Genomic DNA, 112585 nt, shown 5'->3' with positions numbered 1-112585 from the left:
GCGAGCGTAAGAAAGCAGTCAAGGAGTTCAAAGAGGCCCTGGACTGGTTGATGGCAGAAAGCACCAAGCGCCACACCATCCAGCGATACAAAGGTTTGGGTGAGATGAACCCTGATCAATTGTGGGAAACCACCATGGACCCTGCTCAGCGTCGCATGCTGCGCGTGACCATCGAAGACGCCATTGGGGCAGACCAGATCTTCAACACCCTGATGGGTGATGCGGTCGAGCCTCGCCGTGACTTCATCGAGAGTAATGCTCTGGCAGTGTCTAACCTGGATTTCTGATCCAGGCGAGACCCACAGAAAAAAGGCCAACGCTATGCGTTGGCCTTTTTTATTACGTGAAAATCAGTTTTTCTAAAATGCTCCACGTGGAACATCACCGTTTTCACCCATGGGAAGCTGTCGCCACACTCTCCAACCGGTACCCATACCCATAGATCGTCAACAGCTGCCAACCCCTGTCAGCAGTTAGCCCCAGCTTGTTACGCAACCGATAGATATGCGTATCCAAGGGTCTCGATGACACCATTTCTTCATGGGTCCAGAACCGCTCATAGAGGTACTCGCGGGACAGTGGCCGGGCCAGGTTGGCGAACAAGCAGCTCGCCAAGCGGTATTCCCGCTCGGTGAGGTTGATCGGTTTTCCCGCACGAGTGACGGTCAATTCGGCATCGTCAAAGGTCAGATCATTGAAGCTCTGTACTTCCTGGGTCGCCGGCTTCTGCAGGCCATGGCGACGTAGAACGGCGGTCACCCGAGCCTTCAGTTCATTGGGGCGAAAGGGTTTGCTCACGTAATCATCGGCGCCACTGTTCAACGCGGTGACGATATCGCTTTCAGCATCGCGGCTAGTGAGCATGATCACGGCGGGTGGGGACTCCATGTGTTCACGGGTCCAGCGCAGCAATGCGATGCCAGTGATATCGGGCAGTTGCCAGTCGAGTATCAGCAGGTCAAAGGTTTCCCGACGCAATTGGCGCAGCAGGTCTTCGCCACGCTCGAAGCAATGAAGGGTCCAGGGCTGTTCGGCGGTGCTGGGGATTTGTCGCAGTGTCTGTTCCACCCGTCTCAATTCAGCGGGTTCGTCATCCAGTATTGCGACACGCATGGGTGGGTCCTTTCTTCTCGAAGAGTACTGCAGCCGTAGTGAAGGCACGTACTGCACAGATGCCGGCCGTCGAATCTGAAGAATTGTGCGCAGATTCGTCGGCCCCTTGGATCTCTCGGTACGCTGGGATCAATAAGTGATTAACCCAGTTAAAGTCCTCGGTACCTACGTGGGAAAGATACCGGCTCCAAGCCTTAAGGAAAAGGATCAGCCGACGCATGCGCTGTCGTAAACTCCTGTGCCCTGATAGTGGATGCCCTTTGGAATTCCCACCTTTACGAGTCGCAAGCAGTAAAACTTTTCCACCGCGTCGAAAATGAGCTTCACTGGGCGCTATGCCACCTTCTACCGCATGCCAACAACAGGGACACGCTGATCAATGATGCTCTGGGGCAAGGCCGAAAAACGTCAACCCACCCATGCCCAACGGCTGTTCCACGGTCTGGTTCGTGAGTGGTTGTGGATCGGTTTGCTGTTGTTGCCGATCACAGCCTACCTCTCAATGAGTACTGGCCTGGCTTTGAACAACCCGCTGTATGACAGCCTTCGCCGTCTAACACCGCTGCCAGTGGATCCTCGTATCCTGCTGGTTACTATCGATGACGCCAGCCTGAAGAAGCTCGGCCAGTGGCCTTGGCCCCCTAGTTTGCACGCCGACCTGATCGATCGTCTGAGCGCTGCACAACCCGCCAGCATTCTGTTGGATGTAATCTTCAGCGATCCCGCCGATCCCCTCCAAGAAAAACGTTTGGCAGATGCGGTGTGCAACGCCGGCAACGTACTGTTGCCCTTGGGGCGTGACGACTCTGCCAGTTATAGCCCACCCAGAGTACAAATGCGGCCGCTGCTCAAATGTGCCAAGGGGGTTGGGCATATCAACGTGGAGGCTGACAGCGATGGCGTGGTGCGCAGCCTTTATTTACGTGAGGGCCCACCCAATGCGACGGCACCTCAGTTGGCGTGGTTGGCGTTCACGATGAGCGGCCAGCCTTCAGAGATGCCAGGTGAGCCTGTGGATTCGAATTCCCAGGATTGGCATCGAGAGTATGCAGTTCGCATCCCGTATATCGCCCCCGACAGCCATTTTCCAAGCGTGTCTTATGTCAGCGTATTACGTGGAGAAGTCTCCCCCGAGCGGCTGCGCAATCGTCTGATTCTGGTAGGAGCGCCAGCATCGGGAATGGGTGATCGCTATGTCACGCCGCTCTCACCCATGGTGGGAACCACGGCGGGCGTGGAGATTCAGGCCAACGTGCTCAATGGATTGCTGCAAGGTCGCAGCATTGTGGACTTGCCCGACTGGGTGGCTGCCCTGATGGCAACATCCCTGGTGGCGGCGCTACTGGGGCTGCTGCTCTACCGCCCACGCTTTGCACTGTGGATGACCCTTGGCTGTATGTTCACGGCTTTGCTCGGCTCATTTGCCCTATTGCGTATCGGCTACTGGTGGTCGCCTGCGGCCTGCCTGATCGGATTGCTGCTCAGCTACCTGATCTGGAACTGGCGACGTCTCAGCGTAATCCTGGCGTACTTTGGCTGGGAGTTGGCCCGATTGGATGACGAACCCAAAGTTCTGCCTGAGCGCCGACGTGCGCCTGCCAGCAAAGGTGATGTGTTGCAGGGGCGCATCTTTGCCCTGGAGCAAGCGGTAAGCCGTACAAGGGACACACGACGCTTTATGGCCGATGGTTTGGAGTGCCTGCCGGTGGCGACGCTGATCACAGACACACAAGGCAATATCCTGCTGGCCAATCGCATTGCCCGCGACGTGTTCGGCAGCGATCTGGTCAACCAAAACCTATTGGACCAATTGGTTGATCTGGGCTATCCACCCCTGCACAACGGCGTGCGCCCTGCCCTTTCTGCGTTGGAGCTTGTTGAGTTCCGTGATATTCACCAACGCAGCCTGCGCATGGAGCTTGCTCCTTTACTACCTGCCGAAGGGGATGTGGCGCTGGGTTGGTTGCTAAGCCTCACAGACCTGAGCAAAGAGCGCGAGGCCCAGCAGCACCGGGAAACTATGCTGCGTTTCCTTTCCCATGATCTGCGTGCACCGCACTCGGCGATCCTCGCGCTGCTCGACGTGCACAACGCCGAGTCGCCAGTATTTTCTCAGATTGAGCAGCAAGTACGCCGAGCCTTGAGCCTGACTGAATCCTTCGTCCAGTTGGCGAAAGCGGAGGCCGATGGTTACCACTTCCAACCGACGCTGTTTGCCATGCTGGTAATGGATGCTTTTGACCAGGTAGCACTGATCGCCCAGCTCAAAGGTATTCACCTGGTCCACGATCTTGAAGAGGCGGATGAAGGGATGGTGTCAGCCGATCAGTCCCTACTCACTCGCGCGTTATTCAATGTGCTGGAGAACGCGATCAAGTACTCGCCATCCGGCACCACCGTCCGTTTGAGACACAGCAGCGAACAAGGTTGGTTGGAATGCCTTATCAGCGACCAGGGCCCCGGGATAGCATCCAAGGATTTACCGGAGCTGTTCAGCCAGTACAAACGCTTTGATTCAGCCCAAGGCAGCGAAGGGTTGGGGCTAGGGCTCACCATGGTCAAGGCAGTCGTGGAGCGCCATGGAGGACGTATCGAATGTGAAAGCACCCTAGGCAAAGGCACCACATTCAGACTGCAATTGCCCTTGCTGGAAGACTGTTAAAACGTCCTTTTCTGCTGTGCATAAAAAACCGGTCACAAGGACCGGTTTTTTTATGCGGAAAAAACTTATGCACGTTTTTCGAGATTTTATCGGCTCTGGAAATATGTAAGTAAATCAGCTTCTTATGACTCAAAAAAGCTGATTCGCCAACAAACCGTACACAGGTTATCCACAGATCCTCATATCACCGGCGTATCCACAACAACTGGCTCCGGCGGTAGAGAACCCATGGCCCGCTGCTGTGCCTCATTCCACGCCTGGGCGCGCTCATTCAGCGCTGCAATAGCGCGTGGGCCTTCGCCTTCTGCGTACATTGGCTCGCCAATCACCACCGTGATGGTGCCCTCGCGTTTTGCCCAACCGGTCTTCGGCCAGAACCTGCCGGCGTTATGTGCAATCGGCAACACTGGCAGGTTGGCGTTGACCGCCAATGCTGTACCTCCACGGGAGAACTTGCCTACGGTCCCAAAGGGGACTCGTGTTCCTTCCGGAAAGATCAGCACCCACACGCCGTCTTTGAGCAGCTCATCGCCCTTCTTGGCGACATGCTTGAGCGCTGCCTTGGGGTTGTCACGGTCGATAGCAATCGGGCGCAACATGGCCATGGCCCAGCCGAAGAACGGCACGTACAGCAGCTCACGCTTGAGCACTTGGCTCAATGGCGAGAAGTAAGCCGAGAGAAAGAAGGTCTCCCAGGTGCTTTGGTGATTCGACAAAATCACGCACGGCTGGTCCGGTACGTTTTCCGCCCCCTTGACCTCGAAACGAATGTTCAGGAACACCTTGGTCAGCCACAACGCGCAGCGGCACCAATAGACGTTGATAAAGCGATAGCGCGCCTTGAACGGGAGGAACGGCGCAATAAAAAAGCTCAGGGTGCACCAGAGAAACGAACTGGTGCCCAGCAGCAGGTAAAAGAAAAAGGTTCTGATGGCCTGCAAAATCGACATGGCGGCATTTACCGTTGCGGGACAGGGCCCGCCTGTTAAAAGCGCACTCCCGAACAGTCCTTGGTCAGGAAGTCGAGGGCGGCTAGTTGTTGATAAGTTCTGCGGCAACCGCCGCCAGATCGTCAAAAATCAAGGTGCCTACCGGCAGGTTTTTCGCCTGGGTCTTTTCGCCTTTCCCGGTCTTTACCAAAACTGGCTGAGAGTCGACGGCTTTGGCCGCCTCCAGGTCACCGAGGCTGTCCCCGACGAACCATATCCCAGCCAAGGGCACCTTGTAATGTTCTGCAATGGTTTTCAACATGCCAGGTTTGGGTTTGCGGCAATCGCAGCCCTCATCCGGCCCGTGAGGGCAGTACACCACCAGCCCCACCTCACCGCCCTGCTCCGCCACCAGCGTGCGCAAGCGCGCGTGCATGGCGTCCAAGGTAGCGATGTCGTAATAGCCACGGGCGATGCCGGACTGGTTGGTGGCGATTGCCACCGTCCAGCCGGCTTTGCTCAACTGCGCGATGGCCTCGATCGAACCGGGCAGTGGAATCCATTCCGCCACCGACTTGATGTAAGCGTCGGAGTCGTAGTTGATCACCCCGTCCCGATCGAGAATCAGCAGTTTCAACATGGTCAGCTCAGTGTCGAAATGTCAGCGATGTTGACGAACAAGCCGCGCAGACGCGCCAGCATGGCGTAACGGTTTTTCCGCACGCCGGCATCTTCGGCATTGATCATCACGGCTTCGAAGAACGCATCCACCGGCTCACGCAGGGTGGCCAGGCGCGCCAGCGCTTCGGCGTAGTTACGCTCGGCGATCAGCGGCTTGACGGCGTTTTCTGCCTTGGCGATGGCCGAATTCAGCGAGAACTCTTTGGCATCGGCAAACAGGCCAGGGTCGACGTCGCCATTGCCCAGGCCTTCGGCCTTGCTCAGCAGGTTCGACACACGCTTGTTCACAGCGGCCAGGGCATCGGCTTCCGGCAACTTACGGAAGGCCTGTACGGCTTGTACGCGCTGATCGAAGTCCAGCGCCGAACCCGGCTGCAGGGCGCGAACCGACAGGTAGACGGAAACGTCCACGCCTTCGTCTTCGTAACGCGCACGCAGGCGGTCGAACACGAACTCCAGCACTTGCTCGGCCAGACCCGCTTGCTTGACCTTGGTACCGAACTGACCCACCGCGAACACGATGGCCTGTGTCAGGTCCAGGTCGAGCTTCTTGTCGATCAGGATACGCAGCACGCCCAATGCCGCACGGCGCAGGGCGTACGGGTCTTTGCTACCGGTAGGCAGCATGCCGATACCGAAGATGCCCACCAGGGTATCCAGCTTGTCGGCGATGGCCACGGCCGCACCGGTCAAGGTAGTTGGCAGTTCTGCACCAGCACCGCGTGGCATGTACTGCTCGTTCAGCGCCAGGGCGACGTCTTCGGCCTCGCCATCGTTGAGGGCGTAGTAGTAGCCGGCAACACCTTGCATCTCTGGGAATTCGCCGACCATCTCGGTCGCCAGGTCGCACTTGGACAGCAAACCAGCGCGGGCGGCCGAGGCCGCATCGCCGCCGATGCGTGGTGCGATGTAGGCAGCGAGTTTGGAAACACGCACAGCCTTGTCGTAGACGCTACCGAGTTTTTCCTGGAACACCACGTTTTGCAGGCGCAGGTTGAAGTCTTCGAGCTTCTGCTTCTTGTCTTGCTTGAAGAAGAACTCAGCGTCAGTCAGTCGCGGGCGAACGACTTTCTCGTTACCGGCGATGATCTGCTGCGGGTCTTTGCTTTCAATGTTGGCTACGGTGATAAAGCGCGGCAGCAACTTACCGTCCACGTCCAGCAGGCAGAAGTACTTCTGGTTGTCCTGCATGGTGGTGATCAGTGCTTCTTGCGGCACATCGAGGAAGCGCTCTTCGAACGAGCACACCAGCGGCACAGGCCATTCAACCAGCGCGGTCACTTCGTCGAGCAGGCTTGGCGGCACGATGGCGGTGCCTTCCTGCAGGCGGGCCAGTTCTTCGGTGCGCTTGCTGATCAGCTCGCGACGCTCGTTGGCGTCGGCCAGCACATAAGCTGCACGCAGATCGGCGGCATAGTTCGCCGGCGAGGTGATGCGTACGGCTTCTGGATGGTGGAAGCGGTGACCGCGGGAATCTCGGCCGGCCTTCTGGGCGAGGATGGTGCAGTCAATGACCTGGTCACCGAGCAGCATCACCAGCCATTGGGTTGGGCGGACGAATTCTTCTTTGCGTGCACCCCAGCGCATGCGCTTGGGGATCGGCAGGTCGTTCAGGGAGTCTTCAACGATGGTCGGCAGCAGGCTGGCAGTCGGCTTACCGGTGATGACCTGGCTGAAACGCAGTTTCGGACCACTCTGGTCGATCTCACTCAGTTCCACGCCACACTTCTTGGCAAAACCAAGGGCAGCCTGGGTCGGATTGCCTTCAGCGTCGAAAGCCGCTTGGCGCGGCGGGCCGTCGAGGTTAATGCTGCGGTCCGGTTGCTGGGTTTCCAGCGCGGTCAGCAACACGGCCAGGCGACGTGGCGCGGCGTAGACTTTCTTGGCTTCAAACTTCAGGCCAGCGCTTTGCAGGCCTTTTTCGATCCCGGCCAGGAACGCATCGGCCAGGGTGTTGAGTGCCTTCGGTGGCAGCTCTTCGGTGCCCAGTTCAACCAGGAAATCTTGAGCACTCATTGTGCAGCCTCCAGCTTAGCCAACACTTCATCACGCAGGTCCGGGGTTGCCATCGGGAAGCCCAGCTTGGCGCGAGCCAGCAGGTAGGCTTGGGCGACGGAACGCGCCAGGGTGCGTACTCGCAGGATGTATTGCTGGCGCGCGGTTACCGAGATGGCACGGCGGGCGTCCAGCAGGTTGAAGGTATGGGACGCCTTCAACACCATTTCATAGCTTGGCAGCGGCAGCGGCTGATCGAGTTCGATCAGACGCTTGGCTTCGCTTTCGTAGAAGTCGAACAGTTCGAACAGCTTCTCGACGTTGGCGTGTTCGAAGTTGTAGGTGGATTGCTCCACTTCGTTCTGGTGGAACACATCGCCGTAGGTCACTTTGCCGAACGGGCCGTCAGCCCACACCAAGTCGTAGACCGAGTCCACGCCTTGCAGGTACATGGCCAAGCGCTCAAGGCCGTAGGTGATTTCGCCGGTCACCGGGTAGCACTCGATGCCACCGGCTTGCTGGAAGTAAGTGAACTGCGTTACTTCCATGCCGTTGAGCCAGACTTCCCAGCCCAAGCCCCAGGCGCCCAGGGTCGGCGACTCCCAGTTGTCTTCGACGAAGCGGATATCGTGGACCAGCGGATCAAGGCCAACATGCTTGAGCGAGCCCAGATACAGTTCCTGGAAATTGTCCGGGTTCGGCTTCAATACCACCTGGAACTGGTAGTAGTGCTGCAGACGGTTCGGGTTTTCGCCGTAGCGGCCGTCAGTCGGGCGACGACTGGGCTGCACATAAGCGGCGTTCCAGGTTTCCGGGCCAATGGCCCGCAGGAAGGTAGCGGTGTGGAAAGTGCCGGCGCCTACTTCCATATCGTAGGGCTGAAGTACCACACAACCTTGCTCGGCCCAGTATTGCTGGAGGGCGAGGATCAAGTCTTGGAAGGTACGCACGGCTGGCGTAGGCTGGCTCACGAAATTCACCTGTTACTTGGGCTGCGATTTAAAGAGCGGGAGTATACCCGATTCGGCCGCGCCACCATCCCCTGGAGCCTTATGCCACGCTGCTTTTGGTGTTCTGAAGATCCGCTGTACATGGCTTATCACGATCAGGAGTGGGGAACGCCGCTACGCGATGCGCAGGGTTTGTTCGAGTTGCTTTTACTCGAAGGGTTCCAGGCGGGCCTTTCCTGGATCACCGTTTTACGCAAACGCGAGCATTATCGAAAGGTCTTGTTCGGTTTTGATCCGCAGCGGTTGGCGCAATTGAGCGATGACGAGATCGAAGCGCTGATGCTCGACCCAGGTATCGTGCGCAACCGCCTCAAGCTCAACGCCACCCGGCGCAACGCTGCGGCTTGGCTGGCGCTGGCGGACCCGGTGGGGTTGCTCTGGTCGTTTGTCGGCGGGGTGCCCAAGGTCAACCATTTCAAGGACCGCAGCGAAGTGCCGGCGATTACGCCGGAGGCTGAAGCCATGAGCAAAGCACTCAAGAAAGCCGGTTTCACCTTTGTTGGCCCGACCATCTGTTACGCGTTCATGCAGGCCTCTGGCATGGTCATGGACCACACTCAGGACTGCGACCGTTACGCGGACTTGGTCAACGCCGGTTAGAATGCGCGCTTTGCGCACCACACACGATCAGGAGTGACCTGTGGAAAAGTTTAAAGGCGCCTTGCTGGTAGGCGCTCTTCGGTTGTTTGCCCTGCTGCCATGGCGCGCAGTGCAAGCCGTGGGTTCGGCCATCGGCTGGATCATGTGGAAAACCCCCAACCGATCCCGCGAAACGGTGCGGATCAACCTCTCAAAATGCTTTCCGGACATGGACCCCGCTGCCCGGGAGCGCCTGGTCGGCCAAAGCCTGATGGACATCGGCAAGTCCCTGACTGAAAGCGCCTGCGCCTGGATCTGGCCGGCCCAGCGTTCCATCGACCTGGTGCGTGAAGTCGAAGGCCTGGAAGTGCTGCACGAAGCTCTGGCCTCGGGCAAAGGCGTAGTCGGCATCACCAGCCACCTGGGCAACTGGGAAGTGTTGAACCACTTTTACTGCAACCAGTGCAAACCGATCATTTTTTACCGCCCGCCCAAGCTCAAGGCAGTGGATGAGTTGCTGCGCAAGCAGCGCGTGCAGTTGGGCAACCGTGTGGCGGCTTCCACTAAGGAAGGCATCCTCAGTGTGATCAAGGAAGTGCGTAAAGGTGGCCAAGTGGGTATTCCCGCTGACCCGGAGCCGGCGGAATCGGCGGGGATCTTCGTGCCATTCTTTGCAACCCAGGCGCTCACCAGCAAGTTCGTGCCGAATATGCTCGCGGGCCATAAGGCGGTCGGTGTATTCCTGCATGCCCTGCGACTGCCGGATGGTTCGGGCTACAAAGTGATCCTGGAAGCTGCGCCGGAAGACATGTACAGCACCGACACTGCCACGTCTTGCGCCGCGATGAGCAAGGTCGTTGAGCGTTATGTCGGCGCCTACCCGAGCCAGTACATGTGGAGCATGAAGCGCTTCAAGAAACGCCCGCCGGGTGAAGAGCGGTGGTATTGACCCAAAGACAATACAAAACCAAATGTGGGAGGGGCGGTGCGACGATTCGACTTGCCCCTCCCACATTTTCGATCTGCTTAGCTTTGGCGGTCGAGTTTCTTCAGGAACACCGTCATCTCTTTCTCGGCCTGCTTGTCGCCATGGGCCTGGGCCGCTTCAACGCCCTTCTCCCACGCCTGTCGCGCTGCGGAGTTATCACCCTGGCCTAACTGTGCCTTGCCCAACAACTTCCACGCCGCCGAATACTTCGGATCGAACTCGACGCATTTCTGCAAATGCTCCGCCGCCTTGGCGTTGTCCTTCAGATCCAAATAACCCTTGCCCAGTCCAAAGCGCAGCAGCGAGTTATCCACACCCTTGGCGAGCATTTTTTCCAGGGATTCGAGCATGTCGGTCACTCCGGTTGATCAGAAAAAGCTCAATCCCACGTGGAACAACTTCTCCACATCGCGGATATGTTTTTTATCCACCAGGAACAGGATCACGTGGTCACCCGTGGCGATCATCGTATCGTCGTGGGCAATGATCACCTCTTCGTCACGAATGATCGCGCCAATGGTTGTGCCCGGCGGCAGGCCGATATCGCGGATGGCTTTGCCGATCACTTTGCTCGACTTCGAATCCCCATGGGCGATCGCCTCAATGGCTTCCGCCGCGCCGCGCCGCAGGGAGTGCACGCTGACGATATCGCCACGGCGTACGTGGGCCAGCAAGGTGCCGATGGTCGCCAGTTGCGGGCTGATGGCGATGTCGATATCGCCGCCCTGGATCAGGTCGACATAGGCCGGGTTGTTGATGATCGTCATCACCTTCTTCGCCCCCAGCCGCTTGGCCAGCAGCGACGACATGATGTTGGCTTCGTCATCGTTGGTCAGGGCCAGGAAGATGTCGGCGTCGGCGATGTTCTCTTCCATCAACAGGTCGCGGTCCGAGGCGCTGCCTTGCAGGACGACGGTGCTGTCGAGGGTGTCGGACAAATGCCGGCAGCGCGCCGGATTCATCTCGATGATCTTCACTTGGTAGCGACTCTCGATGGCCTCGGCCAGCCGTTCGCCGATCTGGCCGCCACCGGCGATAACGATGCGCTTGTAGTTCTCGTCGAGCCGGCGCATTTCGCTCATGACGGCGCGAATATTCGCTTTAGCCGCGATGAAAAACACCTCGTCGTCGGCTTCGATCACTGTATCGCCCTGCGGCAGGATCGGCCGGTCACGCCGAAAAATCGCCGCTACGCGGGTTTCCACATTGGGCATGTGTTCACGCAGTTGGCGCAGTTGTTGGCCGACCAGTGGACCGCCGTAATAGGCCTTCACTGCGACCAATTGGGCTTTGCCACCGGCGAAGTCGATCACCTGCAAGGCGCCCGGGATTTCGATCAGGCGCTTGATGTAGTGGGTCACCACTTGCTCAGGACTGATGAGCACATCTACAGGAATGGCGTCGTTATCGAACAGGCCGGCGCGGGTCAGGTAGGCGGCTTCGCGGACCCGGGCGATCTTGGTCGGGGTGTGGAACAGGGTATGGGCGACTTGGCAGGCGACCATATTGGTCTCGTCGCTGTTGGTCACCGCCACGAGCATGTCGGCATCGTCGGCACCGGCCTGACGCAGCACCGTAGGAAACGACGCACGACCTTGTACGGTGCGGATATCCAGGCGGTCGCCCAAGTCGCGCAGTCGTTCGCTATCGGTGTCGACCACGGTAATGTCGTTGGCTTCACTGGCCAAATGTTCGGCCAGTGTGCCGCCGACCTGCCCTGCCCCAAGGATGATGATTTTCATCCGGTCACTCCCTCAATAACCATTCAGCCACGCGCGGCGGCGATCTTGATCAGTTTGGCGTAGTAGAAGCCATCGTGTCCGCCTTCTTGCGCGAGCAGTTGGCGACCGTGAGGCTGCTTGATACCGGCCGTCGTGGCGAGATCCAGCTCACGGGCGCCGCTTGTGCGAGCGAGGAAGGCTTCGATCACCTCAGTATTTTCGGTGGGCAATGTCGAGCAGGTGGCGTAGAGCAGGATGCCGCCGACTTCGAGGGTCGGCCACATCGCGTCCAACAGTTCACCTTGCAGCGCGGCCAGGGCGGCGATGTCGTCGGGTTGGCGTGTGAGCTTGATGTCCGGGTGGCGGCGGATCACACCGGTCGCGGAGCAAGGCGCGTCCAGCAGAATGCGCTGGAACGGTTTGCCGTCCCACCATGCGGCGGTGTCACGGCCGTCGGCGGCGATCAGTTCGGCGCTCAGGCCCAGGCGTGCGAGGTTTTCCCTTACACGCACGAGGCGCTTGGCTTCCAGGTCAACAGCGACGACACCGGCCAAGCCTTTTTCGACTTCCAGGATGTGACATGTCTTACCGCCTGGTGCACAGCAAGCGTCCAGCACGCGCTGGCCCGGTGCCAGATCGAGCAGGTCGGCGGCCAGTTGCGCGGCTTCGTCCTGCACACTGATCCAACCCTCGGCAAAGCCCGGCAGGCTGCGTACATCGGCGGCGGCCTCCAGCACGATGCCGTCGGTGCTGTACACGCACGGCGTCGCGTTGATGCCTGCGGCCGTCAGCAATTGCAGGTACGCGTCACGGCTGTGATGGCGACGGTTGACCCGCAGGATCATCGGCGGGTGCGCATTGTTCGCCGCGCAAATGGCTTCCCACTGCTCGGGCCAGAACGCCTTGAGGGATTTTTGCAGCCAGCGCGGGTGGGCGGTGCGCACTACCGGGTCATGTTCCAGCTCCGCCAGCAGCGCCTCGCTTTCGCGTTGGGCACGGCGCAGCACAGCGTTGAGCAGGGCCTTGGCCCAAGGTTTTTTCAGCTTGTCGGCGCATCCGACGGTTTCACCGATGGCGGCGTGGGCCGGCACGCGGGTGTAGAGCAACTGATAAAGCCCTACCAGCAGCAGCGCCTCGACGTCAGCATCGGCCGCCTTGAATGGCTTTTGCAGCAGCTTGGCCGCCAGCGCCGACAAACGAGGTTGCCAACGGGCGGTGCCAAAGGCCAGGTCCTGGGTGAAGCCGCGGTCACGGTCTTCGACTTTATCCAACTGCGTGGGCAGTGAACTGTTCAGCGAAGCCTTGCCGTTGAGTACGGCGGCGAGAGCCTTGGCGGCGGCCAGACGTGGGTTCATTGCGCGGCCACCCCAAGTACAGTGCCCAGGGAAAATTTCTCACGACGGCTGTTGAACAAGTCGCTGAAATTCAGTGCCTTGCCGCCGGGTAATTGCAGGCGCGTCAGGCACAGCGCCTGTTCACCGCAGGCGACCAACAGGCCTTCCTTGCTGGCGCCGATTATCTCGCCGGGGGCGCCTTTGCCGTCCGCCAAATGGGCAGCCAACACTTTCAAGGCTTCGCCGTTGAGGGTGCTGTGGCAGACCGGCCACGGGTTGAAGGCACGCACCAGCCGTTCCAACTCCACCGCCGGGCGGCTCCAGTCGATGCGTGCTTCGTCTTTGTTCAATTTATGGGCGTAGGTGGCCAGGCTATCGTCCTGCACTTCGCCTTCCAAGGTGCCTTCGGCGAGGCCGGCGATGGCATGGATGACGGCAGTTGGGCCCATTTCGGCCAGGCGGTCGTGCAGGCTGCCGCCAGTGTCTTCGGCGGTGATCGGCGTAACCACTTTGAGCAGCATCGGGCCGGTGTCCAAACCTGCCTCCATGCGCATCACGGTCACACCGCTTTGCGCATCACCGGCTTCCACCGCGCGCTGGATCGGCGCCGCACCGCGCCAGCGTGGCAGCAGCGACGCATGGCTGTTGATGCAACCCAGGCGCGGGATATCCAGCACCACTTGCGGCAGGATCAAGCCGTAAGCCACCACCACCAGTAGGTCAGGATTGAGCGCAGCCAGCTCGGCCTGGGCCTCGGCGTTGCGCAGGGTAGGCGGCTGCAGTACAGGAATGTTGTGCTCAAGCGCCAACTGCTTGACCGGGCTCGGCATCAGTTTTTGCCCGCGACCGGCCGGGCGATCCGGCTGGGTATACACCGCAATGACATCGTGAGGGCTGGCAAGCAGCGCCTTGAGGTGTTCGGCGGCGAATTCAGGGGTGCCGGCAAAAACAATGCGCAATGGCTCGGTCATGGGAAGTCTCGGTTAAAAACAGTCACAAAAGAAAAAGGCTTGCCGCAGCAAGCCTTTGGAAGGAGGGCATCAAGCTTGCTGGCGATGCTTTTTTTCCAGCTTCTTCTTGATCCTGTCGCGCTTGAGCGTGGACAGGTAATCGACAAATAGTTTGCCGTTGAGGTGGTCGCATTCGTGCTGGATGCACACTGCCAGCAGGCCTTCGGCAATCAGCTCGAACGGCTTACCGTCACGGTCCAAGGCTTTGATCTTCACGCGCAGCGGGCGCTCGACGTTCTCGTAGAACTCCGGCACCGACAGGCAGCCTTCCTGATATTCGCCCATCTCTTCGGTCAGTGGTTCGAACTCAGGGTTGATGTACACCATCGGCTCGCTACGGTCTTCCGACAGGTCCATGACCACGACGCGCTGATGCACGTTGACCTGGGTGGCGGCGAGGCCAATGCCCGGGGCTTCATACATTGTTTCAAACATGTCATCGACCAACTGACGAACCTTGTCGTCCACTACGGCCACCGGTTTGGCGATCGTGCGCAGGCGCGAGTCGGGGAATTCGAGGATGTTCAAAATAGCCATAAGCGTAATTGCTGCACATGTGAGGTAAAGGCAAATCGGCGGTGGGATGGACCCATACGGCCGGTGTGAAAGGTTCGAAAGCCGCGAAGGCTCTGGCATTTCACGCGAACGCACATAATAAAGGAGATTCACCCCATGAGGAAATCGCTACTCGTCTTGCTGCTATGGGCCCCGTTCGCCGCAGCCCTGCTTCCCCAACCTGGCTCGCGTCTGGATCAACCGACGCAACAGGCCATTCAGCGGTTTTTATTGCATAACCGTATTCTTGATACGCCTCAGGATCTGGACAATGCGCCTTACATTGTCGCGACCGACGGCGGGCGCGTGCTGGGGGCCAATGGCGAACGTGTGCACGCCAGAGGCGACCTGGATCCGGCCCAGCCAAGCTATGGGATCTTTCGCCGAGGCAAGGTCTACGCCGACCCTCAAACGCAGGAATTGCTGGGTATCAACGCCGATGACATCGGTACCGCGCGCTTTGTGATGGCGGGCGACCTCACGACCCTCGCTGTGCAACGGGTAACTCAGGAGGTACGCCCTGGCGACCGCCTGCTCCGCGCGCAATTGCCTACGGCGCTGGAGCCCGTAAAGTCAGCGCCTTTCATCGAAGGAAAAATCATCGATATCCCCAGGGGCGTCACCCAGATTGGCGTGCTGGACGCTGTCACCCTGAGCAAAGGCCGGCGCGACGGTCTGGTGGAGGGTCAACTGCTGACCGTCATTAAAACCGGCGCCACCGTCCGCGACCCGCTCACCGGTGTTCCCACGAAGCTACCCGATGAGCGCGCCGGCACTCTGCTGGTGTTCCGCACCTACGAAAAACTCAGTTATGGCCTGGTTCTCAGCGCCTCACGCCCGTTGGCAGTCATGGACCGTTTCGAGACTGCTGCGCAAACGCAATAAATAGCCTGCTAAATAAGTTACCAACAGAGTTATCCACAGCTTGTTCCGGTCAAGGATGATCAGATGTTTCCGATAAACAGCAATGAAATTTCCCCTTCAGAACTGGAGGCCCGACTACGCTTGCACAGGCTGCCAGAAGTAGGCCCGAAGCGTTTTAGGTTGTTGATCGAAGCGTTCGGCAGCGCTTCAAAGGCCATCAGCGCGCCTGCCAGTGCCTGGCGTGCACTGGGCTTGCCAACCATCAGCGCAGACGCTCGCCGCAGTCCCGAAATCCGAGATGGCGCCAGTGAGGCATTGGCGTGGTTGGGCCGCCCAGCCCAGCATTTGCTGATGTGGGACCAGCCTGAGTACCCGGCATTACTAGCCCAGATCGACGATGCGCCACCGCTGTTATTCGTCGCTGGCGACCCTTCAATCCTCGAAAAACCGCAACTGGCGATGGTCGGCAGCCGGCGCGCGTCGCGCCCTGGCATGGACACCGCTGCCGCTTTTTCCCGTAGTTTGGCCAGCGCCGGTTTTGTCATCACCAGTGGCCTCGCACTGGGTATCGACGGCGCGGCGCATCAGGCGGCATTGGATGTGGGTGGACACACCATCGGCGTGCTTGGCACCGGCCTGGAAAATGTTTATCCACAGCGCCACCGAAGGCTCGCAGAGGCGATGATTGCCCAGGGCAGCGCAGTGGTTTCCGAGTTCCCACTGGACGCTGGGCCTCAGGCGAGCAACTTTCCGCGGCGCAATCGAATCATCAGTGGCCTGTCGCTGGGCGTGCTGGTGGTGGAAGCCAGTGTGGCCAGTGGCTCGCTGATCACCGCGAAGCTGGCGGCCGAGCAAGGCCGGGAGGTGTATGCCATCCCGGGTTCCATCCATCACCCTGGGGCCAAAGGCTGTCATCAGTTGATCCGCGATGGTGCAATGCTGGTGGAAACCATTGAGCACATCCTCGAAGGCTTGCGGGGCTGGCAGGCCTTGTCGCGCCCGGCGCCGATGCCGGTGATCCATCCGCTGGTGGCGTTGCTGCACGCGGCGCCCCACACCAGCGAAGCCCTGGCGATTGCCAGCGGTCGGCCTTTGTCCCAAGTGTTGACGACCCTCACGGAGCTGGAGCTTGAAGGCCAGGTGATTTGCGAAAGCGGTCGCTGGCTGGCGCGTGGTCAGCTTTTATAGCTGCCGGTTTTTTGGAACTAGGTTTTGTAAAGAAGATCGGTAAACTGCCCAGAGCTTTAGTCCGGAGAATGAGCAATGGTCAACAGGTGGCGTGTGTTGGAAACCGCACGAGAAATTCGCGCAGGCGCGGTGATTGCCTATCCAACCGAGGCGGTATGGGGCTTGGGCTGCGACCCGTGGAATGAAGAAGCAGTCGACCGTTTGCTCGCCATCAAGAATCGCTCGGTGGACAAGGGCCTGATCCTGGTGGCCGACAACATTCGTCAGTTTGATTTTCTCTTCGAAGATTTCCCCCAAGACTGGATCGACCGTATGGCCAGCACCTGGCCAGGGCCGAACACTTGGCTGGTGCCCCATCAGGACTTGCTGCCGGAATGGGTGACCGGTGTGCACGACACGGTCGCGCTTCGGGTCACTGACCATCCTCTGGTGCGGGATTTGTGTTCGCTGGTCGGGCCGTTGATTTCCACGTCGGCCAACCCTCAAGGCCGCCCGGCTGCGCGCTCGCGGATTCGCGTGGAGCAGTATTTCCGTGGTCAGGTCGACTTGGTACTGGGTGGCGCCCTCGGCGGGCGCAAGAATCCAAGCCTGATTCGCAATCTGGCAACCGGTGAGGTGGTGCGACCGTCGTAATACTGAGGTGTGGCTGATCGCCGGCAAGGCACCTCCTACAGAGGATTGCGTGCTCTTGCCGGCGATAGCGTTCTTAAGCCTTACGGCAACAGGATGGTCGACCCGGTGGTGCGCCGCCCCGACAACTCCGTCTGTGCCTTCGCCGCTTCCGCCAGCGAATACCGCTGGTTGATATCAATGCGCACCTTGCCGCTCTGGATCATCGAAAACAGATCATCCGCCATCGCCTGCAAGTTCGCCGGGTTGTTGGCGTAGGTCGCCAGGGTCGGTCGTGTCACGTACAGCGAGCCCTTGGCCGAGAGTATCCCCAAGTTCACCCCATCCACCGCGCCCGAGGCATTGCCAAAGCTCACCACCAACCCACGGGGCGCCGCGCTGTCCAGGGAAGTCAGCCACGTGTCCTTGCCGACACCGTCGTACACCACTGGGACCTTTTTGCCGTCGGTCAATTCCAGCACGCGCTGTGCGACGTTTTCCTTGCTGTAGTCGATGGTTTCCCAGGCACCGAGGGATTTGGCCAAAGCGGCTTTCTCTGGCGAACTCACGGTACCGATCAACTTCACGCCGAGCGCCTTGGCCCATTGGCAGGCCAGGGAGCCCACGCCACCGGCCGCAGCGTGGAACAGGATGGTCTCGCCGCCCTTCAGTTCATAGGTCTGGCGCAACAGGTACTGCACGGTCAGGCCCTTGAGCATGGCACCGGCGGCTTGTTCGAAGCTGATGTCGTCCGGCAGGTGCACCAGGTTAGCGGCGGGCAGTACGTGCAGTTCGCTGTACGCGCCGAGCGGGCCGCTGCCGTAGGCCACGCGGTCGCCGACCTTGAATTGGGTGACTTCGCTGCCAACCGCGTCAACTACGCCGGCGCCTTCTGCGCCCAGACCGGACGGCAAGGCCGGTGGTGCGTATAGGCCGCTGCGGAAATAGGTGTCGATGAAGTTCAGGCCAATGGCCTCGTTACGCACACGAACCTGCTGCGGGCCCGGCTCCGCCGGCGTGTAGTCCACATATTCAAGTACATCGGGGCCGCCATGGGCGCTGAACTGGATACGTTTGGCCATCTGCACTTCTCCTTGGGTCGAATTCGCGTAGCCCCCTATCGGACTCCTAAGCTTGATCTTCGTCAACTGCGACGGCATAGGGTGCAGTGGTATCCTGTGCGCCCATTTGCCGCCGACGCCCAATGGCCTCGCGTAGCTTTGCCCGATTCAAGGTGATGCCATGACTACCCGCACCGAGGCTGTAAAGGCCTACCTGCTTGACCTGCAAGACCGCATTTGCAGCGCCCTGGAAACCTTTGAGACGGACACTCGCTTTATCGAAGACGCCTGGACCCGGCCTGCCGGCGGTGGCGGTCGCACCCGTGTGATCGAAAACGGTTCGGTGATCGAAAAAGGCGGCGTTAACTTTTCTCACGTATTCGGCAGCGGCCTGCCACCATCCGCCAGCGCACACCGCCCAGAGCTGGCCGGTCGTGGCTTTGAAGCCCTCGGCGTGTCGCTGGTGATCCACCCGCACAACCCTCATGTGCCGACGTCCCACGCCAACGTGCGTTTTTTCATCGCTGAAAAAGAAGGCGAAGAGCCGGTGTGGTGGTTCGGTGGCGGCTTTGACCTCACTCCGTATTACGGCAACGAAGAAGACTGCATCCACTGGCACCGTGTGGCCGAGCAGGCCTGCGCACCTTTTGGCCCGGACGTGTACTCGCGCTACAAGGCCTGGTGTGACACCTACTTCCATATCAAGCATCGCAACGAACCCCGTGGTATCGGCGGCCTGTTTTTCGATGACTTGAACGAGTGGGACTTCGACACCTGCTTCGCCTTCATCCGCGCCATCGGCGATGCCTATATCGATGCTTATCTGCCGATCGTGCAGCGTCGCAAAGCCATGGCCTATACCGAGCAGCAGCGCCAGTTTCAGGAATTCCGTCGCGGCCGCTATGTTGAATTCAACCTGGTCTACGACCGTGGCACCCTGTTTGGTCTGCAATCGGGCGGGCGTACCGAATCGATCCTGATGTCGCTGCCGCCGCAAGTGCGCTGGAGCTATGACTGGAAGGCCGAGGCCGGCAGCGAAGAGGCGCGGCTCACTGATTACTTCCTGCAAGACCGCGACTGGCTTGGCGTTGTCGCGCCTAAGGCGGCGGTCTGATGGATCGTTATGTTGTCTTCGGCAACCCCATCGGTCACAGCAAGTCGCCGCTGATTCACCGCATGTTCGCCGAGCAGACCGGCGAACAATTGGACTACAGCACTTTGCTTGCGCCCTTGGAGGATTTCACCGGTTGTGCCCGTGATTTTTTCCAGCAAGGCCGTGGCGCTAACGTCACCGTACCGTTCAAGGAAGACGCTTACCGTCTGGCCAATAGCCTCACCGAGCGCGCCCAACGCGCCGGTGCGGTGAACACCCTGAGCAAGTTGGCCGATGGCACGCTGCTGGGTGATAACACCGACGGCGCGGGCCTGGTGCGCGACCTGACGGTAAACGCCGGGTTGAGCCTGCAAGGCAAACGCATCCTGTTGCTGGGTGCCGGTGGCGCGGTACGCGGGGCGTTGGAACCGTTGCTGGCTGAGCGTCCTGCTTCATTGATCATCGCCAATCGCACTGTGGAAAAGGCTGAATTGCTCGCCGAGTTGTTCGACGACTTGGGCCCGGTGTCGGCCAGTGGTTTCGACTGGCTGCGTGAGCCGGTGGACGTAATCATCAATGCCACGTCTGCCAGCCTGTCAGGCGATTTACCGCCGATTGCCGGCAGCTTGATAGAACCGGGCAAGACCTTTTGCTACGACATGATGTATGCCAAGGAGCCGACCGCGTTTTGCCGTTGGGCGGCTGAGCAAGGTGCAGCTGTGGCAATGGATGGCCTGGGCATGCTGGTTGAACAGGCCGCTGAAGCGTTCTTTCTATGGCGCGGTGTGCGCCCGGATTCGGCGCCGGTGTTGGCTGAACTGCGCCGTCAGTTGGCGCAGTAATCAATCTTCAAACTGGATGGGGCAGGTATCGGCCCCTTCCAGTTTCTTCAGCTCTTCAACCACCTGCGGCCGTGCCCCGCGCAATGTCAGGCTACGCCCCAACCCCTTCAATCTCCGCGCCTCCTGGTGCAGCATCTCTACCCCGGAATAGTCGATAAAGTTGATCTGCTGCGCCTCGATCACCACCCGCTTGCCCTGCAAACTTTGCAGGCGCACTTGCAGGTAATGGCTGGCGCCAAAAAAGATCGAGCCGCCGACTCGCAATATATCTTCGTCACCGTCTCGCCATTGTTGAACCCGTGGCTGCGACGTGCGTTTGAGATAGAAAAACAGCGACGCCAGCACCCCCGCATAGATCGCCGTTTGCAGCTCCAGTAATAACGTGGCGACACAGGTCAGGCTCATCACCACAAACTCTGCACGGCTGACGCGAAACAGCGCGCGAATAGCACGATGATCCACCAAGCCCCAGCAAATCAGCAGGATGCTCGCCGCCATGCTCGGAATTGGAATATGCGCGATCAATGCCGCACCAAATAACGCAAACAGCGCCACCCATAACGCGGAAAACACCCCGGCCAACGGCGAGCAGGCGCCTGCCTCGTAGCTGAGGCCTGAGCGGGTAAAGGAACCGGCCGACAGATAGCCGGAGAAAAATCCGCCGACGATATTGGATAAACCCTGCGCGCGAACTTCCTGATTCGCGTCGAGCAACTGTTGGGAACGAGCCGACAGCGAGCGGGCAATCGACAGGCTGGTCACCAGTCCCAGCATGCCCACCGCCACGGCACTGGGCAGCAGGCGCAGGATCATGTCCAGGTCCAACGGTAACGGGCTGAACGGCGGCAGTTTGCCGATAAACGAACTGACCAACGCCACATGCCCGAACATCGACGGCCATAGCCACGTTGCCAGGCTACCCAGGGTCAGTGCGATCAGTAGCGTTGGCCAGCGAGGCACGAGGTATTTGAGCAAAGCACCCACCAGCAACGTCCCGATCCCCAGGACAAGGGACGCGTGGTCCCACTCGCCAGCATGGTGGATCAGCGCCAGCAGGCTATTGATTGCGGTGGCCTGGCTCGGCAAATCCAGCCCCAACAGGTTCGGCAACTGCCCCAGGGCAATCACCACGGCGGCGCCCAAGGTGAAACCCAACACCACCGAATGGGAGACAAAGTTCACCAGTGCGCCAAAGCGCAGCATGCCCAGCAGCCACTGGAATACGCCGGCGAGAAAGGTGAGCAACAGGATCAAGGTGATGTAGTCCTGCGACCCCGGCACGGCCAATGGGCTCACGCTGGCATAGAGCACGATGGAAATCGCCGCCGTGGGGCCACAGATCAGGTGCCAGGATGAACCCCACAGGCACGCGATCAGCACCGGGATGATGGCGGCGTACAGACCGTACTCCGGTGGAAGACCGGCGATCAGCGCGTAGGCAATCGATTGGGGCAGTGCGAGCACGGCGCCGCTGAGGCCGACCAGCGCGTCCCGGCCCACAGTGGCTCGGGTTTGACGCGGGAGCCAGCTGAGGAAGGGGAAGAGTGTATGGCGGTTGGGCCGGGGCATTTATAACTCGGCTGAAAAGGTTTGACTCAGGGTATCAGTACACACTGGTCCTTGTGGGAGGGGGCTTGCTCCCGATATAGGTGGACCCGTCTAAATCTCTCTGACTGGCACTCCGCTATCGGGAGCAAGCCCCCTCCCACATTGGAATAGCGCAAGGCCCTAGAGTTTGGCCTTTACTGCCGGCAACGCGTCCTTGCCATCCACGGTTTTCACCCCATCCAGCCACTTATCCAATACTGCCGGATTGGCCTTGATCCATGCCTTCGCCGCATCGGCGTTGCTGACCTTGTTGTTGGCCACTTCGGCCATGATGCTGTTCTCCATCTCCTGGGTGAAACTCAGGTTGGTCAGCAGTTTTCCTACGTTCGGGCAGGCTTGTGCATAACCTTTGCGGGTCAAGGTATAAACGCTGCCGGTGTCACCAAAATACTTTTCCCCACCTTTGAGGTAGTGCATTTTCAACTGCACGTTCATCGGGTGCGGGGTCCAACCGAGGAAGGTGACGAAGCGCTGTTTCTTCACCGCCCGCGACACTTCCGCGAGCATCGCTTGTTCGCTGGACTCGACCAGCTTCCATTGGCCCAGATCAAAGTCATTCTTCTTGATGATCTCCTGCAACGAGATATTCGCCGGCGCGCCGGAGCCGATGCCGTAGATCTTCTTGTCGAACTTGTCGGCAAATTTGTTCAGGTCGGCGAAGTCATGCACACCCGCGTCCCACACGTAGTCCGGCACGGCGAGGGTGAACTCGGTGCCGTCGAGGTTTTTCGCCAGTTGCACCACATCGCCATTGGCCACGAACTTGTCGTAAAAACCCTGCTGCGCGGGCATCCAGTTGCCGAGGAACACATCAACCTGGCCGTCTTTGAGCCCGCCAAAGGTAATCGGCACCGCCAGGGTGTCGACCTTGGGTTTGTAGCCCATGCCCGTCAGCAGAAAACCGGTGATGGCATTGGTGGCCGCGATATCGCTCCAGCCCGGATCGGCCATTTTTACGGTTTCACAGCTGGTGTCTGCATACACATTGGCGCTGCCCAGCACCAGCATGCCCACTATCACAGATAACTTTTGCATGGCCTTCCCTCTGTATTTATTGGTTTTGGCAGGGTTGTGGATAACGTGCCTTGCGCTCCAGGTCATCGAGGTCGATATGGTTGCGCATGTATTGCTGACTGGCGTCGACCAGTGGCTGGTGATCCCAGCTCTTCAGCTTGCCTTGGGTCAGCGCCTCAAACACCAGGCGTCGACGGCGTTGGCTGGCGAGCACCTGCTGGTGGATCGCCGGGATGTCCCATTTGGCCCGCGCTTCATTCAAAAACGCCTCGAACAGTGGCCGGTGTTCCGGTGACTGGCTGAGCTCTTCCCGCTCGTGCGGGTCGTTGTGCACATCGAACAGTAGACAAGGGTCGTCTTCGCTGTAGATGAATTTGTAGGCGCCACGGCGAATCATCATCAGCGGGCTGATGGTGCCTTCGGCCATGTATTCGCCGAACACTTCGTCGTGCCCGCCCTGCCCTTGCAAGTGCGGGATCAGCGAGCGGCCATCGAGTGGCAGGTGTGGGTCGAGTTGACCGCCGGCCAGTTCCACCAGGGTCGGCAGCAGGTCGGCGGTGGACACGGCGTTGGACACGCGGCCCGCCGCAAACTGCCCCGGAGCGCAGATCAGCAGCGGCACGCGGGCTGCCATTTCAAACCAGTGCATTTTGTACCAGAGGCCGCGCTCGCCGAGCATGTCGCCGTGGTCGCCGGAGAACACGATAACCGTGTCGTCGGCCAGGCCGGTGTCTTCCAGGGTTTGCAGCAGCTTGCCGACATTGCTGTCGATGTAACTGCAGGCGCCAAAGTAAGCCCGGCGCGCATCGCGGATCTTATCCACAGGCAGCGGCTTGTCCCACAGATCATAGACCTTGAGCAGGCGCTGGGAATGCGGGTCGAGATCACTTTGCGCGGGCGTTGCAGGCAAAGGAATGTCGTTGTCGTCGTACAGATCCCAGAGCGGCTTGGGAATGGTGTACGGGTCGTGGGGATGGGTCATGGATACGGTCAGGCAGAACGGCTGGTCGCCGTCCTCACGAATATGGTCGAACAGGTACTGCTGGGCCTTGAACACCACCTCTTCGTCAAAATCCAACTGATTGGTGCGCACGCAAGGACCTGCTTGCAGCACCGAGGACATGTTGTGGTACCAGCTGGGGCGCACGTCCGGCTCGTCCCAGTTCACTGCCCAGCCGTAGTCGGCGGGGTAGATGTCGCTGGTCAGGCGTTCCTCGTAGCCGTGCAGTTGGTCGGGGCCGCAGAAATGCATCTTGCCCGACAGCGCAGTGCGGTAACCGAGACGACGCAGGTAGTGAGCGTAGGTCGGTACATCGGCGGGGAAATCAGCCGCGTTGTCGTAGGCGCCAATCTTGCTCGGCAATTGGCCGCTGACCAAGGTAAAGCGCGAGGGTGCGCACAGCGGGCTGTTGCAATAGGCGGCGTCGAACACCACGCCTTGCTCGGCGAGGCGGCTCAGATTCGGCAGCTTGATCGGGGAGGAACCGTAGAACGGCAGCATCGGCGCGGCCATTTGATCGGCCATGATGAAAAGAATGTTCTTGCGCTTCATGGGTTCTCGGCATTCCATAGGCGGTGTTTATGCGATTGAGCATGCGGCCCATGGAAAATGGGGTAAAGCCCATGAAAAGCAATGTCTAGGATAAGCACAGCTTATGTATGAATCCCTTGGTGACCTGTCCCTCGACCTGCTGCGCGCGTTTGAAGCGGCGGCACGTCATCGCAGCTTTACCGCCGCCGCGATGGAGCTGGGCACCACTCAACCAGCGATCAGCCAGCAGATCAAGCGCCTGGAAGAACAGTTGGCGGTCCGCCTGTTTGATCGCATCTACCGCGGCATCGAACTGACGGACGCCGGCGCCTTGCTGTTCGAGCATGTGCAAGGTGGCCTGCAAACCATTAATCAGGGCCTCAGCGCCATCACCCAGCAGGATCAGCACGAAGTCCTGCAAGTGGCCACCGACTTCGCCTTCGCGGCCTACTGGCTGATGCCGCGCCTGCACCGTTTCCATCAGGCCAACCCTCAGGTCGATGTGAGCTTGGTGACCAGCGAGCGTAATCACGCCACCTTGCGCAGCGATATCGACGTGGCGGTGCTGTTTGGCGATGGCCGCTTCAAGCAGGGCGACAGCCTGTGGTTGTTCAACGAGGAGGTATTCCCGGTGTGCAGCCCGCAGTGGCTCAAGGACCAATCCGCGCCGCTGACGTTACAGAATCTGCACGATGTGCCTTTGCTGCACTTGCGCCAGGAAAACAACAGCCAGTGGTTCGACTGGAGTGGCGTATTCCGCGAGCTGGGTATCACCGCCGCGCCCACGCCCGGCCAGCTGCGATTCGACAACTACACCTTATTGATCCAGGCAGCGATTGCCGGCCAAGGGGTGGCGATCGGCTGGCGCCATTTGGTGGATAACCTGCTGGAACAGAACTGGTTGTGCCGACCGATCGGCAACACGGTGATTTCGCGCTTTGGCTATTACGTGGTGCAGCCCCAGCGCAAGCGGCGTGGACAGTTGGTCGAACGTTTCGTCGACTGGTTGCAGGCAGAACAGGCCAGCAGCGCGCAGTCCCTGACCGGACTGGCCCTGCCGTCGATTGCGGTCTAGGATTTGCCGCACATTGGATCCGGAGTCCGTCATGCAACGTATCAAGGGCTATCACGCCCATATCTACTTTGACGCAAGCACCATTGAGCAGGCGCGCACCCTGTGCGAAGACGCCGCCAAACTCTTCCCACTGCGTATGGGACGTGTGCACGAAAAACCCGTAGGCCCACACCCGGACTGGAGCTGCCAGTTGGCGTTCGACCCCGAATACATCGGCGTGGTGCTGCCGTGGCTGGTGATCCATCGCAACGGTTTGGTGGTGTTCCTGCACCCTGATACCGGTGATGACTTGAAGGATCACACCGACTACGCGATCTGGATGGGTGCGATGCGCGAGCTGGACCTGTCGGTTTTTTAACCTCTCTTTATCAGATGAAACCCGTTCCTTCCCGCAGTATAAGGCGAGGAAGTTGTAGGATTTATCTTGTTTCGTCTCACTATATGGGACTGTTATTTATATATTGAGATATATCTGGCCATAGGTTTATATTCGCCCATCTGCTTTTTTCAGCACCCACTCATTTCAGGTGAAGCGATGCAGGCGCAATTGATCGCGCTCGATTGGGGGACCAGCTCCCTTCGTGCTTATAAACTCGGCCCCGCGGGCGTAGTGCTGGAACAGCGCTCGCTGGCGTCGGGCATCATGCATTTGCCCAGCGAGCCCCGGGACATCGCCGGTGTGCGCTGCAGCGATGGCTTCGAGTTGGCGTTCGATACGGCGTGCGGCGATTGGCTCGACGCCCAACCCAATCTTGCGGTGATTGCCTGCGGCATGGTCGGCAGCGCCCAAGGCTGGAGCGAAGCGGCGTATCGCAGTACGCCGGTCGACGTCGCCAGCCTGGGCAAGGCGTTGCACACGGTACGCAGCCTGCGCGGTGTCGATGTGCATATCGTGCCCGGCGTGATCGAGCAGGTCGGCTTGCCCAACGTGATGCGCGGCGAAGAAACCCAGGTGCTGGGTGTGCTGCAAAGCCTGTCGGTTGCTGGTGAATTGCTGATCGGCCTGCCCGGCAGTCATTCCAAATGGGTCGAGGTGGTGGAAGGTTGCATCACCCACTTCGATACCTTCATGACCGGTGAACTGTTCGCGGTGCTGAGCAAGCACAGCCTCTTGGGGCGTACGCAAAAGGTATCCGAGCAGTTCCAGGCCGAGGCTTTCGACCGCGGCGTTCAAGTGGCGCTGTCAAAAGATGGCCAGCGCGGCGTGCTGTCGACCTTGTTCAGTGCGCGCACCCTGGGCCTGACCGCCGAACTCACCCCTGAGCAGCAGCCCGATTACTTATCCGGCCTGCTGATCGGTCATGAACTGGCCGGCTTGCCAGCCAGTGCACGGCACATCCCCATCATCCTGGTAGGCGCCGGCCCGCTGTGCGTGCGCTACCAACGCGCCCTCGCCCTCTGCGGTTTCGCCCACGTCAGCCTGGCGCAGGAAGCGACCGAGCGCGGCCTGTGGCAACTGGCAGTGGCCGCCGGGCTCACTCAACCTGCAACGGAGGCCTGACATGCTCAAGCAAGCACTCGCACAAAACGGTTTGATCGCGATCCTGCGCGGCCTGCGCCCTGACGAGGCCCAGGCGGTCGGCCAGGTGCTGTACGACGCCGGTTTTCGTGTGATCGAAGTCCCGCTGAATTCGCCGGACCCTTACACCAGCATCCGCACCCTGCGCGACAGCCTGCCCGCCGATTGCCTGATCGGTGCCGGGACGGTGTTGACGCCGGAGCAGGTCGAGCAGGTCAAAGCCGCTGGCGGCCAGGTGATCGTTATGCCCCACAGCGATGCCAAGGTCTTGCGCGCCGCGAAAGCCGTAGGCCTGTACCTGTCGCCGGGGGTGGCCACGCCCACCGAAGCGTTCGCCGCACTGGCCGAAGGCGCCGATGTGTTGAAGCTGTTCCCGGCCGAGCAAATGGGCCCGGCGGTGATCAAGGCGTGGCTTGCAGTATTGCCAGCCGGCACGCTGTTGCTGCCGGTGGGCGGCATCACCCCGGACAACATGCAGGTGTTTACCGATGCCGGCGCCAAAGGGTTCGGGCTGGGTTCCGGGTTGTTCAAACCGGGTATGACAGTGGATCAGGTAGCGAGCCGCGCCCAAGCGTATGTCGCCGCATGGAAAGCCCTGAGCTGATATCAAGTTCCGCGCCCCTGGCGCTGCATCTATAAGAGAGATAACAGATGAAAATCACCAAACTGACGACCTTTATCGTCCCGCCGCGCTGGTGCTTCCTCAAGGTTGAAACCGACCAGGGCGTGACCGGTTGGGGTGAGCCCGTAGTCGAAGGCCGCGCGCACACTGTGGCCGCTGCCGTCGAGGAACTGTCCGATTACCTGATCGGCAAAGACCCACGCAATATCGAAGACATCTGGACCGTGCTCTACCGCGGCGGCTTCTACCGTGGCGGCGCCGTGCACATGAGCGCCCTCGCGGGTATCGATCAGGCGTTGTGGGACATCAAGGGCAAGGCCCTCGGTGTGTCCGTCAGCGACTTGTTGGGTGGCCAGGTGCGCGACAAGATTCGCGTGTACTCGTGGATCGGCGGCGACCGCCCGGCCGACACCGCCCGCGCTGCCAAAGAGGCCGTGGCTCGCGGTTTTACCGCCGTGAAAATGAACGGCACCGAAGAATTGCAGTTCGTCGACAGCTTCGAAAAAGTCGACCTGGCCCTGGCCAACGTGGCTGCCGTGCGTGATGCGGTCGGCCCTAACGTGGGCATCGGCGTCGACTTCCATGGCCGGGTGCACAAGCCCATGGCCAAGGTACTGATGAAAGAGCTGGACCCGTACAAACTGATGTTTATCGAAGAGCCGGTGCTCAGCGAAAACTACGAAGCGCTCAAGGAACTGGCACCGCTGACCAGCACGCCGATTGCCCTGGGCGAGCGCCTGTTCTCGCGTTGGGACTTCAAGCGCGTGCTCAGTGAAGGCTACGTCGACATCATCCAGCCGGATGCCTCCCACGCCGGCGGCATCACCGAAACCCGCAAGATCGCTAACATGGCCGAAGCCTACGACGTGGCCCTGGCCCTGCACTGCCCGCTGGGCCCGATTGCGTTGGCGGCGTGCCTGCAACTGGATGCGGTTTGCTACAACGCGTTTATCCAGGAGCAAAGCCTGGGCATTCACTACAACGAGAGCAACGACCTGCTCGACTATGTGCGTGATCCGGGCGTGTTCGACTATGACCAGGGTTTCGTGAAGATCCCTAACGGGCCGGGCCTGGGCATTGAGATCAACGAGGAATACGTGATCGAACGCGCCGCCATTGGCCACCGCTGGCGCAACCCGATCTGGCGTCATGCTGATGGCAGCTTTGCCGAGTGGTAATAGCCTCTGACTGAATCAATGCGGTCAAAAAATGTGGGAGGGGGCTTGCCCCCGATAGTGGTGTGTCAGCTAGCACATCCATAGCAGGCAGACTGCAATCGGGGGCAAGCCCCCTCCCACAGGTTGATCCGATTTCTTCAGCCAGCTCAGTTTCAGTCCTCAACAAACATAAGAAGAGGCAACCCCCATGCACCCTGAATCCTTCACCGGGCAGGCTTCTTTAGTCACGCCTACCAGAAAGCGCTACTTCATCATGGTGCTGTTGTTTATCACCGTGGTGATCAACTACCTCGACCGCAGCAACCTGTCGATTGCCGCCCCGGCGTTGACCAGCGAATTGGGGATCGACCCGGTGCACGTCGGGCTGATCTTCTCCGCCTTCGGCTGGACCTATGCCGCCATGCAGATCCCCGGCGGTTGGCTGGTGGATCGAGTGCCGCCGCGTATCCTCTACACCGTCGCCCTGCTGCTTTGGTCCATCGCCACCGTGATGCTCGGTTTCGCCGCCAGCTTTATTGCGCTGTTCGTGCTGCGCATGGCGGTAGGCGCCCTGGAAGCACCGGCCTACCCCATCAACAGCCGGGTTGTCACCAGCTGGTTTCCCGAGCGTGAGCGCGCCACTGCCATTGGCTTTTACACCTCCGGGCAGTTTGTCGGGCTGGCGTTCCTGACGCCGGTCCTGGCCTGGTTGCAGCATCACTACGGCTGGCACATGGTGTTTATTGTCACTGGCGGAGTGGGCATTCTGTGGGCGGCGATCTGGTATGCCGTGTATCGCGAGCCCCGGGACTTCAAAGGCGTCAACGCAGCCGAAATCGAGTTGATCCGCGAAGGTGGCGGGTTGGTGGACCTCAGCGCACAAGCGGGCAAGACCAAGGCGCCATTCAGCTGGGTCGACCTGGGCATTGTCCTCAGCAAGCGCAAGTTGTGGGGCATCTACCTGGGGCAGTTCTGCCTGAACTCCACGTTGTGGTTCTTCCTGACGTGGTTCCCGACCTACCTGGTGAAATACCGCGGCATGGACTTCATCAAGTCCGGCATGCTCGCATCACTGCCCTTCCTCGCGGCCTTCGTTGGCGTGTTGTGCTCGGGGTTGTTTTCCGACTGGCTGATCCGTCGCGGTGCCTCGGTGGGGTTCGCCCGCAAGCTGCCGATCATCAGCGGCCTGCTGATATCTACGGCGATCATTGGCGCCAACTTTGTCGAATCGACACCGTTGGTCATCGCCTTCCTGGCTTTGGCGTTCTTCGGCAACGGTCTGGCCTCAATCACGTGGTCGCTGGTTTCGACCCTTGCCCCTGCACGTCTGCTGGGACTGACCGGCGGTGTGTTCAACTTCATCGGCAACCTGGCGGCGATTACCACGCCAATCGTCATCGGTTTCCTGGCCAGCGGCGATTCGTTTGCGCCGGCGATCACTTACATCGCCGTGCTGGCGCTGTTGGGCGCACTGTCCTACGTGCTGTTGGTGGGCAAGGTCGAGCGGATCGAGTTGTAAGCAGTGGGCGGCCTGCGGGCCGCCCGTTTGCTGGGCTTAGGGCACCGACATTTCGTTGCGGAACACGTTTAGCGGATCCCAACGTTGCTTGGTTCGGCGCAGACGGTTTTCGATGATTGTGTTGGGGAAGAAAACTCCATACCACAGAGGGTTCCTGGGGTTCGCGGGATTGCCACCGAGGTGGGTCATGTCCAGGTCGGGGTAGTTGATGTAGCAGCCCTCGAACTCCGGGTCATTGGGAACGCCGTTGGTGAATGCAGCGTAATAGAGTCCTCGGATCCAGTCGGCATGGGCGCGGTCGATGGTGTCATCGTCTGCGTGCCAGTAACACTGCGGTTGCCATTTGAGGTACGAGGAGCGTTGCGCGGCTGACGTCTGCGCCAGGATCGGGCCGTCCATCTGGTTGATGCGCCCGCCGAACGACTGGATCTGAATCAGGCTCTGGGTCAGGTATTGCTGATCGTCCGGCAAGGTCAGCGTCGTCCAGATCGCGTCCAGCACGCGCTGCGTAAACCCGCCTTTTTGATACGCCGATTTATAACGCCCGCGCTGATTGTCGCCGGAACCGTTGAGCGATTGGGTCGCGTACAACCAGTCCAAACGCCTGGCGGCCTCATGGGCGGCTTGCAGAGAGTCGATGCGGCGGCCCTTTTGCCGGCTGCGTGGCTGATGCACGACGTAGAACGGTAGGAGTGACTCCGTCGCACTGACGCCCACCGCCTCCTGCATGCTGCAGACAAAGTCATCGAACGGCGCCAGGTCGTCGAGCTGCCCATCCTTGTCAACGTAGTGAATGCCAAGTGTCACATTGCCGGTGTTCAGATGACGCATTTCCAGTTTGGTTGCCAGGCCCCAGGTTGCCGAGTCGGCCTGATGATCCACGAACCATTTTTGATAGGCGTGCAGCAAGCGTTCGAGGGCGGTGCGTCTGAGATCTGACCAATCCCACTCCAAGGACAGCCAGAGCACTTCTTTCGGGGCTTGCGGCAGCGTCTTGAAGTAGTAACCGGTGATGATGCCGAACTGCCCGCCACCGGCACCGCAACAGGCGGCGAACAGATCCAGTTCGTCGGCATCGATGCTGTTACGGGACACGTGAATCGGTTCAAGACCCGAGCCGGAGGCATTGGCGACCAGCAAGTCGACGCCGTCCAGCCAATCGCAGACCAGCCCGTATTTACGCGACAGCAGCCCATAGCCGCCACCGCAGATATGCCCGCCCAGTCCTACTGAATAGCAAGAGCCGCTCGGCAGGGTTTTGCCCGCCAGTTTGTACAACGCGACGCTGGTGTCCCAGTTCTGGCAGCCAGGTTCCAGGCGGAAGGTGTATTGGTGGGGTGCACCCGGTACCAGCACTGAGCCGATCTGCCCGTTGGGGTCGTAGGCCAGTTGGTTCATTTGCCCGATATCCAGAATCGACAAGACCTCGCCTGGTGCATTCGGCATTTTGTTGGAGACAAACCCTTCGTAACAATGCCCGCCACTGCGTACCGTGATACGGCCATTGGGCACAGCCAGGGCCTCGGCGGCGGCGTCGATAATGTCTTGCGGGCTGCGGCAGAGGTAAATCAGGTTGGCGCCATTGGGCGAGGACTGTCCCTGGACGTTACCCAATGGCCAGCGCAGGTTGAAACCCTTTTGCAAGGTTGAGTGACGGTGGTCTGAAGCGGTGATGAGATCAAATGCCATGATGTACTCCTAAGAGCCAAGGATGACTTCTGATGCGGCTAACTTAACGACCGGGAGGGCAAGCACTATGTGGCTTGCGTAGGTGGTTAGACGGCAATAGGCACGAAGTGCGTTGAGGGAGGGGCGGTGTGCCCACCCCCTCAAGCCTAGCGTAAAAAAGAAGGCGTCAGGGTGAGACGGTCAGTTCAGCACGCCGTCCAGAATCTCGTAGACGATACCGGTGCCCACCGCGATCAACACCACATCCGGCCCCGACCGGCGCCATTCATAACCTGGGTACACCGGCAAGCGTGCGAGGGCGCGGTTGTCCAGGCGTTCGCCGTAGTAACCGCGCGGTAGCGGCTGGCCGCGTACCAGGCGCACATTCGGCGGCGGCGGCGCGCCACGGGAGAACTGGCCGTGGTTATCGTGGATGATCTGGCGCACCGGGCCGAAGTCCTGAGGTGGGCCGCCGCGACGGTTGGCCTGCGGACCGCGATGGTCGTCGCCACGTTGCTCGTGCTGACCCTGCGGGCCGCCACGGTCATCACCTCGCTGGTCAGGCGGTGCGGCTTGCACCAGGGCGCTGGCGCCAAGCACCAGTACGCCTAGACCTGCAATCACGGATTTGGGCATTTTCATCGGGTATTCCTCAGGGCACACAAACAAAAAAGGGATTTCGAACGAGGTTCGAAATCCCTTGGTCTTGCTGTTTAGGCCGTGAAGCTGCGAGTTGATTCCTCTGTATCAGGAACTTTACCTCTCGCTACATGGCGCTTACTTACGGGCGTTACGCACACCTTCCGACAGCGCCGCGCAATGGCTCAACACCCCGTCGATGGCTTGTTGGTCGTTGCTGGCATTGGCGATGTGATCGATCAACGCCGACCCCACCACCACACCGTCCGCCAAGCGCGCGATAGCGGCGGCTTGTTCCGGCGTGCGGATACCAAAACCGATGCTGATCGGCAGGTCGGTATGGCGACGCAGGCGGGTCACGGCCTCTTCGACATGCTCCAGAGTGGCGGCACCGGCACCGGTCACGCCGGCTACCGAAACGTAGTACACAAAGCCTGAGCTGCCGTTGAGGACGGTTGGCAGACGAACGTCGTCGGTGGTCGGCGTGGTCAGGCGGATAAAGTCGATACCCGCCGCTTGCGCCGGGTCGCACAGCTCGCCGTTATGCTCAGGTGGCATGTCGACCACGATCAGGCCATCTACACCGGCCTCTTTGGCGTCGGCGATGAACTTAGGCACGCCGTATTTGTGGATCGGGTTGAAGTAACCCATCAACACCAGCGGAGTGTCGTTGTTGTCTTTACGGAACTCGCGAACCATCTGCAGGGTTTTCAGCAGGTTCTGCTTGGCTTCCAGGGCGCGGATGTTTGCCAGTTGGATGGCTGGACCGTCGGCCATCGGATCGGTGAAGGGCATGCCCAGTTCGATCACATCGGCGCCAGCAGCAGGCAAGCCTTTGAGGATCGCCAGCGAGGTGTCATAACCGGGGTCACCGGCAGTGACGAAGGTCACCAAGGCGGCGCGGTTTTGTTCTTTCAGTTGCGCAAAGCGGGTTTGCAGGCGGCTCATCAGTGTTTCTCCTGCTGGGCGGTTTCCATGTGATGCATGACGGTCTGCATGTCTTTGTCGCCACGTCCGGACAAGTTGACCACCATCAGGTGATCCTTTGGCAAGGACGGTGCGCGCTTGAACACTTCGGCCAGCGCGTGGGCGCTTTCCAGGGCAGGAATGATCCCTTCCAAGCGGCAGCATTTGTGGAAGGCCTCGAGGGCTTCGTGGTCAGTCACCGAGGTGTACTGGACGCGGCCGATATCGTGCAACCAGGCGTGTTCCGGGCCGATGCCGGGGTAGTCGAGACCGGCGGAAATCGAGTGGGCGTCGATGATCTGGCCATCGTCGTCCTGCAGCAGGAAGGTACGGTTGCCGTGCAGCACGCCCGGTACGCCGCCGTTGAGGCTGGCGGCGTGCTTGCCGGTTTCGATGCCATGGCCGGCGGCTTCAACGCCGATGATCTCGACGCTGGTGTCGTCCAGGAAGGGGTGGAACAGGCCCATGGCGTTAGACCCGCCGCCGATGCACGCCACCAGGCTGTCCGGCAGGCGGCCTTCCTGGGCTTGCAGCTGAGTGCGGGTTTCCTTGCCGATCACGGCCTGGAAGTCGCGCACCATCGCCGGGTACGGGTGTGGGCCGGCCACGGTGCCGATCAGGTAGAAGGTGTCGTCGACGTTGGTTACCCAGTCACGCAGGGCTTCGTTCATGGCGTCTTTCAGGGTGCCGGTGCCGGCGATCACGGGGATTACTTCAGCGCCCAACAGTTTCATGCGGAATACGTTGGCCTGCTGGCGCTCGATGTCGGTAGTGCCCATGTAGATCACGCACTGCAGGCCGAAACGCGCTGCGACGGTGGCAGTGGCCACACCGTGCATGCCGGCGCCGGTCTCGGCGATGATGCGTTTTTTGCCCATGCGCCGTGCCAGCAGGATCTGGCCGATGCAGTTGTTGATCTTGTGCGCGCCGGTGTGGTTCAGCTCTTCACGCTTGAGGTAGATCTTGGCGCCGCCGCAGAACTCGGTCAGGCGTTCGGCGAAATAGAGTGGGCTTGGGCGGCCGACGTAGTCGCGCTGGAAGTAGGCCAATTCTTCATTGAACGCCGGATCAATCTTCGCCGCTTCGTATTCGCGGGCCAAGTCGAGGATCAACGGCATCAGGGTTTCGGCGACGTAGCGGCCGCCGAACGCGCCAAACAAGCCGCTGGCGTCAGGGCCGTTGCGCAGATCGGTCTGGGACTGAGTCATGGGACGCTCCAGGAAAGAAGATGTGTAAGAAACAATGAGGGCCACTCTACCCCTCACGCCCCAGGCTGAAAACCGATAAGATTGCCGCAACCTGTCAGGAAAACTCACAGATGAGTCGAGACCTTCCGCCCCTCAATGCCCTGCGCGCCTTTGAAGCCACCGCTCGGCTTAATAGCGTCAGCCAAGCTGCTGAGCAATTACACGTGACCCACGGTGCAGTCAGCCGGCAGTTGAAGGTGCTGGAGGAGCACCTGGGGGTGAGCCTTTTCGCCAAAGATGGGCGCGGCCTTAAACTCACAGATTCCGGCGTTCGACTTCGGGATGCCAGTTTCGAGGCGTTCGAACGTTTAAGGGATGTCTGCGCCGAATTGACTCATGCCAGCGCCGATGCGCCCTTCGTGCTCGGCTGCTCGGGGAGTTTGCTGGCGCGTTGGTTGATCCCGCGCTTGGGGCGTCTGAACTCAGACTTGCCGGACTTGCGCCTGCACTTGTCGGCGGGTGACGGCGACCTTGATCCTCGGCGTCCCGGTCTCGATGCCCTGCTGCTATTCGCCGAGCCACCTTGGCCGGCGGACATGCAGGTGTATGAGCTGGCCAGCGAACGCATCGGCCCGGTGATGAGCCCGCGCTTTATCGGTTACGAGCGTCTGCGGCTCGCGCCCGCCTCGGCTTTATGTGGCGAAGCGCTGCTGCACACCACATCGCGTCCGCAAGCCTGGCCCAGTTGGGCGCAGCAATACGGCATCGCGTCTGGCGCGTTGAAACACGGCCAGGGTTTTGAGCATTTGTATTATTTGCTGGAAGCGGCGGTGGCCGGGCTGGGTGTAGCGATCGCTCCGGAGCCGTTGGTGGCGGAGGACTTGCGTGCAGGTCGCCTGGTGGCGCCGTGGGGTTTCAGTGAAACCCCGGCGCACCTGGCATTGTGGCTACCCAAGCGCGCCGCAGACGGGCGCGCCGGGCAACTGGCGCAGTGGCTCAAAGCTGAGCTGATGCGCCAGCCTGTTTAGCCGGTCAATCAGTCACCGCGTTTGCAGAGCAGGTACGCCGCCAGCAGGCCCAATGCGCCTACCGCCACACCGGCTGTAGTCCATGGGTGCTCTTGGGCGTAGTCGCGGGTAGCAACGCTGGTTTCGCGGATTTTGACTTTGCTTTCTTCATAGGCGTCGCTGATCAGGTGGCGGGAGTGCTTGAGAGCATTCTCGGCGTTACTTTTCAGGGCCTTCAACGTTTTGCGCGACTCATCGGACGCATCGTCCTTGAGGCTTTCAAGGGACTTGAGCAGGCTCGAAATCTCGGCTTCCATGCTTTCCAGCGACGCTTTACGTAAAGAAGTGTTGGCCATTTGGACTCTCCTGAAGTGATTGAGTGGCGTGTGTAGATACCGACTCCAGCGGTTTCAGAAAGTGCAGTAAATCTGAACTTTCGAGTGGGAATGACCGCCAGAAGCAGTACGAATATTCACTGCTAGTCTTGATTGACGACCCCTAGGAGAAACGCCATGAGTGATCATCACACCTACAAGAAAGTCGAATTGGTTGGCTCGTCGACCACGAGCATCGAAGACGCCATCAACAACGCCATTGCTGAAGCCAACAAAAGCATCAAGCACTTGGAGTGGTTTGAGGTGACTGAAACTCGTGGGCATATCGAAAATGGCAAGGTCGCCCACTACCAGGTCACCCTCAAGGTGGGGTTCCGAATTGCCAGTAGTTGATAGGGCGAGTTGAACTTTGCTGGCTGGCCGATTGCCATAACCTGCGCTACAAACAATGGGTGCCGACGTGATGAGCGTCGGCACACTCTTTTCGATCAGCGCAAGGAAAGTAACGGATGAAGAAGTTCCTGTTAGCGGTAGGTTTGTTGAGCATTGCGGGCACAGCCCTGGCGGCGGGCAAGCCTTGTGACGAACTGAAAAGCGAAATTGCAGCGAAAATCGACGCCAAGGGCGCTTCGGGTTATTCGCTGGAAGTGGTAGATAAAGGCGCCTCAACCGACGCTAAAGTGGTCGGTAGCTGTGAAGGTGGCACCAAGGAAATCGTCTACAAGCGCGGTTAATCCTGTGTTGCAGACATAAAAAACCGACGCAGGTGCGTCGGTTTTTTTTCGCCTGGATGTTAGCCCTTCATCACTTGCGCCAGCAGCTCGTAGGAATGAATCCGGTCGGCGTGTTCATACAAGTCGCTGGTGAAGATCAACTCATCGGCGCCGGTCTGCTCGACCAACACCTCCAGCTTGGCGCGGATCTTCGCCGGGCTACCCACCATCGCCAGGCCGAGGAAGCTGCCCACAGCGTCTTTTTCATGGGGCAGCCACAGGCCATCCATGGTATCGACCGGCGGTCGCTGCACCAGGCTTTGCCCGCGCATTAGCGCAAGGATGCGTTGGTAAACCGAGGTGGCCAGGTAGTCGGCCTGTTCGTCGGTGTCGGCCGCCACCAGCGGAATGCCGAGCATCACGTAGGGCTTGTCCAGCACAGCAGACGGCTTGAAGTGATTGCGGTAGACGCGAATCGCCTCGTGCATCAGACGCGGTGCGAAATGCGAGGCGAAGGCGTAGGGCAAACCGCGTTCGCCTGCCAGCTGTGCGCTGAACAGGCTGGAACCGAGCAACCAGACCGGCACGTTGGTGCCGGTGCCGGGTACGGCGATCACCCGTTGGTCCGGCGTGCGTGGGCCCAAGTAGGCCATCAGTTCGGCCACGTCTTGCGGGAAGTCATCCGCGCTGCCGGAGCGCTCACGGCGCAGGGCACGGGCGGTCATCTGGTCGGAACCTGGCGCGCGGCCAAGGCCCAGGTCGATACGTCCGGGGTAGAGGCTTTCCAGGGTGCCGAACTGTTCGGCGATCACCAGCGGTGCGTGGTTGGGCAGCATCACGCCGCCGGAGCCGACGCGGATAGTCGACGTGCCGCCGGCCAGGTAACCCAGCAATACCGAGGTGGCCGAGCTGGCGATGCCGTCCATGTTGTGGTGTTCAGCCACCCAAAAACGGTTGTAGCCAAACTTTTCCACGTGCTGGGCCAAATCCAGGGAATTGCGCAACGACTGCGCCACACTGCCGTTGGCCCGTACGGGCACCAGGTCGAGGGTCGAGAACTTCACGTCGGACAGCGATTTCATAAGCCTGCTTCTCCAATTGGGGCGCAGGCTTTTTAGACGATCCAAAACCTGCCGCTTCATGTGCATGTTCTATGCAATGAGGGCATATACCCGAGATTCAATAGCGAGGGTGGAAATTTCCTACTGAATTGCTAGGTTTCTCCGACAAGATGAACTTTGCCATGCTGACTATCCTCAGAACCCTTACTGACGCAAAACCACCGTTCGAGGAGAAAGCTATGAGTATCGTTAAAAAAGCATCCGCGCATTGGGAAGGCGACCTTAAGACTGGCCTGGGTTCCATCTCCACGGAAACCGGCGTGCTGCGCGAAGCGCCTTACGGCTTCAAGGCCCGTTTCGAGGGTGGCAAGGGTACCAACCCAGAAGAACTGATCGGCGCGGCCCATGCCGGCTGCTTCTCCATGGCGTTTTCCATGATTCTGGGCGATGCGGGGCTTAAGGCTGACAGCATCGACACCCAGGCCGAAGTGACGTTGGACCAAGTGGATGGCGGCTTCGCGATCACTGCGGTGCATCTGATCCTCAAGGCCAAAATTCCCGGTGCGAGCCAGGCGCAGTTTGATGAGCTGAGCAAGAAGGCGAAAGAAGGCTGCCCGGTGTCCAAAGTGCTGAATGCGAAAATCAGCCTGGATGCCACGCTGGTTAACTAACACAGCAGGTCCACTGTGGGAGGGGGTTTGCTCCCGATAGCGGTCGGTCAGTTACAGAAATGTTGACTGATGCGCCGCTATCGGGAGCAAGCCCCCTTTCACGTTCAATTCTGAGTTAAATCAGAACTCGGGTTTCCAAACTGTGGTCGAATAGCCATATGCAGCCTAGGCGCACACCCGTGCGCACTGTATTCAGGGAGCTTCACACATGAAACGTTTTGCCTTGGCGATCATCTGCGGTGTGTTGGCCACTTCGGCCGTGGCCGCGCCGAAAGATTGTGAAGAGCTTAGGAAAGAGATCGAGGTCAAGATCCAGGCTAACGCTGTGCCGTCCTACACGCTTGAGATCGTTAGCAAGGAAGAAGCTGAGAAGCACGACGTGGCCATGGTCGTCGGCAGTTGTGAGAACGGCACCAAAGCAATCGTTTACCAAAAAAACAACGACTGATCAGAGGCAGTTCACGCTGCGTTCTTCAGCCAGTAATTGGCGGGCAGCGTTATACAGGCGGATATTCGGCGTGTAGCCCAGTGAGCGCCCTTCCAGGCGATAGCGTTGGCCAGCTTCGAAATGGTCGTACTGCAGGGTTATGAAGCAGGTTCGCTCGGTCGTTTGGCCAAAGCTGCTGAAATTTCCGCCCGTAGGCACTTCAAAATCGAAACGAACCATCAACTCGTGGCTGCCAGGCGGGAATTGGAAGTAACGTCCATCGTTAAGGTTCTTGCCGTCCAGGCGCTGCGCCATCACCAGCTTGGCACCCGGCGTCGGCGTGGCAAAATCAATCCAGGCTTGTTGCGGATCGGCGGCAGGCATCGGGGTCGACGTACAGGCGCTGATGAACACGGCGGCGACACAAAGCAAGAGCTGACGCATGACAGGCACTCGGTGATAGGACGGGTATCGCGGTCAGTATAAACACGAACCTATCACCCAGGAGCAGTGAGGGCATGGTCAGGCGTTTTCTTCCGGGGTTGATGGTTGTGCTGCTCAGCGGTTGTTCCAGCATTAGCTATTACGGCCAACTGGCGGGTGGCCAATGGCAGCTTTTGCAGGCTCGGCAGCCGGTTTCAGCGGTCGTCGCTGACTCGTCCCGCCCGCAGCAGCTACGTGACCATTTGGCGCAGTCCCAGAAAGCGCGAACCTTCGCCAGTGAACACCTGCACCTGCCTGACAACCAGAGTTACCGGCTGTACGCCGATATTGGTCGGCCTTATGTAGTCTGGAATGTGTTCGCCACGCAGGAATTTTCCCTGTCTCCCGAAAACCACTGCTTCCCCATCGCCGGTTGCGTGGCTTATCGCGGCTATTACAGCCAAGGTGCCGCGCGGGGTGAGGCTGCGTTGTTGCGCCAGCGAGGCATGGATGTATCGATTGGCGGTGTTGAGGCCTATTCCACGCTGGGTTGGTTTAATGACCCGATCATCAGTTCAATGATGAACTGGGGCGATGAACGTCTGGCCACGCTGATCTTCCATGAGTTGGCGCATCAGCGTTTTTATGTGAAGGACGACACCGAGTTCAACGAGTCATTTGCCAACTTTGTCGAGCAGGAAGGCACTCGCCAATGGCGCGCCGCCCGTGGCCTGGCGCCGCTGAGCGATGCGACGTTAAAGCAGCGTGACCAATTTATCCAACTGATCCTCGATACTCGAAAGCGCCTGGAAAAGCTCTACGCCCAGCCTTTGGCCGCCGCGCAGATGCGCCAGGCCAAGGCGGCCGAATTCGAGTACTTGTGCCGTGAGTACGGGAAGATGCGCGACAACCATTGGGGAGGGGACAAGCGCTATGACGCTTGGATGAACCAGCCGATGAACAACGCGCGGTTGCTACCGTTTGGGCTGTATGACCAGTGGGTGCCGGCATTTGCGGCGTTGTTCCGGCAGGAAGGTGGGGATTGGCTGAAGTTCTATGCTGCGGTGGAGAAGTTGGGTGGGTTGCCTGTAGTGCAGCGCAAGGCTGCGTTGAGGCAGTTGGAGGGAGGTTGAGCTCTAGGGACTCATCGGGGGCAAGTCCCCCCACAGTTTTTCAACATGCGGAAAGACGCTCGCCCCCAATGGCGGCTTCAAGGGCGCTGCAAAAACGCCTGATGCATCTGCGCCAACGTTTCGAAGTGCCAGGTCGGCGCCTCGGCGTTCAACTCTTCGAAACTACCAAACCCATAACCGACGGCTGCCGAATCCAGCCCGTTGCTACGCGCGCCGATCAGGTCGTGCTTGCGATCACCAATCATCAAGGTGTTCGCCGGTTCTAGGCCTTCCTCGCGCATCAGATGGGCGATCAGCTCGACCTTGTTGGTACGCGTCCCATCAAGTTCGCTGCCGTAGATCACCTTGAAGTGCTTGGCAAAGTCGAAATGCCTGGCGATTTCACGGGCGAATTCCCACGGCTTTGAGGTGGCTACATACAGCTGGCGACCTTGGCTGTTCAAGTCTTCCAGCAGCGGCATCACGCCGTCGAACACGCGGTTTTCATAAAGCCCCGTGACCTTGAAGCGCTCGCGATAGAAATTCACCGCCTCCCACGCCTTGGCTTCATCGAAGTCGTAGAACTGCATGAATGCTTGCAGCAACGGCGGGCCGATGAAGTGTTCGAGTTTGGTCAGGTCCGGTTCATCGATGCCCAGTTTGCCGAGGGCGTATTGGATCGAGCGGGTAATGCCCTCGCGTGGATCGGTGAGGGTGCCGTCCAGGTCGAACAAAACGGTTTGGTAATGCAGGCTCATTGGTCAAATCCTTCAGCCAAGTGCAGGTCTTTGAGCTTCACGTAGTTCGCGGCGCTGTAGGTGAAAAATGCGCGCTCCTTGTCAGTCAGCGCGCGGATTTGTTTAACCGGACTGCCGACATACAAGAAGCCGCTGTCGAGTTTCTTGCCCGGTGGCACCAGGCTGCCGGCGCCGATAATCACGTCGTCCTCCACCACGGCGCCGTCCATCACGATGCTGCCCATGCCGATCAGGATGCGGTTGCCCACGGTGCAGCCGTGCAGCATGACTTTGTGAGCGATGGTCACGTCGTCGCCGATCAGCAGTGGGAAACCGTCCGGGTTGAAGGGGCCCGCGTGGGTGATGTGCAGCACGCAGCCATCCTGCACGCTGGTGCGCGCACCGATGCGGATGCGGTGCATGTCGCCGCGAATCACGGTCAGCGGCCAAACCGAGCTGTCGGTGCCGATTTCGACATCGCCGATCACCACCGCCGAAATATCGACAAAAGCCCCGGCGCCCAGGGTTGGCGTGTGGTTCTGATAGGTGCGAAGGGTCACGATAGCCTCTCTCTCTTCTGCTGATAGCTGCGGTGGGCGTTGATTGTAATTAAGATGGCCCCATCTTTGTTCTTACATGTTTCTTCAGCCAAGGTGCCAACCGTGAGCGCGAACAACCCTCTTCTGCAGTCCTACGACCTGCCGCCGTTCTCGGCGATCCGTGCCGAGCACGTGCAGCCGGCCATCGAACAGATCCTCGCCGATAACCGCGTTGCCATCGAAGGCATCCTGCAAAGCCAGGGTAAAAATCCGACATGGGCCGGGCTGGTGCTGGCCATGGACGAACTGAATGACCGACTGGGCGCCGCCTGGAGCCCCGTTAGCCACCTCAACGCCGTGTGCAACAGCGCCGAATTGCGTGAGGCCTATGAAAGCTGCCTGCCGGCATTGAGTGCCTACTCCACGGAGATGGGCCAGAACCGCGAACTGTTCCAGGCCTTCGAAGCCCTGGCCAACAGCCCTGAAGCCGCCGGCTTCGACGTGGCGCAAAAAACCATCCTTGAGCACTCTCTGCGTGACTTCCGTCTGTCGGGTATCGACCTGCCGCCCGAGCAGCAGAAGCGTTATGCCGAAGTGCAGAGCAAACTCTCTGAGCTGGGCAGCAAGTTCTCCAACCAGCTGTTGGACGCGACCCAGGCCTGGACCAAACACGTCACCGACGAGGCAACCCTCGCTGGCCTGACCGACTCGGCCAAGGCGCAAATGGCAGCGGCTGCCCAAGCCAAAGGCCTCGACGGCTGGCTGATCACCCTGGAATTCCCCAGCTACTACGCGGTGATGACCTACGCCCACGACCGCGCCCTGCGTGAGGAAATTTACGCGGCCTACTGCACCCGCGCGTCGGACCAAGGCCCGAATGCCGGTCAGAACGATAACGGCCCGGTGATGGAACAGATCCTCGACCTGCGTCAGGAATTGGCGCAACTGCTCGGTTTCGCATCGTTCTCCGAACTGAGCCTCGCCACCAAAATGGCTGAATCCAGCGATCAGGTCCTGAGTTTCCTGCGCGACCTGGCCAAACGCAGCAAGCCGTTTGCCGCCCAGGATCTGCAGCAACTCAAGGCCTATGCCGCCGAACAAGGCTGCGCCGACCTGCAAAGCTGGGACAGCGGTTTCTACGGCGAAAAACTGCGCGAGCAGCGCTACAGCGTGTCCCAGGAAGCCCTGCGCGCTTACTTCCCCATCGATAAAGTGTTGGGCGGCCTGTTTGCCATCGTGCAGCGCCTGTATGGCATCGAGATTGCCGAGCAGAAAGGCTTCGACACCTGGCACCCGGATGTTCGCCTGTTTGAGATCAAGGAAAACGGCCAGCACGTCGGCCGCTTCTTCTTCGACCTGTACGCCCGCGCCAACAAGCGTGGCGGTGCCTGGATGGACGGCGCCCGCGACCGTCGCCGCACCGTCGACGGCGTGCTGCAAAGCCCGGTGGCCAACCTGGTGTGCAACTTCACCCCGGCTGACAGTGGCAAGCCTGCCCTGCTGACCCACGATGAAGTCACCACGTTGTTCCACGAATTCGGCCACGGCCTGCATCACCTGTTGACCCGCGTCGAGCACGCTGGCGTGTCCGGCATCAACGGTGTCGCCTGGGATGCGGTGGAGTTACCGAGCCAGTTTATGGAGAACTGGTGCTGGGAGCCCGAAGGTCTGGCGCTGATCTCCGGCCACTATGAAAGCGGTGAGCCGCTGCCTCAGGATTTGCTGCAAAAAATGCTCGCGGCGAAGAATTTCCAATCCGGCTTGATGATGGTCCGCCAGTTGGAATTCTCGCTGTTTGACTTTGAGATGCACGCCACCCACGGTGATGGCCGCAGCGTGGCGCAGGTGTTGGAAGGCGTCCGCGACGAGGTGTCGGTCATGCGTCCGCCAGCCTACAACCGCTTCCCTAACAGTTTTGCGCACATCTTCGCGGGCGGTTATGCGGCGGGTTATTACAGCTATAAGTGGGCTGAAGTGCTGTCGGCGGATGCCTTCTCCAAGTTCGAAGAGGACGGCGTACTTAACGCTGAGACCGGTCGCGCATTCCGCGAGGCGATCCTGGCGCGTGGTGGTTCCCAGGCGCCGATGGTGCTGTTCGTCGACTTCCGCGGACGCGAACCGTCGATTGACGCGCTCTTGCGCCACAGCGGCCTGAGTGAGGACGCGGCAGCATGAATGACGGGCCTGTGATCACCAAAAAACAATTCATCGCCGGGGCTGTCTGCCCGGCGTGCAGCGAGCCGGACAAGCTGAAAATGTGGACCGAGGACAACGTACCGCACCGCGAGTGCGTGGCCTGCGGGTATACCGATACGCTCAATGACCAAGGGCTGTCGGTGCCCAAGGAGTTGGGTACGCGTGTGAATACGTCTGCGCTTAAAGCGCCAGCCGACCCCAAGGTTCAGGCAGTGCAATTCTTCCCGAATCCGAAATTGAAAAAAGACTAACGGCCCTACCCGGGCCAATGTGGGAGGGGGCTTGCCCCCGATAGCGCAAGGTCAGCCAGCCTCTGGATTGGCTGACCCGCCGCTATCGGGAGCAAGTCCCCTCCCACATTTTTTTGCCTGCAATTATTCGACTTAGGTCGCTGAATCCATAATCTACATCCTTAGCCTGCTATCATTTGTAACTATTGATTGCCCAAATACCGACGAGCCGCTCCCCAGAAGTGGCCGAATAAACCCGTGACCACATGATGAGGTGCACCCATGTCTGATCAAGATCAAGACAACCCCCGGCGTGATTTTTTGCGCAAATCCTTGACCTTGATCCCGGTGGTCACGGTTGCGAGTACCGGCCTTGGTGGCTCGATACTGATGGCCACGCCTGAGCCTGCCCACGCCGCGCCGGCCAAACCTGCGAAGAACGACAAGGCCTACGAGCCGAGCTATTTCACCGCTGAGGAATGGGCGTTCATCAACGCCGCCGTCGAGCGTTTGATCCCCGCAGATGCTCAAGGCCCAGGTGCCCTGGAAGCCGGCGTGCCGGAATACATCGACCGTCAGATGAACACGCCGTACGCCAGCGGCGCGCTGTGGTACATGCAAGGTCCGTTCAACGCGGACGCCCCGCCGGAGATGGGCTGGCAGAGCAAGTTGGTCCCCAAAGAAATTTATCGCCTGGGCATTGCTGCGACGGATGCGTGGTCGAAAGCCTTCAACGGTAAAGCTTTTGCTGCGCAAGACAGCGCTACCCGAGACGATATGCTGCGCCGTCTGGAGGCTGGTGGCGGCGAAGTGGCGGCGCATTTCGACGCCGTACCGCCGAAAATCTTCTTCAACCTGTTACTGCAAAACACCAAGGAAGGCTTCTTTTGCGACCCGATTCACGGTGGCAATAAGGGCATGGTCGGCTGGACCATGATCGGCTTCCCCGGCGCGCGCGCCGACTTTATGGATTGGGTGGAACGCAACGAGCAATACCCCTTCCCGGCTGTTTCCATCCGTGGCGAGAGGGCATAAACGTGGCGACCATCATGAAGAAAGTGGATGCAGTGATCGTCGGCTTCGGCTGGACCGGCGCGATCATGGCAAAGGAGCTGACAGAAGCGGGCCTCAACGTGCTGGCGCTGGAGCGCGGCCCGATGCAGGACACGTACCCTGACGGTAACTATCCCCAGGTCATCGACGAATTGACCTACAGCGTGCGTAAGAAACTCTTCCAGGACATTTCCAAAGAGACGGTGACCATTCGCCATAGCGTGAATGATGTCGCCCTGCCTAACCGTCAGCTCGGCGCTTTTTTGCCGGGCAATGGCGTGGGCGGCGCGGGCCTGCACTGGTCCGGTGTGCACTTTCGTGTCGACCCAATCGAGTTGCGCATGCGCAGCCACTACGAAGAACGCTACGGGAAAAACTTCATTCCCAAGGACATGACTATCCAGGACTTCGGCGTCAGCTATGAAGAACTGGAGCCGTTCTTCGACTATGCGGAAAAAGTCTTCGGCACCTCCGGCCAAGCTTGGACCGTTAAAGGTCAGTTGGTGGGTGAAGGCCGTGGCGGCAACCCTTACGCGCCGGATCGTTCCAACCCTTTTCCGTTGGAAGCGCAGAAAAATACGGTCTCCGCACAGCTGTTTCAGAAAGCGGCTGCCGATGTGGGTTACAAACCCTACAACTTGCCATCCGCCAACACCTCGGGGCCTTACACCAACCCCTATGGCGCGCAGATGGGCCCGTGCAACTTCTGCGGTTTTTGCAGTGGCTACGTGTGCTACATGTACTCCAAGGCCTCGCCGAATGTGAACATCCTTCCGGCGCTGCGTCAGGTGCCGAATTTCGAACTGCGGCCCAATTCCCACGTGCTCAAGGTCAACCTCGATAGCACCAAGAAGAAAGCCACGGGCGTGACCTATATCGACGCCCAGGGCCGTGAAATCGAGCAGCCGGCGGACTTGGTAATCCTCGGCGCGTTCCAGTTTCACAACGTGCGCCTGATGCTGCTGTCGGGCATCGGCAAGCCGTACGACCCGATTACCAATGAAGGCGTGGTGGGCCGGAACTTCGCTTACCAGAACATGGCAACCATCAAGGCCTTCTTCGATAAGGACACCCACACCAACAACTTCATCGGCGCGGGCGGGAATGGCGTGGCGATGGACGACTTCAATGCGGACAACTTCGACCACGGCCCACACGGCTTTGTGGGCGGCTCGCCGATGTGGGTCAACCAGGCCGGCAGTCGGCCGATTGCGGGTACGTCCAACCCGCCCGGCACCCCGGCCTGGGGCAGTGCGTGGAAGCGCGCCACCGCCGATTACTACACCCATCAGGTGTCGATGGACGCCCACGGTGCCCATCAATCCTACCGAGGCAACTACCTGGATCTGGACCCGGTGTACCGCGATGCCTACGGCCTGCCGCTGCTGCGTATGACGTTCGATTGGCAGGAGAACGACATCAAGATGAACCGTTTCATGGTCGAGAAAATGGGCAAGGTTGCCGAAGCGATGAACCCCAAGGCCATCGCTGTACTTGGTAAAAAAGTCGGTGAGCATTTCAACACTGCGTCTTACCAGACCACCCACCTCAATGGTGGCGCGATCATGGGCACCGACCCGAAAACCAGTGCGTTGAACCGTTACCTGCAGAGCTGGGACGTACACAACGTGTTTGTCCCTGGCGCGTCCGCTTTCCCACAGGGCCTGGGCTACAACCCTACCGGCCTGGTGGCGGCGCTGACCTACTGGTCGGCCCGGGCGATCCGTGAGCAGTACCTGAAAAACCCCGGCCCACTGGTTCAGGCATAAGGAGCGATGACCATGAAAGCACTTGTTATCGCCACGTTTGCGCTGCTCAGCAGTTGCTCGATAAGCGCCGCCGAAACCGACCTGATCAGACAGGGCGAATACCTGGCCCGCGCCGGTGACTGCGTGGCTTGCCACACCGCCAAGGGCGGCAAACCCTTCGCAGGCGGGCTGCCGATGGAAACCCCGATTGGCGTGATCTATTCCACCAACATCACTCCGGACAAGACCGGCCTTGGCGACTATAGCTTCGAAGACTTCGACAAGGCCGTGCGCCATGGCGTCGCCAAGAGCGGTAGTACGCTTTACCCAGCGATGCCGTACCCGTCTTACGCGCGTGTCAGCGACAGCGATATGCAGGCGTTGTACGCGTACTTCATGAAGGGCGTGGAGCCCGTCGCCCAAGAAAATAAGGACAGCGACATTCCCTGGCCCTTGAGCATGCGTTGGCCGTTGGCGGCGTGGCGTTGGATGTTTGCCCCTGAAGTGGCTGACACACCAGCGGTAGCGGGTGCCGACCCGTTGACAAGTCGTGGCGCTTACCTAGTGGAAGGCCTCGGTCACTGCGGCGCGTGCCACACCCCCCGTGCGTTGACCATGCAGGAAAAAGCCCTGAGTGCCACAGATGGCGATGCCTTCCTGTCCGGCAGCGCGCCGTTGGAAGGTTGGATCGCCAAGAGCCTGCGCGGCGACCACAAGGACGGCCTTGGCAGTTGGAGCGAGGAGCAACTGGTGCAATTCCTCAAGACCGGTCGCAGTGATCGCAGCGCGGTGTTTGGTGGTATGAGCGACGTTGTAGTCCACAGCATGCAGTACATGTCGGAAGACGATTTGACCGCTATCGCCCGTTACCTCAAGAGCCTGCCTGCAGTCGATCCCAAGGACCAGCCGCATGTGTACGACAAGCAGGTAGCACAGGCGCTGTGGAAAGGCGATGACAGCCAGCCGGGTGCGTCGGTGTACATCGACAACTGTGCGGCCTGCCACCGCACCGACGGCCATGGCTATACACGCGTGTTCCCGGCGCTGGCGGGCAACCCGGTATTGCAGACGGCGGATGCCACCTCGCTGATCAACATCGTGTTGAACGGCGGCACCTTGCCGTCCACTCACGCGGCGCCATCGACCTTCACCATGCCGGCATTTGCCTGGCGCCTGTCGGACCAGGAAGTGGCGGACGTAGTCAGTTTCATCCGTGGCAGTTGGGGCAATAAAGGTGCGCCGGTGAAAGCCAGCGACGTGGCTGATATGCGTAAAAACGATATGCGCACCACCTCGGGCGATGACCTGGGGCAGGTCACACAAAAACACTGACCGCCAAACGGCACTGGTCAGAAACGTCGCGCCTCGATACTGTATATAAAAACAGTATCGAGGCGTATTCATGTCTACTCCGTTGCCGCCCCGTGGCCGGGGCACGGCCACTAACCTGCACAACCGCTTTGCGCCCTCGGTCAGCGTGGCCGAGGACGATGGCTGGTATCAGGAAGTACCGCCGACCCAAGGCACCGAGGTGCGTATTGAGACGGCTAAAACCATCATCACCCGCAACAACTCACCGGACCTGCCGTTTGATCGCTCGATCAACCCGTATCGCGGTTGCGAGCATGGCTGCATCTACTGCTATGCGCGGCCCAGCCACGCCTATTGGGACATGTCACCGGGGCTGGATTTCGAGACCAAGCTGATCGCCAAGAGCAATGCGGCCGACGTGCTGGAGCAGCAGCTGTCCAAGCCGGGCTATGTGTGTGCGCCGATCAACCTGGGTTCCAACACCGATCCGTACCAGCCCATCGAGCGTGAATACAAGATCACGCGTCAGACCCTCGAAGTGCTGCTGCGCTACCGACATCCGGTGACCATCATTACCAAAGGTTCGCTGATCCTGCGTGACCTCGACCTGCTCACCGAGTTGGCCCGCCAGCGTCTGGTGGCGGTGATGATCAGCCTCACCAGTCTGGACGACGAGCTCAAGCGCATCCTGGAGCCGCGCACGGCAGCGCCTAAGGCGCGGTTGCGAGCGATCCGTGTGATGCGAGAGGCGGGGATTCCCGTGGGTGTGCTGTGTTCGCCGATGATTCCGATGATCAACGACAGTGAGTTGGAGAGCCTGCTGACCGAGGCGCACGCTGCCGGTGCGCAGAGCGCAGCGTACATGATGCTGCGCCTGCCCCTGGAAGTGGCGCCGTTGTTCGAAGAGTGGCTGACGGCGCATTACCCGCAGCGTGCGGCCCACGTAATGAGTCTGGTGCGGCAGGTGCGAGGTGGCGAGGTGTATGACAGCCGCTTCGGTGTGCGCATGCGGGGCGAAGGACCTTTTGCTGATTTGTTGGCCCAGCGTTTCAGCAAGGCGATCAAACGCCTGGGGCTCAATCGCCGTGAAGGATTCAATCTGGATTGCACGGCGTTCTGTCCGCCGGGCAGACAGATGGCATTGTTGTAGACTTATCAGGAAGAACGCACCTTTCTTGTAGGAATAGTCGCGTTTTGACATCACTGAAACCCGCGATCTAGAGCGGTTCATTCAGTTTGAGTTAAGTTTCGGCGGTTACCTTGCTCAGCGAGTGACTGATGAGTCGACACCCGGGTTATTGGAGTTTTACAACTATTCCACTGGCCGGGCGTCGAACTGTCCTGAACACGCCCCCTGCACTAATCAAGAGGATGAATCATGAGTGATAAGGATAAACAGCCGTTGGCTGCGTCGGCTTCAGCCTCTCAAATGGCGGAGTCCGTCGATGCAGCGCTAAAGCATATCGTTGACGGTTTTTTGCATTTCCATCACGACGTCTTCCCACAGCAGGAAGAACTCTTCAAGAAACTCGCCACGGCCCAGAGCCCGCGAGCGATGTTCATCACCTGCGCCGACTCGCGCATCGTCCCCGAGCTGATCACCCAAAGCTCGCCTGGCGACCTGTTCGTGACCCGTAACGTAGGCAACGTAGTGCCGCCCTACGGCCAAATGAACGGTGGTGTTTCCACGGCCATCGAGTACGCGGTACTTGCCCTCGGTGTGCAGCACATCATCGTGTGCGGACACTCCGATTGCGGCGCCATGCGGGCGGTACTCAACCCCGACAGCCTGGAAAAAATGCCGACGGTAAAAGCCTGGTTGCGGCATGCCGAGGTCGCCAAGACCATGGTCCATGACAACTGCGATTGCGCCAGCGAAGGCGAGAGCATGAAGGTGCTCACCGAAGAAAACGTCATCGCCCAGTTGCAACATTTGCGCACCCACCCTTCCGTGGCTTCGCGCATGGCTAACGGTCAGCTGTTCATCCACGGTTGGATCTACAACATCGAGACCAGCGAAATCCGCGCCTACGATGCCGACCAGTCGGCGTTCAGACCGTTGGGCGGTGACGGGCCGATCCCTTCAGCGACGCCTAAAGCGCGCTTCTAAAACACTTCCCTGCCGGGTAATGCGGTGGCTGCCATGGATGCAGCCAGGCTTTACCGCGCCCGGCGAATGCCTCGGGAGAGTCATCATGCGTGCTGCTCAATTGAAAGCTGTATTGCCACGGGAGCTGCTCGCCTCGGTGGTTGTGTTTCTGGTCGCCCTGCCGCTGTGCATGGGGATCGCGATTGCGTCCGGCATGCCGCCGGCCAAGGGCCTGATCACCGGGATTATCGGTGGCCTGGTGGTGGGGTGGCTGGCGGGGTCGCCGCTGCAGGTCAGCGGTCCGGCGGCGGGTCTGGCTGTGCTGGTGTTTGAATTGGTGCGCCAGCACGGCATGTTGATGCTGGGCCCGATCCTGCTGCTGGCGGGCTTTCTGCAACTGGTGGCCGGACGTTTGCGCCTGGGCTGCTGGTTCCGCGTGACAGCGCCCGCAGTGGTGTACGGCATGCTGGCGGGCATTGGCGTGTTGATTGTGCTGTCGCAGATTCATGTGATGCTCGACGGTGCGCCCAAGCCTTCGGGGCTGGACAACCTGGCGGGTTTCCCGGCTGCACTGGCTGAAGCCATACCGACCCTTGGCGGCGGGCTTGGCTGGCAAGCGGGTTTGCTTGGGCTGTCGACGATGCTGGTGATGTACCTGTGGGATAAATTCCGTCCGCAACCGCTGCGGTTTGTGCCGGGCGCTTTGCTTGGCGTCGGCCTGGCTACGGTCACCAGCCTGGTGCTGGCGTTGCAGGTCAAACGCGTGGAAGTCCCGGAAAACCTGGCTGACGCCATCGACTGGCTGCGCCCCAGCGACCTGCTGAACCTGGCCGATCCTCAACTGCTGATCGCTGCCTTCGCAGTGGCATTTATCGCCAGCGCCGAAACCCTGCTTTCCGCCGCGGCTGTCGACCGCATGCATGATGGCCAGCGTTCCGATTTCGACAAAGAGCTGTCCGCCCAAGGTGTCGGCAACATGCTCTGCGGCCTGGTCGGTGCTTTGCCGATGACCGGCGTGATCGTACGCAGCTCAGCCAACGTCCAGGCGGGTGCAACCACTCGTCTGTCTGCCATGTTCCATGGCGTGTGGTTGCTGGGTTTCGTGTTGCTGTTGTCGAGCGTGCTGCAAAGCATTCCGGTGGCGAGCCTGGCCGGCGTGTTGGTGTACACCGGGATCAAGCTGGTAGACGTCAAGGCGTTCAAGGCCTTGGGGCGCTACGGGCGGATGCCGATGTTTACCTATGCGGCCACGGCCTTGGCGATCATCTTTACTGACCTGCTGACGGGTGTGCTGGTGGGCTTTGGCCTCACGTTGGTCAAACTGGCGCTCAAGGCGTCCCGGCTGAAAGTCAGCCTGATTGACCTGCCTCAGGATGGAGAGATGGAGCTACGGCTGACCGGAGCGGCGACCTTTCTCAAAGTGCCTGCGCTGACCCAAGTGCTGTCGACGGTACCTGCGGGGACCACGGTGCATGTGCCGCTCAACAACCTCACCTATATCGACCATTCCTGCCTGGAGTTACTGGAGGAATGGGGTCGGGCGAATGCGGCGAAGGGCTCGAAGTTGGTCATTGAGGCGCGCGGGTTGAAGCGACGGCTCGAAGGCCGGGTTAGGACGACGACGGGAATCGGCTCGGCGCCATCAATCGGCTGATGAAGCCGGATCAAAATGTGGGAGGGGGCTTGTTCCCGATAGCAGAGTGTCAGTCTAAGCATATGTGACTGAGCCACCGCTATCGGGAGCAAGCCCCCTCCCACATTTTTTCTGCGTCTACCTCAGGATTCAGGCGGGTTGATCCAGCGCCAATTCAACCCCCAGTTGCCGAGACAGGCACGGCCAGCGCTTCCACGCGGCGTCTGTGTCAGGGCTTTTCAACTGCTCGCGGTACGCCTCGACCGACTCCAGCGCAAAGCTGTCTTCGTTGAGCATCTCATCCACCGCCAGGTGGACGGCTTCATCCAGTTGGTTGGCAAACGCTTCGCCGATCAACTGATGGGCAATCAAGTTAGCCACGGTGGTATCCGCCGGAATCAACGGCCGACCGAAGTGCTTGATATACAGATCGTTTACTTCCTCCACCAGACGATGAGCCAGGTAGGCCTCGTCCAGCAGACCGTCCAGGCCTTCGTGGCCTGCCAGAATAGCTGGCGGTTGCAGGAAGAAATGCTCGGCAATCTTCAGCACCGGCTTGATCTGGCTTTCGATACCGGCCTCGCGGGCAACTTCATTGGCCGCGTCGAGCAAATCCGGGACCAAGTCGATGTAGGCGGTGACAAAACGCGCCATGACAACGTTGCGATCACCTTCAGCCAGAGCAATGGCCGAATGCAGGTGCGGCAATTGTTTTTCCAGTTGCTGGGCAAGCTGGCCCGTAGTGGCTTCGTGTTGATGGGCACGGGAAATCTGCTCGCGCAATGCGGCGGTGTTCATGAAGGCTCCAGTGATGCAGGCGTAGGAAAAGGGAGAGGTTAAGTTAGCTCGTTTATACGAGCGCCTAAGACGCATTTGTCATAATTATTTCATGGTTATGCGCAGGCGTTATATTGAATTGCCATCGTTCGTCGGAAAATCGATTCCGCTCCCGGTTTCATTGGCTCCGGCCGTGCCATTTTGCCTCATTTGTCCCTACACATTGCGGGGTTGCATACCCTGTCTATACTCGGATTTGTACGCGATTAGCTGATGACGCCAGACTGCATAAGCAGGCAAGGCTAAGCGGTTGTAAGCAGTATGGAAGCCGCTCCCTTCGACGCAGGTGCAAACCGGCGGGATAACAAGAACGATAAGGGGAACCCGCAATGATGCGACATCCACACGTTTGGATGGGCCTCCTGTTGTGGTCAGTATTCGGCCAGGCGCACGCCGCCTGGACAACGAATATGGCGCCAGGTGCAACAGAAGTCAGTCACGCTGTGTTCGATCTGCACATGACCATTTTCTGGATCTGTGTGGTGATCGGCATCATCGTGTTTGGCGCTATGTTTTGGTCGATGATGGTCCACCGGCGCTCCACCGGCCAGGTCGCGGCCAAGTTCCACGAGAGCACCACCGTGGAAATCCTCTGGACCGTCGTGCCCTTGCTGATCCTGATCGCGATGGCTATTCCCGCAACCAAGACCTTGATCAACATCTACGACAGCAGTGAGTCGGATATCGACATCCAGGTCACTGGCTACCAGTGGAAGTGGCATTACAAATACCTGGGCCAGGATGTGGAGTTCTTCAGCAACCTGGCCACACCCGCCGAGCAGATCCATAACCAGGCCATAAAGGGCGAGCACTATCTGCTGGAAGTCGACCAGCCGTTGGTGCTGCCGGTGGGCGCCAAAGTGCGCTTTCTGGTTACCGCCGCTGACGTGATCCACTCTTGGTGGGTGCCGGCTTTTGCGGTCAAGCGCGACGCTATTCCCGGCTTCGTCAACGAGGCCTGGACTCGGGTCGAGAAGCCCGGCATCTACCGTGGGCAGTGCGCCGAATTGTGCGGTAAAGACCACGGTTTCATGCCCATAGTCGTCGAGGTCAAATCCAAGGCTGACTACGAAACCTGGCTGGGTGAACGCAAGGCCGAGGCCGCCAAGCTCAAGGAACTGACCTCCAAAGAGTGGACCCTTGAAGAGTTGGTGGCCCGTGGTGACAAGGTTTATCACACCACCTGCGTGGCCTGTCACCAGGCCGAGGGCCAGGGCCTGCCGCCGATGTTCCCGGCGCTCAAGGGCTCGAAAATCGCTACCGGACCGGCCGCCGACCACCTGAGCATCGTCTATCACGGCAAGCCGGGCACTGCGATGGCCGCGTTCGGCAAGCAGCTCTCGGAAGTGGATATCGCCGCCGTGGTGACCTACGAGCGCAACGCCTGGGGCAACAACAAAGGCGACATGGTCACGCCAAAAGACGTGCTGGCCATCAAACAGGCGGAAAGCAAATGACAGCCCTCATTACATTTGCGCCGCCCCTCCCCGCCCATTCGTTTGCAGGAGAACGGCCATGAGCGCTGTGATCGATGACCATGGACACACCAGTGACCATGCCCACGGCCCCGCCAAGGGGTTGATGCGTTGGGTGCTGACCACCAACCACAAAGACATCGGCACGATGTACCTGTGGTTCGCCTTCACGATGTTCCTGCTGGGCGGTTCGTTCGCCATGGTGATCCGTGCCGAACTGTTCCAGCCCGGGTTGCAGATCGTCGAACCGGCATTTTTCAACCAGATGACCACCATGCACGGCCTGATCATGGTGTTCGGCGCGGTGATGCCGGCATTTGTCGGCCTGGCCAACTGGATGATCCCGCTGATGATCGGCGCGCCCGACATGGCCTTGCCGCGCATGAACAACTTCAGCTTCTGGCTGTTGCCAGCGGCTTTCCTGTTGCTGGTCTCGACGCTGTTCACCCCTGGCGGCGGCCCGAACTTCGGCTGGACCTTCTACGCCCCGCTCTCCACCACCTACGCGCCGGAAAGCGTGACGTTCTTCATTTTCGCCATCCACCTGATGGGCATCAGTTCGATTATGGGCGCGATCAACGTGGTCGCTACCATCCTCAACCTGCGCGCGCCGGGCATGACGTTGATGAAGATGCCGCTGTTCGTGTGGACCTGGCTGATTACCGCTTTCCTGCTGATTGCGGTGATGCCGGTGCTGGCTGGTTGCGTGACCATGATGCTGATGGACATTCACTTCGGCACGAGCTTCTTTAGTGCGGCTGGCGGTGGTGATCCGGTGCTGTTCCAGCACGTGTTCTGGTTCTTTGGTCATCCGGAGGTGTACATCATGATCCTGCCGGCCTTCGGCGCCGTCAGTTCGATCATTCCGACCTTCTCGCGCAAGCCGCTGTTCGGCTACACCTCAATGGTTTACGCCACGGCAAGCATCGCGTTCCTGTCGTTTATCGTGTGGGCGCACCATATGTTCGTGGTCGGTATCCCGCTGGTGGGCGAATTGTTCTTCATGTACGCCACGTTGCTGATCGCCGTGCCGACCGGGGTAAAGGTGTTCAACTGGGTCAGCACCATGTGGCAAGGCTCGCTCACATTCGAGACGCCTATGTTGTTTGCGGTGGCCTTCGTGATCCTGTTCACCATCGGCGGCTTCTCCGGGTTGATGCTGGCGATTGCCCCGGCTGATTTCCAGTACCACGACACCTACTTTGTGGTGGCGCACTTCCATTACGTACTGGTGCCCGGCGCGATCTTCGGGATCTTCGCGTCGGCCTACTACTGGCTGCCGAAATGGACCGGCCACATGTACGACGAAACCCTGGGCAAGCTGCACTTCTGGCTGTCTTTCGTGGGCATGAACATGGCGTTCTTCCCGATGCACTTTGTGGGGCTGGCCGGTATGCCGCGTCGGGTGCCGGACTACAACCTGCAGTTCGCCGACTTCAACATGGTCTCGTCGATTGGCGCGTTTATGTTTGGCGCCACGCAGATCTTCTTTTTGTTCATCGTGATCAAGTGCATTCGAGGTGGCCCGCCGGCGCCGGCCAAGCCGTGGGATGGCGCTGAAGGCCTGGAGTGGAGCATTCCTTCGCCTGCGCCGTACCACACGTTCACCACGCCGCCGGAGGTCAAATGAACCGGTTGCCACACAGCAACTGTGAGGGCGGCAAGCACCCTCACGCATTGATCGCATTCGCTTCAGGGGTGTGTCATGGCTGAATCCCTGCCCCTCAAGCGTTTGGTCACTCGCCTGCTGATCATGGTCGTGGCGATGTTCGCCTTTGGTTTCGCCCTGGTGCCGATCTACGACGTGATGTGCAAGGCGTTTGGCATCAACGGCAAGACTGCCGGGCAGTATGAAGGCGAGCAGATCGTCGACCCGACGCGCCAGGTGCGGGTGCAGTTCCTGTCTACAAACGCCATCGACATGGTCTGGGACTTCTACGCCAAGGCGGACGAGGTGGTGGTCAACCCAGGCGCTGTGACCGAGATGCTGTTCGTGGCCCACAACCCCACTGACAAGCCGATGACCGCCCAGGCCGTGCCAAGTATTTCCCCGGCCGAAGCGGCGATGTACTTCCACAAGACCGAGTGTTTTTGCTTCACCCAGCAAGTGCTGCAGCCAGGCCAGCGTATCGAGATGCCCGTGCGTTTCATCGTCGATCGAGACATGCCCAAGGATGTGAAGCATTTGACCCTGGCGTACACGCTATTTGATATCACTGCGCGCCAACCGCCCGTGGCTTTGCATACCGGCGGCTAGCTACTGTTTGCCCCCTCAATCGGGAGAGTGAATACATGTCGAATCATGATACGTACTACGTACCGGCACAAAGCAAGTGGCCGATAATTGCCACGTTTGGCCTGCTGATCACCGTGTATGGCCTGGGCGTGTGGTTCAACGATCTCAAGGCTGCTCGCCCGGAATCCCACGGCCCGTGGATCTTTTTCGTTGGTGGGCTGCTGCTGGCCTATATGTTGTTCGGCTGGTTCGGTGCGGTGATCAAAGAAAGCCGCGCGGGTTTGTACAGTCCGCAGATGGACCGCTCGTTTCGCTGGGGGATGAGCTGGTTCATCTTTTCCGAAGTGATGTTCTTCATCGCCTTCTTCGGTGCGCTGTTTTATGTGCGGCACATGTCCGCGCCCTGGCTGGCCGGTGAAGGCTCAAAGGGCGTTGCGCACATGCTGTGGCCGAATTTCGAATTTGCCTGGCCATTGCTCAACAACCCTGACCCGAAACTCTATCCCGCCCCCGAGGGCACCATCAGCCCGTGGGGCTTGCCGCTGGTCAACACCATCCTGCTGGTGAGCTCCAGCGTGACCATCACCATCGCCCACCATGCCTTGCGCAAAGGCCATCGTGGCGCGCTGAAAATCTGGTTGGCGCTTACCGTGCTGCTGGGCCTGGCGTTTCTCGGGTTCCAGGCCGAGGAATACATCCACGCCTATAAAGAGCTGGGCCTGACGCTGGGCTCCGGTGTGTATGGCGCGACGTTCTTTATGCTCACCGGATTCCACGGTGCCCACGTGACCATCGGCACGATCATTTTGTTTGTGATGCTGATGCGCATCATGCGTGGCCACTTCAACGCCGAGCACCAGTTTGGTTTCGAGGCAGCCAGTTGGTATTGGCACTTTGTGGATGTGGTGTGGATCGGGCTTTTTTTCTTCGTCTACGTACTGTGAGGCGTCTTACCACGGCGCGTGAGAAACCAGCTGGCCGCTGAAAAATCCCCAGGTGATCAGCATGAGGGTGATCACGGCCAGTACGACACGCACGGTCAAGGCAGTGACGAGGCGGTTGGAGTTGCCTTCGTCCTTGACCAGAAAGAACAGGCCACTGAACAGGCTCACAACAGTCGCGATCAGCATCAGGGCAATGGCTGCTTTGAGCATGGTCTGGCTCCTGGATTTTGATGGGCATTGATGAAGAGCGGCGGGCAATGAAAACAAGTATAGCCACCGCCATAAAACAGTTTCGCCCCGGTATTGCGCCGACATTGGTGGTGTTGGTGCTGCTGCCGTTGATGGTGGGATTGGGTTGCTGGCAGCTGTCGCGCGGGCATGAAAAGCAGCTGTTGCTCGACAGCTATGCCGAGCGCCGCGCGGCTGAGCCGATGAGCAGTGAACAACTCAATGACACGGCAGACCCGGCGTTTCGCCGTGTGCATCTGCGTGGTCAATTCGACGCCGACCATAGCGTCTTGCTCGACAATCGCATGCGCAATGGCAAGGCCGGTGTCGAGTTGCTGCAACCCTTCCACGATCAGGCCAGCGGCCTGTGGCTACTGCTCAATCGCGGCTGGCTGCCCTGGCCGGACCGCCGCACACCGCCCGCCTTCACCACACCAGAGCAGCCGTTGAATATTGATGCGTGGGTGTACGTCGCCCCTGGCGAAACCTTCCAACTGCATGCCGACCCCGCAGCCACGCAATGGCCGCGATTACTCACGGCGCTGCATCCCGCAGCGCTTTGGACAGAGTTGGGCCGCAGTGGCTTTGCCTACGAACTGCGCGCTGAAGCCGGCCCCGGTACCTACGAAACGACTTGGCCGGTGGTCGCCATGGGCCCGGAGAAACACCTGGCCTATGCCGTGCAGTGGTTCGCCATGGCGCTGGCGCTGCTGGTTCTTTACCTCTATCTCGGATCGCATAACAAGAAGGAGAAGCCCCATGGGAGCGGCCACGAATCCACTCAACATGTCTGACCTGCCCGATCGGCGCAAAGGCCGCTGGCAACTGCTGCTGATCCTGCTGATGGTGATCGGCCCGATGGTGCTGGCCACGTTTATGTACAAGCTGCAGTTCTGGGTGCCGGACAGCCGCAGTTATCACGGCGAGATGATCGGCAATGGCCAGACCCGCGCCGATATCGGCGTGCAGGCGGATGAACAGCGCTGGCAACTGCTGGTGACTGCGCCCGCCGCCTGCGCCGCCGATTGCCAGCAGTTGGTGTACCTCGCGCGGCAATTGCAGATCGGCCTGGGGCGCGATGCCTCGCGCGCCAGTCACGCGTTGGCCGGTGCGCAACCGGTCGGTGCCGATTACGAAGCCAAGCTGAAAGCCGAATACCCGCAATTGCAGCGCTATCAACTGGACCTTTCGACGTTTAACAAAAACGCTGCCGCGCCGGGCGATGCGCAACTGTGGATCGTCGACCCCCACGGCAACCTGGTGCTGCGCTACGACGCCAAGGTCAAGGGCAAGGACCTGCTCAACGACCTGCGCCACCTGCTGAAATTGTCGAACATCGGATAAGGGCATCGTCATGGCCAAACCTGGATTTCGCCTCGCGTTGTTTGCCACCTTGCTGGCGCTGATCGTCGTGCTGCTCGGCGCCTATACCCGCCTGACTCACGCCGGCCTCGGTTGCCCGGACTGGCCGGGTTGTTATGGTTTTATCAGCGTGCCGCAAAGTGAAGCCCAGTTGGCCCATGCCGAATTGCATTTTCCTGACACGCCAGTGGAGGCCGACAAAGGCTGGGCCGAAATGACCCATCGCTACTTCGCTGGCACTCTGGGTCTTTTGATTGCGTTGTTGGCGGCGCGCTCTTGGAGTCATCGGCGTGACCCAGGCCAGCCGGTCAAGTTGCCGTTGTTTCTGCTGGCGGTGGTGTTTGCCCAGGCGGCGTTTGGGATGTGGACGGTGACCTTGAAGCTGTGGCCGCAGGTGGTGACAGGCCATCTGCTTGGCGGCTTTGCCACCTTGAGTCTGCTGTTTTTGCTGACCTTGCGCCTGTCCGGTGTACTGCCCGCGCTAATCGTGCCCAAGCGCCTGCAATATTGGGCGACGGCTGGTTTGGTGCTGGTGATCGGACAGATTGCGCTCGGTGGTTGGGTCAGCTCCAATTACGCGGCCGTGGCCTGTGTCGACTTGCCCACGTGCCATGGACAGTGGTGGCCGGCGGCAGACTTTGCCAATGGCTTTCACCTGACCCAACACATAGGCCCAAATTATTTGGGCGGCCAGCTCGACAGCGAGGCGCGCACGGCCATTCACCTGACCCATCGTATAGGCGCAGTACTCGTGACCCTGGTCCTGCTCGGCCTGGCCTGGCAACTGCGCGCGGTGGGCATGACGCGTCTGTCGGGCTTGTTGCTGATCGCCCTCGGCGTGCAAATCTGCCTGGGGTTGAGCAATGTGATGTTCGGCCTGCCGCTGGCAGTAGCGGTCGGGCATAACGCGGGCGGTGCCGGGTTGCTGCTGACCCTGGTGCTGGTCAATTACCACGCCCGCACCAGCCTGGTTCGGGTGCGCAATCAGTTGCCGTTCGGCTGGCGCTTCATCCCGCGCAAACACGTATCAGGCCTCATCACCCTTAAAGGAGAGATGCCATGGCGACCTTGATCGGCGCGCGTCACGATCAGGCGATCTGGCGTGACTATCTAGAGCTGACCAAGCCGAAAGTAGTGGTGCTGATGCTCATCACGTCCCTGGTGGGAATGTTCCTCGCCACCCGCGCGGGCGTACCGTGGACGGTGCTGATTTTTGGCAACTTGGGCATTGCCCTGTGCGCGGGCGGCGCGGCGGCCGTCAACCATGTCGTGGATCGGCGGATCGATGCGGTGATGGCACGCACTCACAAGCGGCCCCTGGCGGAGGGTCGGGTGTCGCCGGTTGCGGCGCTGGCCTTTGCATTGTTTTTGGCTGTTGCAGGGCTGGGCCTGTTGCTGGCGTTCACCAATGCCCTGGCGGCGTGGCTGACCTTGGCCTCGCTGCTCGGCTACGCCGTGATCTACACCGGATTCCTAAAGCGCGCGACGCCGCAGAATATTGTCATCGGCGGGTTGGCTGGCGCTGCACCGCCGCTGTTGGGTTGGGTCGCCGTCACCGGTCACATCAGCGCTGAACCGCTGCTGCTGGTGCTGATCATCTTCGCTTGGACCCCGCCGCACTTTTGGGCCCTGGCCATCCACCGCAAAGAGGAATACGCCAAGGCCGACATCCCCATGCTGCCAGTGACTCACGGCGAGCACTACACCAAGGTGCATATCCTGCTCTACACCTTTGCCCTACTGGCGGTGAGCTTGATGCCCTACGTGATCCATATGAGCGGCCCACTGTACCTGGCGTGCGCGCTGGTATTGGGCGCACGCTTTCTGCAATGGGCCTGGGTGTTGTACCGTGGCGGTCGGCCGCACGCGGCGATCAACACCTTCAAGTACTCTATCTGGTACTTGTTCCTGCTGTTTATCGCCCTGCTCGTAGACCACTACCTACTGTTGAACCTATGACTCGAACTCAAAAAACCGTCTTCATCCTGGTGGCCATCGTCGCGTTGATCATGGGCCTGACCGTCAACAAAGTGCTTAGCGGAAAAGGCCAGGGCGACCCCACCGCGCTGATCGACGCCGGCATCATCCTGCTGCCGCAAAGCCGTCAGCTTCCGCCTGTGACCATGACAAATCAGGACGGCCAGCCGGTGGCGTTCAACGAGTTGAAGGGGAAGTGGAGCCTGTTGTTCTTCGGCTACACGTTCTGCCCGGATATCTGCCCGACCACCCTCGCCCAATTGCGCCAGATCAAAAGCGAACTGCCGAAAGAGGCTGTGGATAAGTTGCAAGTGATTCTGGTCAGCGTCGACCCGCATCGCGATACGCCGACTCAGCTCAAGCAGTACTTGGGCTACTTCGATCCGCAGTTTATGGGCCTGACCGGCGCGAATGTGGAGGATGTGCAGAAGGTGTCGAATGCGGTGAGCATCCCGTTTATTCCGGCAGATACCAGCAAGCCGAACTACACCGTCGATCACAGCGGTAACCTGGCGCTCATCGGCCCGGATGGCACGCAGCGTGGGTTTATTCGTTCGCCGTTGAACAACCAGAAATTGGTGGCGCAGTTGCCGGGGTTGTTGCAGCGCAATTAGATGCACCCCCAAAACAAATGTGGGAGGTGGCTTGCTCCCGATTGCTGAGTGCCAGTCACTGCATCTGGTGACTGACCCACTGCTATCGGGGGCAAGCCCCCTCCCACATTGTTTGATCTCTGGTGTATTGGAGATCGGGTAGATCAGAACGCCGGCTTGATCGCGCCTTTGTACTTCTCTTCGATGAATTGCTTCACTTCAGGCGTGTGCAGGGCAGCTACCAGCTTCTTCACTGCGTACGAATCCTTGTTGTCTTCGCGGGTGACCAGGATGTTCACGTAAGGCGAGTCGCTGCCTTCGATCACCAATGCATTCTTGGACGGGTCCAGCTTGGCTTCCAAGGCGTAGTTGGTGTTGATCAACGCCAGGTCGACCTGGGTCAGCACGCGCGGCAGGGTGGCGGCTTCCAGTTCGCGGAACTTCAGGTTTTTCGGGTTTTCGGTGATGTCTTTGATGGTCGACAGGATGTTGGTCGAGTCCTTCAATTTGATCACGCCGGCTTTATCCAGCAGCAACAGCGCGCGGCCGCCGTTGGTGGCGTCGTTAGGGATCACGACGTTGGCACCGCTTGGCAGCTCGTCCAGCTTTTTGTACTTGCTGGAGTAGGCGCCCAGAGGCTCCAAATGCACCGCGCCGACGCTCACCAGGTGAGTGCCCTTGGCTTTGTTGAATTCATCCAGGTACGGCTGGTGCTGGAAGAAATTAGCGTCCAGGCGTTTTTCCGCTACCTGTACGTTGGGCTGTACGTAGTCGGTGAAGACTTTGACCTGCAGGTCCACGCCTTCTTTGGCGAGGGCAGGTTTCACGAATTCCAGGATTTCCGCGTGGGGTACCGGCGAAGCAGCGACCGTCAGGGTCTCGGCATGGGCGGAAAACGCGGCAACGGCGGCGAAAGCAACCAGTAGTTTTTTCATCCAACAAGCTCCTTGTTCGGGCATGTGCCGGCTTTTGGCCGGCAATGGCCGTTATTTTCGAGAAAAGTGCACCACCAGCCTGTCGCCGACGGTTTGCAGAATTTGCACCAGGATCAACAGCATCACCACGGTGACCACCATCACATCGGTCTGGAAACGCTGGTAACCGAAACGGATCGCCAGGTCGCCCAGGCCGCCAGCGCCGACCACACCGGCCATGGCCGTGTAGGACACCAGCGTAATCGCCGTCACCGTAATCGCCGCGAAGATGCCGGGGCGTGCTTCGGGCAACAGTGCATTGGTGATGATCTGGCGAGTGGTTGCGCCCATGGACTGGGTGGCTTCGATAATGCCGCGGTCCACTTCACGCAAGGCGGTTTCCACCAGACGCGCGAAGAATGGCGTGGCGCCCACCACCAGCGGCGGGATTGCACCGGCCACGCCCAGCGAGGTGCCGGTGATCAGTACGGTGAACGGGATCATCACAATCAGCAGGATGATGAACGGCAGCGAGCGCAGGATATTCACGATCAGCGACAGCAGCGCGTACAGCCCTTTTTGCTCGAACAGCTGGCGCGGGCTGGTCAGGAACAGCAGCACGCCCAACGGCAGGCCTAGTAGCACGGTAAAAAACAGCGAACCGAACAGCATGATCATGGTGTCGCCGGTGGCGAGCCAGATTTCGGACCAGTCGATATTGGCGAAGAAACTCAGGAAGATTTCCATTAGCGCAGCACCTCCATGTGGACGTCTGCGGCGGTGAAGCGGGCAAAGGCCGCTTCCATGTCACCGCCGGTGACCGCGAGGGTCAGTTGCCCATAAGGGATGTCTTTGATGCGGTCGATACGGCCGGCGAGGATGCTGTAGTCCACACCCGTTTCGCGGGCGACGGTACCCAGCAGCGGCGCGTAGGTTGCGTCGCCCTGGAACGTCAGACGTACGATGCGGCCCGGTACGTGGGCGAAGTCATCACGCTGCTCGCCTTCGTCGACCTGTTCGGCTTCTTGTACAAAACGTTTGGTGGTCGGGTGCTTGGGATGCAGGAAAACGTCGGCTACCGAACCTTGCTCGACGATCACGCCGGCGTCCATCACGGCCACCTGGTCGCATACGCGGCGGATCACGTCCATTTCATGGGTGATCAGCACGATGGTCAGCTTCAGCTCGCGGTTGATCTCAGCCAACAGTTGCAGGACCGACGCGGTGGTCTGTGGGTCAAGGGCGCTGGTGGCTTCGTCGCACAGCAAGATCTTTGGCTTGGTCGCCAGGGCGCGGGCGATGCCGACGCGCTGCTTCTGGCCGCCGGACAATTGCGCGGGGTACTTTTTGGCGTGGTCCGACAAGCCGACGCGGGCGAGCAGTTCAGCCACGCGCAGGTCGATGTCTTTACGCGACAGTTCTCCGGCCAGGGTCAGTGGCAATGCCACGTTATCGGCGACGGTCTTGGACGCCAGCAGGTTGAAGTGCTGGAAGATCATCCCGACCTGCTGGCGGAAGCGGCGCAGGCCGTTGGCGTCCAGGGCGGTGACTTCTTCGCCGTCGACCGTGATCTGGCCGCCACTGGGCTCTTCCAGGCGGTTGATCAGGCGCAGCAAGGTGCTTTTACCCGCACCCGAGTGGCCAATCAGGCCAAACACCTGGCCGTTTTCGACGCGCAGACTGGTGGGGTGCAGTGCGGGGATATCCTTACCGGCGACGCGGTAGGTTTTATGGACGTTTTGAAACTCGATCACGTAGCGAACCTTGTGGGGCGCATTGAAAAGGGATCAGCGGTTAGCCGGGCGCGCATTTTAGCCTGTCCATCTAGTGTTTCTTAGCATTTATTTCGCATTCAACCTGCGATTTGGCAATAACGCGATCAAAGGTCATAAAAAAGGAACGGCCCAAAACCCCATCAGTCACTACTTAAGCAACTCGATTTCCCAGGTGCCGTGCCTGGGGTTTTGCTCAAACGAGCCGGGCACCGCTCTGGCCACTTTGAATAAGGAGTTTTGACTGATGAGTACCAAGAAGCCAGCCACACCGCCGAAGAGTGACCTTGCGGGCACCGATACCCTGGATCGTGGTAACACCAACGCCAAATTACACAGCCTGGAACAGTTTCGCTCAGACGCCACTGGCCAAGCCTTGCGCACCAACCAAGGTGTGAAGATTTCCGACAACCAGAACAGCTTGAAGGTCGGCGCGCGAGGGCCTTCGCTGCTGGAAGATTTCATCATGCGTGAAAAGATCACGCATTTTGACCATGAACGCATCCCCGAGCGCATCGTGCATGCCCGGGGTACGGGCGCCCATGGTTATTTCCAATCCTATGAGAACCATTCGGCGCTGACCAAGGCCGGCTTCCTACGCGACCCTGGGCATAAAACCCCGGTGTTCGTGCGTTTTTCCACCGTGCAAGGCCCACGTGGTTCCGGCGATACGGTGCGTGACGTGCGTGGCTTTGCCGTGAAGTTCTTCACTGATGAAGGCAACTTCGACCTGGTGGGCAACAACATGCCAGTGTTCTTCATTCAGGACGCGATCAAATTTCCGGACTTTGTGCACGCGGTAAAACCTGAGCCGCACAACGAGATTCCTACCGGCGGCTCGGCGCACGACACCTTCTGGGATTTCGTCTCTCTGCAACCGGAGTCGGCACACATGGTGATCTGGGCCATGTCCGACCGGGCTATTCCTAAAAGCCTACGGAGCATGCAGGGTTTTGGCGTACATACGTTCCGCTTTATCAATGCCGAAGGCGTCTCCAATTTCGTTAAGTTTCACTGGCGCCCTACCGCCGGTACCTGTTCGTTGGTGTGGGACGAAGCACAAAAACTCGCAGGTAAAGACACCGACTACCACCGTCGCGACCTGTGGGAGTCCATTGAAACCGGTGATTACCCTGAGTGGGAACTGGGCGTACAGGTAATCCCTGAAGACAAGGAACACGCCTTCGACTTCGACATTCTCGACCCGACGAAGCTGATTCCGGAGGAATTGGTGCCGATTACGCCGCTGGGCAAAATGGTGCTGAACCGCAACCCGGATAACTTCTTTGCTGAAGTTGAGCAGGTGGCGTTCTGCCCTGGGCATATCGTTCCGGGCATCGACTTCTCCAATGACCCACTGCTGCAGGGGCGCCTGTTTTCCTACACCGACACGCAGATCAGTCGCCTGGGCGGCCCGAACTTTCATGAGTTGCCGATCAATCGGCCGGTAGCGCCATTTCATAACGGCCAGCGCGATGCTATGCACCGCACGGTGATTGACAAGGGGCGTGCTGCCTACGAGCCCAATTCGATCGATGGCGGTTGGCCGAAAGAAACGCCACCTGCGGCGCAGGACGGTGGTTTCGAGTCGTACTACGAGCGTGTTGATGCCAATAAAGTGCGTGAGCGCAGTGAATCGTTCGGCGACCACTTCTCTCAGGCGCGCCTGTTTTTCCGCAGCATGAGCAAGCATGAGCAAGAGCACATCATTGCGGCGTACAGCTTTGAGCTGGGCAAGGTCGAGCGTGAGTTTATTCGTGCGCGGCAGGTCAACGAGATCCTGGCCAATATTGACCTGGAACTGGCCAAGCGCGTGGCGCAGAACCTCGGCCTGCCGGTACCGAAAAAGGGCACAGTGGAAGAGCGCGAGACCGCGTTGGCACGCTCGCCTGCTTTGAGCCAGGCGAACTTGCTGCCTGCGGATATCAAGACGCGCAAGGTGGCGATCTTGGCGGCGAATGGCGTGGACGGCGTGGCGATTGCGGCATTGAAGAAGGCCTTGGAAGCCGAGGGTGCGCACGCCAAATTGCTGGGTCCAACCTCGGCACCGGTCACCACGGCGGATGGCAAGAGCCTGCCGGTGGACGCGACGATGGAAGGAATGCCGTCCATCGCGTTTGATGCGGTCTTTGTGCCTGGCGGTAAAGAGTCAGTGAAGGCGTTGAGCGCGGATGGTGTGGCGTTGCACTACGTGCTGGAGGCTTACAAGCACTTGAAGGCTATTACCGTCGCCACTGATGCCAAGTCGCTGTTGGATCTGTTGAAGCTTGAGGTGGATGCGGGGCTGATCGTGGGGTCGGATGCGAAGGCGTTCAAAGCGTTCTTTGCCGCGATTGGGCAGCATCGGGTATGGGATCGTGAGCCTAAGGCCAAAGCGATTCCGGCTTAACTAATTGGGTGTCTGTTAGACCGCTATCGGGAGCAAGCCCCCTCCCACATTTTGAACTGTGAATACACTCAAAATGTGGGAGGGGGCTTGCTCCCGATGCGTTTATTGCGCCTTGCGCGGAATCAACACAACCTGCGCCGGGATGTGTTTCAGAATCTGCCTGTGAATCTTCAGCTCATACGCCGAATCAATGCGTTTCACCCGTTTGGTCAGCAGCGTAGCCAACCACGGGTAATCCTCGGTGCGTGGCGCCTGAATGCTCACGTCGCACTGGTAATTCACCACGTCGGTGGCAATCGCATCCAGTTGATGGCGCAATTCTTCGATATTGGTGAGGTTCAAGGCCACCGTGGTGCTGGGCGCCGCCGGGTCGATGACCTTGGCGGCGGGCTTGGCCTCGGCGGCCTTGAGCGCCTCTTCGGCTTTATCCAGTTCGACCTTGCGGGCGTGGGTAATAGCGCTGTTGACGCCGCCGGTCAGGGCTGGCGCCTTGGGCATCAGCGCGCGGGCGCGGCTCAGGGCGGTGGCGGCGGCGTTGACGTCACCTTTTTGCAGCACGATCTGGCTGCGCTGCAGGTAGGCTTCGGCCAATTGGCGCTGATAAGGCTCTAGTGTCGGGTCGTTAGGCGACTGGGCCTGCAACGCTGCCAACTGGTCTTCGGCAGTGGCAAGCTCGCTGCTGGCGAGGTTTTGCTCCAGCTGCGCGATGGCCGCAGCACGTGGGTCCGGAGCCTCGGGGGCCGCGGGCGGTGTGCTTTGGCAGGCGCCCAGCAGCAGGGAAAATGCGGCAAGGAGCAGATAACGGGAGGTGAACGGCTTCATTCCTGCGACTCTCTATTTGCGCAAAAAGCGAGCAAGTCTACACCCCTCGACGGGGCAGGACAAAACTCAGCAGAAACAGGGCGGCGGCCGCGACCACAATCGATGGTCCGGCTGGCGTGTCCTTGAACCAGGACAGCGCCAGGCCTCCGCACACTGCTAGCATCCCCAGAAGGCTTGCACCGATGGCCATCTGCTCGGGTGAGCGGGCGTGGCGTTGGGCGGCGGCGGCGGGGATGATCAGCAGCGACGTGATCAACAATACGCCGACAATCTTCATCGCGACAGCGATCACCACGGCGATCAACAACATTAGGGCCATGCGCAAAGCCGATACGGGCAAGCCTTCGACCCTGGCCAGTTCTTCATGCACCGTGATTGCCAGCAGTGGGCGCCACAGGACTACCAGAAGCACCAGAACAGCAGCACTGCCGCCGAGGATCCAGGCCAGGTCCGTTGGGCTGATCGCCAACAGATCGCCGAACAGATAGGCCATCAGGTCGATGCGGACTTCATGCATAAAGCTCAGTACGACCAGGCCTAGTGACAACGTGCTCGGCGCCAGAATGCCCAGCAGGGTGTCCGAGGCCAGCGGCTGGCGCTGTTGCAGGGTTACCAGCAGCACCGCCAGCAGCAGGCAGCCCACGGTCACGGCGATGGTCGGGCTTACATCCAGCAGGAAACCCATCGCCACGCCCAGCAGCGCGGCGTGGGACAAGGTGTCGCCAAAGTACGCCATGCGACGCCAGACCACGAATGAGCCCAGCGGGCCAGCCACTAGCGCCAAAGCCAAGCCTGCCAGCAGGGCGTAAAGCAGAAAATCAGCCATGCTTGCAGCTATCTCCATGAACGTGGGTATGAGGTGTGGCCGGATCGTCAACCACAGCGCCATGCAGGTCATGGGCGTGGTCGTGATGGTGGTGGTAGATCGCCAGGCTCTGGGCATTTTTGCCGAACAACTCGACAAACGCCGGGTCGCCGCTGACCTGTTCCGGGTGGCCGGAGCAGCACACGTGGCGGTTGAGGCACACCACTTGGTCAGTGGTGCTCATGACCAGGTGCAGGTCGTGAGAGACCATCAGCACGCCGCAGCCGTGGCGGTCGCGCAGGCGTGTGATCAGGCTGTACAACTCGGCCTGGCCGGCGACATCGACGCCCTGCACGGGCTCATCTAGCACCAGCAACTCGGGCTCGCGCAGCAGGGCGCGGGCCAGCAGTACGCGCTGCATTTCGCCGCCGGAGATGCTCTGCACCGGGCTGTCGATCACTTGTTCGGCGCCGACTTCCTTAAGTGCAGCCTGTGCGCGGACACGGTCTACGCCAGGCACCAGGCGCAGGAAGCGAAGTACAGAGAGGGGCAAGGTCGGGTCGACGTGCAGCTTCTGCGGCATGTAACCGACGCGCAGCTTGGGCTTGCGCCATACGCTACCGCTGTCGGGCTTGAGCAGACCAAGCACGGCACGCACCAGGGTGGTCTTGCCGGCGCCATTTGGGCCGATCAGGGTAACGATCTGCCCCGGCTCTACGCTCAGTGCGATGTTATCCAGCACGCTTTGCCCGGCGAACGTGACCCCAACCTGCTCCAGTCGGATTAACGCGTTGCTCATCAAGCCCCCTGGCAGCCCGCGCACAGGCCGACCACTTCGACCGTTTGCCCTTCGACCCTGAAGCCAACGTCGGCGGAGCTTGTGATAATGGCGTCACTGATGCTTTTTTGTTCAAGTTCGATGGCGGCGTGGCACTCGCGACAGATGAGGAACTGACCCTGGTGTGCGTGCTCTGGGTGGTTGCAGCCGACAAAGGCGTTGAGCGATGCGATGCGGTGTACCAGGCCGTTTTCCAACAGGAAGTCCAGCGCGCGGTACACGGTTGGAGGCGCGGCGCGGCGGCCGTCCTGCTCGCTGAGCACGCCCAGAATGTCATAGGCGCCCAGCGGCTTGTGGCTCTGCCACACGAGCTCCAGCACCCGGCGACGCAAGGCGGTCAGGCGCAGGCCTTTCTGCGCACACAGGGTGTCGGCTTCCGACAGCGCGGTGTGCACGCAGTGAGAGTGGTCGTGGGGACGGCTGGCAAGCGGTGTTTTAGGCATGAGCGGCGACAGATATTTGATAGAGACGTTATTATGTTACCCGTTCCTACGTCATTGAGTGGTCATCGTGTCCCGACTTTTTCCCGTTTTTGTCGTTTTCATCACCAGTTTGTTCATCGCAGGCACAGTTCAGGCCGAGGTACGGGTACTCACCAGCATCAAGCCTCTGCAGTTGATAGCCGCGGCTGTGCAGGACGGCGTGGCCGTGCCGGAGGTGTTGTTGCCCCCCGGCGCATCGCCGCATAACTTCGCGTTGCGCCCATCCGACGTACGGCGTGTGCAGTCGGTGGATCTGCTGTACTGGATTGGGCCGGATATGGAGAGTTTCCTGCCTCGCGTGTTGAAAGGTCGTACAGCGACGACGGTAGCGGTGCAAGACTTGCCGGGAATGAAACTGCGTCGTTTCGGTGAAGATAGCCATTCTCACGCTGACGATGCCGACGAACATGACCACGATCACCGCCCGGGCAGCCTGGATGCGCATCTGTGGTTGTCCACGGTAAACGCCCGGGTGATTGCTGCACGTATGGCAGCCGACCTGAGCGCCGCTGACCCAGTGAATGCCGAGCGTTACCAGAGCAACGCAAAGGCGTTTGCCGGCCGTCTGGACGCCCTGGATGCACGCCTGAAAAAACGCATGGCGAGCATCGGCGACAAGCCTTACTTCGTGTTCCACGAAGCCTTTGATTACTTCGAAGATGCTTACGGGCTTAAGCACACCGGCGTGTTCAGCGTCGCCTCCGAAGTACAGCCAGGCGCCCAGCATGTAGCGGCAATGCGTACTCGCTTGCAGGAAGTGGGCAAGACCTGCGTGTTCAGTGAACCGCCGTTGCGCCCGCGCTTGGCAGAGACGCTGGTGGCTGGGCTGCCGGTGAAACTGGCTGAATTGGATGCGTTGGGCGGGTATACACCGGCGACGGCTCAGGGTTATGAGCAGGTGCTGGAGAAGCTGGGGAATGACTTGGCCGGTTGCCTGGAGTCGTTGTAAGCCTCACAACGAAGATCAAATGTGGGAGGGGGCTTGCCCCCGATGAAGGCGCTTCAGTCGATGATAATTTGACTGATGCATCGCCATCGGGGGCAAGCCCCCTCCCACATTTTTGACCGGGTTGGTCCTTAGAGCGCGAATGGCAGGTGGACGGTGACCTGCTGGCGCTGCGCCAACCGATGTTCGAACTCGGCGGGATCGTGAATCAACACGTCCTGGCCGGCAAATGACTCAGCGGCAATCAGCCGTGACAGCCAGAACCGCACGCATGCCACTCGCAACATGGTCGGCCAGAGCTCCGCTTCCTTCGCTGTAAACGGTCGCAGTCCAGCATAAGCGCCCAGCAACGCACGAGCGCGTTGTCCGTCGATCACACCATCGTCATCCGAACACCAGTCATTCAGCGCGATTGCCACGTCGTAGAGCATCGGGCCCGAGCAGGCATTGTAGAAGTCGATCAAGCCCGTCAGGTGTGTACCTTCGAACATTGCATTGTCGCGGAACAGGTCAGCGTGCACGTTGGCGCGCGGCAGGGCGAGAATCTCGGCCTTATGGGCTTCGATTTCAGTCAATGCAGCGTTCAGCAGGCTTTGCTGTGCATCGTTCAAATGCGAAATTAGCTGCGCACCTTCGCTGAGCATCCAGTCCAGGCCGCGATCAGTTTTGCGTTCCAGCACCTTCTCGCCTTGCGTCGCCAAGTGCAGGTGACCAAGCAACTCACCTACTTGGGCGCAATGCTGTGCGTTGGCGTCTTTGATGTGCTTGCCGGCCAGGCGTGGTTGCAGCAGTGCCGGTTTACCCTTCAATTCGCGCAAAGCCATGCCATCGGTGGTCCGCAGGGCGTATGGCACAGGCAGATCGGCGTCGTGGAGCACGTCGAGCAGTTCGATGAAGAACGGCATCTCCGCGACAGGGCCGCGCTCAACGAGGGTCAGGACGAATTCGCCCTGCTCCAGGCTGATAAAGAAATTGGTGTTTTCGCTGCCGGCAGCAATCCCCTGGAAGTCAAGCAGGCGGCCGAGCCCGTAAGGGGCGAGAAAGGTTTCCAGCTCGGGCCGAGCCAGGGGGGTGAACACAGACATGGTTAAAACTGCCATTACGGGCGCCGCTGTGGGCGGCGCCAATTGAAGTTAAGAAATCATTTCCATTCGAAGATCTTCCATGACGGGATCAGCATATCCGGCTGGTCAGAGCGGATGAAGTTTGCGTCGGTTCCGTCCGCGCGCACCAGGAAATAGGGAGGAGCACCTTTAACGGTCACCTTGATTGCATACAGGAATCCGTTTTGACGGTACTCCTGAATAGTCCTGTTGCCTTCCGTGCGAATGGTCACTTCCGGGTCGCCCGAAGGCGCATCGTCTGCCGCCATGGCAGCCATCGGAGCGAGTGCAATCAAGCCAGTCAACAGCAGGCGATTGAATGTACGCATGATAACCTTGTCCCTTTGTTTTCATTGGTCCGGCTATTCTAGCGCCAGACCCGCCGAAAAGGTTGATCCTGCTCATGAGCCAAGCGCCCCTCGTCCTGGTGGACGGTTCTTCTTACCTGTACCGCGCCTTCCACGCGCTGCCACCACTGACCACCTCCAAAGGCCTGCCGACCGGTGCGGTCAAGGGCGTGTTGAACATGCTCAAAAGCCTGCGCAAGCAGTACCCGGACAGCCCCTTTGCGGTGGTGTTCGACGCCAAGGGTGGGACTTTTCGTGATGACATGTACGCCGAATACAAGGCTAACCGTCCGAGCATGCCCGATGACATGCGCGTGCAGATTGAGCCGCTGCATCAGAGTGTGATCGCCTTGGGCTTCCCGCTGCTGTGCGTTGAAGGCGTTGAGGCCGATGATGTGATCGGCACCCTGGCCCGCAGCAGCGCGGCGGCTGACCGTCCGGTAGTGATCTCCACCGGCGACAAGGACATGGCGCAGTTGGTCGACGGGCACATTACCTTGGTCAATACCATGACCGGTAGCGCCATGGACGTGGACGGCGTAAAGGAGAAATTTGGCGTCGCTCCGGAGCAGATCATCGACTATCTGGCGTTGATGGGTGATTCGTCCGACAACATCCCGGGCGTTCCGGGGATTGGTCCTAAGACCGCTTCCGGCTTGCTGGTGGGTGTGAATGGCGGCCTCAAAGAGCTTTATGAACAGTTGGATATTGTGCCCACTCTGCCGATCCGTGGTGCCAAGACGCTGCCGGCCAAGCTTAAAGAGCACCGGGAGATGGCGTTTCTTTCCTACCAACTGGCGACGATCAAGATTGATGTGCCGCTGGACGTGGGATTGGACGATCTGCACCTGATTGAACCAGACCGCGAGAAGCTGCTGGAGCTTTACACGCTGTTGGAGTTCAAGAGCTGGATTGATGAGATTCAGCGCGATGCCAAGCGTGTTGAACTGAAGGCGGTGCCGGTTGCTGAGAAAGCTGTTGAACCCCAAGCGCCCGTAGAAGCCTCGTACACCACAATCCTCGACCAGGCCACGTTCGATCTTTGGCTGAAGAAGCTAAACGACGCGAAGTTGTTCGCTTTCGACACTGAAACCACCGGGATCGACGCCCAACAGGCGCAACTGGTCGGGGTTTCCTTCGCTGTGCAGCCCCATGAAGCAGCGTACATCCCGCTTACCCACTCCTACATTGGCGCCCCGGAACAGCTGGATCGTGACACCGTACTGCTGGCCTTGAAGCCGTTGCTGGAAGATCCGTCCAAGCTCAAGGTAGGCCAGCACGCCAAATTCGACATGAATATCTTGGCCAACTGCGCCATTGGCGGCGACCCGGCAAACGGCATCACCGTGCGTGGCATCGCGTTCGACACAATGCTTGAGTCCTACGTGCTGAACTCCACCGCGACGCGCCATGATATGGACAGCCTGGCCAAGAAGTACCTGGACTACGACACTGTCAGCTTCCAGGACATCGCTGGCAAAGGCGCCAAGCAGTTGACGTTTGACCAGATCGCGCTTGAACAAGCGGGTCCCTATGCGGCCGAAGATGCTGACGTAACCTTGCGGTTGCATCAGGAATTGCACGCGCAACTGGCCGCTATCCCGAGCCTGGCCAGTGTGCTGACGGACATCGAAATACCTCTTGTACCCGTGCTGGCCCGCATCGAACGCCAGGGCGCTTTGGTCGATGCGAAGTTGCTCGGCGTTCAGAGTATTGAGTTGGGCAACAAGATGGTTGAGCTGGAACGCCAGGCCTTCGAGATCGCTGGTGAGGAATTCAACCTGGGCTCACCTAAGCAACTCGGGGCGATTCTCTACGAAAAGCTGGGTCTGCCGGTGTTGAAGAAGACAGGCAAAGGACAGGCGTCTACCGCCGAAGAAGTGCTCGCCAAGCTGGCCGAAGATGACTATCCGCTGCCTAAGGTACTCATGCAGTACCGCAGCATGAGCAAGCTCAAAAGCACTTACACCGATCGCCTGCCGGAGCAGATTAACCCGCGCACCGGGCGTGTTCACACGTCATATCATCAGGCCGTGGCGGCTACCGGGCGCTTGTCTTCCAGTGACCCGAACCTGCAGAACATCCCCGTGCGTACCGCCGAAGGGCGGCGGATTCGTCAGGCATTCGTGGCGCCCAAGGGCTACAAACTGCTGGCGGCGGACTATTCGCAGATCGAACTGCGGATCATGGCGCACTTGTCCAAGGATGAGGGGCTTATGAATGCGTTCCGCAACGACCTGGATGTGCATACCGCGACGGCGGCTGAGGTATTCAAGGTCGAATTGGCTGAGGTCACGTCCAATCAGCGTCGCAGTGCCAAGGCAATCAACTTTGGTCTGATCTACGGCATGGGGGCACAGAAGCTCGGCAAGGACATCGGCGTCGATACCAAGACTGCAAAGGCTTACATCGACGTGTACTTCGCTCGCTACCCAGGGGTTCGCGACTACATGGAGCGCACCCGCGCCCAGGCTGCCGATCAGGGGTACGTGGAAACCTTCTTCGGTCGCCGGCTGTATTTGCCGGATATCAATTCCAATAAGCCTCAGGAGCGCGCGGCTGCAGAACGCACCGCGATCAACGCGCCTATGCAGGGCACGGCGGCGGACATCATCAAGAAAGCCATGGTGCTGGTGGATAACTGGCTGACCGACTCGGGCCTCGATGCCAAGGTGATCTTGCAGGTACACGACGAATTGGTGCTTGAGGTGCGTGAGGACTTGGTCGAGCAGGTCAGCGAGAAGATTCGCGAACACATGAGCGCGGCGGCACAGTTGGATGTGCCGTTGGTGGTCGACGTGGGCGTTGGCGATAACTGGGACGAAGCACACTGATATCGGGCGTTTGCCACCACCGGGCGTGGTGGCAGAGTGCTTTAGTTCAAAAGTCGACGTTGGTTATTTCCAATAGTTTTCTGATACCGCCGGAACTTAACCCGTGAACTGCTACTCAGAGTTACTGAATGGGTGGTGAAGCCCTTCAATGCTCCTATGTTGTGTTAAGTGTTGGCAGATATCTGGGCCCCGCCCTAGCGGTCCAGAACTTGAACCCCGAACTTCCCCTCCCCATACGAAGTCCGGGGTTTTTTTTGCCCGCAGAAAAGTTACTCGGCGATTTCCGCGCCCTTGTCTGCTAATTCCATCCAGCCGGCCAGTACGGTGTAGGCCTCTTCCAGGCCCATGCGCTTAGGCGCCGAGAACAGCTGGATGGTGATTGTGTCACCCCAACCTTTGCGGATTTCGGCCTGCACTTTGAGCAGAGTGTTCTTGGCGGCGCCGTAGGTCAGCTTGTCGGCTTTGGTCAGTAGGATATGCATGGGCATGCCGCTGGCGACGGCCCAGTCGAGCATCAGCAGGTCGAAGTCAGTCATTGGATGACGGATGTCCATCATCAGAATCAAACCCTTCAAACTCTCCCGGCCACCCAGGTAAGCCTCCAGGTGACGCTGCCAGTGCAGCTTCAGCGGGATAGGTACTTTTGCATAACCATAGCCCGGAAGGTCGACCAGACGCCGATCATCGTCTAGCTTGAAGAAATTGAGCAGTTGCGTGCGGCCCGGTGTTTTCGAGGTGCGCGCGAGGCTGGCGTGGGTCAGGGTGTTCAGCGCGCTGGACTTACCGGCGTTGGAACGGCCGGCAAAGGCGACTTCAAAGCCCTCGTCATCAGGGCATTGGTCTACTTTGGCGGCGCTGAGCATAAAGGTGGACTGTTGGCACAGGCCTAGGATGGGATTCTTGAGTTGCATGAGATTTCCGATGTGGGCGGTGCCGAGAAAGGGTGCGGCAAGCGGTGTCGTTTCCGTTTCAGTAGCGCCAGTATATAATGCCGCAGATTTTGTGTGTGCTTTGTCCCAGCGAAGGATGAGGTACACGGGAGCGAAAGACCTTTATTGCGCATTAGAACGCAAAACGCTCTCAAACCCTGAAAAGGTCGATGTATGACCTGATGGTTGCTCGCTTTTGGTGCCCTGATCCCGCTTTACGGCGCTCAGGCTACACAGGAACCGGAAGCGCTGTACAACCGAGTTTGCGTGGCCACGACAGTGCGACACGTGACCGAGGGTTTCAAGGCAATGCCGCCGCGTGGTTTGTGCATGGACTGCAGTACTGAGGATTACCATGCCGTCATTGAGTTGATGGTGAGTAAACCCGGTAGATAACTCTTAAACCCTTAGCCGTAGTTGGATTAGCTGATGAACAAATTGATCGTGAGTCTGCTGTTGACCTTGGGCATCACTGGCGCTGCCGTCGCTGCAGAGGGCCCCCTTAAAGGTGATGCCACTGCCGGTCAAGCGAAAGCCGCTGTGTGTGGTGCCTGCCACGGACCGGATGGCAACAGCCCGGCGCCGAACTTCCCCAAACTCGCTGGCCAGGGTGAGCGTTACCTGACCAAGCAGATGCAGGATATCAAGAGCGGCAAGCGCACTGTGCTGGAAATGACCGGCCTACTGGCTAACTCCAGCGATCAGGACCTGGCAGACATCGCGGCGTATTTTGCCAGCCAGAAGGGCAGCGTGGGAGCTGCTGATCCTAAATTGGTGGCACGCGGCAAGAAGCTATTTCGCGGTGGCAATCTGGATAAAGGCCTGCCGGCCTGCACCGGCTGCCATTCACCGAACGGCGCAGGTATTGCGGCAGCGGCCTTTCCTCACTTGAGTGGTCAGCACGCTCAATACATCGCCAAGCAGCTGACGGATTTCCGCAAGGAAGAAGGTGGTCGAGCTAACGATGGCGATGCGGCGATCATGCGTACCATCGCCCGCAAGCTGAGCGATGAAGACATCGCAGCCCTCTCCAGTTACATCCAGGGCCTGCACTAAGCGCCTGCAACGTTAACGCTCGATTAATCCCGCGATGCAAGCATAAAAAGGGTGGCCCAGGCCGCCCTTTTTTGTGGCCGGTGCCGTTACACTAACGAACTCATGCCCGCGTAGACCTGTCACACCTAAAGGTCGCGTGAGGCGACTTTATTTGTCCAGGAGTAAAGCATGCGTAATCTGATCCTCAGCGCCGCTCTCGTCACTGTCAGCCTTTTCGGCATGACCGCACAGGCTGCCGACGTGCCGCTTGAAGCCGGTAAAACCTACGTGGAATTGGCCAATCCAGTGCCTGTTTCTGTGCCGGGCAAGGTCGAAGTGGTGGAGCTGTTCTGGTACGGCTGCCCGCATTGCTACGCGTTTGAGCCGGTCATCAACCCTTGGGTCGAGAAGCTGCCTAAAGACGTGAACTTCAAGCGCATCCCGGCCATGTTCGGCGGTCCATGGGATGCCCACGGCCAGCTGTTCCTGACCCTGGAAGCCATGGGCGTGGAGCACAAGGTCCACAACGCGGTATTCAACGCGATCCAGAAAGAAGGCAAGCGCCTGACCAAGCCAGAAGAAATGGCTGACTTCGTCGCGACCCAAGGCGTCGACAAAGACAAGTTCCTGGCCACCTTCAACTCGTTCGCCATCCAAGGCCAGATCAAGCAGGCCAAGGAACTGGCGCAGAAGTACGGCGTACAAGGCGTACCGACCATGATCGTCAACGGCAAATACCGTTTCGACCTGGGCACTACTGGTGGTCCTGAAAATACCCTCAACGTTGCAGATCAGCTGATCGCCAAAGAGCGCGCAGCCAAGTAAGGGGCTTCCCATGCGCCGCTGGGGCACCACCGAACGTGTCGTTGGCCTGCATGACCCGCAGGTCAATGAGCATCACCTGGAATCGACAGGCTTGCCGGCGGACAATCGTCTGCGTCTGCTCAGTTTCAATATCCAGGTGGGTAACAGCACCGAGAAGTACCGTCACTACATCACCCGTGGTTGGCAGCATTTGCTGCCCCACAACGGGCGGGCCGGTAACCTGCAGAAGATCGGCGACCTGTTGAGTGACTTCGACCTGGTCGCCTTGCAGGAAGCCGATGGTGGCAGCATTCGCTCGGGCTACATCAATCAGGTCGAGCATCTAGCCCATCTTGGGGCTTTCCCCTACTGGTATCAGCAACTCAATCGCAACCTCGGGCGCCTGGCGCAGCACAGCAATGGTGTGCTCAGCCGCTTGAAGCCGACCGCCATCGAAGACCATCCATTGCCGGGTCCAAAGGGGCGTGGGGCGATCCTCGTGCGTTTTGGCGAAGGGCCTGAAGCCTTGGTGGTGGTAATGATGCACTTGGCGCTCGGGGGGCGTACGCGCAACCTTCAGTTGGCTTACGTGCGCGATTTGATTGGCAAATACAAGCATCAGGTGCTGATGGGGGATATGAACACCCATGCCAACGACCTGCTGCAGAATTCCCCGTTGCGCGACCTAGGGCTATTGGCGCCGCAAGTCGAAGCCACGTTTCCGAGCTGGCGACCGCAACGCTGTCTTGACCATATCCTGCTCAGCCCGAGCCTCACACTGGAAAGTGTGCAGGTGCTGGCACAGCCCATTTCCGATCACCTGCCGGTCGCGGTAGAGATTCGTCTGCCGGGCTCGCTCACGGCAGATGCATTACCCGCGTTGAGCCCTGGCCCTCGCGGACCCCTTGCATGAGCGACGACGCCCAGCGCTGGAAAGAAAAATACCTGCTAAGTATCGAGCAACAAGAAAAGCTCGAACGCCGTTGGGCTGCACGCCTTGATCTGCTGCGCCGCGGGCTGGTGCGTAGCACGCTGGCGGCGGAAGGTACCGACCGTGCCGTTGATCAATGCATGAAGGAAATGCGCGACGTTGTGCGCACCGACGACATGGACGCCGCCCTCGCGGCCTTGCTGCCGCGCCTGGAAAAAGCCGTGCTCGATTCTGAGCAGCGCCGCGAAACCCGCATTGACCAGATGAGCACCGCATTGACGTCTCTGGTCACGCAGTTGCAAAAGTTGCCGCTGCCCCGTGAGGTAGCCCGTCCGCTGAAAACCTTTGCCAAGCAGTTGGATGGCCGCGTCAGCCAGGCTCGAGAGATTCCTTTGTTGCTCAGCGAGCTGAGCAGCCTGCAAGGGCAGGCGCTGAATAACCTGGAGCCGGAGGGTGAAACTCCGCGTCCTGGGCCAGGTTTGTTGCAGCGTCTGTTTGGTGCCAAGGACGCCGCGAGCGAAACGGTAGCCACTGAGCCCGTTGCCAGCCCAGCGCCGTCCCCCGTTGTGACCCACGCCGCCGCCGAGCCTCAGGAACCTGAGCAAAACGATGAACTGACGCAAGCCCTGCGGGCCTTTGCGCCGCAGACTCAGGAGCCGGTTGCTGCACAACCTGAACCCGCCAAGGCCGTCAGCGAAGCGTTTGTGTACGAGGCGCCTGCGCAGAGGGTGGCAGAGGTTGCGCCTGTCGCCGAAGCTCCAGCGCCTAAGGCGCCACAGCCTCAGGAGGAAGAGCCAGCGGCCGAAAGCGCCCTCGCGGCCTTAATCGAGACCCCGCCGGTAGCGGTCGAGACGCCGGATGAGACGGTGATCGGTAGTCTCTCGCTCCCGCCTGTGTTGGAGGTCGATGAGCCTGACCCCAACGAGCTGCAATCTGACGGCCCCTATTCCCTGCCTGACTCACCCGAGCCGTCCTACAGCTCCGTGGCCAAGCATATTGAAGACACCCTGCTCGGCCTGCTGGAAGAGCTGTCACTGCCCGAGCGCCATCGGCCACAGGCCGAAGCCATGCGCGAGCGCCTGGCCCACGGTCTGAACTGGTACGAACTGCTGCCGATCCTTGATGACTTGGCGGTGCTGATGCTGGCGATCACCGACAGCGGCCAGCACGAGTTCGAGGCCTACCTGAAACAGCTTAACGAGCGTCTTGAGGCCTTCCAGGGCCACCTGCAAGTGGCCAGCGACGGCCATGCCGACAGCCGCTCCGCAGCCCGGGAGCTGGACACGCAGATTCGCGAGCAGGTCGACGGCCTGCAAAGCAGTGTGCAGGACGCCGCGGACTTGGACAGCCTCAAGCAGGTGCTGGAAAGCCATCTTGAGGGCTTGCTGGGCACCATGGACGAGCACCAGCAGCAGCGTGACCAACGCGAGCAGGAAGTGGCGGCGCGCTTGAAAGGGCTGGCCGAGCGGGTTGCCAATATGGAGCAGGAGGCCCAGGGCTATCGCGAGCACCTCGAGGTGCAGCGCCAGAAGGCGCTGATCGATCCGCTCACCGACTTGCCCAACCGCGCCGCCTGGAGCGAGCGCCTCGACCATGAGGTCAATGCTTGGCACCAGCACGGCAATAATTTGTCGCTGGCGATGCTGGACCTGGACCACTTCAAGCGCATCAACGATGGCTACGGCCACCTGGCCGGTGACAAGGTGCTGAAGATTATCGCCAACGTGCTGCGCAAGCGCCTGCGCTCCAACGATTTCATCGCGCGGTTTGGCGGTGAAGAGTTTGTGCTGCTGATGCCTGATTCATCCCTGTCGGATGCCTTGGGCGTGGGTGAAGTGCTGCGTGCGGCGATCGAGGCCTGCCCGTTCCACTTCAAGGGCGAGCCGGTGACGATTACGGTATCCATGGGGGTGGCGCAATTCCAACCGGGAGAACGCAGTGACCTGGCGCTCAAACGAGCGGATGAGGCGCTGTACCGGGCTAAAGCGGCAGGTCGTAACCAAGTGCAAGCGGCATAAAAGTTGTTCTATTTTGTAACTTGACCGCTTGGCCACGGACCGTACGTTACACTGTTGCATTATCGTCTTCAGCGTGCTGTCTTCCGCCATGAAATTCTTGTACTTCACCTTTGTGCTTCTTCTGCTCGCCGGCTGCGCCAGCGGTCCCCGCCTGAACACCAGCCACCCCTCGGCGAACCACGACAATCGCGTGCAGTTCGTGGTTGTCCACTACACCTCCACCAATCTTGAACAATCACTGGCCCTGCTGACCCACGGCGAGGTCAGTGCGCATTACCTGATCGGCGACGACGCCTCTGCCACCATCTACAAGTTGGTGGATGAAAGCCAACGCGCCTGGCACGCGGGCGAAAGCGAGTGGATGGGGCGTACCTGGCTCAACTCCAGCTCCATCGGGATCGAAATTGTGAACCCCGGCTATAAGGACACGCCCACAGGTCGCCTGTGGTACCCGTATTCCGAGGCCCAGGTAAAATCGCTGGTAGTGCTGCTCAAGGACATCAGCAAGCGCAATGGCATCGACCCCAAGAACATCATTGGTCACAGCGATATAGCGCCGCTGCGCAAGCTGGACCCTGGGCCGTTGTTTCCTTGGAAGCGCCTGGCCGATGAAGGTCTGGGTGTATGGCCGGATGCTCAGGCGGTCTCGCGCTTTCAGGTGCAATATGCTGCTGAACTGCCGAGCATCACCTGGTTCCAGGAAGAATTGGCGCTTCTTGGTTACCCGACACCCCAGACCGGTGTGTTGGATGTCGCAACGCGTCATGTGATCGCGGCGTTCCAGATGCGTTTCCGGCCTTCCCTGTTTGCTGGGGAGCCGGACGCCGAAAGTGCCGCTATTTTGCGTGCCCTCAACCGGCGCTAAAGGTTAAAGCGGTAACGCCATGTAGAACTGAGTGCCCTGCCCCGGCCGCGAATACACCCCCATGCGACCGCCGTGCAGTTGCACAATCTCTTTGCACAGCGCCAGCCCAAGGCCGGCGCCGCCTTTCTTGCGGCCCACCTGGACGAAGGGTTCGAAGATGCGCCCTTGTTGGCCATAGGCGATACCTTCGCCATTGTCCTCGACACTGATGATTACCCGCTCGCCATGGCGTCGAGCCTGCAGGTGAATCTGCCCGCCGTCGGCGGTGTGACGCAGGGCGTTGCCCAAAAGGTTGTCGAGCACACGCTCCAATTGCGCTTGGTCGGCATACAGGCGTGGCAGGTCGGATTGAACCTCTACCAGCAACTCTATGTTCTGCGCATTGGCCGGCTCCACAAAGCGCGCACGAGCGTTTTCAAGCAGGTCGGTCACGTCGCACGGGCCCAGGGTGAGTTTCTGCAGGCCGTTCTGGTAGCGCGAAAAATTGAGCAAGTCGTTGATCAACTGCATCAGGCGCTGCATCTCTTCATTGACCGTATCCAGGAGGTCCGCTTCGCGGGAGTCCGCCGGGAATTTCGCACGTTCGCGGAACAGGCCGAACGCCATGTGCATGCCAGTCACCGGCGTGCGCAATTCGTGGGATGCCCGCAGGACGAACTCGCTGCGTACCCGTTCAAAGGCGCGCTGTTCGGTCACGTCGTGCAGCACCATGACCGCCCCGAGAATATGCCCCTCGGTATGGCTGACAGGTGTGAGGCTGTAGGTGAGCAGGCGCAGTTCGCCCTCGACTTCCACTTCCAGATCATCCGGCGCCCGTTCCAGGTTGCCGCCGCGCAGCACCATTTGCAGCTGTTCATCCAGTTCGGGACGCATCAACGCTTCGCCCAGGCCTTGGCCGAGGCGTTCCTCGTCCCAGCCCAACTGGCGCTGCGCGACGGGGTTGAGATGTTCCAGGCGGCCTTGGCGGTCAATCATCAGCAAGCCATCGTCGATGCTGTCTAACACCGCTTGCAGGCGCTGCTGGCCGGCAAGCAGTTCGTCAACGTTGGTCGCTTGATGCTGGCGAACCGCCTCGGCCATCAGGCCAAAACGGCGGGTTAACAGGTTCATTTCCGCTGCTGAAGAAATCGGCAGCGTCACCTCGAAATCACCTTGGCCGATCTTGTCCGCCGCTTTGGCCAGCGCCTCAATTGGCCCGCCGAATCGCCGGGCGATGCCATGGGCGGTGACAAATCCGATGATCAGCACCGCGAGCCCCACCAACCCCAGCAAACCAGCGATCAGCAACGCCCGCTCACGGGATTTATGCTCGCTGGCGCTGATGTTATCCAGGGCCTGCTTATGTTCGGTAATCAGCCCGTTGCGCAGCACATTGAAGGTTTCGGTGAGTTTTTCCTTGCTTCCCGGCGGCGGCGACGCTTGCTGGGATTGGTCGAAGGCTTCAAGCAAGTCTTGGTATTGGAGGCGTGCCTGGCTGAAACCGTTGCCATGGCCATCGCGCTGTTCGTGGGCGATACCCTGTTCCAGCAAGTCGAAGTAACGTTTTTTGGAGGCTTGCAGCGCCTCGGGGTCAGGGCGCTGCTCCAGCATCATGATCAACTGGTCGCCAAGGATCTGGCGCAGTTTGAGGCCCAGGTCCAGGGTGACAAAGTTGCTGCGGATCAGCGATTCCTGAGTCTTAGCCATCTGCATCACGCTGACTAAGCCCAGGATCAACCCCAGCAGAGCGACGGTTATCAGCGCTGAAATGCTCAGGAATAAACGAGTGCGCAGTTTCATCGCTAACTTCATAGGGTGCAGCTCACAGGTTGTACTGTTTGCGTTTGCGATACAGGGTCGACGCGTCGATGCCGAGGGTGCGTGCCGCCTGGTCCAAGGTGTCGCTGGTGGCCAGAACAGCACCGATATGGGCTTTCTCCAGCTCGTCCAGACTCAACGCCGCCCCGATACGCGGTGCATTGTTGGTCGGTTGTTCGGCCATGCCTAGGTGGACGATTTCTACCTTTTCCTGCGGGCAGATGATGCTCGCCCGCTCCACGACGTTACGCAGCTCACGGATGTTGCCGGGCCAGCGATAGTTGAGCAGCGCTTCACGTGCTTGATCACTGAAACCCCGCGCCGGCCGGGCGTATTCCTTGACGAAGCGCGCCAGGAAACGGTCTGCCAGCGTCAGGATGTCTTCACTGCGCTCGCGCAGCGGCGGCAAGTGCAGGGTGATGACGTTGAGGCGGTACAGCAAGTCTTCACGGAAACGTCCGTCGCGCACCATGTCTTCTAGGTTCAAGTTGGTGGCGGCGAGGATACGCACGTCGGCCCGGCGGGTGACCGGGTCGCCCACGCGCTCGTATTCCTTGTCCTGGATAAAGCGCAGTAACTTTGGCTGCAACGTGAGGGGAAAATCGCCGATTTCATCAAGAAACAGCGTGCCACCGTCTGCCTGATTGACGCGGCCCAGCGTGCTCTCACTGGCGCCGGTGAAGGCGCCACGGCTATGACCGAATAGCTCGCTTTCCATCAGCTCAGCGGTCAGCGACGGGCAATTGATGGTCACGCAGGATTTCTTCGCGCGCTTGCTCCAGCCGTGAATAGCGCGGGCCAGTTCGCCTTTACCGGTGCCTGACTCGCCAAGGATCAAGATGTTGGCGTCGGTCCCCGCCACCTGGCGCGCGGTTTCCAGCACCACCATCATTGACGGGCTATGAGAATCGAGGCCGTCTTTGGGCTGGCGCACTGCACCTTCTAAAGCCTCCAAGCGCGCGGACAGTTGGCGCACTTCCAATTGCTTGGCTGTAGCGAGGCGCAGTTGATCGGGGCTGCAAGGCTTGACCAAGTAATCGGCGGCACCGGCCTGGATCGCGTCCACGGCGGTATCGACGGCGGAGTGAGCGGTGACAATCACCACGCGCATCCACGGTGCCTGGATACGCATGTGTGCCAGCACATCTAGACCGTTGTCTTCGCCCAGGCGCAGGTCCAGGAAGCACAGGTCGAATACCTGGCGTTGCATCAGGGCATCGGCCTGGGCGGCGCTGTTGGCGGTGGCGACGGTGTAGCCTTCATCTTCCAGGCAATAACGGAAGGTGCGGAGGATCGCGGACTCGTCATCCACTAAAAGAATGCGGCCTTGAAGTTCCTTGGCTGATTCCATCTGTCCCGCGCTCCTTAACTATAAATGATGGTGTTTAGTCCCGGAATAATCGGGCAAGTTGCATGGTTTATTCTGATTGATAAAAGGCATTGCCGTGCAGGTATCTGCATCTTTTCCTACAGAGCCCCGCCTGATGGCGTTTTCATGCCTTCTTGCCACTTCGGCAACTACTCCATCGCTTTCGATCCTTTGATCCGACCACTGACCGTCGTGCATTTCGCACGGCCTATAAAGGGCGATCGTGCAGGATGCTGCACTGCCATTGTGTCTTTAATGCATAAGCTACTGATTTTATTGGGTTTTATTTTGTAAAAAAGCTGGCATGCACGCTGCAATACCTCTCTCAACGAATAATCAAAATGCGGGAGAACATCAGCATGACTCGCCAAATCCTCAGCCAATTGTGTGTATCGCCACTGCGCTTACAGCAAGGCATGTTTGCCAGCTTGGCCGTAATGGTCACGCTGATAGCAGGCCAGCAGATGCAACATTGGCAGCAGAGTCAGCAGCAAACCCCGCATTTCGAACGTCCGGCGATGACGCAGACACATTTCAGTTCCATTGGCAGCCGTACCGTCGGTGCTGCTTCTGCTGATGTAACTGCACCGCAATTGAGAGTGGCCGAGCAGGATTCCACCCTGGGCGAGCTGCCAACCCAAGAACGTTGGGTGTTTTAGGCAATAAAAGCGGCCGCTTGTGTAGGGCGGCCGTACGGCACTACCGCTGTTACCTCTATCGAAGCGTAAGGAGAATCACCATGTTGAGTTGGGCAATCACATTTCTGATCATCGCCATTGTGGCTGCAGTTCTGGGCTTTGGTGGTATCGCGGGCACCGCCACTGGGATCGCTAAGATCCTGTTCGTAGTCTTCCTGGTGATGTTCATTGCTTCGTTCTTCTTTGGTCGTCGCGGCCGAGGCTGAATATGACCACTCTGTGCTTTAAAACCATGGCTGTCGCCCTGCTCTTGGGCGGCAGCGGCCTGGCGATGGCCGCCAATGACGGCCAATCCCGGGCCAACCAATTGCTGACCGCGGACCCGCAGTACCGCGAGACTTGGCAAGACGTGGTGAAAAAAGAAGAGCGCTTGCCGGAATGGGTGATGAACCTGTCAGGCACAGCCGAGCAGATGAACGCCGTGGAAGAAGATGGTGACAAGTACTTGGTCGGGCCGCTTTGCGAAACTGCAGACACGTGCAAGAACAAGCGCCTGATCGTCGCCTTCAGCTTCGACAAGGAAGATGCCTACGCCATGTTGGTGGAAGTGCCCGCCGGTTTGCCGGCAGATAAATCCCCAACACGCCATGCCGATTACCGTTTTATCGGTAAGCCGGATGAAGGCATGCAGAAGCTGCTGATGGAGCAGCTGAAGAAAGATCCGAATTGGTACTAGGTCCCGGCTACGGGGCCAGCGTCCATAGAAAGAAGCACCCTTGCTTCTTTCTGTTTGCACCGCTCGCCAAGAGCGGTGCATGACCAAGGGGCTGGGTTGCTCTGATCAAATGGGATCGGCGTGACCTACGGGTACAGGGAGTGCCTGCGCAAGGGCCGGGTCAGGCGAAAAGCTGCGACGCAAGTTCACAAGCCCCCTGCTTGCTGAACTTGCGGCGGGCTTATGACTTTCATCCCTGCCTTTTATGCCGCCCATAGCTGCGAATTTTCTTTTTGCTTGTTCCCAACCATTACTTGGTGTGTCGGGACGACCATCTATCGAGAAAGTTTTGTCGACGCTATAGGACATTTCTGACGCAATGCCGCGTGATTCCCAGGCATTTCTGCCAACGCACCAAACACGTGCAGAATCTCTGCGCGAGCCTGAATTGGCCGGTTCACGGCATATTCACCTGACAATATGTCGCATATGAACTGACCGTTCGGACAGTTATTATGAAAAAAAGTCATGCCGATTCGGCATAGGGTAGGCGTTTACGGCATTAGACGTCGCTCCCTTGCATCGGAATAGTTGCGCCTTTTTTCGCCTGCCAGTAAGCCATTTCGGCCACGCTGCGGTGACCTTTCATGGAGGCAGATGCACACACTTTTTCGCTTTCGAGCGGTCCAGCTGGCGCATTTGCCTTAAGTTCACTTGAAGTAAGGGTAATGACATGAAGAAGGCAAAGCTAAGCCTCGCCTGGCAGATCCTCATCGGTTTGGTGCTGGGGATCGCAATCGGCGCAGTGCTCAACCATTTCAGTGCTGAAAAGGCCTGGTGGATCAGCAACGTGCTGCAGCCAGCGGGCGATATCTTTATCCGCCTGATCAAGATGATCGTGATCCCGATTGTGATTTCCTCGTTGATCGTCGGCATTGCCGGTGTCGGTGACGCGAAAAAGCTCGGTCGTATCGGCGTCAAAACCATCCTTTACTTCGAAGTCGTCACCACCATCGCCATTGTGGTCGGCCTGTTGCTGGCCAACCTGTTCCATCCGGGCGCGGGCATCGACATGAGTACCCTCGGTACGGTGGATATCTCCAAGTACCAGGCGACCGCCGCCGAGGTGCAGCATGAGCATGCGTTTATCGAGACCATCCTCAACCTGATCCCGTCGAACATCTTCGCCGCTGTTGCCCGTGGCGAGATGCTGCCGATCATTTTCTTCTCAGTGCTGTTCGGCCTGGGTCTGTCGAGCCTCAAGCCTGAGCTGCGTGAGCCGCTTGTGACCATGTTCCAAGGCGTGTCCGAGAGCATGTTCAAAGTCACCCACATGATCATGAAGTACGCCCCGATCGGCGTATTCGCACTGATCGCAGTGACTGTCGCTAACTTTGGCTTTGCCTCCTTGCTGCCGCTGGCCAAGCTGGTGATCCTGGTTTACGTCGCCATCCTGTTCTTCGCTTTTGCAGTATTGGGCCTGATCGCCCGCCTGTTCGGCTTCTCGATCCTCAAGCTGATCCGCATCTTCAAAGATGAGCTGGTACTGGCTTACTCCACCGCCAGTTCCGAAACCGTGCTGCCGCGCGTGATCGAGAAGATGGAAGCTTATGGCGCGCCAAAGGCTATCTGCAGCTTCGTGGTGCCGACCGGTTACTCGTTCAACCTCGACGGTTCGACCTTGTACCAGAGCATCGCGGCAATCTTTATCGCCCAGCTGTATGGCATTGACCTGTCGATCGGTCAGCAACTGATGCTGGTGCTGACTCTGATGGTCACCTCCAAAGGCATCGCCGGCGTGCCGGGCGTGTCCTTCGTGGTGCTGCTGGCCACCTTGGGCAGCGTCGGGATCCCGCTGGAAGGCCTGGCGTTCATCGCCGGTGTGGACCGCATCATGGACATGGCGCGTACCGCCCTCAACGTGATCGGTAATGCCCTGGCGGTATTGGTCATCTCCCGTTGGGAAGGCATGTACGACGACGCCAAAGGCGAGCGCTACTGGAATTCGCTGCCGCACTGGCGCACCAAGCAAGCCCTGCCGACTGCCCAAGCCACTCGCGGCTGATAGTCCGACGGCTCCAAGACAAACCCCGGTAAATCCGGGGTTTGTCGTTTCTGCCAGCCCCGCTATCATTCGCCCCATCTTTCGGGGGATTTAACTGATGCTCAATGGCCTGTGGCTTGGCTTCTTTGTCGTGGCGATGGTGTCAGCACTGGCGCAATGGCTGGTGGGGGGTAACGCCGGGATTTTTGCGGCGATGGTGGAAAGCATTTTCGCCATGGCCAAATTGTCGGTGGAAGTGATGGTGCTGCTGTTCGGCACCCTGACCCTGTGGCTGGGCTTTCTGCGTATCGCCGAGAAAGCCGGGATCGTCGATTGGCTGGCCAAGGCCCTTGGCCCGCTGTTTCGCCGGCTGATGCCGGAAGTGCCGGCCGGCCACCCTGCCATCGGTCTGATCACCCTCAACTTCGCCGCTAACGGCCTGGGCCTGGATAACGCGGCCACTCCAATCGGCCTAAAGGCCATGAAGGCGTTGCAGGAACTTAACCCCATCCCCAACACGGCGAGTAACGCGCAGATTCTGTTCTTGGTGCTCAACGCCTCGTCTCTGACACTGCTGCCAGTGACCATCTTCATGTACCGCGCCCAGCAAGGCGCCGCCGACCCGACGTTGGTGTTCCTGCCGATCCTGTTGGCCACCAGCGCTTCTACTCTGGTGGGCCTGCTGTCGGTGGCGGTGATGCAGCGTCTGCGACTGTGGGATCCGGTGGTGCTGGCTTACCTGATTCCGGGTGCGTTGGTGCTGGGCGGATTTATGGCGTTATTGGCCACGCTATCTGCCACGGCGCTGGCCGGTTTGTCGTCGATCCTCGGCAACCTCACGTTGTTTGGATTGATCATGCTATTCCTGGTGATCGGCGCGTTGCGCAAGGTGAAGGTGTACGAGGCGTTTGTCGAAGGGGCCAAAGAAGGCTTCGACGTGGCCAAGAACCTGTTGCCTTACTTGGTTGCGATGCTCTGTGCCGTGGGTGTTTTGCGCGCCTCCGGGGCCTTGGACTTTGGCCTTGAGGGGATTCGCCATCTGGTCGCTTGGACCGGCATGGACACGCGCTTTGTCGATGCCTTGCCGACTGCAATGGTCAAACCATTCTCCGGCAGCGCTGCGCGGGCGATGTTGATCGAGACCATGCAGACTCAAGGTGTGGACAGCTTCCCGGCTCTGGTGGCGGCGACGATCCAGGGCAGTACGGAAACCACATTTTATGTGTTGGCGGTGTACTTCGGCTCGGTGGGCATTCAGCGGGCGCGGCATGCCGTGGGCTGTGCGTTGCTGGCTGAGTTTGCGGGTGTCGTGGCGGCGATTGCGGTGTGCTACTGGTTCTTTGGCTGAGGCTCGGATCGCTATCGGGAGCAAGCCCCCTCCTACATGTTGATCTGTGAACACATTCAAAATGTGGGAGGGGGCTTGCCCCCGATGAGGCCCTCAGCGTTTCGCAACACCGTTGCCCTGCTGAACAACCCACTCCACCACCTGCCTGCTCAACTGATCCCCGGCCACTCCAAACCCGGCCACCACCGCCGGCACCTTGGTATCGCTCACCGCTTGGTGCACTTCAAACCGCCGGCTGGCAATAATCCGCTGATCACTGCCACGCACCAGGCGTGCGTCGAGGCGGATCACCACCTCCACCGCATTGCCCCGGTACTCACTCTGAAACGCCTGCAACTGCCCGCCCAGCTCATAGTCGGCCTGCAGATTGGTGTCGTCGGTGCTCAACAGCGTCACTCGGCCGTCACTCTGGAAGCCGTCCAATAGGCGATTACGCAACAGCACCGGCGCGGGATCGCTCCAGCGCGAGTTGGCGTAGCTGCTGATCAGGTCGCCATTGGGCACCACGGCGATGCGTGGGCTGTCGAGGAACTCGCTGGTTTGTGGCTTGGTCAGGCGTAGCGACCAACCTACCGGGGTGCCTTGAGTCGTCGTCTGGGCGGAGGCCAGGCGGTAGACGTCCGACGGGTCGGCTTTAGGCAGGATCGAGCATGCGCTCACCAGTGCCAGCGCCACAGGAGCGATCATTTGATAAGCACGCTTCATGGCGTGAACTCCTTGTTCTTATCACTGCCCAGCAGGTAACCGCTGGGGTTGGCTTCCAGGCGGCGGGAGATGGCGCGCAGCGAACCGAGTGTTTCGCGCAGTTCGCGCACCGCCGGCGCCAGTTCGTTGAGGCCCTGCATGCCACTGTTCACCGAGTCTTTATTATTGGTCAGCAAGGTATTGATGGTGGCGGTGCTTTGCTCCAAGGATTTCATCGCCTGTTCGGCGCTGCCGAACGCCTGTTTGCCTTGATCGTTGAGCAACCCGTTAGCGTTACGCATCAGCACCGTGGTCTGCTCCAGAGCAGCGGTGGCTTGTTTGCTGACTTGCATCAGTTGTTGCATCACCACCTTGATATCGCCGCGTTGGTCGGCAATGGCGCCAGTGGTTTGTTGCAGGTTATCCAGGGTCTTGCTCAGTCGCTCGACGTTATCCGAGGAGAACATCTCGTTGGCGTTGTGCAGCAGCAGGTTGATGCCGGTCATCAGGTCATTGCTGTTGTTCAGCAGCCGCGCGATGGGTGATGGCGAGGCGATGATCTGCGGCAGGTTGCCATCCTTGCCCTTGAGCACCGCACTTTGAGGTGTCCCGCCGCTGAGTTGGATGATCGACGTGCCCGTGATGCCGGTCAGCGCGAGTTTGGCTTGGGTGTCTTCCTTGATCGGCGTCTGCCCGGCCAGGCGGATACGCGCGAGTACGCGGCGCGGGTCGTTGGGGTCCAGGCTCAGGCTGATCACGTCGCCCACCTTGATCCCGCTGTATTGCACCGAGCTGCCTTGAGACAAGCCGCTGACCGCCTCGTTGAAGATCACTTCGTAATCCTGGAAGGCGCTGTCGACGCTGGATTTGGCCAGCCACAGGCCAAACAGCATCGCGCCGACCACCACGATCACGCTGAACAGACCGATCATCACATGATGGGCTCGGGTTTCCATGTCATACCTCGTTGAGCGGTTGAGCGGCATCCAATGCCGCGCGGCCCCGGGGGCCGTGGAAGTATTCGTGAATCCAGGCGTCGTCCGTTTCCGAGACGATATCGATGGCGTCCGCCACCAGCACTTTCTTCTGCGCCAGCACCGCCACGCGGTCGGTGATGGTGTACAGCGTGTCCAAGTCATGGGTGACCAGGAACACGCTCAGACCCAGCGCGTCGCGCAGGGTCAGGATCAGTTGGTCGAATTGCGCCGCGCCAATCGGGTCGAGGCCGGCGGTGGGCTCGTCGAGGAACAGGATGTCCGGGTCCAGCGCCAGGGCCCGGGCCAGTGCCGCGCGCTTGATCATGCCACCGGAGAGCGACGCGGGGTATTTGTCGGCGGCCGACAGCGGCAGCCCAGCGAGGGCGAGTTTGACGGCCGCCAAGTGCTCGGCGTCGCGGCGGCTGAGGCCTGCGTGCTCGATCAGTGGCAGCGCGACGTTCTCGGTCACGGTCAGCGAGGAAAACAGCGCGCCCTTCTGGAACAGCACGCCGAAGCGCCGCTCTACCAGCGAACGCTCATGCTCCGGCAGGCTCGGCAGATTCTTGCCGAACACCCGCACTTCGCCCTCGCTGGGGCGGCGCAGGCCGACGATGCTGCGCAACAGCACCGACTTGCCACTGCCGGAGCCGCCGACCACCGCAAGGATTTCGCCCTTGTACAAATCCAGGTCGAGATTCTCGTGCACGCTCTGGCTGCCGAAGCGATTGCACAGGCCACGCACTTCAATCACCGCCTCGGTGGGCGAACGGTGTAGACGACTCACCAGCCCATCTCCATGAAGAACAGCGCGGCAACCGCATCCAGCACGATCACCACAAAGATCGATTGCACCACGCTGGAGGTGGTGTGGGCGCCGACCGATTCGGCACTGCCGCTGACCTTGAAGCCTTCCAGGCAGCCAATGGCCGCGATCAAAAAGGCGAAGATCGGTGCTTTCACCATGCCCACCAAAAAGTGCTGCACGCCAATGTCCGATTGCAGTAGCGAGAGGAACATCGCCGGGGAAATATCCAGCGCTACGGCACACACCACGCCGCCGCCGACGATCCCCGAGAGCATCGCCAGAAAGGTCAGCATCGGCAGCGCGACCAGCAGCGCGAGTACGCGGGGCAGTACCAGCAACTCCATCGGATCCAGGCCCAGTGTGCGGATGGCGTCGATTTCTTCGTTGGCCTTCATCGAACCGATCTGCGCGGTAAACGCACTAGCGGTGCGGCCGGCGATCAGGATCGCAGTGAGCAACACGCCGAATTCCCGCAGGAAGGAGAACGCCACCAGGTCCACCGTAAAAATTGTCGCGCCGAAGCTTTTGAGTACCGTGGCGCCAAGAAACGCCACCACGGCACCGACTAGAAAGGTCAGCAACGCCACGATAGGCGCAGCATCGAGGCCGACCTGTTCGAGATGGGCAACCATCGGCGTCAGGCGCCAGCGCTTGGGGCGGAAAATGCCACGGGCAAAGGTTTCGAGGATCAGGCCGACAAAACCCAATAATTGCTTGCTGTCCTGCCAGACGGTATCCACCGCCCGCCCGATGCGTGCCAACACCTGGATACCGGCAGCCTCTTCCGGTGCTTTTTCCGGTACGCAAAAATCGTTGAGTGAGCGGTAGACGGTCTTGAGCAACGCGCGGTCGGCAGCGGACAGGCTGCAATCGGTCTGTTCGGCGGATTGCTCGATACGGGTTGGCCCAAGCAGTTCCACCAGCAGCGAGGCGCCGGCAGTATCCAGGGCGCCGAGCCCATTGAGGTCTATGCGTGCGCCGGCGTCGTATTGGCCGTCGAGTTTGTCCGACAGCTTCTTTAGGTTTGCGTAGTGGGCCAGCGTCCAGTCCCCCGTAATCCGCAGTAACGGAGGGGCGGTGGAGGTATCGAGGTGGGCTGCGCCGGCCGTGGGACTACTGGTCATAAGCTCCGAGCTTGTATTGGCTATCCACAATTCCTACGTAATAGCACGATACAGCCTACTTCGGGTTGTCCGTTTGTGCTGCGTCAGTCACTTTGAAGCGCAGCACGCCGATCACCTGCCCGTCTTCGGTCAGCACTTGAACTTGCCAGCGCCCCGCCGAATCGGGCGGGAAGTTCTGTTTGTGGGTCCAGGCGCGATAGCCTTCCTTGCGCCCGCCGTGGATGTCCAGGGCAATGCGGTCGACCTCTTTGCCGTTGAATTTCCACACGTGGTAGATCCGCTCATTCAGCCCGCGTGGCGCGTTGATTGCGGTATAGGCATACAGCCCGCTGCTGCGCAGTTGAGCGACGGTCACTTCCTTGAGGTCATCGCCTGGCGTGCGGTCTTGCAGCTGGGTGCTGATGGCCACTTCGGTCATCCACAGCGTGGCCGGCGGTACCCAGCTGCGTAGGAACCAGCCTGCGCAACCAATCGCGGCGGTCACCCCCAGCAGCATCGCCCAGCCCTTGAGGCTGCGCAGCGGCATGCTCACTGCCAGGCTCGGGATCGACAACGCCATGGCTACGCCGAGGGCGAGCTTGTAACTCTCGGCGGTGGTCAGGTGCAGGATGATCGGCAGCGCGGTGAGCAGCGCGGCGAACAGCGTCAGGGTGTGCAGCGCCAGGAACAGCGAGCGCTTGGGCGCCAGCCATTTGTAGTACAGCGGGTCGATGATCGACACCAGTGCCGCTGCGCCGAGCAGGCCGGTGAATATCGATTGGCCACTGTTCCACGCGGTGGTGATGAAAAAGAACGGCAGCACGAAGAACAGACTTTCCTGGTGGATCATCTGGGTGGCGTAGCGCAGCAGGGGTTCGGGAATTTCCCGCTTGAACACCTTGGTGAACAGCTGGGTAAAGCTGTTCTCCAGCATCAGCCACAACCAGCTCACCAGCATGATGACCGCGATCCAACTGGCCATGCCCTGCTGACGGTCCACCAGAATGAAACTGCACACACCCGAGATGAAGCCGCCGAGTGCAATCACCCCTGGGTAGCGCTTCATCAGTTCGAGGATGCGGGTGATTAAACGGGTTACGTTTTGCATTCGGCGGTTCGCAGTCTTTGTAGGAAAAAATCCCAGACAGAATAACGTCTTAGCCCGGCGTTCGGTGCCCGATTACGTGATCCGTTTGCGATAAAGCCGCACGCCGATCAACACAATGGCGATCAGGCCAAGCACGCCGGCGCCGATCCAATTGAGCATGTCGTAACTTAACAGCGGTTTTTCGATGCGCCAGTAGCCAGGCTGCTTGAGTACCTGGCGCATGGCCTGGTTCGCCAGATCCAAGTTGACGGCCTTGATGCGTTTGACCGGGTCGCTGAAGCGGCCTTTGTCGTAGTCGGCCAACGCCGCCCAATAGTAGTCGGCCAACGCGCTGTTGCCCTGCACGGCCCAGGCTTGCCGCGCGATGGCGGCCTGTTGCAGGCGGGCGAAGGTGGCCGGGTCGAGGCCGTCTTTGAGCAACTGCGCGGTGAGGTCGTGCAGTACCTGTTCGGCCTCAGGGAGGTTTTCTCGCTCAAGGTCGGCATTCATGCTGAGGAAACCTACGCCGCCGAGCACTTCGCGTTCGCTCCAGGGGCCGTAGGACAAACCGTGCTTGAGGCGCAGTTGACGGTACAGCGCCCAGTCGAGGTAGTCCTTAAGCAGGTCGTAGGTTTCGTCGTGCTGGTCGTCCAATACCGGTTCTGGGAACAGCCAGTGCAGTTTGGCGCTGTTGCCTACCCAGCCGTGGATCAGTTCGCGGTGGCTGTTGGCGGTGTGCTGGATTTCCGGCAGGGGCCTGTGCTCGGTGGGGTCTACCGGGTCGAGTTCGCCGTAGGTGCGTTCCAGGTAGGCCGGCAGCAGTTTGTCGAGTTCGCCGACGACGATCAGGGTCATGTTGTTGGGGGCGTACCAATTCTTGCGCAGTGTCTGCAACTGGTCGCGGGTCAGTTGCTCGACCTCGGCGCGTTCGGCGCATTTGAGGCCCAACTCGACGGCCAGTTGATTGCTGGCGGTGTGGCCCAGGTCCTGACGGTCCAGCAGGCGTTGCAGGTGCGAGTAATGGCCGCCGTCTTCGCGCTCTACTACTTGTTTGGCCGCATTGATATTGGCGTCGGTCAACTCAGTGCGGGTGATGATTGCCAGTAACAGGTCGAGCACCTTGCGCTGGTTTTTCGCGGGAGCCTCAATTACGAAGGTGGTGTCGGCATTGCTGGTGTAGGCGTTCCACTCGCCGCCCAGGGCCTGCATGCGCTCTTCGAGGTCGCCTTCGCCGCCGCCGTCGATGCCACTGAACAGCAAGTGTTCGAGCAAGTGCGGCAACTCCTTTTCCTCACAGCCGAAGTCATCCAGGCCCACACCGACCACCAAACGGATCGCCACGTGCCCACGTTCGGTGCCCGGCTTGAGTAGCAATTGCAGGCCGTTGGGCAAGGTGTAGCCCTCGACTTGCAGGCGGTCAAAGGCAAAAGCGTGGGCAGAACCCATAAGCAGGCAGGCGAATAACAGGCGACGCATAACTGGCTTCCTGGCGAGTGAGGTCAGCTCTAACTGACTTCACGGGCCATCGTACGTTCAGGGCGAATGCGTGATGTCGGCAATATCTTCGGCCGAGAGCGCGCCTGTGTCGGACGTTTCCAACACTACATACGCACTGCTACAAAACAACGAATTGAGGCGTTTCATGTCGGCAATCAGCTCCAGGTGCAGGGAACTGGTCTCCAGGCTCTGCACGATTTTGCGTTGCAGACGGCTCACATGGGCGTGGGCCAAGCGGCGCTCCTGGGCGCGAAAGCGGCGCTTTTCGCGTAGCAATTGGCGTGCGCTTTCCGGGTCGGCGCTGAGGAATACCGAAAGGCCAAGTCGCAGGTTGGCTATCAACTGGCTGTGCAGGCCGGTGAGTTCTTCCAGGCCTACTTCGGAAAACTGGCGGCGCTGAGAGGTTTTCTGCTGCTGGACTTTACGCAGCATGCGTTCGATCAGGTCGCCGGCGAGCTTCAGGTTGATCGACAGTTCGATGATCTCGGCCCAGCGGCGACTGTCCTGTTCGCTCAGGTCTTCGCGGGGCATTTGCGCCAGGTAGAGCTTGATTGCGCTGTAGAGCGCTTCGACGTCATCACTGAGGCTGCGCATCTCCTGGGTGATCGCAGTTTGCTTGCCGCGCAGTACTTCTTGCATGGCGGTGAGCATGTTGTCGATCAGGTCGCCCAGGCGCAGGGTTTCGCGGGCTGCATTGGCCAGTGCCAAGCTGGGCGTGGTGAGGGCCGTGGGGTCCAGATGACGGGGTTTGGCCTTGCCGTTGGCCTCTTCTCGCTCGGGCAGCAACCACGCGCAGAGGCGCGCCATTGGGCCGATGGTCGGTAGCAGGATCAGGCAGCGACTGACGTTGTAGAGCAGGTGGAAGGTGATGACCATGCCTTGAGTGTTGTAGTCCAGGCCGTCCATCCACAGTACCAGCGGGTCGAGCACCGGGATGATCAGCAGCAGGCCAATCAGTTTGTACAACAGACTGCCTAGGGCCACTTGGCGCCCGGCGGCGTTCTGCATGCTGGTGCTGAGGAAGGCCAGCACGCCGCTGCCGATGTTGGCGCCGATCACCAGGCCGATGGCCACGTGCAAGCCGATCACACCGGCGCCGGCGAGGGTGGCGGTCAGCAATACGGCGGCCAGGCTGGAGTAGGAAATCATCGCAAACAAGGCGCCGACCAGTGCGTCGAGCAAAATGTCGCCGGTCAGCGAGGCGAACAGCACTTTCACGCCCTGGGCGTGGGTAATCGGGCCGGCGGCTTCCACGATCAATTGCAGCGCGAGGATGATCAGACCGAGGCCTATTCCTACTCGCCCCAACTGCCCTGCCCGCGTCTGTTTGCGCGACAGAAAGAAAATAACGCCGAGAAAGATCAACAGCGGCGACAGCCAGGACAAGTCAAAGGTCAGCACCCGCGCCATCAGCGCGGTACCGACGTCGGCGCCGAGCATAGTCGCCAGTGCGGGCATCAGGCCCATCAGGCCCTGGCCCACAAATGAGGTCACCAGCATGGCCGTGGCGTTGCTGCTCTGCACCATGGCTGTCACCAGGATGCCGGCGACAAACGCAAGCCAGCGTTTGGACATGTTATGCCCGATGACCTGACGCAAGTTAGAACCGTAGACCCGCAGGATCCCGGTACGGACGATGTGCGTGCCCCAGATAAGTAGGGTCACGGCGGAAAGCAGATTGAGCAAGGTCAGCATGCTCGGCCCCCCGTGTAGGTGTGCTCCAACAGGAGCGAAGGAAAGTTGCCGCGTGCCGCTCTACGTCTTGTACTTAAGCTGTAGTTGGCGAATGGGCTCGGCGCCAGCATCGCATAGCTAAAGTGGGGATTGAAACAAAACTGTCATGAAATCAGCTTTTTGCGGATGAAAAAAAACGGGACGCAAGCGCCCCGTTTTTTACGACTGGCTCGGGTTATTGACCCGGGATGTCCTTACGCAGTTTCACAGGATCCTGCTGTTTCTTCTTTTTCGCGATGGCGGTGCGCATCTTGATGTTCACCGCTTCTACCGCCAGCGAGAATGCCATGGCGAAGTAGACATAGCCTTTAGGCACATGCACGTCGAAGGATTCGGCGATCAGCACTGTACCCACCACCAGCAGGAACGACAGCGCCAGCATTTTCAACGACGGGTGCTTGTCGATGAAATCGCTGATGGTGCCGGCAGCCAGCATCATCACCAATACGGCAACCACAATCGCGGCAACCATGACCGGTACGTGGGAGACCATGCCGACGGCGGTGATCACCGAGTCCAGGGAGAACACGATGTCGATGATCGCGATCTGGATGATGGTGTAGATGAACTTGCCACCGGCGCCTTTCGGCTCGTCCTGGGTTTCGTCTTCACCTTCCAGTGCGTGGTACATCTCTTGGGAGCTTTTCCACAGCAGGAACAGGCCACCGAAGAACAGAATCAGATCGCGACCGGAAATGCCTTGGCCAAACACCACAAACAGGTCGGCAGTCAGTTGCATGACCCACGTGATCGACAGCAGCAACAGGATGCGCGTGACCATGGCCAGCGCCAGGCCGAATATCCGGGTGCGAGCCTGCATATGCTTAGGCATGCGGCTGACCAGGATCGAAATCATGATGATGTTATCGATGCCCAGGACGATCTCTAGGGCCGTCAGGGTGAAGAAGGCAATCCAGATTTCCGGATTGGTCAGCCATTCCATGTGTATTCCTTTGAGCGTGTGTTAGGCCGCACCGGCGTAGGGCCGGCGCAGCTGGGTTGTACGATTATAGAGTGCTGAACAGCGGAAAAATCCCCATCAGCAATGCGGCGAACATTATGCACAGGCACACCAGCACTGCCCACTTCAGGGTGAAGCGCTGATGATCGCCAAATTCGATACCGGCCAGGGCGACCAGCAAGTAGGTCGACGGTACCAGCGGGCTGAGCAAGTGCACCGGTTGGCCAACGATGGAGGCGCGGGCCATTTCCACTGCGGTGATGCCGTAGTGGCTGGCGGCTTCGGCCAGTACTGGCAGTACGCCGTAGTAGAACGCATCGTTGGACATGAAGAAGGTGAACGGCATGCTCACCAGTGCGGTGATAACGGCCAGGTACGGGCCCAAGGCGTCAGGGATGACCGCCAGCAGGCTCTTGGACATGGCATCGACCATGCCGGTGCCCGACAGGATGCCGGTAAAAATACCCGCGGCGAAGATCAGCCCTACCACCGCCAGTACGCTGCCAGCATGGGCGGCGACGCGGTCTTTCTGCTGTTGCAGGCACGGGTAGTTCACGATCATCGCGATACTGAACGCCACCATGAACAGCACCGGCAGCGGCAACAGGCCGGCGATCAGTGTGCACATCAGGGCCAGGGTCAGTGCGCCGTTGAACCAGATCAGCTTCGGACGGCGGGCGTCTGGAAATTGCGACACGCTGATTTCGCTATGGTCGATCTCGTCGCCCTGCAGGTGCAGTTCGCCCAGGCGAGCACGTTCGCGCTTACCGTACATATAGGCGATCGCGAGGATAGCGACGACGCCGGCGGCCATGGCCGGAATCATCGGTACGAAAATATCCGAAGGGTCCACATGCAGCGCACTGGCGGCGCGGGCGGTCGGGCCACCCCAAGGGGTCATGTTCATCACGCCACCGGCGAGAATGATCAAGCCGGCCATGATCCGCGGGCTCATGCCGATGCGCTTGTACAGCGGCAGCATGGCGGCCACGCAGATCATGTAGGTGGTGGCGCCGTCACCGTCCAGGGACACCACCAGGGCCAGTACGGCGGTGCCGACTGAAACCTTCAGCGGGTCGCCTTTGACCATCTTGAGGATCTTGCGCACGGCCGGGTCGAATAGGCCGGAGTCGATCATCAAGGCGAAGTAGAGGATGGCGAACATCAGCATCACGCCGGTTGGCGCGAGCTTGGTGATGCCTTCGAGCATCATCGGGCCGATCTTCGGTGCGAAACCGCCGAACAGCGCGAACAGGATTGGCACGATGATCAGGGCGATCAGCGCAGACAGGCGCTTGGTCATGATCAGGAACATGAACGTGATGACCATGGCAAAGCCAAGGAAAGTCAGCATAGGAATACTCCAGGCGTAGCGCGGCTAGGGAATGGCGAACCGGGATGGGTCAGCGCAGAACGAAAGGCACGAGGCGTACGGGGGGAGTTGGGGCGAACAGGCGGGTACGGACGGACATCGGGAATCACCATTGTTGTTGTAAACAGCCGGTCTTTTGCCGGCAGTGGGGGCGATCCTAGACGTGAAAGCTTTCAGCCAGCTTTCGCTGGCTAAACAGGTGATATGGAAAAGACGCACGGTCTTCAAGGGGGCACAGGTGAAAATGTGGGAGGGGGCTTGCTCCCGATAGCAGAGTGTCAGTCACGGCATGTGCAAGCTGACCCACCGCCATCGGGAGCAAGCCCCCTCCCACATTTGATATGTGTTTATTTCGGCTGCTTCAGGGCAGCTCAAGGCCGCCCGCTGCTTTGTGCAGTTTGCGCAGGTGCTCGCCCACCTGCTTGAGGTTGGCTTCGCATGCGGCGATTTCTGCGGCGCGAGCAGGGTCCAGCAGCGCCCTCACCTCTTTATCCAGCTCGCCGGTCAGCGATTGCAGCTGTTTCTGGCGTTCGGCGCTTTCCGATTCCAGGCGTTTGGCTTCCGACGGTTGTGGCAGGCCGTAGCCGCCGCTGCCGAGCAATTCTGCTGGCCTGCTGAGGAACCCACTGTTGGCGAGGATCTGTTGCAGCGTGGCGTTGGCTTTTTCCATGCCGCCGTTTTTCAGCTCGCGGGCACCGAGATAGCGCTGTTTGACCTCATCCTGCGCCAGCATCAGCTGCTTGCGAAAGCTTGCTTGTTCCAGCAGCAACAACGCGGCGCTGGTGCGCAGATCGGCCTGGTCGAACCATGGGCGCCGTTGCGCTGCGCTGAGCGATAGCCAATCTTCAACCTGGGTCTGTTTGATCGGCAGGTGTTTGCGCAGCACATCGAACATCGCCTGATAACGCTCGCGGAACGAGTCAAAGTGATAGCCCAGGCGCAGGGCTTCACGTTTGTCATTCAGCACGCTGGTATCGGCCAGGCCGCGGGCTTGTAGCACTTCAAGCAGGCCGTTGGGGGTGATGTTGTCCAGGCCGGTGAGTTGCGGGTTGGCGCTGCCGCTGCGTAACAGCTTCAGGCTTTCGACCGCACAGTTATTGGACAGGAAGAAGTAGTTGCCGTCGTAGCTCCAGTGCATCTCTGCAGCGTGTTCGACGGTGTCGTTGATCTCTTGTCGTGACAGTCTCAACGGCACGGAAGCCAGGCCGCGCAGCTCGGTCTTGGTGTATTCGTCGATCACCTGGGCCAACGGAAGCACAAACAGGCGTGACGGGTACTTGCCCACCAGGCCATCCCAACTCGACAGTTGTACGTCACCGACGAACGCGCGGTAGGACAAGACCAGATGCTGGTCCAGGTCCAGCCGGCAATCTGGTCCGCGGGGACGGCCCGGTGCGCAGATCACCAGGCGCAACATGCTGTGGCCCCAGCGGCTGACCAGGTTCTGGTTGGCTTCGGCCAGCAGATAGTCAATTTCATAGACCCGCTCCGGGTCCACGTGGCCCAACGGCGTCTTTGCAAAGTCGTTGCCCGCATTGAGGAACGGGTAGGCCTTGGCGCAGGCATCCTGTTCAGGCGGTGCCCAGCCGAAGTGTTGCTGGTAATAGCGGAACAGTGCGGGGCGTCGGCAGGCGTAGCTTGGATCGAGGAGGAAGTACTCCATGTTGACCGCGACGAACTCCAGCGGGCTGCTGGTTTCGTAGATGTCTGGGCTGCGCACGATTTGGCGGTTGTGCTGCTCGCGCTCACCGCGCCGGCCGACATACTGCGGCCAGCCGGCGAGGTCCAGCAGCCGCGGGTCATCGCTGAGGGTGAAACGGCGTTCATTCTGGCCACGGCATTGATCGGGCAGGCCGATCAGGCCGGTGATGCTGTTCTGGCGGCTGCAGCGCTGGATCAGCGCGCGCTCGTCCTTGGACCACAGGCGCGCACGGTCATAGATATGGGTCAATTCATGCAGCACGGTGGCGAGCATTTCCCGGCGCACGGTGCCGTGGGGGCGATTGGTTTTCTGGGTGGCGGCGCTGCCATCGGTCAGGGGAGCGAGCAGATTGCGGTTGAGGTCCAGTTCGGACACCAACGAGGCCTGACCATAGGCATTTTCGGGCATCTTGTCGGTCCAGCCGACATCAATGCGTCGGTCCAACTGCTCGATAAAGCGCGGCGGCAGTGAGCGCATCGCTTCATCGAGCAATGCCTGGCTGGCCTGCTGTTCGGCCGGGCTCAAGCCTTCTGTCTTGAGCCGCAGTTGCAGGCTGGCCTGGGCTGCGCTGGCACACAGCAGCACAGTCCCGGCCAGGAGCCAGGCAGCGAGGCGCCTCACAGAGCGAGGATGGCTTCGGCGAGGGTCTGGTCGCTGGCGTCGCGGGCTTCCGGCAGGCGGGTGCGCAGGGTATCGAAGGCGGCTTCCAACTGTGCGCCTCGGATTTCGCCATTGGTGGCGACGAAACTGGCGGCGTCATCGTGAGCTTCGCGCACGACTTTGGAGTCGCGGATGGAGGTGGTGGTGTCCGAGGTGAAATCAATGGTGCGGCCGGAGGCGCGGACAATGATGTTACTGGTGGCCACCAGGGTATGCGCCTGGGCAACGTCGGCCAACAACAGCAGGCCAAGGGTGGCGGCGATCAACGGGCTACGCATGGAAGAACTCCGAATACAAAGATGGAAACACAAAGATGATTATTGGACGAGAATTGCCTGCGCCAGTTCAAGGTCGCTTGCATGAAGTTTTGGTTGGTTCCGGCGCAGGTAATCCAGTGCCGATTCCAGCCGCGCTCCACGCCATTGGCCGTCAGTGGCGATGAACGCGGCGGCGTCATCCTGAGCGGCCACTACTACTTTGCGGTCGAACGGTGCGGAGGTCACCTTGCTGGTGGCATACGCGCTCGCAACGGTGCTCTGGATGGTCAGGTCAAAGGCCGAAGCCAGTGGCGACCAGCCAGCGAAAAACACGACAGGGACAATTAACAGGCGGTATGAAAAAGCCATGGGACTCGACAACTGAAAACGAGCGCCAAGGCTAGCGCAATGCCCCGGCGAGAGCCAGCGCCGAGGCATTCAAGAGCAACTGGCGCTCGCTCATTTCAGGTGCGATCAGATAGCCAGGATGGCTTGAGCCAGCTGTGCGTCAGTCGCGGTATTCAGTTGTGGTGCTTGTTGGCGGATCTGGGCCAAGGCGCTTTCCAGCTTCACACCACGAATGGCTCCTTCGCTGGCGACAAAGCTTGCAGCGTCGTCTCGGGCGGCACGCACGACTTTGTTATCGCGAAGGGACGAAGTTGCATCGGAGGTGGCGTCTGAAGTGGCCTTCAATGCGCCGACGATGGAGTCGGTGGTCACTATAAAGCTGGAGGCATTGGCGTTTGTAGCCAGGACCAACAGGGCGGCGGCGCTGAGCAGGCGAAGACGGGACATGGGGTGACTCCTATAAATGAGCAATAAAGGTGGCGCAGAGACTCGCCGAATGTTGATTGGATATTAGGCCGCGGCTTATCAGTTCGGATAGGTTTTGTGCAGTTCTGAAAACTGTACCTATTATATTATTGATTGATGAAACTGTACCTGTTCCTCTAAATGCATGACTGGAAACGCACGCGCCTAAAACAACAAAGCCCGCCTCCGGTCTCCCGGGGCGGGCTTTGTTTTGACAAATCAGTGCTGGCAGTGGACCCGGTGGGTCAGGGCCAGCGAGCGCTAATTAGCGCCAGAACGGCTTGCTCAGCTCTTCGTAGCGTTGAGCTTCGCTGATACCGGCGTCAGCCAGCAGACGCGAATCCAGACGAGCCAGTTGGTGGCGGCTGGAGATGCGGCGCTGCCACAACATCAGGTTGGCCAGAACGCGCAAAGGCATGGAAGCCTGGGTGTTTACAGCTTTTTCTTCGAAGAACAGTTCGGAACTGAGTGTACGTTCCATGATGACATCCTTCCGCTTATGGCGGCATTAGGTAGTGGTTTAACTGATGCCAATGATCCTCCTCCGGCGCAAGACTCTCTAGATACAGTTCACCTGTATTGTGAGGGGCCAGTTAACTGTTTATAGGTGCTGTACGGTACGAAAATGGGGCAACTGTACTTGTCTGCACTTTAATGGTGCGAAATTGGTAGTTATGGGGATATGCGTAAGATTTTTCTGTCGGAAAAGACCAGTACAGCAGTACAGTTTTATTAAGAAGTGACGATCAGGAAGCCGAGCTGATGAAGGTGTGTTTGCATCAGCCCGGATCTGTATCAATCAAGCCTTGAGCATATGCCCGGTTTCTTCCAGGTTAATGTGCCAACTCAGTGCTTCGCGCAGGATGTGTGGGGTGTGTCCGCCGATGGCGCAGGCCGCATTGAAGTAATTGTTCAGCGCATCGCGGTACGCCGGGTGCACACAGTTGTCGATGATCACCCGTGCGCGCTCCCGTGGCGCCAGGCCGCGCAGGTCAGCGAGGCCGACTTCGGTGACAAGGATGTCGACATCATGCTCGGTATGGTCCACATGACTGACCATCGGCACCACGCTGGAAATCGCGCCACCCTTGGCAATTGACTTGGTTACGAAGATCGCCAAGTGCGCGTTACGCGCGAAATCGCCTGAGCCACCAATGCCGTTCATCATCCGCGTGCCGCAGACGTGGGTGGAGTTGACGTTGCCGTAGATGTCGAACTCCAGCGCCGTGTTGATGCCGATAATGCCCAGGCGACGGACCACTTCGGGGTGGTTGGAGATTTCCTGCGGACGCAGCACCAGCTTGTCCTTGTAGTGTTCCAGATTGCCGAACACATCGGCGTTGCGCCGTTCCGACAGCGTGATCGAGCTGCCCGACGCGAAGCTCAGCTTGCCGGCGTCGATCAGGTCGAAAGTCGAGTCCTGCAGCACTTCGGAATACATCGTCAGGTCTTCGAACGGCGAATCGATCAATCCGCACATCACCGCGTTGGCGATGTTTCCGATACCCGCCTGCAGGGGGCCGAGCTTGTTGGTCATGCGACCGGCATCCACTTCCTGTTTGAGGAAGTGAATCAAGTGATTGGCGATCCCTTGGGTGTCACTGTCAGGAGGTGTAACAGTAGAAGCTGAGTCCGCCTGGTTGGTGATGACAATGGCGACAATCTTTTCCGGCGGGATGGGAATCGCGGTGCTGCCGATGCGGTCATCGACCTTTACCAGCGGGATCGGCGTGCGAGTCGGGCGGTAGGTTGGGATATAGATGTCGTGCAACCCTTCGAGATTCGGGTTGTGTGCCAGGTTGATCTCGATGATCACCTGCTTGGCGAAAATCGCGAAGCTGGCCGAGTTACCCACAGAGGTGGTGGGCACGATATGCCCTTGTTCGGTGATCGCCACGGCCTCGATCACAGCAATGTCTGGCAGCTTGAGCTGGTTGTTGCGCAGTTGCTCGACGGTTTCCGACAGATGCTGGTCGATAAACATGACTTCGCCGGCATTGATTGCCTTGCGCAGCGTGCTATCGACTTGAAACGGCATGCGTCGTGACAGCACGCCAGCTTCGGTCAGTTGCTTGTCCAGGTCATTACCCAGGCTGGCACCGGTCATTAGGGTGATTTTCAGCGGGGACGTCTTGGCGCGTTCGGCCAGGGCGTGGGGGACGGCCTTGGCTTCACCGGCTCGGGTGAAGCCACTCATGCCGACGGTCATGCCGTCCTCGATCAGTGCGGCGGCGTCTGCCGCGCTCATGACCTTGTTCAACAACGAAGGCAAGCGGATACGATCACGGTACATGAATTGTTATCTCAGGCTACGGAAGCAAGGTGGGCAGTGTAGTGATTTCAAAAAGTTTCGGCCCGCTACCATGGTCGAATGCCGAGTAGTGTTTTAGAGCCTTTGGTCGGGTTTCATGCGGTAATAAAAAACCCCAGCCTATCGCAGGCCGGGGTTTTGAGTATTGCGCTGAAGCAGTGTTACTCGACGGCTTTGACCATGTCTTCGATGACCTTCTTCGCGTCACCGAAGACCATCATGGTCTTGTCCAAGTAGAACAACTCGTTATCCAAACCGGCATAACCGCTGGCCATCGAGCGCTTGTTGACGATGATGGTTTTGGCCTTGAAGGCTTCCAGAATCGGCATCCCTGCAATTGGCGAGTTCGGATCGTTCTTCGCGGCCGGGTTGACCACGTCGTTTGCGCCCAGCACCAGGACTACGTCGGCCTGGCCGAATTCCGAGTTGATGTCTTCCATTTCGAACACTTGGTCGTAAGGCACTTCCGCCTCGGCCAGCAGGACGTTCATATGCCCAGGCATGCGGCCTGCCACCGGGTGGATCGCGTACTTCACGGTCACGCCGCGGTGAGTCAGCTTCTCGGTCAGTTCCTTCAGCGCGTGTTGCGCACGTGCCACCGCTAAGCCGTAGCCTGGAACGATGATCACGGTGTCGGCGTTGGTCAGCAGGAAGGTTGCGTCGTCGGCCGAGCCGGACTTCACCGGGCGCGCTTCTTTCGAGCCTGCCGCAGCACCGGCATCCGGCGCATTGCCGAAACCGCCGAGCAGTACATTAAAGAAGGAACGGTTCATCGCCTTGCACATGATGTACGACAGGATCGCGCCGCTGGAGCCCACCAGGGAGCCGGCGATGATCAGCATCGAGTTGTTCAGCGAGAAACCGATACCCGCCGCTGCCCAGCCGGAGTAGCTGTTGAGCATCGACACGACGACCGGCATGTCGGCGCCGCCGATTGGGATGATGATCAGCACGCCCAGCACGAAGGCCAGGGCCAGCATCAGCGCGAAGGCGGTGAGGTTGCCAGTGAACATAAAGGCCAGGCCCAGGCCGAGGGTCAGCAGGCCCAGCACCAGGTTCAGTTTGTGCTGACCGCCGAACTGTACCGGTGCGCCCTGAAACAGGCGGAACTTGTACTTGCCCGACAGTTTGCCGAAGGCGATCACCGAACCCGAGAAGGTGATTGCACCGATAGCAGCGCCGAGGAACAGTTCCAGGCGGTTACCGGCAGGGATTGAATCGCCCAGGTGCTTAACGATGCCCAACGATTGCGGCTCAACCACTGCTGCGATAGCGATAAACACCGCAGCCAGGCCGATCATGCTGTGCATGAAGGCAACCAGCTCCGGCATCTTGGTCATCTCTACGCGCTTGGCCATGATCGAGCCTGCGGTACCACCGACCAACAGGCCGACGATTACGTAGCCGATACCGGCGGTGGCGAGCTCAGCGCCCAGCTTATAGATGAGGCCCACAGTGGTGAGCACCGCCAGCGCCATGCCAAGCATTCCGAACAGGTTGCCGCGTCGCGATGTGGTCGGGTGCGACAGGCCCTTAAGGGCCTGGATAAAGCAGATCGACGCGATCAGGTAGAGCGTCGTTACCAGATTCATGCTCATTACTTCTGCACCTCTTCTTTCACAGCTTTGGGCGCTTTCTTCTTGAACATCTCAAGCATCCTACGAGTCACCAGGAAGCCGCCGAACACATTGACTGCCGCCAAAGCGACCGCCAGCGTGCCCATGGTCTTGCCCAATGGTGTCACTGTGAGGGCGGCGGCCAGCATGGCGCCGACGATCACAATCGCGGAAATGGCGTTGGTCACCGCCATCAATGGCGTGTGCAGCGCGGGGGTAACGTTCCAGACCACGTGGTAACCGACATAAATCGCCAGCACAAAGATGATCAGGTTGTAGATACCGGGGGAGATAAGCTCTTCCATCGTCTGAATCCCTGCTTAGGCGTTTTTGCGGATGACTTGGCCGTCGCGGCACATCAGGCACGCGGCGACTATGTCGTCTTCGAGGTTGAGTTCAAACTGCCCTTCCTTGTTGAAGACCAGCTTCAGGAAGTCCAGCAGGTTGCGCGCGTACAAGGCTGACGCGTCGGCGGCGACAGCACCGGCGAGATTGGTCGGGCCACAGATGATCACGCCGTTTTCCACGACGGTTTCGTCAGCCACGGTGAGCGGGCAGTTGCCACCTTGGGCGGCGGCGAGGTCGATGACCACCGAGCCAGGCTTCATCTGCGCGACGGTCTCGGCGCTGAGCAGTGTGGGTGCTTTACGCCCGGGAATCAGTGCGGTGGTGATGACGATATCGGCTTGCTTGGCGCGCTCGTGCACGGCCAGGGCCTGGCGCTGCATCCAACTGGTTGGCATCGGGCGTGCGTAACCACCGACGCCGACGGCGCATTCGCGTTCTTCGTCAGTCTCGTAGGGCACGTCGACGAACTTGGCGCCGAGGGATTCAATTTGCTCTTTGACGGCGGGGCGCACGTCAGACGCTTCGATCACTGCGCCCAGGCGTTTCGCCGTGGCAATCGCCTGCAGACCAGCAACACCGGCGCCGAGGATCAGCACGCGCGCGGCTTTGACGGTGCCGGCGGCGGTCATCAGCATCGGCATGAAGCGCGGATAGTGATGAGCAGCCAGCAGTACGGCTTTATAGCCCGCGATGTTGGCCTGAGACGACAACACGTCGAGGCTCTGTGCCCGCGAAGTGCGTGGCGCGGCTTCAAGAGCGAAAGCGGTGATGCCCTTCTCCGCCAGCTTGGCAATGGTTTCGTTGCTGAACGGATTGAGCATGCCCACCAAAACGGTGCCGCTTTTGATCAGCGTAAGTTCGCTGTCGCTGGGCGCTACCACCTTGAGGATCAGCTCGGCGCCGAACGCATCGTTGGCACTGCCAATGGTTGCGCCTGCCGTTTCATAGGCACTGTCGACGACACTGGCTTTCAGGCCAGCCCCGCTTTGTACAGTGACCTTATGGCCCTGGCCGATCAGCTTCTTGATGGTTTCCGGGGTGGCAGCCACCCGCGTTTCACCGGTCTGGGTTTCGAGAGGAACACCAATGTGCACGTCAAATCTCCTGCATGATCTTTTTGCTTTTGATCTTTTTGTAAAAAGGCCAGTGCACCGCGAGTGGCGCAACTGGGGCGGCCGATCAGCACGATCCCGCTGAAATGACAGCGGGGCGCGGCATTTTGCAGGCGAACTTTACGGCCTTCAAGGGATTATGACGGGTGACGAAAAATTAACTACAAGTCACCCTGTGACTGATTGTCGCAACATGCTGAAATAACCTCTTTAAATACAGGTAATTAAAGGGCCCTAGGTGTTTTTTTGGTGTTTGCCCATGATTGATGTGAATAGTCGGGCATTGGCCTGTTGGAGTCGCTGCAAGCCACTAAAATCATGGTGTTAAGCCCTATTTTTGATGGATAGATACAGTCTGTGAAAATGCGACATATACGTATATCTGTAGGATCAAAAATTAACTGACTACAAAGTCAGCATGAGGGCTTTGGCCTTTAATTGCTGGGGCTATAGCGCTGGGATTGGTCAATGAGCCAGTCCCGAAACGCCTGCAATGAGGCTGATTCGACTTTCCTGTCAGGAATCATCAGGTAATAAGCCTTGGTGCTTGTTAGCGCGTCAGGGTTGGCGATCACCAGTTGATGCTCGTCCAGTTCTCGCTGGATCAGGAACGGTGGGATCAGCGCAATGCCCATGTCGTGCATGGCTGCTTGGGACAGCATCGAGAATAGCTCGTAACGCGGGCCTGTCATGTCGCGCGGGACGTTCAACTGCTGAGCGTTGAACCATTGGCGCCAGGCGTACGGACGGGTGGTCTGCTGAAGCAATGGCAGTTCCCCGATCTCCTGTGGCGTGAAACGGTTGCGGTCACCCAAAAGGCGCGGGCTGCACACGGGGACGGGATTTTCTCCCAGCAGCCGGTGGGACTCGGTGCCGGACCAATCAGCGTCGCCGAAGTAGATCGCCGCGTCGAAGTCGGTATCGGCGAACAGAAAGGGGCGTGTGCGGTTGGTCAGATTTACAGTCACCTCTGGGTGCTGCCGTTGAAAGTCCTTGAGGCGAGGGATCAACCATTGGGTACCAAAGGTGGGTACTACGGCCAACTCGATAGTGTTGGCGCCCTGCTGGCCCATGACTGACAGGGTGTCGCGTTCCACGGCATCCAGCTGAGTTGCCACTCTGCGGCTGTAGGACAGACCTGCTTCCGTCAGCTTTACCCCACGCCGTGATCGCCGAAATAGCTCGACACTCAAAAACTCCTCTAGGCTGGCTATCTGCCGACAAATGGCACCCTGGGTAATGGAGAGCTCGTGCGCAGCCTTGGTAAAGCTCTCGTGGCGTGCGGCCGCTTCAAAACTGACGAGGGCGGTTGTGCTTGGTATTTTTCTGCGCATGTACGTTGTACTCACATATAAAGCGCGCTTGCGCAGTTTCTGAGTGTTACGGAGTGAGAAATTAGCACAAGGCTATGCGGAAACCTCGTTTGCTCTCCCCGCTCGCTCGGCCTAGGCTCCCCCCACGACATCTGATTTCTTTGCGAGGACTTATTCATGGCTGGCAAGGCAAGCTTTAACTGGATCGATCCGCTACTGCTGGATCAACAGCTCACCGAAGAAGAGCGCATGGTGCGTGACAGTGCTGAGCAATTTGCCCAGGACAAGCTGGCGCCCCGTGTTCTCGAAGCCTTCCGCCATGAAAAAACAGATCCGGCGATTTTCCGTGAAATGGGTGAAACCGGCTTGCTGGGGGCGATGATTCCTGAGCAGTACGGTGGCAGTGGCTTGAACTATGTCAGTTACGGGTTGATTGCGCGTGAAGTTGAGCGCGTCGACTCCGGTTACCGTTCCATGATGAGTGTTCAGTCGTCATTGGTAATGGTGCCTATCAATGAGTTCGGCACCGAAGCGCAAAAGCAGAAGTACTTGCCCAAGCTGGCCTCCGGCGAATGGATTGGCTGTTTTGGTTTGACCGAGCCTAACCACGGCTCTGATCCAGGCGCGATGATTACGCGTGCGCGCAAAGTGGACGGCGGCTACAGCCTTACGGGCGCCAAGATGTGGATCACCAATAGCCCGATTGCAGACGTGTTTGTAGTGTGGGGTAAGGATGACGCCGGTGATATCCGTGGTTTTGTCTTGGAGAAAGGCTGGAAGGGCCTGAGTGCGCCAGCGATTCACGGCAAGGTCGGCCTTCGCGCCTCTATTACTGGTGAGATCGTGATGGACAACGTGTTTGTGCCGGAAGAGAACATTTTCCCGGATGTGCGTGGCTTGAAAGGTCCTTTCACCTGCCTTAACTCGGCGCGCTATGGCATCTCCTGGGGGGCGTTGGGGGCTGCCGAGTTCTGCTGGCACACCGCTCGCCAATACACGCTTGATCGTCAGCAGTTCGGTCGTCCATTGGCGGCTACCCAACTGATCCAAAAGAAACTGGCGGATATGCAGACCGAGATCACTCTGGCGCTGCAAGGTTGCTTGCGTCTGGGGCGTATGAAGGATGAGGGAACGGCTGCGGTTGAGATTACGTCGATCATGAAGCGCAACTCGTGCGGCAAGTCTTTGGATATCGCTCGTATGGCGCGGGACATGTTGGGTGGCAATGGGATTTCCGACGAGTTCGGGGTGGCGCGTCATTTGGTGAATCTTGAAGTGGTTAACACCTATGAGGGCACACATGACGTTCACGCCTTGATTCTGGGGCGCGCGCAAACCGGTCTTCAGGCGTTCTATTAATAGGAGAGCGGTATGGGCGCGCTTTCGCATCTGCGGGTACTGGATTTGTCGCGAGTGTTGGCGGGCCCTTGGTCCGGACAGATTCTTGCGGATCTTGGGGCTGAGGTGATCAAGGTCGAGCGTCCCGGTAACGGTGACGATACGCGTGCTTGGGGCCCGCCCTTCCTTAAGGATGCTTATGGCGAGAACACCAGTGAGGCGGCGTACTACCTATCCGCTAATCGTAATAAAGAGTCGGTGACTATCGATTTTACGCAACCGGAGGGTCAGCAATTGGTGCGGGACCTGGCGGCCAAGTCCGACATCCTGATCGAGAACTTCAAGGTCGGTGGCCTGGCGGCATATGGGCTGGACTATGAGTCACTCAAGGCCGTTAATCCGGAGTTGATCTATTGCTCCATCACTGGGTTTGGCCAGACCGGACCGTATGCCGGCCGTGCGGGCTACGACTTCATGATCCAGGGGCTGGGCGGGCTGATGAGTCTGACCGGTCGACCGGAGGGTGATGAGGGTGCGGGGCCGGTGAAGGTTGGGGTGGCGTTAACTGACATCCTTACTGGGCTCTACTCGACGGTGGCGATTCTTGCTGCGCTGGCGCATCGCGATCACGACGGTGGTGGTCAGCATATCGATATGGCATTGCTTGATGTGCAGGTGGCGTGTCTGGCTAATCAGGCGATGAATTACCTAACGACAGGGGTGTCCCCAAAGCGTCTGGGTAACGCTCATCCGAATATCGTGCCTTATCAGGACTTCCCTACAGCCGATGGTGATTTCATTCTGACGGTGGGAAATGACAGCCAGTTTCGCAAGTTCGCCGAAGTGGCTGGTCAGCCGCAGTGGGCGGATGATCCGCGCTTCTCTACTAATAAGGTACGAGTGGCTAACCGTGCAGAGCTGATTCCGTTGATTCGCCAGGCTACTGTCTTCAAAACGACGGCTGAGTGGGTGTCGCGGCTGGAGCGGGTGGGTGTGCCTTGTGGGCCGATCAATGATTTGGCGCAGGTGTTTGCTGATCCGCAGGTCAAGGCGCGTGGGTTGGCTATGCAGCTACCACATGCGCTGGCGGGGATGGTGCCTCAGGTTGCCAGCCCCATTCGGTTGTCCAAGACGCCTGTGGAGTACCGCAGTGCGCCTCCGCTGTTGGGTGAGCATACAGCTCAGGTACTACAGCGTGTGCTCGGGTTGGGGGCTGCGAATGTGGCTGCTTTAAGGGGGGCAGGTGTCATCTAGATGTTCTGTTCTATATATAATGCGCTCGGTTGACCATTTTTTAATCAATCATAGCCAATTGATAGGTATAGCAAATTAAAAGGTTGACGTGAGATTCTGGGAGCCTATAATTCGCCCCACTTCCGGCGCAGTCGAAACGGAAAACTCCTTGGTAAACAATGAGTTGCGCAGTTTTCGGCAGTAAGTTGCTTCAGTTCATCGAAGCCAAAAGGAAGTTGAA

110 protein-coding genes (1 of these 110 cut by a window edge) are annotated in these 112585 nt (G+C 59.5%); 54 read left to right on the top strand and 56 right to left on the bottom strand.

Annotated elements, in window-relative coordinates:
• Window positions 1-287 carry the final stretch of a DNA topoisomerase (ATP-hydrolyzing) subunit B gene (gene gyrB / locus G9Q84_RS21315; protein WP_032885149.1) on the top strand. Its footprint begins 2131 nt before the window's first position, so only the last 287 of its 2418 coding nucleotides appear in the window; its start codon lies off the left edge, out of view; it ends in the stop codon at window positions 285-287.
• 103 nt (window positions 288-390) lie between these two features.
• On the opposite strand, the gene G9Q84_RS21310 is transcribed toward gyrB, so the two are convergent.
• A complete protein-coding gene (locus G9Q84_RS21310) occupies window positions 391-1113 on the bottom strand; it encodes a response regulator transcription factor (protein WP_032885147.1) in 723 nt (240 codons plus the stop codon).
• Between the two features lie 379 nt (window positions 1114-1492).
• On the opposite strand from G9Q84_RS21310, the gene G9Q84_RS21305 reads away from it, so the two are divergent.
• Window positions 1493-3775 (top strand): CHASE2 domain-containing protein, encoded by a 2283-nt coding sequence (locus G9Q84_RS21305; protein WP_122764016.1) that lies wholly within the window; start codon window positions 1493-1495, stop codon window positions 3773-3775.
• 179 nt (window positions 3776-3954) lie between these two features.
• Here G9Q84_RS21305 and G9Q84_RS21300 read toward each other — a convergent pair whose 3' ends face one another.
• From G9Q84_RS21300 to glyQ, 4 genes are all read right to left on the bottom strand, one after another.
• Complete coding sequence (locus tag G9Q84_RS21300) at window positions 3955-4725, bottom strand: lysophospholipid acyltransferase family protein (protein WP_095185270.1); 771 nt, start codon at window positions 4723-4725, stop codon at window positions 3955-3957.
• 82 nt (window positions 4726-4807) lie between these two features.
• The gene (gmhB, locus tag G9Q84_RS21295) at window positions 4808-5344 is read right to left on the bottom strand and encodes a D-glycero-beta-D-manno-heptose 1,7-bisphosphate 7-phosphatase (protein WP_012721458.1); all 537 of its coding nucleotides are present in this window, start codon (window positions 5342-5344) and stop codon (window positions 4808-4810) included.
• A gap of 2 nt (window positions 5345-5346) precedes the next feature.
• A complete protein-coding gene (glyS, locus tag G9Q84_RS21290; protein ID WP_095185271.1) occupies window positions 5347-7401 on the bottom strand; it encodes a glycine--tRNA ligase subunit beta in 2055 nt (684 codons plus the stop codon).
• The gene (glyQ, locus tag G9Q84_RS21285; RefSeq protein WP_003213601.1) at window positions 7398-8351 is read right to left on the bottom strand and encodes a glycine--tRNA ligase subunit alpha; all 954 of its coding nucleotides are present in this window, start codon (window positions 8349-8351) and stop codon (window positions 7398-7400) included. The genes glyS and glyQ overlap by 4 nt, the downstream gene beginning before the upstream one ends.
• Before the next feature lie 81 nt (window positions 8352-8432).
• Here glyQ and G9Q84_RS21280 point away from each other — a divergent pair, with 81 nt between their 5' ends.
• Together G9Q84_RS21280 and G9Q84_RS21275 are read left to right on the top strand one after the other, a co-directional pair.
• A complete protein-coding gene (locus G9Q84_RS21280; protein WP_122764017.1) occupies window positions 8433-8990 on the top strand; it encodes a DNA-3-methyladenine glycosylase I in 558 nt (185 codons plus the stop codon).
• 40 nt (window positions 8991-9030) lie between these two features.
• Entirely contained in the window at window positions 9031-9918 is an 888-nt protein-coding gene (locus tag G9Q84_RS21275) for a lysophospholipid acyltransferase (RefSeq protein ID WP_032885142.1), read from the top strand.
• 77 nt (window positions 9919-9995) lie between these two features.
• Here the strand turns inward: G9Q84_RS21275 and G9Q84_RS21270 are convergent, their stop codons facing one another.
• The 5 genes from G9Q84_RS21270 to def form a co-directional block, all read right to left on the bottom strand.
• Window positions 9996-10307, bottom strand: coding sequence for a tetratricopeptide repeat protein (locus G9Q84_RS21270; protein WP_032885141.1), 312 nt, complete (start codon window positions 10305-10307; stop codon window positions 9996-9998).
• An 18-nt stretch (window positions 10308-10325) separates the two neighbouring features.
• A complete protein-coding gene (gene trkA, locus G9Q84_RS21265) occupies window positions 10326-11699 on the bottom strand; it encodes a Trk system potassium transporter TrkA (protein WP_032885140.1) in 1374 nt (457 codons plus the stop codon).
• Between the two features lie 23 nt (window positions 11700-11722).
• Window positions 11723-13033: a 16S rRNA (cytosine(967)-C(5))-methyltransferase RsmB gene (gene rsmB / locus G9Q84_RS21260; protein WP_032885139.1), complete on the bottom strand. Its 1311-nt coding sequence runs from the start codon at window positions 13031-13033 to the stop codon at window positions 11723-11725.
• Window positions 13030-13983: a methionyl-tRNA formyltransferase gene (gene fmt / locus G9Q84_RS21255; RefSeq protein ID WP_032885137.1), complete on the bottom strand. Its 954-nt coding sequence runs from the start codon at window positions 13981-13983 to the stop codon at window positions 13030-13032. The genes rsmB and fmt overlap by 4 nt, the downstream gene beginning before the upstream one ends.
• Before the next feature lie 69 nt (window positions 13984-14052).
• Window positions 14053-14559, bottom strand: coding sequence for a peptide deformylase (gene def / locus G9Q84_RS21250; RefSeq protein ID WP_032885135.1), 507 nt, complete (start codon window positions 14557-14559; stop codon window positions 14053-14055).
• 135 nt (window positions 14560-14694) lie between these two features.
• Here def and G9Q84_RS21245 point away from each other — a divergent pair, with 135 nt between their 5' ends.
• The 3 genes from G9Q84_RS21245 to tsaC all read left to right on the top strand — a co-directional run bounded on the left by G9Q84_RS21245 (window position 14695) and on the right by tsaC (window position 17262).
• A complete protein-coding gene (locus G9Q84_RS21245) occupies window positions 14695-15462 on the top strand; it encodes a peptidoglycan-binding protein (protein WP_179179718.1) in 768 nt (255 codons plus the stop codon).
• Window positions 15463-15525: 63 nt separating this feature from the next.
• On the top strand, window positions 15526-16629 hold the full coding sequence (dprA, locus tag G9Q84_RS21240) for a DNA-processing protein DprA (RefSeq protein ID WP_181644045.1): 1104 nt from the start codon (window positions 15526-15528) through the stop codon (window positions 16627-16629).
• A 75-nt stretch (window positions 16630-16704) separates the two neighbouring features.
• Window positions 16705-17262 (top strand): L-threonylcarbamoyladenylate synthase type 1 TsaC, encoded by a 558-nt coding sequence (gene tsaC, locus G9Q84_RS21235; RefSeq protein WP_122754142.1) that lies wholly within the window; start codon window positions 16705-16707, stop codon window positions 17260-17262.
• Window positions 17263-17342: 80 nt separating this feature from the next.
• Here tsaC and G9Q84_RS21230 read toward each other — a convergent pair whose 3' ends face one another.
• On the bottom strand, window positions 17343-18320 hold the full coding sequence (locus G9Q84_RS21230) for a quinone oxidoreductase family protein (RefSeq protein WP_122681861.1): 978 nt from the start codon (window positions 18318-18320) through the stop codon (window positions 17343-17345).
• Window positions 18321-18480: 160 nt separating this feature from the next.
• Here G9Q84_RS21230 and hemF point away from each other — a divergent pair, with 160 nt between their 5' ends.
• Window positions 18481-19413: an oxygen-dependent coproporphyrinogen oxidase gene (gene hemF / locus G9Q84_RS21225; protein WP_032885127.1), complete on the top strand. Its 933-nt coding sequence runs from the start codon at window positions 18481-18483 to the stop codon at window positions 19411-19413.
• On the top strand, window positions 19413-20234 hold the full coding sequence (aroE, locus tag G9Q84_RS21220; protein ID WP_122764022.1) for a shikimate dehydrogenase: 822 nt from the start codon (window positions 19413-19415) through the stop codon (window positions 20232-20234). Before hemF ends, aroE begins: the two co-directional genes overlap by 1 nt.
• Here the strand turns inward: aroE and G9Q84_RS21215 are convergent, their stop codons facing one another.
• From G9Q84_RS21215 to betC, 3 genes are all read right to left on the bottom strand, one after another.
• A complete protein-coding gene (locus tag G9Q84_RS21215; RefSeq protein WP_181644044.1) occupies window positions 20235-21803 on the bottom strand; it encodes a SulP family inorganic anion transporter in 1569 nt (522 codons plus the stop codon).
• 159 nt (window positions 21804-21962) lie between these two features.
• The gene (choX, locus tag G9Q84_RS21210) at window positions 21963-22877 is read right to left on the bottom strand and encodes a choline ABC transporter substrate-binding protein (protein ID WP_032885123.1); all 915 of its coding nucleotides are present in this window, start codon (window positions 22875-22877) and stop codon (window positions 21963-21965) included.
• A gap of 16 nt (window positions 22878-22893) precedes the next feature.
• Window positions 22894-24408 carry a choline-sulfatase gene (gene betC / locus G9Q84_RS21205; RefSeq protein WP_181644043.1) on the bottom strand — a complete coding sequence of 505 codons (1515 nt, stop codon included), beginning with the start codon at window positions 24406-24408 and terminating at the stop codon, window positions 22894-22896.
• Between the two features lie 103 nt (window positions 24409-24511).
• On the opposite strand from betC, the gene G9Q84_RS21200 reads away from it, so the two are divergent.
• From G9Q84_RS21200 to G9Q84_RS21175, 6 genes are all read left to right on the top strand, one after another.
• Entirely contained in the window at window positions 24512-25462 is a 951-nt protein-coding gene (locus tag G9Q84_RS21200) for a choline sulfate utilization transcriptional regulator (protein WP_122754138.1), read from the top strand.
• Between the two features lie 31 nt (window positions 25463-25493).
• Window positions 25494-25820 carry a DOPA 4,5-dioxygenase family protein gene (locus G9Q84_RS21195; protein ID WP_032885120.1) on the top strand — a complete coding sequence of 109 codons (327 nt, stop codon included), beginning with the start codon at window positions 25494-25496 and terminating at the stop codon, window positions 25818-25820.
• 177 nt (window positions 25821-25997) lie between these two features.
• Window positions 25998-26963 carry a 2-dehydro-3-deoxygalactonokinase gene (locus tag G9Q84_RS21190; protein WP_032885118.1) on the top strand — a complete coding sequence of 322 codons (966 nt, stop codon included), beginning with the start codon at window positions 25998-26000 and terminating at the stop codon, window positions 26961-26963.
• A gap of 1 nt (window position 26964) precedes the next feature.
• Entirely contained in the window at window positions 26965-27585 is a 621-nt protein-coding gene (locus G9Q84_RS21185; RefSeq protein ID WP_181644042.1) for a 2-dehydro-3-deoxy-6-phosphogalactonate aldolase, read from the top strand.
• Window positions 27586-27632: 47 nt separating this feature from the next.
• The gene (dgoD, locus tag G9Q84_RS21180; protein ID WP_003170741.1) at window positions 27633-28781 is read left to right on the top strand and encodes a galactonate dehydratase; all 1149 of its coding nucleotides are present in this window, start codon (window positions 27633-27635) and stop codon (window positions 28779-28781) included.
• Window positions 28782-28968: 187 nt separating this feature from the next.
• Window positions 28969-30279 (top strand): MFS transporter, encoded by a 1311-nt coding sequence (locus tag G9Q84_RS21175; RefSeq protein ID WP_179179711.1) that lies wholly within the window; start codon window positions 28969-28971, stop codon window positions 30277-30279.
• A 36-nt stretch (window positions 30280-30315) separates the two neighbouring features.
• On the opposite strand, the gene G9Q84_RS21170 is transcribed toward G9Q84_RS21175, so the two are convergent.
• From G9Q84_RS21170 to trpB, 4 genes are all read right to left on the bottom strand, one after another.
• Window positions 30316-31968, bottom strand: coding sequence for an FAD-binding oxidoreductase (locus G9Q84_RS21170; RefSeq protein WP_181644041.1), 1653 nt, complete (start codon window positions 31966-31968; stop codon window positions 30316-30318).
• Between the two features lie 180 nt (window positions 31969-32148).
• Entirely contained in the window at window positions 32149-32589 is a 441-nt protein-coding gene (locus G9Q84_RS21165; protein WP_032885113.1) for an anti-virulence regulator CigR family protein, read from the bottom strand.
• A 135-nt stretch (window positions 32590-32724) separates the two neighbouring features.
• Entirely contained in the window at window positions 32725-33534 is an 810-nt protein-coding gene (gene trpA, locus G9Q84_RS21160; RefSeq protein WP_032885112.1) for a tryptophan synthase subunit alpha, read from the bottom strand.
• Window positions 33534-34760, bottom strand: a complete 1227-nt coding sequence (gene trpB, locus G9Q84_RS21155) for a tryptophan synthase subunit beta (RefSeq protein ID WP_181644040.1) — start codon at window positions 34758-34760, stop codon at window positions 33534-33536. The genes trpA and trpB overlap by 1 nt, the downstream gene beginning before the upstream one ends.
• A 110-nt stretch (window positions 34761-34870) precedes the next feature.
• On the opposite strand from trpB, the gene G9Q84_RS21150 reads away from it, so the two are divergent.
• Window positions 34871-35767: a LysR family transcriptional regulator gene (locus G9Q84_RS21150; protein WP_181644039.1), complete on the top strand. Its 897-nt coding sequence runs from the start codon at window positions 34871-34873 to the stop codon at window positions 35765-35767.
• An 8-nt stretch (window positions 35768-35775) separates the two neighbouring features.
• Here G9Q84_RS21150 and G9Q84_RS21145 read toward each other — a convergent pair whose 3' ends face one another.
• A complete protein-coding gene (locus G9Q84_RS21145) occupies window positions 35776-36102 on the bottom strand; it encodes an ElaB/YgaM/YqjD family protein (RefSeq protein WP_032885107.1) in 327 nt (108 codons plus the stop codon).
• A 156-nt stretch (window positions 36103-36258) separates the two neighbouring features.
• Between G9Q84_RS21145 and G9Q84_RS21140 the strand changes: the two genes are divergently transcribed.
• Window positions 36259-36474 carry a dodecin gene (locus G9Q84_RS21140; protein ID WP_032885105.1) on the top strand — a complete coding sequence of 72 codons (216 nt, stop codon included), beginning with the start codon at window positions 36259-36261 and terminating at the stop codon, window positions 36472-36474.
• A gap of 116 nt (window positions 36475-36590) precedes the next feature.
• Window positions 36591-36815, top strand: a complete 225-nt coding sequence (locus G9Q84_RS21135) for a DUF1161 domain-containing protein (protein WP_032885104.1) — start codon at window positions 36591-36593, stop codon at window positions 36813-36815.
• 59 nt (window positions 36816-36874) lie between these two features.
• Here G9Q84_RS21135 and G9Q84_RS21130 read toward each other — a convergent pair whose 3' ends face one another.
• The gene (locus tag G9Q84_RS21130; protein WP_032885102.1) at window positions 36875-37876 is read right to left on the bottom strand and encodes an LLM class flavin-dependent oxidoreductase; all 1002 of its coding nucleotides are present in this window, start codon (window positions 37874-37876) and stop codon (window positions 36875-36877) included.
• Between the two features lie 218 nt (window positions 37877-38094).
• Here G9Q84_RS21130 and G9Q84_RS21125 point away from each other — a divergent pair, with 218 nt between their 5' ends.
• Window positions 38095-38526, top strand: coding sequence for an OsmC family protein (locus G9Q84_RS21125; protein ID WP_010207768.1), 432 nt, complete (start codon window positions 38095-38097; stop codon window positions 38524-38526).
• 208 nt (window positions 38527-38734) lie between these two features.
• The gene (locus G9Q84_RS21120) at window positions 38735-38974 is read left to right on the top strand and encodes a DUF1161 domain-containing protein (protein ID WP_032885100.1); all 240 of its coding nucleotides are present in this window, start codon (window positions 38735-38737) and stop codon (window positions 38972-38974) included.
• Here G9Q84_RS21120 and G9Q84_RS21115 read toward each other — a convergent pair whose 3' ends face one another.
• On the bottom strand, window positions 38975-39397 hold the full coding sequence (locus tag G9Q84_RS21115; protein ID WP_032885099.1) for a PA0061/PA0062 family lipoprotein: 423 nt from the start codon (window positions 39395-39397) through the stop codon (window positions 38975-38977).
• A 74-nt stretch (window positions 39398-39471) separates the two neighbouring features.
• Here G9Q84_RS21115 and G9Q84_RS21110 point away from each other — a divergent pair, with 74 nt between their 5' ends.
• Window positions 39472-40509 (top strand): aminopeptidase, encoded by a 1038-nt coding sequence (locus G9Q84_RS21110; RefSeq protein WP_181644038.1) that lies wholly within the window; start codon window positions 39472-39474, stop codon window positions 40507-40509.
• A gap of 77 nt (window positions 40510-40586) precedes the next feature.
• Here G9Q84_RS21110 and G9Q84_RS21105 read toward each other — a convergent pair whose 3' ends face one another.
• Both G9Q84_RS21105 and G9Q84_RS21100 read right to left on the bottom strand, forming a co-directional pair.
• Window positions 40587-41246, bottom strand: a complete 660-nt coding sequence (locus G9Q84_RS21105; RefSeq protein ID WP_122681854.1) for an HAD family hydrolase — start codon at window positions 41244-41246, stop codon at window positions 40587-40589.
• On the bottom strand, window positions 41243-41785 hold the full coding sequence (locus tag G9Q84_RS21100; protein WP_099601826.1) for a gamma carbonic anhydrase family protein: 543 nt from the start codon (window positions 41783-41785) through the stop codon (window positions 41243-41245). The genes G9Q84_RS21105 and G9Q84_RS21100 overlap by 4 nt, the downstream gene beginning before the upstream one ends.
• 102 nt (window positions 41786-41887) lie before the next feature.
• On the opposite strand from G9Q84_RS21100, the gene prlC reads away from it, so the two are divergent.
• The 8 genes from prlC (at window position 41888) to G9Q84_RS21060 (ending at window position 52045) form a co-directional block, all read left to right on the top strand.
• Window positions 41888-43939, top strand: a complete 2052-nt coding sequence (prlC, locus tag G9Q84_RS21095; protein WP_095185287.1) for an oligopeptidase A — start codon at window positions 41888-41890, stop codon at window positions 43937-43939.
• Window positions 43936-44211: a YheV family putative zinc ribbon protein gene (locus G9Q84_RS21090; protein WP_032885090.1), complete on the top strand. Its 276-nt coding sequence runs from the start codon at window positions 43936-43938 to the stop codon at window positions 44209-44211. The genes prlC and G9Q84_RS21090 overlap by 4 nt, the downstream gene beginning before the upstream one ends.
• A 261-nt stretch (window positions 44212-44472) precedes the next feature.
• The gene (locus G9Q84_RS21085; RefSeq protein ID WP_032885088.1) at window positions 44473-45225 is read left to right on the top strand and encodes a gluconate 2-dehydrogenase subunit 3 family protein; all 753 of its coding nucleotides are present in this window, start codon (window positions 44473-44475) and stop codon (window positions 45223-45225) included.
• Between the two features lie 2 nt (window positions 45226-45227).
• Window positions 45228-47012: a GMC family oxidoreductase gene (locus G9Q84_RS21080; protein ID WP_032885087.1), complete on the top strand. Its 1785-nt coding sequence runs from the start codon at window positions 45228-45230 to the stop codon at window positions 47010-47012.
• Window positions 47013-47024: 12 nt separating this feature from the next.
• Complete coding sequence (locus tag G9Q84_RS21075; protein ID WP_181644037.1) at window positions 47025-48323, top strand: cytochrome c; 1299 nt, start codon at window positions 47025-47027, stop codon at window positions 48321-48323.
• 70 nt (window positions 48324-48393) lie between these two features.
• Window positions 48394-49452, top strand: a complete 1059-nt coding sequence (locus G9Q84_RS21070) for a PA0069 family radical SAM protein (RefSeq protein WP_095185290.1) — start codon at window positions 48394-48396, stop codon at window positions 49450-49452.
• A gap of 228 nt (window positions 49453-49680) precedes the next feature.
• Window positions 49681-50412: a carbonic anhydrase gene (locus G9Q84_RS21065; RefSeq protein ID WP_181644036.1), complete on the top strand. Its 732-nt coding sequence runs from the start codon at window positions 49681-49683 to the stop codon at window positions 50410-50412.
• Between the two features lie 85 nt (window positions 50413-50497).
• Window positions 50498-52045 (top strand): SulP family inorganic anion transporter, encoded by a 1548-nt coding sequence (locus G9Q84_RS21060; RefSeq protein WP_181644035.1) that lies wholly within the window; start codon window positions 50498-50500, stop codon window positions 52043-52045.
• Window positions 52046-52174: 129 nt separating this feature from the next.
• On the opposite strand, the gene G9Q84_RS21055 is transcribed toward G9Q84_RS21060, so the two are convergent.
• On the bottom strand, window positions 52175-52822 hold the full coding sequence (locus G9Q84_RS21055) for a hypothetical protein (RefSeq protein ID WP_095185293.1): 648 nt from the start codon (window positions 52820-52822) through the stop codon (window positions 52175-52177).
• A 368-nt stretch (window positions 52823-53190) separates the two neighbouring features.
• Between G9Q84_RS21055 and coxB the strand changes: the two genes are divergently transcribed.
• The 4 genes from coxB to G9Q84_RS21035 all read left to right on the top strand — a co-directional run bounded on the left by coxB (window position 53191) and on the right by G9Q84_RS21035 (window position 57516).
• Window positions 53191-54318 (top strand): cytochrome c oxidase subunit II, encoded by a 1128-nt coding sequence (gene coxB, locus G9Q84_RS21050; RefSeq protein ID WP_181644034.1) that lies wholly within the window; start codon window positions 53191-53193, stop codon window positions 54316-54318.
• Between the two features lie 58 nt (window positions 54319-54376).
• Window positions 54377-55966, top strand: coding sequence for a cytochrome c oxidase subunit I (gene ctaD, locus G9Q84_RS21045; protein WP_032885076.1), 1590 nt, complete (start codon window positions 54377-54379; stop codon window positions 55964-55966).
• A 75-nt stretch (window positions 55967-56041) separates the two neighbouring features.
• Window positions 56042-56593, top strand: a complete 552-nt coding sequence (locus G9Q84_RS21040) for a cytochrome c oxidase assembly protein (RefSeq protein WP_181644033.1) — start codon at window positions 56042-56044, stop codon at window positions 56591-56593.
• Between the two features lie 35 nt (window positions 56594-56628).
• Window positions 56629-57516 (top strand): cytochrome c oxidase subunit 3, encoded by an 888-nt coding sequence (locus tag G9Q84_RS21035; RefSeq protein WP_181644032.1) that lies wholly within the window; start codon window positions 56629-56631, stop codon window positions 57514-57516.
• 6 nt (window positions 57517-57522) lie between these two features.
• Here G9Q84_RS21035 and G9Q84_RS21030 read toward each other — a convergent pair whose 3' ends face one another.
• Window positions 57523-57726: a twin transmembrane helix small protein gene (locus G9Q84_RS21030; protein WP_032885073.1), complete on the bottom strand. Its 204-nt coding sequence runs from the start codon at window positions 57724-57726 to the stop codon at window positions 57523-57525.
• A gap of 47 nt (window positions 57727-57773) precedes the next feature.
• Between G9Q84_RS21030 and G9Q84_RS21025 the strand changes: the two genes are divergently transcribed.
• The 5 genes from G9Q84_RS21025 to G9Q84_RS21005 are packed head-to-tail and all read left to right on the top strand — an operon-like array spanning window position 57774 to window position 61697.
• The gene (locus G9Q84_RS21025; protein ID WP_181644031.1) at window positions 57774-58538 is read left to right on the top strand and encodes an SURF1 family protein; all 765 of its coding nucleotides are present in this window, start codon (window positions 57774-57776) and stop codon (window positions 58536-58538) included.
• Window positions 58504-59088: a hypothetical protein gene (locus G9Q84_RS21020; RefSeq protein ID WP_032885072.1), complete on the top strand. Its 585-nt coding sequence runs from the start codon at window positions 58504-58506 to the stop codon at window positions 59086-59088. Before G9Q84_RS21025 ends, G9Q84_RS21020 begins: the two co-directional genes overlap by 35 nt.
• 10 nt (window positions 59089-59098) lie before the next feature.
• The gene (locus G9Q84_RS21015; RefSeq protein ID WP_032885071.1) at window positions 59099-60178 is read left to right on the top strand and encodes a COX15/CtaA family protein; all 1080 of its coding nucleotides are present in this window, start codon (window positions 59099-59101) and stop codon (window positions 60176-60178) included.
• Entirely contained in the window at window positions 60166-61065 is a 900-nt protein-coding gene (gene cyoE / locus G9Q84_RS21010) for a heme o synthase (protein ID WP_032885070.1), read from the top strand. The genes G9Q84_RS21015 and cyoE overlap by 13 nt, the downstream gene beginning before the upstream one ends.
• On the top strand, window positions 61062-61697 hold the full coding sequence (locus G9Q84_RS21005) for an SCO family protein (protein ID WP_099601832.1): 636 nt from the start codon (window positions 61062-61064) through the stop codon (window positions 61695-61697). The genes cyoE and G9Q84_RS21005 overlap by 4 nt, the downstream gene beginning before the upstream one ends.
• 143 nt (window positions 61698-61840) lie before the next feature.
• Here the strand turns inward: G9Q84_RS21005 and G9Q84_RS21000 are convergent, their stop codons facing one another.
• From G9Q84_RS21000 to G9Q84_RS20990, 3 genes are read right to left on the bottom strand one after another with little or no spacing between them, the layout of a single operon-like run.
• Entirely contained in the window at window positions 61841-62611 is a 771-nt protein-coding gene (locus G9Q84_RS21000) for a MetQ/NlpA family ABC transporter substrate-binding protein (protein WP_181644030.1), read from the bottom strand.
• A gap of 51 nt (window positions 62612-62662) precedes the next feature.
• Entirely contained in the window at window positions 62663-63337 is a 675-nt protein-coding gene (locus G9Q84_RS20995; protein ID WP_032885064.1) for a methionine ABC transporter permease, read from the bottom strand.
• Window positions 63337-64344 carry a methionine ABC transporter ATP-binding protein gene (locus G9Q84_RS20990; RefSeq protein WP_032885062.1) on the bottom strand — a complete coding sequence of 336 codons (1008 nt, stop codon included), beginning with the start codon at window positions 64342-64344 and terminating at the stop codon, window positions 63337-63339. Before G9Q84_RS20990 ends, G9Q84_RS20995 begins: the two co-directional genes overlap by 1 nt.
• A 265-nt stretch (window positions 64345-64609) precedes the next feature.
• Between G9Q84_RS20990 and katE the strand changes: the two genes are divergently transcribed.
• Window positions 64610-66751 (top strand): catalase HPII, encoded by a 2142-nt coding sequence (gene katE / locus G9Q84_RS20985; protein ID WP_099601834.1) that lies wholly within the window; start codon window positions 64610-64612, stop codon window positions 66749-66751.
• A 102-nt stretch (window positions 66752-66853) separates the two neighbouring features.
• On the opposite strand, the gene G9Q84_RS20980 is transcribed toward katE, so the two are convergent.
• Genes G9Q84_RS20980 through zur form a run of 4 tightly spaced genes read right to left on the bottom strand, consistent with a single transcriptional unit; the run spans window position 66854 to window position 69659 of the window.
• A complete protein-coding gene (locus G9Q84_RS20980; protein WP_032885060.1) occupies window positions 66854-67573 on the bottom strand; it encodes a PA5502 family lipoprotein in 720 nt (239 codons plus the stop codon).
• A gap of 37 nt (window positions 67574-67610) precedes the next feature.
• Window positions 67611-68399, bottom strand: coding sequence for a zinc ABC transporter permease subunit ZnuB (znuB, locus tag G9Q84_RS20975; RefSeq protein WP_032885058.1), 789 nt, complete (start codon window positions 68397-68399; stop codon window positions 67611-67613).
• Window positions 68392-69177 carry a zinc ABC transporter ATP-binding protein ZnuC gene (gene znuC / locus G9Q84_RS20970; protein WP_032885056.1) on the bottom strand — a complete coding sequence of 262 codons (786 nt, stop codon included), beginning with the start codon at window positions 69175-69177 and terminating at the stop codon, window positions 68392-68394. Before znuC ends, znuB begins: the two co-directional genes overlap by 8 nt.
• Window positions 69177-69659 carry a zinc uptake transcriptional repressor Zur gene (zur, locus tag G9Q84_RS20965; protein WP_032885055.1) on the bottom strand — a complete coding sequence of 161 codons (483 nt, stop codon included), beginning with the start codon at window positions 69657-69659 and terminating at the stop codon, window positions 69177-69179. The genes znuC and zur overlap by 1 nt, the downstream gene beginning before the upstream one ends.
• 58 nt (window positions 69660-69717) lie before the next feature.
• Here zur and G9Q84_RS20960 point away from each other — a divergent pair, with 58 nt between their 5' ends.
• Window positions 69718-70647, top strand: a complete 930-nt coding sequence (locus tag G9Q84_RS20960) for a zinc ABC transporter substrate-binding protein (protein ID WP_032885054.1) — start codon at window positions 69718-69720, stop codon at window positions 70645-70647.
• Window positions 70648-70775: 128 nt separating this feature from the next.
• Here G9Q84_RS20960 and G9Q84_RS20955 read toward each other — a convergent pair whose 3' ends face one another.
• On the bottom strand, window positions 70776-71729 hold the full coding sequence (locus G9Q84_RS20955) for a homoserine kinase (protein ID WP_095185300.1): 954 nt from the start codon (window positions 71727-71729) through the stop codon (window positions 70776-70778).
• A gap of 56 nt (window positions 71730-71785) precedes the next feature.
• Window positions 71786-72076, bottom strand: a complete 291-nt coding sequence (locus G9Q84_RS20950) for a DUF2782 domain-containing protein (RefSeq protein WP_032885051.1) — start codon at window positions 72074-72076, stop codon at window positions 71786-71788.
• Between the two features lie 74 nt (window positions 72077-72150).
• Here G9Q84_RS20950 and polA point away from each other — a divergent pair, with 74 nt between their 5' ends.
• The gene (gene polA, locus G9Q84_RS20945) at window positions 72151-74928 is read left to right on the top strand and encodes a DNA polymerase I (RefSeq protein ID WP_181644029.1); all 2778 of its coding nucleotides are present in this window, start codon (window positions 72151-72153) and stop codon (window positions 74926-74928) included.
• A gap of 269 nt (window positions 74929-75197) precedes the next feature.
• Here the strand turns inward: polA and yihA are convergent, their stop codons facing one another.
• Window positions 75198-75839, bottom strand: coding sequence for a ribosome biogenesis GTP-binding protein YihA/YsxC (gene yihA / locus G9Q84_RS20940; protein WP_032885049.1), 642 nt, complete (start codon window positions 75837-75839; stop codon window positions 75198-75200).
• Window positions 75840-76043: 204 nt separating this feature from the next.
• Between yihA and G9Q84_RS29425 the strand changes: the two genes are divergently transcribed.
• The 6 genes from G9Q84_RS29425 to G9Q84_RS20915 all read left to right on the top strand — a co-directional run bounded on the left by G9Q84_RS29425 (window position 76044) and on the right by G9Q84_RS20915 (window position 81510).
• On the top strand, window positions 76044-76253 hold the full coding sequence (locus G9Q84_RS29425; protein ID WP_233896924.1) for a cytochrome: 210 nt from the start codon (window positions 76044-76046) through the stop codon (window positions 76251-76253).
• Between the two features lie 33 nt (window positions 76254-76286).
• Window positions 76287-76913, top strand: coding sequence for a c-type cytochrome (locus G9Q84_RS20935; RefSeq protein WP_032885048.1), 627 nt, complete (start codon window positions 76287-76289; stop codon window positions 76911-76913).
• Window positions 76914-77081: 168 nt separating this feature from the next.
• A complete protein-coding gene (gene dsbA / locus G9Q84_RS20930; RefSeq protein WP_032885047.1) occupies window positions 77082-77717 on the top strand; it encodes a thiol:disulfide interchange protein DsbA in 636 nt (211 codons plus the stop codon).
• Window positions 77718-77727: 10 nt separating this feature from the next.
• Window positions 77728-78609: an endonuclease/exonuclease/phosphatase family protein gene (locus G9Q84_RS20925; RefSeq protein ID WP_032885046.1), complete on the top strand. Its 882-nt coding sequence runs from the start codon at window positions 77728-77730 to the stop codon at window positions 78607-78609.
• Entirely contained in the window at window positions 78606-80645 is a 2040-nt protein-coding gene (locus G9Q84_RS20920) for a diguanylate cyclase (RefSeq protein ID WP_181644028.1), read from the top strand. Before G9Q84_RS20925 ends, G9Q84_RS20920 begins: the two co-directional genes overlap by 4 nt.
• An 88-nt stretch (window positions 80646-80733) precedes the next feature.
• On the top strand, window positions 80734-81510 hold the full coding sequence (locus G9Q84_RS20915; protein ID WP_181644027.1) for an N-acetylmuramoyl-L-alanine amidase: 777 nt from the start codon (window positions 80734-80736) through the stop codon (window positions 81508-81510).
• A gap of 3 nt (window positions 81511-81513) precedes the next feature.
• Here the strand turns inward: G9Q84_RS20915 and G9Q84_RS20910 are convergent, their stop codons facing one another.
• The gene (locus G9Q84_RS20910) at window positions 81514-83301 is read right to left on the bottom strand and encodes an ATP-binding protein (RefSeq protein ID WP_032885043.1); all 1788 of its coding nucleotides are present in this window, start codon (window positions 83299-83301) and stop codon (window positions 81514-81516) included.
• Window positions 83302-83311: 10 nt separating this feature from the next.
• Window positions 83312-84658, bottom strand: a complete 1347-nt coding sequence (gene algB / locus G9Q84_RS20905) for a sigma-54-dependent response regulator transcription factor AlgB (protein WP_032885041.1) — start codon at window positions 84656-84658, stop codon at window positions 83312-83314.
• Between the two features lie 377 nt (window positions 84659-85035).
• On the opposite strand from algB, the gene G9Q84_RS20900 reads away from it, so the two are divergent.
• The 5 genes from G9Q84_RS20900 to G9Q84_RS20880 all read left to right on the top strand — a co-directional run bounded on the left by G9Q84_RS20900 (window position 85036) and on the right by G9Q84_RS20880 (window position 89421).
• Window positions 85036-85335, top strand: coding sequence for a hypothetical protein (locus G9Q84_RS20900; protein WP_032885189.1), 300 nt, complete (start codon window positions 85036-85038; stop codon window positions 85333-85335).
• 80 nt (window positions 85336-85415) lie between these two features.
• Window positions 85416-85580: a DUF1328 domain-containing protein gene (locus G9Q84_RS20895; RefSeq protein WP_003170804.1), complete on the top strand. Its 165-nt coding sequence runs from the start codon at window positions 85416-85418 to the stop codon at window positions 85578-85580.
• 2 nt (window positions 85581-85582) lie between these two features.
• Complete coding sequence (locus tag G9Q84_RS20890; protein ID WP_032885040.1) at window positions 85583-86050, top strand: inhibitor of vertebrate lysozyme family protein; 468 nt, start codon at window positions 85583-85585, stop codon at window positions 86048-86050.
• A gap of 712 nt (window positions 86051-86762) precedes the next feature.
• Entirely contained in the window at window positions 86763-88094 is a 1332-nt protein-coding gene (gltP, locus tag G9Q84_RS20885) for a glutamate/aspartate:proton symporter GltP (protein ID WP_032885038.1), read from the top strand.
• Window positions 88095-88191: 97 nt separating this feature from the next.
• Entirely contained in the window at window positions 88192-89421 is a 1230-nt protein-coding gene (locus tag G9Q84_RS20880) for a nucleoside recognition domain-containing protein (protein ID WP_048721443.1), read from the top strand.
• Window positions 89422-89514: 93 nt separating this feature from the next.
• Here the strand turns inward: G9Q84_RS20880 and G9Q84_RS20875 are convergent, their stop codons facing one another.
• The 19 genes from G9Q84_RS20875 to G9Q84_RS20785 all read right to left on the bottom strand — a co-directional run bounded on the left by G9Q84_RS20875 (window position 89515) and on the right by G9Q84_RS20785 (window position 109794).
• Window positions 89515-90126, bottom strand: coding sequence for an ABC-type transport auxiliary lipoprotein family protein (locus tag G9Q84_RS20875; protein ID WP_181644026.1), 612 nt, complete (start codon window positions 90124-90126; stop codon window positions 89515-89517).
• Window positions 90123-91061 carry an MlaD family protein gene (locus G9Q84_RS20870; RefSeq protein WP_032885033.1) on the bottom strand — a complete coding sequence of 313 codons (939 nt, stop codon included), beginning with the start codon at window positions 91059-91061 and terminating at the stop codon, window positions 90123-90125. Before G9Q84_RS20870 ends, G9Q84_RS20875 begins: the two co-directional genes overlap by 4 nt.
• A gap of 1 nt (window position 91062) precedes the next feature.
• Complete coding sequence (locus tag G9Q84_RS20865) at window positions 91063-91866, bottom strand: ABC transporter ATP-binding protein (RefSeq protein ID WP_095185306.1); 804 nt, start codon at window positions 91864-91866, stop codon at window positions 91063-91065.
• Window positions 91863-93011, bottom strand: coding sequence for an ABC transporter permease (locus G9Q84_RS20860; protein ID WP_095185307.1), 1149 nt, complete (start codon window positions 93009-93011; stop codon window positions 91863-91865). The genes G9Q84_RS20865 and G9Q84_RS20860 overlap by 4 nt, the downstream gene beginning before the upstream one ends.
• A gap of 55 nt (window positions 93012-93066) precedes the next feature.
• Complete coding sequence (locus tag G9Q84_RS20855; RefSeq protein WP_032885028.1) at window positions 93067-94098, bottom strand: DUF5924 family protein; 1032 nt, start codon at window positions 94096-94098, stop codon at window positions 93067-93069.
• 72 nt (window positions 94099-94170) lie between these two features.
• Window positions 94171-95553, bottom strand: coding sequence for a M16 family metallopeptidase (locus G9Q84_RS20850; protein ID WP_181644025.1), 1383 nt, complete (start codon window positions 95551-95553; stop codon window positions 94171-94173).
• Between the two features lie 57 nt (window positions 95554-95610).
• Window positions 95611-97269, bottom strand: a complete 1659-nt coding sequence (locus G9Q84_RS20845) for a Na/Pi cotransporter family protein (protein WP_095185309.1) — start codon at window positions 97267-97269, stop codon at window positions 95611-95613.
• A 214-nt stretch (window positions 97270-97483) separates the two neighbouring features.
• Window positions 97484-98251: a TerC family protein gene (locus G9Q84_RS20840; protein WP_032885024.1), complete on the bottom strand. Its 768-nt coding sequence runs from the start codon at window positions 98249-98251 to the stop codon at window positions 97484-97486.
• A 64-nt stretch (window positions 98252-98315) separates the two neighbouring features.
• Window positions 98316-99623, bottom strand: coding sequence for a CitMHS family transporter (locus G9Q84_RS20835; RefSeq protein WP_032885023.1), 1308 nt, complete (start codon window positions 99621-99623; stop codon window positions 98316-98318).
• Window positions 99624-100002: 379 nt separating this feature from the next.
• Window positions 100003-101964, bottom strand: a complete 1962-nt coding sequence (locus tag G9Q84_RS20830; RefSeq protein WP_095185310.1) for a DUF7844 domain-containing protein — start codon at window positions 101962-101964, stop codon at window positions 100003-100005.
• Entirely contained in the window at window positions 101961-102281 is a 321-nt protein-coding gene (locus G9Q84_RS20825) for a DUF2388 domain-containing protein (RefSeq protein ID WP_027608008.1), read from the bottom strand. Before G9Q84_RS20825 ends, G9Q84_RS20830 begins: the two co-directional genes overlap by 4 nt.
• Before the next feature lie 39 nt (window positions 102282-102320).
• The gene (locus G9Q84_RS20820; RefSeq protein ID WP_032885019.1) at window positions 102321-102629 is read right to left on the bottom strand and encodes a DUF2388 domain-containing protein; all 309 of its coding nucleotides are present in this window, start codon (window positions 102627-102629) and stop codon (window positions 102321-102323) included.
• A 105-nt stretch (window positions 102630-102734) separates the two neighbouring features.
• Complete coding sequence (locus G9Q84_RS20815; RefSeq protein ID WP_181644024.1) at window positions 102735-103055, bottom strand: DUF2388 domain-containing protein; 321 nt, start codon at window positions 103053-103055, stop codon at window positions 102735-102737.
• A 283-nt stretch (window positions 103056-103338) separates the two neighbouring features.
• Window positions 103339-103554, bottom strand: coding sequence for a DUF1127 domain-containing protein (locus G9Q84_RS20810; RefSeq protein WP_032885015.1), 216 nt, complete (start codon window positions 103552-103554; stop codon window positions 103339-103341).
• 318 nt (window positions 103555-103872) lie between these two features.
• Window positions 103873-105366 (bottom strand): acetyl-CoA hydrolase/transferase family protein, encoded by a 1494-nt coding sequence (locus G9Q84_RS20805; RefSeq protein WP_099601843.1) that lies wholly within the window; start codon window positions 105364-105366, stop codon window positions 103873-103875.
• 179 nt (window positions 105367-105545) lie between these two features.
• On the bottom strand, window positions 105546-106982 hold the full coding sequence (locus G9Q84_RS20800) for an NAD(P)(+) transhydrogenase (Re/Si-specific) subunit beta (protein WP_095185312.1): 1437 nt from the start codon (window positions 106980-106982) through the stop codon (window positions 105546-105548).
• Window positions 106982-107305, bottom strand: coding sequence for an NAD(P) transhydrogenase subunit alpha part 2 (locus tag G9Q84_RS20795; RefSeq protein WP_005783507.1), 324 nt, complete (start codon window positions 107303-107305; stop codon window positions 106982-106984). The genes G9Q84_RS20800 and G9Q84_RS20795 overlap by 1 nt, the downstream gene beginning before the upstream one ends.
• Before the next feature lie 15 nt (window positions 107306-107320).
• Complete coding sequence (locus tag G9Q84_RS20790; RefSeq protein WP_032885012.1) at window positions 107321-108442, bottom strand: Re/Si-specific NAD(P)(+) transhydrogenase subunit alpha; 1122 nt, start codon at window positions 108440-108442, stop codon at window positions 107321-107323.
• A gap of 452 nt (window positions 108443-108894) precedes the next feature.
• Window positions 108895-109794 carry a LysR family transcriptional regulator gene (locus G9Q84_RS20785; RefSeq protein WP_181644023.1) on the bottom strand — a complete coding sequence of 300 codons (900 nt, stop codon included), beginning with the start codon at window positions 109792-109794 and terminating at the stop codon, window positions 108895-108897.
• 156 nt (window positions 109795-109950) lie between these two features.
• On the opposite strand from G9Q84_RS20785, the gene G9Q84_RS20780 reads away from it, so the two are divergent.
• Both G9Q84_RS20780 and G9Q84_RS20775 read left to right on the top strand, forming a co-directional pair.
• Window positions 109951-111132: an acyl-CoA dehydrogenase gene (locus tag G9Q84_RS20780; protein WP_003187423.1), complete on the top strand. Its 1182-nt coding sequence runs from the start codon at window positions 109951-109953 to the stop codon at window positions 111130-111132.
• 12 nt (window positions 111133-111144) lie between these two features.
• Window positions 111145-112365, top strand: a complete 1221-nt coding sequence (locus tag G9Q84_RS20775) for a CaiB/BaiF CoA transferase family protein (RefSeq protein ID WP_032885010.1) — start codon at window positions 111145-111147, stop codon at window positions 112363-112365.
• The last annotated feature ends 220 nt before the right edge of the window (window positions 112366-112585 follow it).

Source organism: Pseudomonas sivasensis (assembly GCF_013778505.1).
GTDB classification, from domain to species: domain Bacteria; phylum Pseudomonadota; class Gammaproteobacteria; order Pseudomonadales; family Pseudomonadaceae; genus Aquipseudomonas; species Aquipseudomonas sivasensis.
The sequence above is the reverse complement of the archived record's forward strand: the minus strand, read 5'-3'. Positions and strand labels throughout refer to the sequence as shown.

Coding starts and splice junctions, on each gene's coding strand:
- G9Q84_RS20870 (WP_032885033.1), bottom strand. CDS start 91,061: ATGGAAACCCGAGCCCATCATGTGATGATCGGTCTGTTCAGCGTGATC.
- G9Q84_RS20845 (WP_095185309.1), bottom strand. CDS start 97,269: ATGCTGACCTTGCTCAATCTGCTTTCCGCCGTGACCCTACTTATCTGG.
- G9Q84_RS21310 (WP_032885147.1), bottom strand. CDS start 1,113: ATGCGTGTCGCAATACTGGATGACGAACCCGCTGAATTGAGACGGGTG.
- G9Q84_RS21150 (WP_181644039.1), top strand. CDS start 34,871: ATGAGTCGAGACCTTCCGCCCCTCAATGCCCTGCGCGCCTTTGAAGCC.
- G9Q84_RS20920 (WP_181644028.1), top strand. CDS start 78,606: ATGAGCGACGACGCCCAGCGCTGGAAAGAAAAATACCTGCTAAGTATC.
- G9Q84_RS20780 (WP_003187423.1), top strand. CDS start 109,951: ATGGCTGGCAAGGCAAGCTTTAACTGGATCGATCCGCTACTGCTGGAT.
- choX (WP_032885123.1), bottom strand. CDS start 22,877: ATGCAAAAGTTATCTGTGATAGTGGGCATGCTGGTGCTGGGCAGCGCC.
- def (WP_032885135.1), bottom strand. CDS start 14,559: ATGGCTATTTTGAACATCCTCGAATTCCCCGACTCGCGCCTGCGCACG.
- G9Q84_RS21120 (WP_032885100.1), top strand. CDS start 38,735: ATGAAACGTTTTGCCTTGGCGATCATCTGCGGTGTGTTGGCCACTTCG.
- dprA (WP_181644045.1), top strand. CDS start 15,526: ATGTTTCCGATAAACAGCAATGAAATTTCCCCTTCAGAACTGGAGGCC.
- G9Q84_RS20915 (WP_181644027.1), top strand. CDS start 80,734: ATGAAATTCTTGTACTTCACCTTTGTGCTTCTTCTGCTCGCCGGCTGC.
- G9Q84_RS21230 (WP_122681861.1), bottom strand. CDS start 18,320: ATGGCCAAACGTATCCAGTTCAGCGCCCATGGCGGCCCCGATGTACTT.
- trpB (WP_181644040.1), bottom strand. CDS start 34,760: ATGACTCAGTCCCAGACCGATCTGCGCAACGGCCCTGACGCCAGCGGC.
- trkA (WP_032885140.1), bottom strand. CDS start 11,699: ATGAAAATCATCATCCTTGGGGCAGGGCAGGTCGGCGGCACACTGGCC.
- G9Q84_RS20955 (WP_095185300.1), bottom strand. CDS start 71,729: ATGTCTGTGTTCACCCCCCTGGCTCGGCCCGAGCTGGAAACCTTTCTC.
- trpA (WP_032885112.1), bottom strand. CDS start 33,534: ATGAGCCGCCTGCAAACCCGCTTTGCGCAACTGAAAGAACAAAACCGC.
- G9Q84_RS21175 (WP_179179711.1), top strand. CDS start 28,969: ATGCACCCTGAATCCTTCACCGGGCAGGCTTCTTTAGTCACGCCTACC.
- aroE (WP_122764022.1), top strand. CDS start 19,413: ATGGATCGTTATGTTGTCTTCGGCAACCCCATCGGTCACAGCAAGTCG.
- tsaC (WP_122754142.1), top strand. CDS start 16,705: ATGGTCAACAGGTGGCGTGTGTTGGAAACCGCACGAGAAATTCGCGCA.
- gmhB (WP_012721458.1), bottom strand. CDS start 5,344: ATGTTGAAACTGCTGATTCTCGATCGGGACGGGGTGATCAACTACGAC.
- G9Q84_RS20980 (WP_032885060.1), bottom strand. CDS start 67,573: ATGAAGCCGTTCACCTCCCGTTATCTGCTCCTTGCCGCATTTTCCCTG.
- yihA (WP_032885049.1), bottom strand. CDS start 75,839: ATGCAACTCAAGAATCCCATCCTAGGCCTGTGCCAACAGTCCACCTTT.
- G9Q84_RS20820 (WP_032885019.1), bottom strand. CDS start 102,629: ATGGCTTTTTCATACCGCCTGTTAATTGTCCCTGTCGTGTTTTTCGCT.
- G9Q84_RS21125 (WP_010207768.1), top strand. CDS start 38,095: ATGAGTATCGTTAAAAAAGCATCCGCGCATTGGGAAGGCGACCTTAAG.
- glyS (WP_095185271.1), bottom strand. CDS start 7,401: ATGAGTGCTCAAGATTTCCTGGTTGAACTGGGCACCGAAGAGCTGCCA.
- G9Q84_RS21130 (WP_032885102.1), bottom strand. CDS start 37,876: ATGAAATCGCTGTCCGACGTGAAGTTCTCGACCCTCGACCTGGTGCCC.
- G9Q84_RS21035 (WP_181644032.1), top strand. CDS start 56,629: ATGTCGAATCATGATACGTACTACGTACCGGCACAAAGCAAGTGGCCG.
- znuC (WP_032885056.1), bottom strand. CDS start 69,177: ATGAGCAACGCGTTAATCCGACTGGAGCAGGTTGGGGTCACGTTCGCC.
- G9Q84_RS21075 (WP_181644037.1), top strand. CDS start 47,025: ATGAAAGCACTTGTTATCGCCACGTTTGCGCTGCTCAGCAGTTGCTCG.
- G9Q84_RS21300 (WP_095185270.1), bottom strand. CDS start 4,725: ATGTCGATTTTGCAGGCCATCAGAACCTTTTTCTTTTACCTGCTGCTG.
- G9Q84_RS20805 (WP_099601843.1), bottom strand. CDS start 105,366: ATGTACCGTGATCGTATCCGCTTGCCTTCGTTGTTGAACAAGGTCATG.
- G9Q84_RS21195 (WP_032885120.1), top strand. CDS start 25,494: ATGCAACGTATCAAGGGCTATCACGCCCATATCTACTTTGACGCAAGC.
- G9Q84_RS20900 (WP_032885189.1), top strand. CDS start 85,036: ATGACTCGCCAAATCCTCAGCCAATTGTGTGTATCGCCACTGCGCTTA.
- G9Q84_RS20950 (WP_032885051.1), bottom strand. CDS start 72,076: ATGCGTACATTCAATCGCCTGCTGTTGACTGGCTTGATTGCACTCGCT.
- ctaD (WP_032885076.1), top strand. CDS start 54,377: ATGAGCGCTGTGATCGATGACCATGGACACACCAGTGACCATGCCCAC.
- G9Q84_RS20785 (WP_181644023.1), bottom strand. CDS start 109,794: ATGCGCAGAAAAATACCAAGCACAACCGCCCTCGTCAGTTTTGAAGCG.
- G9Q84_RS21140 (WP_032885105.1), top strand. CDS start 36,259: ATGAGTGATCATCACACCTACAAGAAAGTCGAATTGGTTGGCTCGTCG.
- G9Q84_RS21085 (WP_032885088.1), top strand. CDS start 44,473: ATGTCTGATCAAGATCAAGACAACCCCCGGCGTGATTTTTTGCGCAAA.
- betC (WP_181644043.1), bottom strand. CDS start 24,408: ATGAAGCGCAAGAACATTCTTTTCATCATGGCCGATCAAATGGCCGCG.
- G9Q84_RS21005 (WP_099601832.1), top strand. CDS start 61,062: ATGACTCGAACTCAAAAAACCGTCTTCATCCTGGTGGCCATCGTCGCG.
- cyoE (WP_032885070.1), top strand. CDS start 60,166: ATGGCGACCTTGATCGGCGCGCGTCACGATCAGGCGATCTGGCGTGAC.
- polA (WP_181644029.1), top strand. CDS start 72,151: ATGAGCCAAGCGCCCCTCGTCCTGGTGGACGGTTCTTCTTACCTGTAC.
- G9Q84_RS20875 (WP_181644026.1), bottom strand. CDS start 90,126: ATGAAGCGTGCTTATCAAATGATCGCTCCTGTGGCGCTGGCACTGGTG.
- rsmB (WP_032885139.1), bottom strand. CDS start 13,033: ATGAACCCACGTCTGGCCGCCGCCAAGGCTCTCGCCGCCGTACTCAAC.
- G9Q84_RS20850 (WP_181644025.1), bottom strand. CDS start 95,553: ATGCGTCGCCTGTTATTCGCCTGCCTGCTTATGGGTTCTGCCCACGCT.
- G9Q84_RS21055 (WP_095185293.1), bottom strand. CDS start 52,822: ATGAACACCGCCGCATTGCGCGAGCAGATTTCCCGTGCCCATCAACAC.
- hemF (WP_032885127.1), top strand. CDS start 18,481: ATGACTACCCGCACCGAGGCTGTAAAGGCCTACCTGCTTGACCTGCAA.
- G9Q84_RS21065 (WP_181644036.1), top strand. CDS start 49,681: ATGAGTGATAAGGATAAACAGCCGTTGGCTGCGTCGGCTTCAGCCTCT.
- G9Q84_RS20925 (WP_032885046.1), top strand. CDS start 77,728: ATGCGCCGCTGGGGCACCACCGAACGTGTCGTTGGCCTGCATGACCCG.
- G9Q84_RS20795 (WP_005783507.1), bottom strand. CDS start 107,305: ATGGAAGAGCTTATCTCCCCCGGTATCTACAACCTGATCATCTTTGTG.
- G9Q84_RS21280 (WP_122764017.1), top strand. CDS start 8,433: ATGCCACGCTGCTTTTGGTGTTCTGAAGATCCGCTGTACATGGCTTAT.
- G9Q84_RS21245 (WP_179179718.1), top strand. CDS start 14,695: ATGAGGAAATCGCTACTCGTCTTGCTGCTATGGGCCCCGTTCGCCGCA.
- G9Q84_RS21170 (WP_181644041.1), bottom strand. CDS start 31,968: ATGGCATTTGATCTCATCACCGCTTCAGACCACCGTCACTCAACCTTG.
- G9Q84_RS20910 (WP_032885043.1), bottom strand. CDS start 83,301: ATGAAGTTAGCGATGAAACTGCGCACTCGTTTATTCCTGAGCATTTCA.
- G9Q84_RS21190 (WP_032885118.1), top strand. CDS start 25,998: ATGCAGGCGCAATTGATCGCGCTCGATTGGGGGACCAGCTCCCTTCGT.
- G9Q84_RS21020 (WP_032885072.1), top strand. CDS start 58,504: ATGGGAGCGGCCACGAATCCACTCAACATGTCTGACCTGCCCGATCGG.
- G9Q84_RS21030 (WP_032885073.1), bottom strand. CDS start 57,726: ATGCTCAAAGCAGCCATTGCCCTGATGCTGATCGCGACTGTTGTGAGC.
- G9Q84_RS20860 (WP_095185307.1), bottom strand. CDS start 93,011: ATGACCAGTAGTCCCACGGCCGGCGCAGCCCACCTCGATACCTCCACC.
- G9Q84_RS21305 (WP_122764016.1), top strand. CDS start 1,493: ATGATGCTCTGGGGCAAGGCCGAAAAACGTCAACCCACCCATGCCCAA.
- G9Q84_RS21070 (WP_095185290.1), top strand. CDS start 48,394: ATGTCTACTCCGTTGCCGCCCCGTGGCCGGGGCACGGCCACTAACCTG.
- G9Q84_RS20835 (WP_032885023.1), bottom strand. CDS start 99,623: ATGCTGACTTTCCTTGGCTTTGCCATGGTCATCACGTTCATGTTCCTG.
- G9Q84_RS21090 (WP_032885090.1), top strand. CDS start 43,936: ATGAATGACGGGCCTGTGATCACCAAAAAACAATTCATCGCCGGGGCT.
- algB (WP_032885041.1), bottom strand. CDS start 84,658: ATGGAATCAGCCAAGGAACTTCAAGGCCGCATTCTTTTAGTGGATGAC.
- G9Q84_RS20895 (WP_003170804.1), top strand. CDS start 85,416: ATGTTGAGTTGGGCAATCACATTTCTGATCATCGCCATTGTGGCTGCA.
- G9Q84_RS20890 (WP_032885040.1), top strand. CDS start 85,583: ATGACCACTCTGTGCTTTAAAACCATGGCTGTCGCCCTGCTCTTGGGC.
- G9Q84_RS20775 (WP_032885010.1), top strand. CDS start 111,145: ATGGGCGCGCTTTCGCATCTGCGGGTACTGGATTTGTCGCGAGTGTTG.
- G9Q84_RS20855 (WP_032885028.1), bottom strand. CDS start 94,098: ATGCAAAACGTAACCCGTTTAATCACCCGCATCCTCGAACTGATGAAG.
- G9Q84_RS20815 (WP_181644024.1), bottom strand. CDS start 103,055: ATGTCCCGTCTTCGCCTGCTCAGCGCCGCCGCCCTGTTGGTCCTGGCT.
- G9Q84_RS20840 (WP_032885024.1), bottom strand. CDS start 98,251: ATGGAATGGCTGACCAATCCGGAAATCTGGATTGCCTTCTTCACCCTG.
- G9Q84_RS21115 (WP_032885099.1), bottom strand. CDS start 39,397: ATGCGTCAGCTCTTGCTTTGTGTCGCCGCCGTGTTCATCAGCGCCTGT.
- dsbA (WP_032885047.1), top strand. CDS start 77,082: ATGCGTAATCTGATCCTCAGCGCCGCTCTCGTCACTGTCAGCCTTTTC.
- G9Q84_RS20880 (WP_048721443.1), top strand. CDS start 88,192: ATGCTCAATGGCCTGTGGCTTGGCTTCTTTGTCGTGGCGATGGTGTCA.
- fmt (WP_032885137.1), bottom strand. CDS start 13,983: ATGACCGAGCCATTGCGCATTGTTTTTGCCGGCACCCCTGAATTCGCC.
- znuB (WP_032885058.1), bottom strand. CDS start 68,399: ATGGCTGATTTTCTGCTTTACGCCCTGCTGGCAGGCTTGGCTTTGGCG.
- G9Q84_RS21215 (WP_181644044.1), bottom strand. CDS start 21,803: ATGCCCCGGCCCAACCGCCATACACTCTTCCCCTTCCTCAGCTGGCTC.
- G9Q84_RS21165 (WP_032885113.1), bottom strand. CDS start 32,589: ATGAAAATGCCCAAATCCGTGATTGCAGGTCTAGGCGTACTGGTGCTT.
- G9Q84_RS21105 (WP_122681854.1), bottom strand. CDS start 41,246: ATGAGCCTGCATTACCAAACCGTTTTGTTCGACCTGGACGGCACCCTC.
- G9Q84_RS21025 (WP_181644031.1), top strand. CDS start 57,774: ATGAAAACAAGTATAGCCACCGCCATAAAACAGTTTCGCCCCGGTATT.
- katE (WP_099601834.1), top strand. CDS start 64,610: ATGAGTACCAAGAAGCCAGCCACACCGCCGAAGAGTGACCTTGCGGGC.
- G9Q84_RS21015 (WP_032885071.1), top strand. CDS start 59,099: ATGGCCAAACCTGGATTTCGCCTCGCGTTGTTTGCCACCTTGCTGGCG.
- G9Q84_RS21270 (WP_032885141.1), bottom strand. CDS start 10,307: ATGCTCGAATCCCTGGAAAAAATGCTCGCCAAGGGTGTGGATAACTCG.
- G9Q84_RS20995 (WP_032885064.1), bottom strand. CDS start 63,337: ATGGAAATCTTCCTGAGTTTCTTCGCCAATATCGACTGGTCCGAAATC.
- G9Q84_RS21200 (WP_122754138.1), top strand. CDS start 24,512: ATGTATGAATCCCTTGGTGACCTGTCCCTCGACCTGCTGCGCGCGTTT.
- G9Q84_RS21110 (WP_181644038.1), top strand. CDS start 39,472: ATGGTCAGGCGTTTTCTTCCGGGGTTGATGGTTGTGCTGCTCAGCGGT.
- G9Q84_RS21145 (WP_032885107.1), bottom strand. CDS start 36,102: ATGGCCAACACTTCTTTACGTAAAGCGTCGCTGGAAAGCATGGAAGCC.
- dgoD (WP_003170741.1), top strand. CDS start 27,633: ATGAAAATCACCAAACTGACGACCTTTATCGTCCCGCCGCGCTGGTGC.
- G9Q84_RS20825 (WP_027608008.1), bottom strand. CDS start 102,281: ATGCGTAGCCCGTTGATCGCCGCCACCCTTGGCCTGCTGTTGTTGGCC.
- zur (WP_032885055.1), bottom strand. CDS start 69,659: ATGCCTAAAACACCGCTTGCCAGCCGTCCCCACGACCACTCTCACTGC.
- G9Q84_RS21000 (WP_181644030.1), bottom strand. CDS start 62,611: ATGAAAAAACTACTGGTTGCTTTCGCCGCCGTTGCCGCGTTTTCCGCC.
- G9Q84_RS21060 (WP_181644035.1), top strand. CDS start 50,498: ATGCGTGCTGCTCAATTGAAAGCTGTATTGCCACGGGAGCTGCTCGCC.
- G9Q84_RS20810 (WP_032885015.1), bottom strand. CDS start 103,554: ATGGAACGTACACTCAGTTCCGAACTGTTCTTCGAAGAAAAAGCTGTA.
- coxB (WP_181644034.1), top strand. CDS start 53,191: ATGATGCGACATCCACACGTTTGGATGGGCCTCCTGTTGTGGTCAGTA.
- G9Q84_RS20800 (WP_095185312.1), bottom strand. CDS start 106,982: ATGAGCATGAATCTGGTAACGACGCTCTACCTGATCGCGTCGATCTGC.
- G9Q84_RS21185 (WP_181644042.1), top strand. CDS start 26,965: ATGCTCAAGCAAGCACTCGCACAAAACGGTTTGATCGCGATCCTGCGC.
- gltP (WP_032885038.1), top strand. CDS start 86,763: ATGAAGAAGGCAAAGCTAAGCCTCGCCTGGCAGATCCTCATCGGTTTG.
- G9Q84_RS20935 (WP_032885048.1), top strand. CDS start 76,287: ATGAACAAATTGATCGTGAGTCTGCTGTTGACCTTGGGCATCACTGGC.
- G9Q84_RS21040 (WP_181644033.1), top strand. CDS start 56,042: ATGGCTGAATCCCTGCCCCTCAAGCGTTTGGTCACTCGCCTGCTGATC.
- G9Q84_RS21135 (WP_032885104.1), top strand. CDS start 36,591: ATGAAGAAGTTCCTGTTAGCGGTAGGTTTGTTGAGCATTGCGGGCACA.